The organism is Petrocella sp. (assembly GCF_059865615.1).
In genome coordinates this window covers 1-115,343 of sequence record NZ_JCBCDA010000102.1, presented here as the reverse complement: position 1 = coordinate 115,343, position 115,343 = coordinate 1, and the positions used below count along the sequence as shown (strand labels likewise).

Annotated in this window: 94 protein-coding genes, 1 pseudogene, 3 riboswitches and 1 other annotated feature (1 of these 99 running past the window's edge); of the genes and pseudogenes, 16 read left to right on the top strand and 79 right to left on the bottom strand. The window is 37.0% G+C overall.

The window, feature by feature from the left end:
* Nucleotides 1-1,221 carry the 5' portion of a tetratricopeptide repeat protein gene (locus tag AC6F8J_RS11185; protein WP_500723412.1) on the bottom strand. 33 nt of this gene lie to the left of the window's left edge, so 1,221 of the gene's 1,254 nt are visible here — the first part of the coding sequence; it begins with the start codon at nucleotides 1,219-1,221; the stop codon falls past the left edge of the window.
* 237 nt (nucleotides 1,222-1,458) lie between these two features.
* Here AC6F8J_RS11185 and AC6F8J_RS11180 point away from each other — a divergent pair, with 237 nt between their 5' ends.
* Complete coding sequence (locus tag AC6F8J_RS11180; protein WP_500723411.1) at nucleotides 1,459-1,698, top strand: hypothetical protein; 240 nt, start codon at nucleotides 1,459-1,461, stop codon at nucleotides 1,696-1,698.
* 7 nt (nucleotides 1,699-1,705) lie between these two features.
* Here the strand turns inward: AC6F8J_RS11180 and AC6F8J_RS11175 are convergent, their stop codons facing one another.
* The 15 genes and pseudogenes from AC6F8J_RS11175 to AC6F8J_RS11105 all read right to left on the bottom strand — a co-directional run bounded on the left by AC6F8J_RS11175 (nucleotide 1,706) and on the right by AC6F8J_RS11105 (nucleotide 16,953).
* On the bottom strand, nucleotides 1,706-3,031 hold the full coding sequence (locus tag AC6F8J_RS11175) for an AAA family ATPase (RefSeq protein ID WP_500723410.1): 1,326 nt from the start codon (nucleotides 3,029-3,031) through the stop codon (nucleotides 1,706-1,708).
* 191 nt (nucleotides 3,032-3,222) lie between these two features.
* Nucleotides 3,223-4,482, bottom strand: a complete 1,260-nt coding sequence (gene lysA, locus AC6F8J_RS11170; protein ID WP_500723409.1) for a diaminopimelate decarboxylase — start codon at nucleotides 4,480-4,482, stop codon at nucleotides 3,223-3,225.
* A gap of 18 nt (nucleotides 4,483-4,500) precedes the next feature.
* The gene (locus tag AC6F8J_RS11165) at nucleotides 4,501-5,175 is read right to left on the bottom strand and encodes a helix-turn-helix domain-containing protein (protein ID WP_500723408.1); all 675 of its coding nucleotides are present in this window, start codon (nucleotides 5,173-5,175) and stop codon (nucleotides 4,501-4,503) included.
* A 108-nt stretch (nucleotides 5,176-5,283) separates the two neighbouring features.
* Nucleotides 5,284-5,766, bottom strand: a complete 483-nt coding sequence (locus AC6F8J_RS11160; protein WP_500723407.1) for a DUF1499 domain-containing protein — start codon at nucleotides 5,764-5,766, stop codon at nucleotides 5,284-5,286.
* A gap of 56 nt (nucleotides 5,767-5,822) precedes the next feature.
* Nucleotides 5,823-6,041 (bottom strand): annotated as a pseudogene (locus tag AC6F8J_RS11155) (MarR family winged helix-turn-helix transcriptional regulator); the annotation flags it as partial.
* A 641-nt stretch (nucleotides 6,042-6,682) separates the two neighbouring features.
* On the bottom strand, nucleotides 6,683-7,867 hold the full coding sequence (locus AC6F8J_RS11150) for a DUF445 family protein (RefSeq protein ID WP_500723406.1): 1,185 nt from the start codon (nucleotides 7,865-7,867) through the stop codon (nucleotides 6,683-6,685).
* A gap of 27 nt (nucleotides 7,868-7,894) precedes the next feature.
* Nucleotides 7,895-8,728, bottom strand: coding sequence for a 2-amino-4-hydroxy-6-hydroxymethyldihydropteridine diphosphokinase (folK, locus tag AC6F8J_RS11145; RefSeq protein ID WP_500723405.1), 834 nt, complete (start codon nucleotides 8,726-8,728; stop codon nucleotides 7,895-7,897).
* A 1-nt stretch (nucleotide 8,729) separates the two neighbouring features.
* Nucleotides 8,730-9,542, bottom strand: coding sequence for a dihydropteroate synthase (gene folP, locus AC6F8J_RS11140; protein ID WP_500723404.1), 813 nt, complete (start codon nucleotides 9,540-9,542; stop codon nucleotides 8,730-8,732).
* A 3-nt stretch (nucleotides 9,543-9,545) separates the two neighbouring features.
* Nucleotides 9,546-10,028 carry an HD domain-containing protein gene (locus tag AC6F8J_RS11135; protein ID WP_500723403.1) on the bottom strand — a complete coding sequence of 161 codons (483 nt, stop codon included), beginning with the start codon at nucleotides 10,026-10,028 and terminating at the stop codon, nucleotides 9,546-9,548.
* Nucleotides 10,025-10,798, bottom strand: a complete 774-nt coding sequence (locus AC6F8J_RS11130) for an aminotransferase class IV (RefSeq protein WP_500723402.1) — start codon at nucleotides 10,796-10,798, stop codon at nucleotides 10,025-10,027. Before AC6F8J_RS11130 ends, AC6F8J_RS11135 begins: the two co-directional genes overlap by 4 nt.
* The gene (gene pabB, locus AC6F8J_RS11125) at nucleotides 10,795-12,189 is read right to left on the bottom strand and encodes an aminodeoxychorismate synthase component I (RefSeq protein WP_500723401.1); all 1,395 of its coding nucleotides are present in this window, start codon (nucleotides 12,187-12,189) and stop codon (nucleotides 10,795-10,797) included. Before pabB ends, AC6F8J_RS11130 begins: the two co-directional genes overlap by 4 nt.
* 7 nt (nucleotides 12,190-12,196) lie before the next feature.
* Nucleotides 12,197-12,760 (bottom strand): glutamine amidotransferase-related protein, encoded by a 564-nt coding sequence (locus AC6F8J_RS11120; RefSeq protein WP_500723400.1) that lies wholly within the window; start codon nucleotides 12,758-12,760, stop codon nucleotides 12,197-12,199.
* A 17-nt stretch (nucleotides 12,761-12,777) separates the two neighbouring features.
* Nucleotides 12,778-13,365, bottom strand: coding sequence for a GTP cyclohydrolase I FolE (gene folE / locus AC6F8J_RS11115; RefSeq protein WP_500723399.1), 588 nt, complete (start codon nucleotides 13,363-13,365; stop codon nucleotides 12,778-12,780).
* A 38-nt stretch (nucleotides 13,366-13,403) separates the two neighbouring features.
* Nucleotides 13,404-14,267: a PP-loop family protein gene (locus AC6F8J_RS11110; RefSeq protein WP_500723398.1), complete on the bottom strand. Its 864-nt coding sequence runs from the start codon at nucleotides 14,265-14,267 to the stop codon at nucleotides 13,404-13,406.
* 124 nt (nucleotides 14,268-14,391) lie between these two features.
* Nucleotides 14,392-16,953 carry an EAL domain-containing protein gene (locus AC6F8J_RS11105; protein WP_500723397.1) on the bottom strand — a complete coding sequence of 854 codons (2,562 nt, stop codon included), beginning with the start codon at nucleotides 16,951-16,953 and terminating at the stop codon, nucleotides 14,392-14,394.
* 151 nt (nucleotides 16,954-17,104) lie between these two features.
* Here AC6F8J_RS11105 and AC6F8J_RS11100 point away from each other — a divergent pair, with 151 nt between their 5' ends.
* Complete coding sequence (locus AC6F8J_RS11100; RefSeq protein WP_500723396.1) at nucleotides 17,105-17,341, top strand: hypothetical protein; 237 nt, start codon at nucleotides 17,105-17,107, stop codon at nucleotides 17,339-17,341.
* Nucleotides 17,342-17,483: 142 nt separating this feature from the next.
* Here the strand turns inward: AC6F8J_RS11100 and ppdK are convergent, their stop codons facing one another.
* The 14 genes from ppdK to AC6F8J_RS11030 form a co-directional block, all read right to left on the bottom strand.
* The gene (gene ppdK, locus AC6F8J_RS11095) at nucleotides 17,484-20,108 is read right to left on the bottom strand and encodes a pyruvate, phosphate dikinase (protein ID WP_500723395.1); all 2,625 of its coding nucleotides are present in this window, start codon (nucleotides 20,106-20,108) and stop codon (nucleotides 17,484-17,486) included.
* Nucleotides 20,109-20,430: 322 nt separating this feature from the next.
* Entirely contained in the window at nucleotides 20,431-21,819 is a 1,389-nt protein-coding gene (locus AC6F8J_RS11090) for a glycine--tRNA ligase (protein ID WP_500723394.1), read from the bottom strand.
* A gap of 69 nt (nucleotides 21,820-21,888) precedes the next feature.
* Nucleotides 21,889-22,061, bottom strand: a binding site (T-box leader).
* Nucleotides 22,062-22,191: 130 nt separating this feature from the next.
* A complete protein-coding gene (locus tag AC6F8J_RS11085) occupies nucleotides 22,192-22,314 on the bottom strand; it encodes a hypothetical protein (protein ID WP_500723393.1) in 123 nt (40 codons plus the stop codon).
* Nucleotides 22,315-22,325: 11 nt separating this feature from the next.
* A complete protein-coding gene (gene floA, locus AC6F8J_RS11080; RefSeq protein WP_275843750.1) occupies nucleotides 22,326-23,297 on the bottom strand; it encodes a flotillin-like protein FloA in 972 nt (323 codons plus the stop codon).
* An 11-nt stretch (nucleotides 23,298-23,308) separates the two neighbouring features.
* Nucleotides 23,309-23,767 (bottom strand): NfeD family protein, encoded by a 459-nt coding sequence (locus tag AC6F8J_RS11075; protein WP_500723392.1) that lies wholly within the window; start codon nucleotides 23,765-23,767, stop codon nucleotides 23,309-23,311.
* A gap of 380 nt (nucleotides 23,768-24,147) precedes the next feature.
* Entirely contained in the window at nucleotides 24,148-25,269 is a 1,122-nt protein-coding gene (gene glgD, locus AC6F8J_RS11070) for a glucose-1-phosphate adenylyltransferase subunit GlgD (protein ID WP_500723391.1), read from the bottom strand.
* Nucleotides 25,262-26,545 carry a glucose-1-phosphate adenylyltransferase gene (locus AC6F8J_RS11065; RefSeq protein WP_500723390.1) on the bottom strand — a complete coding sequence of 428 codons (1,284 nt, stop codon included), beginning with the start codon at nucleotides 26,543-26,545 and terminating at the stop codon, nucleotides 25,262-25,264. The genes glgD and AC6F8J_RS11065 overlap by 8 nt, the downstream gene beginning before the upstream one ends.
* Before the next feature lie 256 nt (nucleotides 26,546-26,801).
* Nucleotides 26,802-27,665 carry a class II fructose-1,6-bisphosphate aldolase gene (gene fba, locus AC6F8J_RS11060; RefSeq protein WP_500723389.1) on the bottom strand — a complete coding sequence of 288 codons (864 nt, stop codon included), beginning with the start codon at nucleotides 27,663-27,665 and terminating at the stop codon, nucleotides 26,802-26,804.
* A 201-nt stretch (nucleotides 27,666-27,866) separates the two neighbouring features.
* On the bottom strand, nucleotides 27,867-29,417 hold the full coding sequence (gene purH, locus AC6F8J_RS11055; RefSeq protein WP_500723388.1) for a bifunctional phosphoribosylaminoimidazolecarboxamide formyltransferase/IMP cyclohydrolase: 1,551 nt from the start codon (nucleotides 29,415-29,417) through the stop codon (nucleotides 27,867-27,869).
* 51 nt (nucleotides 29,418-29,468) lie between these two features.
* Nucleotides 29,469-31,697, bottom strand: a complete 2,229-nt coding sequence (gene pflB, locus AC6F8J_RS11050) for a formate C-acetyltransferase (RefSeq protein ID WP_500723386.1) — start codon at nucleotides 31,695-31,697, stop codon at nucleotides 29,469-29,471.
* A gap of 87 nt (nucleotides 31,698-31,784) precedes the next feature.
* A riboswitch (ZMP/ZTP riboswitch) is annotated at nucleotides 31,785-31,882 on the bottom strand.
* 64 nt (nucleotides 31,883-31,946) lie between these two features.
* The gene (locus tag AC6F8J_RS11045) at nucleotides 31,947-33,269 is read right to left on the bottom strand and encodes a solute carrier family 23 protein (RefSeq protein WP_500723384.1); all 1,323 of its coding nucleotides are present in this window, start codon (nucleotides 33,267-33,269) and stop codon (nucleotides 31,947-31,949) included.
* Nucleotides 33,270-33,402: 133 nt separating this feature from the next.
* A complete protein-coding gene (gene trpS, locus AC6F8J_RS11040; protein ID WP_500723382.1) occupies nucleotides 33,403-34,407 on the bottom strand; it encodes a tryptophan--tRNA ligase in 1,005 nt (334 codons plus the stop codon).
* Nucleotides 34,408-34,487: 80 nt separating this feature from the next.
* Entirely contained in the window at nucleotides 34,488-36,404 is a 1,917-nt protein-coding gene (locus AC6F8J_RS11035; protein WP_500723380.1) for an ATP-binding protein, read from the bottom strand.
* Between the two features lie 9 nt (nucleotides 36,405-36,413).
* A complete protein-coding gene (locus AC6F8J_RS11030) occupies nucleotides 36,414-37,073 on the bottom strand; it encodes a RelA/SpoT-related domain-containing protein (RefSeq protein ID WP_500723378.1) in 660 nt (219 codons plus the stop codon).
* Nucleotides 37,074-37,215: 142 nt separating this feature from the next.
* Here AC6F8J_RS11030 and AC6F8J_RS11025 point away from each other — a divergent pair, with 142 nt between their 5' ends.
* Entirely contained in the window at nucleotides 37,216-37,692 is a 477-nt protein-coding gene (locus tag AC6F8J_RS11025; protein WP_500723376.1) for an S-ribosylhomocysteine lyase, read from the top strand.
* Here AC6F8J_RS11025 and AC6F8J_RS11020 read toward each other — a convergent pair whose 3' ends face one another.
* Both AC6F8J_RS11020 and AC6F8J_RS11015 read right to left on the bottom strand, forming a co-directional pair.
* Nucleotides 37,693-38,334: a TraX family protein gene (locus AC6F8J_RS11020; RefSeq protein ID WP_275842718.1), complete on the bottom strand. Its 642-nt coding sequence runs from the start codon at nucleotides 38,332-38,334 to the stop codon at nucleotides 37,693-37,695.
* A 105-nt stretch (nucleotides 38,335-38,439) separates the two neighbouring features.
* On the bottom strand, nucleotides 38,440-42,222 hold the full coding sequence (locus AC6F8J_RS11015; protein ID WP_500723374.1) for a phosphoribosylformylglycinamidine synthase: 3,783 nt from the start codon (nucleotides 42,220-42,222) through the stop codon (nucleotides 38,440-38,442).
* A gap of 127 nt (nucleotides 42,223-42,349) precedes the next feature.
* On the opposite strand from AC6F8J_RS11015, the gene AC6F8J_RS11010 reads away from it, so the two are divergent.
* Together AC6F8J_RS11010 and AC6F8J_RS11005 are read left to right on the top strand one after the other, a co-directional pair.
* The gene (locus AC6F8J_RS11010; protein WP_500723372.1) at nucleotides 42,350-43,228 is read left to right on the top strand and encodes a LysR substrate-binding domain-containing protein; all 879 of its coding nucleotides are present in this window, start codon (nucleotides 42,350-42,352) and stop codon (nucleotides 43,226-43,228) included.
* Between the two features lie 149 nt (nucleotides 43,229-43,377).
* A complete protein-coding gene (locus AC6F8J_RS11005) occupies nucleotides 43,378-43,875 on the top strand; it encodes a hypothetical protein (RefSeq protein WP_500723371.1) in 498 nt (165 codons plus the stop codon).
* Between the two features lie 53 nt (nucleotides 43,876-43,928).
* Here AC6F8J_RS11005 and amrA read toward each other — a convergent pair whose 3' ends face one another.
* From amrA to dapF, 16 genes are all read right to left on the bottom strand, one after another.
* Entirely contained in the window at nucleotides 43,929-45,356 is a 1,428-nt protein-coding gene (gene amrA, locus AC6F8J_RS11000) for an AmmeMemoRadiSam system protein A (RefSeq protein ID WP_500723369.1), read from the bottom strand.
* Complete coding sequence (gene amrS, locus AC6F8J_RS10995) at nucleotides 45,357-46,205, bottom strand: AmmeMemoRadiSam system radical SAM enzyme (protein WP_500723367.1); 849 nt, start codon at nucleotides 46,203-46,205, stop codon at nucleotides 45,357-45,359. It lies immediately after the preceding gene.
* A 29-nt stretch (nucleotides 46,206-46,234) separates the two neighbouring features.
* Nucleotides 46,235-47,464 (bottom strand): FAD-dependent oxidoreductase, encoded by a 1,230-nt coding sequence (locus tag AC6F8J_RS10990; protein WP_500723366.1) that lies wholly within the window; start codon nucleotides 47,462-47,464, stop codon nucleotides 46,235-46,237.
* 154 nt (nucleotides 47,465-47,618) lie between these two features.
* Nucleotides 47,619-48,296: an FCD domain-containing protein gene (locus AC6F8J_RS10985; RefSeq protein ID WP_500723364.1), complete on the bottom strand. Its 678-nt coding sequence runs from the start codon at nucleotides 48,294-48,296 to the stop codon at nucleotides 47,619-47,621.
* A gap of 62 nt (nucleotides 48,297-48,358) precedes the next feature.
* The gene (locus tag AC6F8J_RS10980; protein WP_500723362.1) at nucleotides 48,359-49,381 is read right to left on the bottom strand and encodes a PfkB family carbohydrate kinase; all 1,023 of its coding nucleotides are present in this window, start codon (nucleotides 49,379-49,381) and stop codon (nucleotides 48,359-48,361) included.
* Between the two features lie 37 nt (nucleotides 49,382-49,418).
* Complete coding sequence (locus tag AC6F8J_RS10975; protein ID WP_500723361.1) at nucleotides 49,419-50,063, bottom strand: bifunctional 2-keto-4-hydroxyglutarate aldolase/2-keto-3-deoxy-6-phosphogluconate aldolase; 645 nt, start codon at nucleotides 50,061-50,063, stop codon at nucleotides 49,419-49,421.
* Nucleotides 50,064-50,198: 135 nt separating this feature from the next.
* On the bottom strand, nucleotides 50,199-51,209 hold the full coding sequence (locus tag AC6F8J_RS10970) for a diguanylate cyclase domain-containing protein (RefSeq protein ID WP_500723360.1): 1,011 nt from the start codon (nucleotides 51,207-51,209) through the stop codon (nucleotides 50,199-50,201).
* Between the two features lie 31 nt (nucleotides 51,210-51,240).
* On the bottom strand, nucleotides 51,241-51,885 hold the full coding sequence (gene fsa / locus AC6F8J_RS10965; protein WP_500723358.1) for a fructose-6-phosphate aldolase: 645 nt from the start codon (nucleotides 51,883-51,885) through the stop codon (nucleotides 51,241-51,243).
* Between the two features lie 245 nt (nucleotides 51,886-52,130).
* The gene (locus tag AC6F8J_RS10960; protein ID WP_500723356.1) at nucleotides 52,131-53,321 is read right to left on the bottom strand and encodes a BREX system ATP-binding domain-containing protein; all 1,191 of its coding nucleotides are present in this window, start codon (nucleotides 53,319-53,321) and stop codon (nucleotides 52,131-52,133) included.
* A gap of 8 nt (nucleotides 53,322-53,329) precedes the next feature.
* Nucleotides 53,330-53,974 (bottom strand): YigZ family protein, encoded by a 645-nt coding sequence (locus tag AC6F8J_RS10955; RefSeq protein ID WP_500723354.1) that lies wholly within the window; start codon nucleotides 53,972-53,974, stop codon nucleotides 53,330-53,332.
* Nucleotides 53,975-54,928, bottom strand: coding sequence for a 1-phosphofructokinase family hexose kinase (locus AC6F8J_RS10950; protein WP_500723352.1), 954 nt, complete (start codon nucleotides 54,926-54,928; stop codon nucleotides 53,975-53,977).
* Nucleotides 54,929-55,169: 241 nt separating this feature from the next.
* On the bottom strand, nucleotides 55,170-57,257 hold the full coding sequence (locus tag AC6F8J_RS10945) for a glutamine synthetase III domain-containing protein (protein WP_500723350.1): 2,088 nt from the start codon (nucleotides 57,255-57,257) through the stop codon (nucleotides 55,170-55,172).
* A gap of 288 nt (nucleotides 57,258-57,545) precedes the next feature.
* Nucleotides 57,546-58,118, bottom strand: a complete 573-nt coding sequence (locus tag AC6F8J_RS10940) for an ANTAR domain-containing protein (protein WP_500723348.1) — start codon at nucleotides 58,116-58,118, stop codon at nucleotides 57,546-57,548.
* Nucleotides 58,119-58,189: 71 nt separating this feature from the next.
* Nucleotides 58,190-59,521, bottom strand: a complete 1,332-nt coding sequence (gene glnA, locus AC6F8J_RS10935; protein WP_500723346.1) for a type I glutamate--ammonia ligase — start codon at nucleotides 59,519-59,521, stop codon at nucleotides 58,190-58,192.
* Nucleotides 59,522-59,648: 127 nt separating this feature from the next.
* Nucleotides 59,649-60,884: an LL-diaminopimelate aminotransferase gene (locus AC6F8J_RS10930; RefSeq protein WP_500723344.1), complete on the bottom strand. Its 1,236-nt coding sequence runs from the start codon at nucleotides 60,882-60,884 to the stop codon at nucleotides 59,649-59,651.
* 33 nt (nucleotides 60,885-60,917) lie between these two features.
* Entirely contained in the window at nucleotides 60,918-61,745 is an 828-nt protein-coding gene (gene dapF / locus AC6F8J_RS10925; protein ID WP_500723343.1) for a diaminopimelate epimerase, read from the bottom strand.
* A 297-nt stretch (nucleotides 61,746-62,042) separates the two neighbouring features.
* Between dapF and AC6F8J_RS10920 the strand changes: the two genes are divergently transcribed.
* Nucleotides 62,043-64,628: a PBP1A family penicillin-binding protein gene (locus AC6F8J_RS10920; RefSeq protein WP_500723341.1), complete on the top strand. Its 2,586-nt coding sequence runs from the start codon at nucleotides 62,043-62,045 to the stop codon at nucleotides 64,626-64,628.
* 61 nt (nucleotides 64,629-64,689) lie between these two features.
* On the opposite strand, the gene AC6F8J_RS10915 is transcribed toward AC6F8J_RS10920, so the two are convergent.
* Together AC6F8J_RS10915 and AC6F8J_RS10910 are read right to left on the bottom strand one after the other, a co-directional pair.
* Nucleotides 64,690-67,770, bottom strand: coding sequence for an ATP-binding protein (locus AC6F8J_RS10915; RefSeq protein WP_500723339.1), 3,081 nt, complete (start codon nucleotides 67,768-67,770; stop codon nucleotides 64,690-64,692).
* Between the two features lie 4 nt (nucleotides 67,771-67,774).
* The gene (locus AC6F8J_RS10910) at nucleotides 67,775-68,149 is read right to left on the bottom strand and encodes a response regulator (protein ID WP_500723337.1); all 375 of its coding nucleotides are present in this window, start codon (nucleotides 68,147-68,149) and stop codon (nucleotides 67,775-67,777) included.
* 235 nt (nucleotides 68,150-68,384) lie between these two features.
* On the opposite strand from AC6F8J_RS10910, the gene argS reads away from it, so the two are divergent.
* Nucleotides 68,385-70,142, top strand: a complete 1,758-nt coding sequence (gene argS / locus AC6F8J_RS10905) for an arginine--tRNA ligase (RefSeq protein ID WP_500723335.1) — start codon at nucleotides 68,385-68,387, stop codon at nucleotides 70,140-70,142.
* Between the two features lie 540 nt (nucleotides 70,143-70,682).
* On the opposite strand, the gene AC6F8J_RS10900 is transcribed toward argS, so the two are convergent.
* Nucleotides 70,683-71,534 carry a S1-like domain-containing RNA-binding protein gene (locus AC6F8J_RS10900; protein WP_500723333.1) on the bottom strand — a complete coding sequence of 284 codons (852 nt, stop codon included), beginning with the start codon at nucleotides 71,532-71,534 and terminating at the stop codon, nucleotides 70,683-70,685.
* Between the two features lie 284 nt (nucleotides 71,535-71,818).
* Between AC6F8J_RS10900 and nrdJ the strand changes: the two genes are divergently transcribed.
* Complete coding sequence (gene nrdJ, locus AC6F8J_RS10895) at nucleotides 71,819-74,176, top strand: ribonucleoside-triphosphate reductase, adenosylcobalamin-dependent (RefSeq protein WP_500723331.1); 2,358 nt, start codon at nucleotides 71,819-71,821, stop codon at nucleotides 74,174-74,176.
* Nucleotides 74,177-74,294: 118 nt separating this feature from the next.
* Here nrdJ and rarD read toward each other — a convergent pair whose 3' ends face one another.
* The gene (gene rarD, locus AC6F8J_RS10890; protein ID WP_500723329.1) at nucleotides 74,295-75,206 is read right to left on the bottom strand and encodes an EamA family transporter RarD; all 912 of its coding nucleotides are present in this window, start codon (nucleotides 75,204-75,206) and stop codon (nucleotides 74,295-74,297) included.
* A 116-nt stretch (nucleotides 75,207-75,322) separates the two neighbouring features.
* Between rarD and AC6F8J_RS10885 the strand changes: the two genes are divergently transcribed.
* Both AC6F8J_RS10885 and AC6F8J_RS10880 read left to right on the top strand, forming a co-directional pair.
* Nucleotides 75,323-75,802, top strand: a complete 480-nt coding sequence (locus tag AC6F8J_RS10885) for a hypothetical protein (RefSeq protein ID WP_500723327.1) — start codon at nucleotides 75,323-75,325, stop codon at nucleotides 75,800-75,802.
* Nucleotides 75,802-76,341 carry a permease gene (locus AC6F8J_RS10880; protein ID WP_500723326.1) on the top strand — a complete coding sequence of 180 codons (540 nt, stop codon included), beginning with the start codon at nucleotides 75,802-75,804 and terminating at the stop codon, nucleotides 76,339-76,341. Before AC6F8J_RS10885 ends, AC6F8J_RS10880 begins: the two co-directional genes overlap by 1 nt.
* Before the next feature lie 12 nt (nucleotides 76,342-76,353).
* Here the strand turns inward: AC6F8J_RS10880 and AC6F8J_RS10875 are convergent, their stop codons facing one another.
* From AC6F8J_RS10875 to AC6F8J_RS10860, 4 genes are all read right to left on the bottom strand, one after another.
* A complete protein-coding gene (locus AC6F8J_RS10875; RefSeq protein ID WP_500723324.1) occupies nucleotides 76,354-77,871 on the bottom strand; it encodes an EAL domain-containing protein in 1,518 nt (505 codons plus the stop codon).
* A gap of 89 nt (nucleotides 77,872-77,960) precedes the next feature.
* Nucleotides 77,961-78,845, bottom strand: a complete 885-nt coding sequence (gene amrB, locus AC6F8J_RS10870; protein ID WP_500723323.1) for an AmmeMemoRadiSam system protein B — start codon at nucleotides 78,843-78,845, stop codon at nucleotides 77,961-77,963.
* The gene (locus tag AC6F8J_RS10865; RefSeq protein WP_500723321.1) at nucleotides 78,829-83,694 is read right to left on the bottom strand and encodes an Ig-like domain-containing protein; all 4,866 of its coding nucleotides are present in this window, start codon (nucleotides 83,692-83,694) and stop codon (nucleotides 78,829-78,831) included. The genes amrB and AC6F8J_RS10865 overlap by 17 nt, the downstream gene beginning before the upstream one ends.
* A gap of 167 nt (nucleotides 83,695-83,861) precedes the next feature.
* Nucleotides 83,862-84,740, bottom strand: coding sequence for a LysR substrate-binding domain-containing protein (locus AC6F8J_RS10860; RefSeq protein ID WP_500723319.1), 879 nt, complete (start codon nucleotides 84,738-84,740; stop codon nucleotides 83,862-83,864).
* 76 nt (nucleotides 84,741-84,816) lie between these two features.
* Between AC6F8J_RS10860 and leuC the strand changes: the two genes are divergently transcribed.
* Both leuC and leuD read left to right on the top strand, forming a co-directional pair.
* The gene (gene leuC / locus AC6F8J_RS10855; protein ID WP_500723317.1) at nucleotides 84,817-86,295 is read left to right on the top strand and encodes a 3-isopropylmalate dehydratase large subunit; all 1,479 of its coding nucleotides are present in this window, start codon (nucleotides 84,817-84,819) and stop codon (nucleotides 86,293-86,295) included.
* 12 nt (nucleotides 86,296-86,307) lie between these two features.
* Nucleotides 86,308-86,901 carry a 3-isopropylmalate dehydratase small subunit gene (gene leuD, locus AC6F8J_RS10850; RefSeq protein ID WP_275841573.1) on the top strand — a complete coding sequence of 198 codons (594 nt, stop codon included), beginning with the start codon at nucleotides 86,308-86,310 and terminating at the stop codon, nucleotides 86,899-86,901.
* 646 nt (nucleotides 86,902-87,547) lie between these two features.
* Here leuD and AC6F8J_RS10845 read toward each other — a convergent pair.
* The 23 genes from AC6F8J_RS10845 to trpB form a co-directional block, all read right to left on the bottom strand.
* Nucleotides 87,548-88,357: an ATP-binding cassette domain-containing protein gene (locus AC6F8J_RS10845; RefSeq protein ID WP_500723315.1), complete on the bottom strand. Its 810-nt coding sequence runs from the start codon at nucleotides 88,355-88,357 to the stop codon at nucleotides 87,548-87,550.
* Nucleotides 88,321-89,331: an iron chelate uptake ABC transporter family permease subunit gene (locus AC6F8J_RS10840; RefSeq protein ID WP_500723313.1), complete on the bottom strand. Its 1,011-nt coding sequence runs from the start codon at nucleotides 89,329-89,331 to the stop codon at nucleotides 88,321-88,323. The genes AC6F8J_RS10845 and AC6F8J_RS10840 overlap by 37 nt, the downstream gene beginning before the upstream one ends.
* A 43-nt stretch (nucleotides 89,332-89,374) precedes the next feature.
* Nucleotides 89,375-90,328, bottom strand: coding sequence for an ABC transporter substrate-binding protein (locus tag AC6F8J_RS10835; RefSeq protein WP_500723311.1), 954 nt, complete (start codon nucleotides 90,326-90,328; stop codon nucleotides 89,375-89,377).
* A 46-nt stretch (nucleotides 90,329-90,374) separates the two neighbouring features.
* Nucleotides 90,375-91,124, bottom strand: coding sequence for a hypothetical protein (locus AC6F8J_RS10830; RefSeq protein ID WP_500723309.1), 750 nt, complete (start codon nucleotides 91,122-91,124; stop codon nucleotides 90,375-90,377).
* A 6-nt stretch (nucleotides 91,125-91,130) separates the two neighbouring features.
* The gene (locus AC6F8J_RS10825; RefSeq protein ID WP_500723307.1) at nucleotides 91,131-91,628 is read right to left on the bottom strand and encodes an ECF transporter S component; all 498 of its coding nucleotides are present in this window, start codon (nucleotides 91,626-91,628) and stop codon (nucleotides 91,131-91,133) included.
* An 18-nt stretch (nucleotides 91,629-91,646) separates the two neighbouring features.
* Nucleotides 91,647-92,234, bottom strand: a complete 588-nt coding sequence (locus AC6F8J_RS10820) for a histidine phosphatase family protein (protein WP_500723306.1) — start codon at nucleotides 92,232-92,234, stop codon at nucleotides 91,647-91,649.
* A 3-nt stretch (nucleotides 92,235-92,237) separates the two neighbouring features.
* Complete coding sequence (cobS, locus tag AC6F8J_RS10815; protein WP_500723304.1) at nucleotides 92,238-92,957, bottom strand: adenosylcobinamide-GDP ribazoletransferase; 720 nt, start codon at nucleotides 92,955-92,957, stop codon at nucleotides 92,238-92,240.
* 17 nt (nucleotides 92,958-92,974) lie between these two features.
* Nucleotides 92,975-93,544, bottom strand: coding sequence for a bifunctional adenosylcobinamide kinase/adenosylcobinamide-phosphate guanylyltransferase (cobU, locus tag AC6F8J_RS10810; RefSeq protein WP_500723302.1), 570 nt, complete (start codon nucleotides 93,542-93,544; stop codon nucleotides 92,975-92,977).
* Nucleotides 93,537-94,583, bottom strand: coding sequence for an aminotransferase class I/II-fold pyridoxal phosphate-dependent enzyme (locus AC6F8J_RS10805; protein ID WP_500723301.1), 1,047 nt, complete (start codon nucleotides 94,581-94,583; stop codon nucleotides 93,537-93,539). The genes cobU and AC6F8J_RS10805 overlap by 8 nt, the downstream gene beginning before the upstream one ends.
* Before the next feature lie 8 nt (nucleotides 94,584-94,591).
* Nucleotides 94,592-95,551, bottom strand: coding sequence for an adenosylcobinamide-phosphate synthase CbiB (gene cbiB, locus AC6F8J_RS10800; protein WP_500723299.1), 960 nt, complete (start codon nucleotides 95,549-95,551; stop codon nucleotides 94,592-94,594).
* Nucleotides 95,548-97,032 (bottom strand): cobyric acid synthase, encoded by a 1,485-nt coding sequence (locus AC6F8J_RS10795; protein ID WP_500723297.1) that lies wholly within the window; start codon nucleotides 97,030-97,032, stop codon nucleotides 95,548-95,550. The genes cbiB and AC6F8J_RS10795 overlap by 4 nt, the downstream gene beginning before the upstream one ends.
* A 70-nt stretch (nucleotides 97,033-97,102) precedes the next feature.
* A riboswitch (cobalamin riboswitch) is annotated at nucleotides 97,103-97,306 on the bottom strand.
* Between the two features lie 20 nt (nucleotides 97,307-97,326).
* Nucleotides 97,327-97,740, bottom strand: a complete 414-nt coding sequence (locus AC6F8J_RS10790) for a GNAT family N-acetyltransferase (protein ID WP_500723295.1) — start codon at nucleotides 97,738-97,740, stop codon at nucleotides 97,327-97,329.
* Between the two features lie 15 nt (nucleotides 97,741-97,755).
* The gene (locus AC6F8J_RS10785) at nucleotides 97,756-98,694 is read right to left on the bottom strand and encodes an SUR7/PalI family protein (protein WP_500723294.1); all 939 of its coding nucleotides are present in this window, start codon (nucleotides 98,692-98,694) and stop codon (nucleotides 97,756-97,758) included.
* A 166-nt stretch (nucleotides 98,695-98,860) separates the two neighbouring features.
* Nucleotides 98,861-99,838 carry a 6-phosphofructokinase gene (gene pfkA / locus AC6F8J_RS10780; protein WP_500723292.1) on the bottom strand — a complete coding sequence of 326 codons (978 nt, stop codon included), beginning with the start codon at nucleotides 99,836-99,838 and terminating at the stop codon, nucleotides 98,861-98,863.
* Nucleotides 99,839-99,946: 108 nt separating this feature from the next.
* Nucleotides 99,947-103,405 carry a DNA polymerase III subunit alpha gene (locus tag AC6F8J_RS10775; RefSeq protein WP_500723416.1) on the bottom strand — a complete coding sequence of 1,153 codons (3,459 nt, stop codon included), beginning with the start codon at nucleotides 103,403-103,405 and terminating at the stop codon, nucleotides 99,947-99,949.
* 127 nt (nucleotides 103,406-103,532) lie between these two features.
* Nucleotides 103,533-104,078, bottom strand: a complete 546-nt coding sequence (locus tag AC6F8J_RS10770; RefSeq protein ID WP_500723290.1) for a cob(I)yrinic acid a,c-diamide adenosyltransferase — start codon at nucleotides 104,076-104,078, stop codon at nucleotides 103,533-103,535.
* A gap of 107 nt (nucleotides 104,079-104,185) precedes the next feature.
* A complete protein-coding gene (locus tag AC6F8J_RS10765) occupies nucleotides 104,186-104,704 on the bottom strand; it encodes a hypothetical protein (protein WP_500723288.1) in 519 nt (172 codons plus the stop codon).
* Nucleotides 104,705-104,719: 15 nt separating this feature from the next.
* Nucleotides 104,720-105,430, bottom strand: a complete 711-nt coding sequence (locus AC6F8J_RS10760; protein ID WP_500723286.1) for a diguanylate cyclase — start codon at nucleotides 105,428-105,430, stop codon at nucleotides 104,720-104,722.
* A 66-nt stretch (nucleotides 105,431-105,496) separates the two neighbouring features.
* Nucleotides 105,497-106,720, bottom strand: coding sequence for a diguanylate cyclase domain-containing protein (locus AC6F8J_RS10755; RefSeq protein WP_500723284.1), 1,224 nt, complete (start codon nucleotides 106,718-106,720; stop codon nucleotides 105,497-105,499).
* A gap of 204 nt (nucleotides 106,721-106,924) precedes the next feature.
* Nucleotides 106,925-107,671 carry a CpsB/CapC family capsule biosynthesis tyrosine phosphatase gene (locus AC6F8J_RS10750; RefSeq protein ID WP_500723283.1) on the bottom strand — a complete coding sequence of 249 codons (747 nt, stop codon included), beginning with the start codon at nucleotides 107,669-107,671 and terminating at the stop codon, nucleotides 106,925-106,927.
* A complete protein-coding gene (gene galE / locus AC6F8J_RS10745; protein ID WP_500723281.1) occupies nucleotides 107,664-108,680 on the bottom strand; it encodes a UDP-glucose 4-epimerase GalE in 1,017 nt (338 codons plus the stop codon). The genes AC6F8J_RS10750 and galE overlap by 8 nt, the downstream gene beginning before the upstream one ends.
* Before the next feature lie 483 nt (nucleotides 108,681-109,163).
* On the bottom strand, nucleotides 109,164-110,807 hold the full coding sequence (locus AC6F8J_RS10740) for a diguanylate cyclase (RefSeq protein WP_500723279.1): 1,644 nt from the start codon (nucleotides 110,805-110,807) through the stop codon (nucleotides 109,164-109,166).
* Between the two features lie 458 nt (nucleotides 110,808-111,265).
* On the bottom strand, nucleotides 111,266-112,468 hold the full coding sequence (gene trpB, locus AC6F8J_RS10735) for a tryptophan synthase subunit beta (RefSeq protein WP_500723277.1): 1,203 nt from the start codon (nucleotides 112,466-112,468) through the stop codon (nucleotides 111,266-111,268).
* A gap of 295 nt (nucleotides 112,469-112,763) precedes the next feature.
* Here trpB and AC6F8J_RS10730 point away from each other — a divergent pair, with 295 nt between their 5' ends.
* From AC6F8J_RS10730 to AC6F8J_RS10715, 4 genes are all read left to right on the top strand, one after another.
* Nucleotides 112,764-113,990: a BTAD domain-containing putative transcriptional regulator gene (locus AC6F8J_RS10730; RefSeq protein ID WP_500723275.1), complete on the top strand. Its 1,227-nt coding sequence runs from the start codon at nucleotides 112,764-112,766 to the stop codon at nucleotides 113,988-113,990.
* A 92-nt stretch (nucleotides 113,991-114,082) separates the two neighbouring features.
* Nucleotides 114,083-114,331 (top strand): hypothetical protein, encoded by a 249-nt coding sequence (locus tag AC6F8J_RS10725; RefSeq protein ID WP_500723273.1) that lies wholly within the window; start codon nucleotides 114,083-114,085, stop codon nucleotides 114,329-114,331.
* A gap of 206 nt (nucleotides 114,332-114,537) precedes the next feature.
* Nucleotides 114,538-114,774, top strand: coding sequence for a hypothetical protein (locus AC6F8J_RS10720; RefSeq protein ID WP_500723271.1), 237 nt, complete (start codon nucleotides 114,538-114,540; stop codon nucleotides 114,772-114,774).
* Nucleotides 114,775-114,787: 13 nt separating this feature from the next.
* Nucleotides 114,788-114,870, top strand: a riboswitch (cyclic di-GMP riboswitch).
* 32 nt (nucleotides 114,871-114,902) lie between these two features.
* The coding region (locus tag AC6F8J_RS10715) for a hypothetical protein (protein WP_500723269.1) at nucleotides 114,903-115,343 on the top strand (441 nt) is incomplete at its 3' end.

The following is a 115,343-nucleotide window of genomic DNA, read 5'->3' as shown; positions in this document are numbered from 1 at the left end:
AGCCGCTTTATGATCCGGACTTATAGATAAGACTTGATTCAGCATTTTTTCAGCTTCTGTAAATGCTTGCATTTCTATATAAGTTAAGGCCTTTTGATACATCGCTTCAATGTGATTTGCACTTAGACTTAAAACCTTATCATATTGGACCAGACTACTTTCATATTCCATTGTTTCCCTGTAAACTTTTCCAAGGGCAATACGGGTTAAAATATCTGTTGGATAATTTTGTAAATAGGTTTCTAATTGTCTGATAGCATCCTCATATTGACCAATGATTTGATAAGTTACACCTTGTCCTTTATAACCTTCAATACTACCATACTCCACGCCAAGTCCATAGTTCATTAATGCTTCACCATAGGAATTTTCACTAAAATAAATATTACCACGGGTGATGTATAAATCAGCATAATTGCTCCATCTTGTTATGCCCACACCAAGTACCCTAATAGCTTCTTCTACTTCTCCTGTTTCTATCAGTATTTTTGCTTTCAAATCATACATTTGAGGGATATATGGATCCATTGAAAGTGCTGTATTCACATCACTTAAGGCGATACGATATTCTTCCATCAAATAATATACACTGCCTCTATTGCCATAAGCATAAGCGTAGTCTTGTTTTAATTCTATGGCACCATCAAAATAGGATAAAGCCAACTCATAGTCTCCTATGGTTCTGTAAATCAGACCAAGGGCATTGAATAGTTGTTCATCATCCTTTTTAAGTTCAAATGCTTTTTCTAAAACAACCAACGCCTCTTTAGGTTGGCTGATTTCATTTAATAATGTACCTAGATTCAAATAAGTATAGTATAAACCGTTTGAATCTTTAAAATCGTCTTTTAAGCGAATGGCTTTATAAAAATCTTTCTGCGCCTGATCATATACACCCGAACTAAAATATACCGTTCCTCTATTCAAGTAGGCTTCCGGCATGTTCGGTTCCAAAACAATGGCTTGATTTAGATCTTCTAATGCTGATGCAATATCACCTTTTTCATAATAAGCCATACCACGATTACTAAAAAAAGCACCATATTCAGGATAATCTATAAGGCTTTGGGTAAAATGTGATATTGCTTCATCATAAAGACCTTCTAAGTATAAGCTATAACCTTCATCATTTAGCTTTTCTTCTTCATAGCCGCTACAGGCTGCAAAAACTATACTGATCATTAGCATTAAAAAGATTATTATGTATTTTTTCAGCATCATAATTCGCTCCTAATTCGCTTCCGGTATTATTACACTGCTTTGACTTGACGTATTCATTTCATGTCTATATTATAGAACAAAGAGGCTACGCCTCGTTTTGCAAAGCAAATTGTTCCGGCAGGAAAGATTTCCTTGATTGTTAATGTGACGCTTCAATGCATTAACATGGCATAGACTTTCCTAGAGAAGAACAAAGAGATCCATTTATATTTGAATCTATAGCTAAGGTGGTAGAACATGAAAAAGAAAAAAGTACAACAGATTATGGCCCTCATTGGCGTCGCTCTAATATTACTACTGTTCATTTTGACCCTTGTTTTCATCCTCATTGACCATTCAACATTAGCCATCACCTTTGTTGCAATTAATGGTTTTGTCGTTGTTATTCTATACTTCGCCTTAAGGTTTCACCAAAATGCGAAGGATTCCAACAAAGATTGGATGGATGACCAAGACGATTCTACAAGAGAGAACTAAATCATAATCATTTAGGTTGCTGATAATCCGGCAGCCTTTTTTTCATGTTTTTCTTAATCTGGGCTTCATAGCCTTCATCTGAAGGTTCATAATAAATCTTATCTACCAGTTCGTCCGGGAGATATTGTTGTTTAACAAAATGGCCAGGAAAATCATGAGCATATTGATAACCAATACCATGACCAAGTGACTTTGCACTTTTATAATGTGCATCTTTTAGATGGGGTGGGAGTGTTTTAATCTGAATATGCCCAACGTCTTCCATTGCAGAAAATATGCCAAGGGCCGCATTACTTTTAGGTGCTGTAGCAATGTAGCTTACCACTTGTGCTAGGATAATCTGAGCTTCAGGCATACCGACAAAATGAACTGCTTGAGCCGCTGCACTGGCCAGTATCAATGCCCTAGGATCTGCGTTGCCGACATCCTCTGAAGCACATATAACCACACGCCTAGCTATGAACTTGGGGTCTTCTCCTGCATAGAGCATTCTCGCCAGATAATAAATGGCTGCGTCCGGGTCAGACCCTCTCATGCTCTTAATAAATGCGGATATGACGTCATAATGGTTATCTCCATCTTTATCATAATTTAACGACCTTTTTTGGATGCATTCTTGGGCTACTTTTAAATCTATTATAATCTTACCGTTCACAGAACTCGTGGTTAGTGCGCCAAGTTCTATAGCATTTAGGGCTACTCTGGCATCACCATTTGCCACATCTGCAAGAAATGTCATAGCGTCTTCTTCAATGTTTATGTTATAGGCCTTCAATCCTCTTTCTAATTGAATCGCTCTTTGCATAAGCAAAATAATATCTTCTTTGGCTAAATGGTACAATTGAAAGATTCTAGATCTAGATACCAAGGCCTTATTAACTTCAAAATATGGATTCTCAGTTGTTGCACCAATTAAAGTAACGGTACCATCCTCTACATATGGCAGCAAGGCGTCTTGCTGTGCTTTATTGAACCTATGGATTTCATCAATAAAAAGAATGGTTTTCTTCATGGACATACCTAGGCTGTCTTTTGCCTCAGCCACAACATCTTGTATGTCTTTTTTACCTGCAATGGTCGCATTTAATTGTCTAAAATTTGATTTGGTTGTATTGGCTATCACTTTTGCCAGAGTTGTTTTTCCTGTACCCGGAGGACCGTAAAAAATGAGCGACCCCAGTTTATCCGCCTTAATGGCTCTATATAAGAGTTTCCCTTCACCTATAATATGCTTTTGCCCAACCACTTCGTCTATCGTCTCTGGGCGCATTCTTGCAGCAAGAGGTGCATCCTTAACCAAGGTTTTTTTCCTTGCCATATCAAATAAATCCATAGCTTCTCCTTTGGCAATACCTTTTATTCGTGACCTTCATTATAGCATAATCTTGTAAAGGAAGAAAATTACATTTATGTGAATTCGGTTAATTTTAACCTCCATTTGTTATGGTTGGTTTGTCAAAACTAAAATATGGCTGACTCAATATTCTGAGACAGCCATTTTTAGCTTTTCTTACTATCAAAACTTTATTCTACATCAAAATTTCTCATTAAATCCTCAAATGTATCTCGGCGACGAATAAGTTTAGCATTACCTTCTCCTGTGATCAATACTTCAGCCGGTCTTAAACGGTTGTTGTAATTAGAAGCCATACAATAGCCATAAGCACCTGCGTCGAGTACCCCTAAAATATCACCTTCAAAAATTTCAGGTAAGAGTCGCTCTTTTGCTATGATATCGCCACTTTCACAAATATTACCTACAATATTAACGGTTTCATTTTTTTCTGACTTCACATTCGATTTTCTATAAATCTCAATATCATGATGACTGTCATACATAACCGGACGTTTTAAAATGTTAAAACCAAGATCTGTACCAATGTATTTCGTGTCATAATTATATTTAATAGCATATACTTCACCTAATATAAGGCCGGATTCAGCTGATATGTAACGACCCGGTTCAATCTTAAATATAACTTTTTTACCATATTCAGTGGCAAATTCTTCAAATTCTTTATCCAGCTTCTTACCAAGATCTATTAAATTCAAACGCTCTTGCCCCGCCAATTTGTTATAAGGGATACCAAAACCACCACCAATATCAATAAATTCTAGATTTTTAAACTGCTTAGCAATTGTAAATAGAGATTTGACACCTTCTATATACTTGTCCCCTTCCATGAACAAAGAACCGATGTGTTGATTGATGCCCACTAACTTTAGGTCATATTGACTGAGCACACTTTTGACTTTATCTACTTTGTTTGGGTCCACTCCGAATTTGGTTTTTTTACCACCAGTGACGACTTTTTCATGATGACCGGCTCCAACTCCAGGGTTAAATCTGATACAAATCGAACCACCTTTGTTGATTTTCCCATATAGCTCCAACTGAGAGATGGAGTCAACACTTATGAGTATATCTCGGTCTATGGCATACTGCATTTCCTCTGCAGATACGTTGTTGCTGATATATAGAATCTGTGATGGCAAGAAACCGGCTGCTAATTCTAAATGAATCTCGCCAGGCGACATGGCATCGACATTCAATCCTTCTTCACGAGCTATTTTCAGTAATGATAAATTACCATTAGCCTTAACAGAATAGTTTACAGAGAAATTCGGGTACTGCACGAGGTTTTTTAATTCTCTACATCTGGTTCTAAAGACTTCTTCATTATAGACATAGAGAGGACTTCCATAGGTTTTTATAAGTTCAATAGGGTTTGTACTTTTAAAAAAATCAGTTTCTGTGGTGATCTTGTTGTGATAGGCTAGCATGTAATTCCTCCTGTTTGATCATTGTTTTTTGCTATCAAGGACTGCGATTTCATTTATAAAGGCTTCTCTTATCAAATGAACCAAAGTACTATTTTTTGAATAAAGACTTTGCTTTAAAGTGCCTGCAAGAACTTCTTTTGTATCTGTAATAATTTTAATGGATGTAGTTGGTGCATTGAAATAATGGATGTGTTCTATGCCATTCAAATCTTTTGGTGATAAAATCACCACTTTTAATCCTCGTACAACTGCTTGATGAATATCTTCCTTTACCAATTCAAGCACATCATTATCGCATGAAAGATAAATTCTAAGTTCTGCCATTTGTATTATGTTTTTCAACTTATTTATAATGTGTTTTTCATCCGCTATGGTGATATACGGTTCTTGTCTGAGTTGAGAAAAATCCAGTTTTTCTTCAATGACTTTGATCTGTTCCTCAAAACTTCTTTTAACATTTTTTATAAGTTCCATTTTCGGGACAGGTGTATATTTTACGGAAGCCGCCTCAACCACATAAGCGTAGCCCTTATCCACCAAACTGGATAAAGCAGCATAGGCATTGGATCTGGATATTCCAGATAGTTTTGCTGCCTCGTAACCGGTTATCTCATGATGACGACACAATTCAATATAAATAATAGCTTCCTGTTGTGTAAAGCCAATTTTTTTTAAGGCATTCACCAATTCCATAATTATTCTCCTTAGTGGTTCTTCATGGTACTACTATAAATTAAATGAGAATAAATGTCAAGGAAAAAGATGTTTAAAGCCAATTCCACTCTAAACATCTTCCTATATCTAGTGTTCCATATAATATTCATACAAAATATTATAGCGTTCTCTGTTTAACCCCATATCAGAGTAACCAATTCTTGATGCCGATCTAAAATGCACTACTTTTTCTTGATCATCAAAATAAAACTCTACATCATCTTTATACCGCATCAAGCCTGTCGTAAAAACCATTCTTATATAATTGGATTCTTCTTCGACAATCTCTGCATCACCATAGGCTTTTACCGCCAATTTCATCTCTTCTTTAGTTGTCTGAAGGTCTTCTTTGTAAGGAAAAGGTGTTACTTTTTTAGCCTTATCTCTTGTTTGACTGGAAACGGCATTTGGTGTTTCTGGCATTTCTGCAAGCAGACCTTCCCTAACGCCTAACTTGGGCACCTTCATATTTCCTATTACCATTGATATAGATACACCCAAGACCATAACAACGACTATAATTGCAATCCACATTTTTATTTTATCCTTTCTGTTTCTTATTGGCTTCATTCATCACATCTCCTAGTTCATCTAACCATTTGATATACTTTAAATAGCTAACGTTATCAATACCCGTTGCCTTCGAAAGTGCTTCCGGTATTTTTTATGCTTCTTTCTCTATCTTTTTTCCCTTTTTCAGTTATCACAAGATTAATCTTTCTTTGATCGCTTTTTTGTTTTTCTTTAGTGATGTAGCCTAATTTCTCAAGTTTTTGAATGATGGGTGTCAATGTTCCGGTTTTCAGCTCTAATATGTGACTTAGTATTTTAAAATCTATTTTTTTCTTCCCACATAACCAGCATCACTAAGTACTGGGGGGGTATGTTAAAGCGATTTTTTCTAATACAGGTTGGTAAATTCGAATGATAGCTCTTGATGTTTTATATAGTCTAAAACATAATTGACGGTCTAACCGTAATGGATTATTTTCCATTTGACACCTACTTTCTAAACAGCTTCACTAAAGGCATGGCTAGCACTTGATCTTCCTTAGCTTTTTTACCCATTTTTACAACTACTTCCCCGTAAGTCGGGTAAGGATGAATAATGTCTGCCATTTTTGTCACTAGTTGAGTTAGATGGTCTTCTAAAGGCTTTATCAAATTTGATTAAGGGCAATAAAGATTTTCATTTGATTATATTTCTTTGCTTTATTAATCAATGCTTTACTTGGAAGACAACCTGACCAGGTGCATTTACCCCCCGGTTTATTATTTTCCAAATTCTATAGCTTTGTAAGCAGCGTTAAACCAATAGTTCCAGCTCCTATAGTGGCTAAGTCATACATTTTTATACTTAACACATTTTCATTAGTGTACGATTAGTCTTGCGCCAATGATTTTATCATTCTTATTTGGATTGTCTTAAAACATAAAAAACCACCTCATCTTTACCAATGAAATGGCCTTTTAATAATGGTTTGTTTCAGATGAAAATATATACGATCCCCATTACGAAGCCTAACAAAGCCCCAAACCAAGTGATGGCATTTAACTCTTTATTAACAATTGTAAAGATTAACCGTTCAATATCCATAACTGAAAAGTCATTTACTTCATTTTCAACTATTTTGGCCACTTCAAAATTCTTCAGAAATGTACCGATGTTATTCTCTACAAAAGCAATGTATAGCACTTCTATCTTAGATTCTATTTGATCCCGTTCATGAGTGGTTAAAAGAATCTTCTTTTCCAACAAAGGATGCATGATAGATGTAATCAAGTCTTTTAAGCTAATTTTGTTCATTAGCTCATAAGTACTTTTTACAATTTGGGCTGTTCCCCTTTCAAGTATTTCTTCATATTGTCTAAGGGCTAGTATATCTGAGATTGGGTTAACCATAACCTCATTAGCACTATTTATGACAGCATGAATCAATGTCTTTTGCACTTCCTCCTCATGGAGGGTCTTTTCTATATAATCCAATATTGAAGTGGTCACCTCTTTGCTATTTAGAAACATTGCACCAAGAGCTCCAACCTTCTCATGAATCAACTCATCTACAATTAGATTGACTTTGTCTTCAACTTGCGGCTGACGTATTTGGCAAATGATATAATCACATATTTGTTCCTTATGATTTTCCAAAATGAATTCCAAATCAATCCAAGCCGTAGAGGGCAAGACAGTATCTAGTGCCATGTTATATGATAGTCTTTCTGCCAAATATTCTTTTATGGTTCTATAGAGCATCTCATTCATATCCTTAGAAGCAATTTTATCTTCTATTTCTCTTGCTATGCCTTTACCAATTTTGTTGACAACAATTGGATATTCATCACCTAATACTTTCTCCATGATTTCTTTTAGAGATCTTGGTTTGCCAAGCAAATCTTTGGTAATATAGGCTTTGATTTGGGCGATGACGCCCTCATTAAGTAGTTCTTTGCTGATGACCTCCTTGGTTAGAAGTCTATCCCCCACCGCACCACCTAAACTCTTGGCAATCCTATTTCGTTCTCTTGGAATAACACCTGGTGTAAATGGTACTTTTATTTTTCCAATACGCACTTCCGTATGGGGCTTAAAAAGCATTTTAATGGCCAACCAGTTGGTTGAATAACCAATAAGAGCACCAATCAAGGGTTTTAATAACATACTGTAATCCATAAGACACCTCAATTTCTTTTGTAATTTTTACGAACGACTTACTTCATTCATTTCCAACGCTGCTAACAGATCAATGACACGTTTTTTCAACAATGGGTGAACTTTAAAGGGTGCCAGCTCACTGAGTGGCTTTAGAACAAATCTGCGCTGAGCCATCCTCGGATGAGGCAAAACAACCTTTTCATCTTCAGTTACCAAATCATCATAGAAAATTAGATCTAAGTCTAATGTTCTTGGTCCCCAGTGAATTTCTCTTTCTCTTTTGAACGTTTTTTCAATATCCAGTAGGTATTCCATGAGTTTGCTTGGTGACAGCAACGTTTTTACACGAATGACACCATTAATAAAGTCTTCTTGATCTATGTAACCCCATGGTTTGGTTTCTCTAAGTTCGGACACTTTTTCAACTAGACTGTGACCACTGACATTAATGGCTTCAATGGCTTGCAGAAGAATTTCTTCTCGCTTCCCAATATTAGAACCTATGGCAATATAGGCTTCATGCCAATATCTTTCTACTGTTACACTTGCGCATTTAAATGGTCGACCAATAGGTGCGTGTGGTTTTTTCACTGTAACCTTTACACCTTTAATAAGATCATAAGTTGTTAATAGGCTTTTGGCTACACCTTCTGCCAGTGTTTCGATTAAATTATACTTCTCTGACTTGAAATAGTCTTCTATTGTGTAGCACATGCTGGCATAACTGACTGAAAGACCTAGATCATCTTCTGCGCCTGCCGCTTCTAAGTCCAGATAGACATCAAAACTTATTAAAAATGTTTGACCTTGTTTTTTTTCTTCTTCTAAAACGCCATGAAAGGCATATACCTCTAGGTCCGTTACCGAAATGTAATCCAAATTATTCACCTGCTTTCATAATGGCCATGGTCATGTCAATCGCCCTTTTATTCTCTAATACATCATGGACTCTGAATATAGATACTCCTGACTGAAGTCCAATTACCGTCGTTACCAATGTACCTTCAACTCTTTCGTGAACCGGTAAATCTAAGGTGCTACCTATAAGTGATTTTCTAGATGTTCCAAGAAGTACCGGATAGCCTAAGTGATTAAACACCTTAAGCTCTCCCATTATTTTAAGGTTCTCTTCTCTGGTTTTGGCAAATCCAATACCTGGGTCAATAATGATCTTTTCTCTTTTGATACCGGCTTTTCCTGCCAACTCGATACTAGCTGCCAAGTCTTTGACCATGTCAATAATCAAATCTTCATACCCGCCCTTTGGACGGTTGTGCATGATACAACAAGGTACATTATAGGCTGCTATCACATCAGCCATCTCAGGGTCTTTCTTAAGTCCCCATATATCATTTACCATATCTGCTCCTGCATCAAGTGCGGCTTTTGCCACCCTTGCTTTAGAAGTGTCTATGGATACAACCGTATCAAAATTCGCCTTAATCATTGTGATGACCGGTACCACCCGACGTATTTCTTCTTCTTCATTCACAATGAGATGTCCCGGACGCGTGGACTCTCCTCCGACATCTATGATATCTGCTCCTTCAATAATCATTTTTTCAACTTGTGATTTTGCGTCTTCCTTTCCGATAAATTTTCCGCCATCAGAAAATGAATCCGGTGTCACATTTAAAATACCCATAATATAGACGTGATGATGAAAATCAAATTTCTTTTTTCCAATAATCATCCTTTATACCTCGATTTTTAGATTTTTCTTGTTCGTACTCCAATTACACGATTCTATTGATCCACAAGTATTGCAAGCTCTTGAAGCTTTGTCGGCTCTGTATAATATACCATCCAAATTCTGTTGATTGGCTATGGCCTTGTTTTTATGATTGGCTATGGCTTTTAAAATGAATTCTATCTCATCACCTTCAAACCCGGATGTTTCTAAGATACCTTTTGCCAATCTCGCTCCAGCAGCTTCATGTGGCTCACCTGTTGCATATTGACACCCTCTTCCGATGTCATGAAGAAGCCCACATGCATAGACCCATGTCTTATCATATTTTATCTCATTTTCCAAACATATAATCCAAGCAATTCGAGCCACGTCCAGAAAATGAGCCATATCATGCTTGCAATACACACGGTTGACTTCAATTTTTTCTATTTCTCTTAAGTAATACTGGTAATCTTTATTCTCAATTATTCTCTGAATCTTCTTCATAAACCTCTACTCATACTATCTAGAACCTTATCGTATCTATTGGAAATTTGCTGTATAATCTTATGTTGATTCAATGCCACTTCATCTATGACTAAGACTTTCATAATACCCATGACGCTATTGGTTACAAATACACCATCACTTGTTAATAGCCGATTCAAAGTTATACGTTCCTCCGTGACGGGGTAAGCATCCATCATCCATTGTCTAACAATGCCCTTTAGTAAACCTAAGGAGGCATCCGGTGTAATAATCTTGTTGTTTTCGATCATAAATATATTGGCAATCGCTGTTTCACATACATCATCATGTATATTCAAAAAAAGAGTATCATTAAAACCCTGTTCCTTTGCTCTTTCAAGTTCAAAAATATTATCCAAATAATTCATGGATTTGATGGCAACGGTATGGCTTGTCGGATTTCTTTTAACTGTTGATACCATCAATTTATAACCTTCTTCATATTGTTTCTGGCTATAATTCAATGGTCGAGTCATAAAAACTGTGTTTTCTTCTGAAACATTGATTTTCAACACACCATTGTAACAAGACAGGGCATCTATTGCCACCAAAACTTCATTTATACTTAGCACTTTTGAAATGCCTAAATACTTTAATCCACTATTTAATCTCGATATATGATTGTCTAAGAACATACCTCTACCATGAATCACCCGTATGGTTTCAAATACACCATAACCGTAGAAATAGCCTCGATCCGGATACATGGTTTCAATATTTAGGATTTCATTATTTATTAACGCTTTCATATATCTATCTCCTTAAGTCGAATCGCTTTAAATAGAGCCTTTGCTTTATCTAAGGTTTCTTCATATTCGGCTTTTGGGTTTGATTCCCATGTAATTCCGCCACCCACACCAATAGCTATCCTTTCTTTCTGTTTGATGATTGTTCGTATGACAATGTTAAAATCTGCACTCCCGTCAAATCCAAAATAGCCAATACAACCTGTATATAAGTGCCGTCTCGTTGGTTCTAATTCTTCAATTATTTCCATGGCCCGAATCTTAGGTGTTCCAGTGATGGAACCTCCGGGAAAGCAAGCTTTTATACAATCCACTGCGGTCATATCTTGCTTCAATTTCCCAACAATGGTTGCTACCAAATGGTGCACTGTGGCATAAGATTCAATACCAAATAACTCCGTCACTTTTACTGTATAAGGTCTACAAACTTTGCTTAAATCATTACGTTCCAAATCAACCACCATTAGCAACTCCGATTTGTCTTTTTCACTTTTCTCAAGTTCTAAGCGATATGCTTCATCTTCGTCTTCTGTCATACCTCGAGGTCGTGTCCCCTTTATCGGTCTGGTTTCCACCTTATTATCTCTAATCTGCATGAATCGCTCCGGCGATGAACATAAGATTTCTGTTTCATCTAGACTCATAAAGGCACTAAAGGGGGCTTGATTCACTTTTCGTAAAGACTTGTATATATCGTAGGCATTGTGATTGGTTGTAGCTGTATAAGTATGGGTCATATTGGCAATATAAATATCACCGTTTAATATATATTCTTTCATTTTTTCTACTGCCTTTATATATGTTGCCTCATCAAAGCAAGAAGTGAACGTTACAGCTTCCTCAACTGTCTTTTTGACTAAAACAGGATGACCTAACTTTATAATCTCTATGATTTGAGTTGTTTTTTTTTCCAGTTCGAAAATCATTTTTTGATCAGAATTTTGATTGGGATCGAAAACGGACAAATACGTTTTGTGACTATGATGATCAAAGATCAATATATGATGATAAAACACAAAATTCATTACAGGTATCTCCATGATAGGTTTTGCAATGTTTGGTAGTTTCTCAATATCCCTAACCAAGTCATAAGCGAAATAGCCCATACATCCTGCAACAAATGGCAAATCAAATGTATTTTGAATCCGATTAGCGCCAAGAATTTCCTTTAATACTTCGAAAGGATTACCATCTATCTTCTGATTGTCAAGGGTTATTATTTTTTGATCATAGGTTATTTTTTTATAAGGATTCAACCCTATAAATGAGTGTTTTCCTAATTTTTCTGAATCTTTTGAACTATCCAGAAAAATGATGTCTTCTTCATCCTTAAACAGACTGAATATATCAAAAGATGAAAGCTCCGTTGTAATTTCATTCACTTGTACTCTCATATCAACCTCATCCGTGGCAACTTTTAATAAAATTATGCAATAACTCATGACCATATTCTGTCAGCTCTGCTTCAGGGTGAAACTGTACGCCCTCAACTCTATTGTTTTTATGGCGTAAACCCATAATCGTCCCATCTTCCAAACGACTCGTAACTTCAAGACAAGCCGGCAAATTCGTTTCTTCTACAACTAATGAATGATACCGCGTTGCATAAAACGGCATACTCAATCCTTTATATAAACCTGTCTGATCATGGTAGACCGCTGAAACCTTACCATGTATCGGGGTTTTACCTTTTGTTACATGACCACCATAGACATGACCAATGACTTGATGGCCAAGACATATGCCCAATATGGGTATAATACCACCAAATGCTCTAACAATTTCCAAACAAATGCCTGCATCTTCCGGCCTCTTGGGACCGGGTGATAAAATGATACCTTTTGGTTTCAACTGCCTAATATCATCCATGCATATGTCATCATTTCGCTTTACCAGTATGTGTTCACCCAGTTCTTCTATATACCTAACCAGGTTATAAACAAAAGAATCATAATTATCAATCATTAAAAACATGTTTCACCTCACACCTTATAAAGCGCCATTAGTTTTTGATAGATTTCAATATTATCTTCAAATCTGCCACTTAAGGTTGTGGTGATTGTTTTAGTATTTGGTTTTTTGATGCCTCTTGTGGTCATACAGCTGTGCTCACCTTCAATAATGATTGCCACATCCTCTGTATCTGTTACTTTTCTCATTATATAAGCAATATCAGCACCTATACGTTCCTGTAACTGAAGTCGTTTACCAACCATATCCGCTATGCGTGCAATTTTACTCAGACCAATCACTTTTTTACTCGGTATGTAGGCGACGGCCACTTTCATATTATACATTAATGCCAAATGGTGTTCACAATAACTAAACAATTGTATGTCTTTCATGAGCACCATATCTTGTTTACTATTCTCATATATTTCCTCTTCATCGAAGGTCACACCTAGCTTCTCAATAAGTTCATCATTGGTATAGGTCATGCCTTCAAAAACTTCTTCGTACATATTTGCTACTCGAGCTGGTGTGTCTCTAAGACCTTCTCTGTTTGGATCATCACCCAGTGCTATGAGTATGCCTCTTATGTGGTCCTCTATCGCTTTTTTATCTATCATGTCATATTCTCCTTAAGAACACATACTGTTCTGTATTCTTACTTATAGGTATCCAAAAAACTATGTCTTTCACCCTTTGACTGCCATCCTACAATACAATCCATGTTGACATTATGAGCCGACTGCAAAATGCATTTATCAATATCTGGATTATTCTTTTTTAGCTTGGCAATTAGTTCCTTCATTTCACGACGTTTGCTCGATGTTTTCTTCGCCGCCACAACACAACCACAATTCATGGGCTGAAGGCCTGCATGATTGGTAAATCTCTTAATATCTTCTTCATGGATGTAGTACATAGGTCTTATTAGCTCAAGACCTTCAAAGTTCAATGATTTAAGTCTTGGCATCATTGTCTTTGTTGTACCTGCATAAAAAATGTTCATCAGTTGGGTCTCGATCACATCATCAAAATGATGACCAAGAGCCAATTTATTACAGCCAAGCTCTTGCGCCTTAGCGTATAGGGCACCTCTTCGCATTTTGGCACATAGGTAACAAGGATAATCACTGGAAATGGCATCTACAATGCCAAAAATACCTGAATCAAAAAAAGTAATGGGAATATTCAAATGCTTACAGTTTTCTTTTAGTCTTTCTTCATTGGTAATGTGATAACCTGGGTTCATGGCTAGGTACTCGATATCAAAGTTAACGTCACCATGGATTTTCAGTTCCTGAAGTAACTTACATAACAACAAACTATCCTTACCACCAGATACGCCAATGCCAATTCGATCGCCTTCTTCAACTAGGTTAAATGCTTTTACGGCTTTAATAAATCTTGACCATATCTCTTTTCTATATGTTTTAATGATACTACGTTCTATTTCTTTTACTGATTTTAACGGAATTGTGGGGATGCTTAACGTACACCCACTACCTTGTAATGATTCTGCCATGATTTTCTCCTATTATATGTCACAATTAGACTAATTTCTATTGCTATACTACATGGTGAAACTATGAATGTCAAGTTCGCTGATTCACAGGTATACATGAACCATCTACCATCAATCTAAAAAGCTACTTGTAATTCTGGAGCAGTTCTAGTGCGTCCCCTTCAATAAGTGGCTTACTGAACAAATAGCCTTGGATTGTATTACAATTACCCGCTCTTAAGTAATCCAGTTGAAATTGTTCTTCAACGCCTTCGGCTACAACCCTAAAGTTCAATCTGTGCGCAATGTCAATAATCGCTCTGGTAAAAAAATGATTCTCACCTTCATTTAGTATGTCATCAATAAAGGTTTTATCAATTTTAAGGGTCGATATAGGTAGTTTTCTTAGGTATGTTAAGGATGAGTAACCTGTACCAAAATCATCTAAAGCTATATCAATACCCATTTCGGATATGACTTTTAACTGTTTATTAACTAAATCAAATGATTTAATTAATATGGATTCTGTTACTTCAAATTCAATCCAATTTGGATTAACCTCCTCAGTTTCAACAATTGTTTTTACAATATCAACAAAATCAGAGTGCAATAACTGAACAACAGAAATATTAACGGCAACTTTAATGATATCCCCATCCAAATTATTGATTCTTTTTGCAAATCTAGCCGCTTCTTCTATGACCTTCTTCCCAATCTCTACTATGTCGCCTGTTGATTCAGCTATGGGAATAAAGCGAGCAGGTGATACCTGTCCTAAAGTATGACTGTTCCATCTAATTAGGGCTTCATAACCAACTATTTTTTGGCTTTTACTATTGTATTGTGGTTGATAAACTAAATGGAATTCATCTTTTAACAACGCATACTTTAATGCATTGGTAAGATTGATTTTATCCGTCATTTCCTGGTTCATCTCTATATCAAAACGGCTTGCCTTGGCTTTACCCATTGACTTCATTTTGTACATAGCCATATCCGCTCTAATAAGCAGTTCATCATAGGTCAAACCATCATCAGGATAGATTGCATAACCGATGCTTGCTGTAACAAACAATTGTTTTCCACTGATTTCAAGACTTCTATTAATCTTATCCATTAAACCATCTATATAATCTTTACAATCAAATCTTTCTTCAATACCAACAAGACATATAAACTCATCACCTCCAATACGACCAATGGTGCCTTTATCTTGAATATATGTCTTAAACAAATCACTGATCTCTTGTAGCAAGCGATCTCCAATTTGATGACCATGGGCTGTATTTATATAATTGAAATTATCAATATCTATAAAAGCCATCATCACTTTCGGATGAAGTCTATTGGTGTTTTTAACCAGCATGGCAAAATATTTCTCCATATGTAAACGATTAGGTAGTTTTGTCAAAAAGTCATTATAAGCTAAATAATTGATTTTCTCCTGTTGTTCTATAAGTTCCTCGTTCTGAGCTTTCAACTCCTCTTCTGATGCAGTTAATGCTTCATATGTTGATATTAATGTATTATGTTCCTCTTCCAAATCCTTTTGTGCTTTTTTCCGCATCTTAACGTTATAGCTTAAAATGATTATAAATACTAGAAGGATTAGTGTAATACCTGAAAAAATAAGTATAACTTCCCTATGCATTTCATAGTAAGATATAGGACGATTAATAACGACGCTTCCTGCAGGTATATCCTCTAAATCAATATTATTTTTTTCTAAATATATATAATCAAAGCCATAGTAGACCGGTTTTATATTAACTGTTTCCAAAGATTCCATCGGTGTACCCTCTATGAGCCCAATTGCCAAACCGGCACCATAGGTTCCTTGCATCGTGCCACTGAGTAAACTGCCACCAATGACACCATAATCCAATAGATACTCATAGACAGTATACATGGGGAGGGTTGTTATCTCCGCCAGCTCCTTTGAGAATGTTTCATTTGATTTCTTTTTGCCTTGGCTATCCATGGTATAAGTACCCATAATGACAGCATTACCTTCTTGTGCTCCCTCAAGTAATGTCATGATTTGCTCATAACTTAAATCATCAAGAATTCTATAGCTTAGGTTAGTATCAGAGCTTTCAATAGCCTCAACAATAGCATGACTGACATCTTTACCACTTTCTGTAGCGTCACAAACCACATATATATTATGAATCTCCGGTTGTAGCTCTAACATTAGATCCACTGTGCCTGCACTATCTAACACCTCATATACACCAATTATATTCTCAACGTCTTGAGTACGTCTTATAGCCGATTCCTCTAATACACCGGTATAGACAATTGGTTTTCCTGCAAAAATGCCATCTCTATGTTGGATGGCAAATTCCATAGCAATGTCATCTGTTGTCATGATAAGGTCCGTATTAACGTACCTGTATTTATGCAAAATGACATGATATTGTAAGTCCAAATTTTCTTCATTTGGATATCTTTTCCAATCCAGGTATTCAACAGATACAATAATATTTTCATTATAAGTTCTAAAGGCTTCGATAATGGCATCTGTTTGAGTATCTGTCCATCCAAAGCCTTTGTGGTAAGAGTTAATCAACAAGACATGGGGATAGTCATAGCTATGTTGAGAACCATCTTGCATAGCAAATATTTTCATATTAAAAAATAGACTTATAAACACGATTGAACAGATTATTGCATTACGCCTTTTGAATAAATACTTTTTATTCATATTATTGTCCATCCTATCCCGATTATTTCTTTCCTTGGCACATGAATATTCTATCATTATATTTAATATTGGGCAACATGGATTGACATATAATTTCATATTGTGATATACTCTATTTAATATATAGGATATGCAAGGAGGTTATCACATTATGTTTGCAGATACATCTATTGATATGAAGTATGAAGAAACTTTCCAACTGGTTTATGGACAACTTAATCATTCTAAAGAAAACGATCCAAAATATACCCGATTAGACTTAAAACGTTTTCTTGAAAGTCTTTATGACAATCAAGGAAATAACTGGTTAGGAAGAAGTGAGGTACAAGAAGCAGTTCAAGCTGCCACCATAGCAGCGGCTGAGTTGTTGCTAAGCCAATGGGAATAATAAGTCAGTTATGCACCAAAAGTCGGCAGTCTGCTTCCAGGAACTTCATGGTTTATGTTGGCTTAGCTGAGTTACAGTGATATTTGTTTTAAAATCATTAAAAAAAGCCTTCGCATATGCGAAGGCTTTTTAATTTCTGTGATTATCTGTTATTTAATACTGCTTGTGCTGCTGCAAGTCTTGCTATCGGAACACGGAATGGTGAACAAGAAACATAATCAAGTCCAACATTGTGACAGAATTCTATGGATGATGGGTCTCCACCATGCTCACCACAGATACCAAGCTTGATATCTGGTCTTGCTGCTCTACCTTTTACAACTGCCATTTCAACTAACTGGCCAACACCTGTTTGGTCAAGTCTAGCAAATGGATCTGATTCAAGTATGGATTTTTTGTAGTAATCATCAAGGAAAGCACCAGCATCGTCTCTTGAGTAACCAAATGTCATTTGTGTTAAGTCATTGGTACCAAATGAGAAGAACTCAGCTTCTGCTGCAATCAAGTCTGCAGTTAAAGCTGCACGTGGAATCTCAATCATGGTTCCAACCAGATACTTAAGCTTAACGCCTTTTTCTGCAATTACTTTCTCAGCTGTATCTACTACAACATTCTTAACATATGCAAGTTCTTTAACTTCACCAGCAAGAGGAATCATAATCTCTGGGATAACGTCAATACCTTCTTCTGCTATAACTTCCACTGCGGCTTCTATAATGGCACGAGTTTGCATAACTGCGATTTCAGGATAGGTTACTGCAAGTCTACAACCTCTATGGCCAAGCATTGGGTTAAACTCATGTAGGCTTTCTACAGTTTCTTTTAACGCTTCAAAAGTTAAGCCCATTTCTTTAGCTAATTCTCTAATGTCGCCTTCTTCTTGAGGTAAGAACTCATGAAGTGGGGGATCAAGAAGACGAACTGTCATTGGCTTACCTGCAAGTGCTTTGTACATACCTTTAAAGTCAGCCTTTTGGAAAGGAATTAACTCGGCCAGAGCTGCTTCTCTTTCTTCAACTGTATTGGATACGATCATCTGACGGATTTTTGGCAGTCTGTCTTCTTCAAAGAACATGTGCTCTGTACGACAAAGTCCAACACCTTCTGCACCAAACTCTACAGCGTTGATTACATCCTTAGGACTGTCCGCATTGGCTCTGACTTTAAGTGTTCTTACGTCATCTGCCCAACCCATAAATTTACTGAAGTCGCCACTTATTTCAGGATCAACTGTTTTTATTTCTTCAAGGTAGATTTTGCCCGTTGAACCATCAAGTGAAATAAAATCACCTTCTGCAACAGTTTTTCCGCCTAAAGTAAAGGTTTTTGCTGCTTCATTTATTTTGATTTCTCCACAACCGGATATACAGCAAGTACCCATGCCACGTGCAACAACGGCTGCATGAGAAGTCATACCACCACGAGCTGTTAAGATACCTTGCGCTGCATCCATACCTTCAATATCTTCTGGTGAAGTCTCAAGTCTTACTAAGATAACACGCTCACCACGTTTTTTTGCTGCAACTGCATCATCAGCATTAAAGTATACTTGTCCTGCTGCTGCACCTGGTGATGCTGGAAGTGCTGAACCATAAACTTTTGCCGCTGCTAATGCTTCTACATCAAAGTTAGGGTGAAGCAATTGGTCTAATTGTTTTGGATCCACTTTTAGTAAAGCTTCTTCTTTTGTACATAAACCTTCATCTACCAAATCAACCGCAATTTTAAGAGCTGCTTGAGCTGTTCTTTTACCATTACGTGTTTGTAAGAAATAAAGCACTTTATCTTCAATTGTAAATTCCATATCTTGCATATCTTTATAATGATTTTCAAGCTTAGTAGCAAGTCTCATGAATTCTGCATATGCTTCTGGCATATCATTTTCAAGTCTTGTGATAGGCTCTGGCGTTCTGATACCGGCAACAACGTCTTCACCTTGAGCATTTAATAAATACTCACCGTAAATACCACGTTCACCAGTTGATGGGTTTCTTGTAAAGGCAACACCTGTACCGGATGTATCACCCATATTACCAAATACCATAGATTGAACATTAACTGCTGTTCCCCAGCTACCTGGAATATCATGCATTCTTCTATAAATCACTGCTCTTTCATTGTTCCATGAATCAAATACCGCATCAATTGCCGCCATAAGTTGTTCTACTGGCTTTTGTGGGAATTCTGTACCTTCATGTTTAACATATAAAGCTTTGAAAGCTTCTACAACTTCTTTAAGGTCGTCTGCTGACAACTCTAAGTCGTTTTCAAATCCTTTGGACTCTTTGATTTCATCAAGAACACGCTCAAATTGTGATTTTGGAAGTCCCTTAACCACGTCTGAGAACATCTGAATAAATCTTCTGTATGAATCATACGCAAATCTTGGATTGCCTGTTGCTACTGCAAATCCTTCAACTGATACATCATTAAGACCTAAATTAAGTACCGTATCCATCATACCAGGCATAGATGCTCTCGCACCAGAACGTACAGATACTAATAATGGTTTGTTATTATCACCAAAAGTCTTTCCGGTGATTTCTTCAAGTTTTGCCAAAGATGCTCTGATTTCAGCCTTGATCTCGTCTGTAATCTTCCTTCCATCTTCATAGTACTTGATACAGGCTTCTGTTGAAACTGTAAATCCTTGAGGGATTGGAAGTCCTAATTTAGTCATTTCAGCAAGATTCGCACCTTTACCACCTAATAGGTTTTTCATGGACCCATCTGCTTCACTGAACATATAAACAAACTTTTTGCTCATTCTTTGTCCTCCTAAATAAATTTAATTGTCAACGTTTCAGGTTGTCTCAAACTACCAAAAAATCAAAACCACCCTAATCCGTTGCGTTTATTGTAAACAGGGTTGGCCTGTTTTCACACACATATATATAAGGGCAAAATCACATCTTTTGCCCTTATATATTATAACACAACAAGACAAAATGTGTACCCTAAATTCCCATTTTTTATAGTTCCTTGAAGCTATTTAAGGATTTTAACGAAAAGTAAAACATTTTCGTTAAATTTTTGTCTATTTTATATAGTTTGTATATATCTTGATTTTATTTCATACTGTAAACCTACTAAAAATCAAATTTATTATGAAAATATTCCAAGAGCTCACTGATTTTTACGCGTTCCTGTTCCATTGAGTCTCTATGACGGATGGTTACAGATTGATCTTCATTCGAGTCAAAATCATAAGTTATACAAAAGGGTGTTCCAATTTCGTCTTGACGTCTGTAGCGTTTACCAATACTTTGACGATCATCAAATTCCACATTGTAATATTTGCTAAGCAAGTCCATAACCTTTTGAGCATCATCATTGAGTTTTTTAGACAGTGGTAAAATGGCCATCTGCATCGGCGCAAGTGCCGGATGGAATCTTAAAACTGTTCTGATTTCACCGTTCTCTAAGGTCTCTTCGTCATAGGCTTCACATAAAAAAGCCAGCGTCACACGGTCAGCCCCAAGCGAAGGCTCTACACAATAAGGTACATATTTTTCATTGGCTTCTTGATCAAAGTAAGTCAAATCCTGACCGGAATGTTCTTGATGACGTGTTAAGTCAAAATCCGTTCTTGAGGCAATACCCCATAACTCACCCCAGCCAAAGGGAAATAAGAATTCAATGTCACTTGTAGCATTAGAATAATGAGATAATTCTTCAGGGCTATGGTCTCTAACGCGCATATGGTCTTTGGTCATACCAAGTTCCTCTAACCAGTTGACACAAAAAGCTTTCCAATAAGAGAACCATTCGATATCCGTTCCTGGCTTACAGAAAAACTCTAATTCCATCTGCTCAAATTCTCTCGTTCTAAATGTAAAATTACCTGGTGTTATTTCATTTCTAAACGATTTTCCAACTTGTGCAATACCAAACGGCACTTTCTTTCTGGACGTTCTTTGTACATTTTTGAAGTTAACAAAAATACCTTGAGCCGTCTCAGGACGTAAATACACTGTATTTCTGGCATCTTCTGTTACACCTTGGAAGGTCTTGAACATCAAATTAAACTGTCTAATGTCTGTAAAGTCATGTTTACCACAGGAAGGACAATCTATGTTATTGTCCTCTATGTAAGCTTTCATTGCTTCATTAGACCATGAATCTACAGGATCTTCAATGATAATGCCTTGAGTTTCCATGTAATCTTCAATCATTTTGTCTGCTCGGAAACGTTCTTTACATGCTTTACAATCCATCAATGGGTCATTAAACCCACCTACATGACCTGAAGCAACCCAAGCTTGTGGGTTCATCAATATGGCACAATCGACACCCACATTGTAAGGACTTTCTTTGACAAACTTCTGCCACCAAGCCTTCTTTACATTGTTCTTTAGCTCTACACCAAGAGGTCCATAGTCCCATGTGTTGGCTAACCCACCGTATATCTCTGATCCAGGATAGACAAATCCTCTTGCTTTTGCCAATGCTACAATTTTTTCCATTGTTTTTTCCATGATTATCACCCTTTCAGCTTTCATATATAGATGTTAAGATATTAAAAAAACACCCTGCCATCCCTAGTCATAAGGGACGAAAGCATGTCACTTCCGCGGTTCCACCCTAATTGGTAAAATACCCACTCATCATCAATGCACTCCTAAGCACCATTCCTCTTATAGTTCCTATTCGGCTTTCACCACCCCGAACTCGCTTAAAAAACCAATTTAAGAGTACTCCTCTTATTCATCATGCTATCTTATACTCGATTGTTATGAATATATCATAGGAATGTCAGACTGTCAAGAAGAACCAAGAACAAAGGAAAAGACACAGACCAGGTATGTTCCGGGTCTGATCTGTGTCTTTGTTATAAACGACTTTAACTTTTATTTGTGTTTTATAATCCTATTATCCAGTGCTTTTGGTTTTCCAAGTATTTCTTTTAAAAGTATCGCCTTCCTTAGCTCCTTCTTTGTCAGACTTTTTACTTCTTTTTTAAGGCTTCTCATATCCACGCCTCCTAGATTTCCTTGTCACTTTCACCAATAGACTCTCTCATACCTGTATCCGCCTGAATGTTTTTTAGATTATAATAATCCATCACACCAATATTGCCTTTTCTAAATGCCTCCGCTATAGCAAGGGGCACCTGCGCTTCAGCTTCAACCACTTTCGCCTTCATTTCTTCAACCAAAGCTTTCATTTCTTGTTCTCTCGCGATGGCAAAAACTCGTCGTTCTTCAGCTTTTGCTTGAGCGATTTGTTTATCTGCTTCTGCTTGTTCTGCTTGAAGCCTTGCACCAATATTTTTACCCAAATCAATATCTGCAATATCTATCGAAAGGATTTCAAATGCGGTTCCAGAGTCCAGGCCTTTATTTAAGACCCGTTCAGAAATCATATCCGGGTTTTCTAGAACTTCTTTGTGACTTTCACTTGAACCGACTGTGGTGACAATACCTTCACCAACCCTTGCGATAATGGTTTCTTCACCTGCACCACCTACTAATCGATCAAGGTTGGCTCGTACCGTTACTTTTGCCAACGCTTTGACCTCAATACCGTTTTTTGCAACTGCTACGACCAAAGGTGTTTCGATTACCTTAGGGGTAACACTCATTTTTACCGCTTCAAGTACATCACGACCTGCCAAATCAATAGCGGCTGCCCGTTCAAAAGTCAGATCTAATTTAGCCCTGTGCGCTGCTATTAGAGCGTCTACAACACGACCAACTTTTCCGCCTGCTAGCAAATGAGATTCTAGCTGATTAATATCCACATCTATATTTGCTTTTACCGCTCGAATCAAAGGCAATACAATTAGATTCGGCTTTACACGACGTAGCTTCATACCTATTAAGCCAGCTATACTGACCTTGACATTGGATGAAATAGCGGCAATCCACAATCTTACCGGAATAACGCTAAAAAACAAAGCCAAAAACAGTACCACCAAAGAAACTATGAGTAACATACCAATGGGTTGTTCCATATCAATACCTCCTATTCTATACTTTTAACAAAGATTTTTTTGCCTTCCATTTCTGATATTATAATTTTAGAACCTTTTGTAATAAAACTACCTTTTGTTAATACATCTAACTCCAAGCCAACAAATACGCCTTTACCAGAAGGTCTAAGTGAGGTTAAAGCGACACCTTTTTTGCCCACAAGTTCGTTCAAATCACTTTTTAGAATTTCTTCATTTAGTTGGGCTTTCTGAATTAAGGGGCTTCTCCTAGATGCTATGAATTTATAGGCTAAGTACATGAGAATAATGGCTACTAGTAAGATAAGCAAAAACATCACAACGCCTTCAGCTACTGTATTGCTTGTCATAATGACGCCAATCAAAATAGCCACAATGCCTATACCGCCAGTGATGCCAAAGCTTGGTATAAATATTTCTGCAATTAATAATAGAATACCGATGGCTATGAGGAGAATGGGTAATGTTTCCATAAACTACCTCCTTTAGGTTTATTTGCCTATTTATGCATAGGATTATGAATATTATTTTCAATTGTTACCTCTACATTATAACATATATTTGTCCTTCTAGTTATTAAGGAAGTTTAAATTCTTTTGCAAAGTTAGAAAAGTATACTGTGAAAGTATAAGCGATCGCTTTTGTGCCATCTTAACTCGTCCTATAAAAACTTATCCGTGGATTAGCTACAACAGCCGGAGCTGTCTGCCGACATACAGTTTGTGGAAGCGTTTTCATGAGACGGCCTTCAATAAACTTTGAATTTTTCAATTTTTAAAGAGTAAAAAAAGTCTCTAAGCTTTTATTCACCTAGAGACTCTGATCATCACATTACACATTAGGTTTAGATTTGTTAGATTTCTATATGTTTGCCTACAATAATTGGGAAACTTCGCTCCCCTTTTAAAGCTTTGCCTTCTTTGACCGTTACTTCTTTGTCTAGGATGACATAGTCTAGATTTGCATTGGGTTCTATCACCGTATCTTGCATAATAATACTGTTTCTAACAACTGCACCTCTACCAATTTTTACGCCCCTTGATAGAACACTGTTATAAACCTCACCTTCGATGATACAACCATCTGCAATAATAGAATGGTTGACCACTGCTTCTTCATTATACTTCGTAGGCGTCTCATCTTTAACTTTTGTAAAGACCTTACCATCCGTATTGAATAATTCTTGACGCACTTCCGGTTCAATCATATCCATATTACAGTTATAGAACATGGATATTGAACTTAGTGAACGCCAATAGCCCTTATATTCATATCCCATTATATTGAGTTTATTTAACTTACGAATCAAAATATCTTTAACAAAGTCATAATGGCCATGAGCTTCACTCTCTTCAAGAAGTTCAATGAGCAATGTGCGTTTCATAACATATACCCCAAGTGATGCTATTTTACCATCTGGTGATTGAGGTTTTTCCCTAAGATCAATAACACGTCCCTGATTGTCAAGTTTAATGATACCAAATTCTTTAAGCTCGACCGGGTCAAGTTCCGACATATCTCGGTACATAATTGTAATGTCTGCCTTTTGTTTTTCATGGGCATCTACCAATAGATTAAAGTCCATTCTATAAATACAATTCCCTGTCGCTATGATGGCATACTCATCTGTGCTTCGCTTCAAAAAAGAAATATTACTGTACATGCCATCCGCCGAACCTCTATACCAGCCTGAATTCTCTCCTGCTAAATAGGGTGGAAACATGAATAGGCCATTGTTCCTTCGATCAAGATCCCATTCTTTACCAGCACCCAGATGATCCATAAGAGATCTGAAACTGTATTGCGTAACAACTCCAACTTTGTCAATGCCTGAGTTAATCATATTGGATAGAACAAAATCGATAGCCCTATATTTTCCACCTACCGGTATTGCTGATACTGACCTTTTTGCTACCAATTCTTTCATGCTTTCTTTTCGTCCACCTGTAATAATGATTCCTAAAGCTCTACTCATGTCTCGTACCTCCTTTAAATACTGTTCCTCCGGAAGCTATGTTCAATGTAGCATAGTCCGAGGCATCGACGCATTTGTGGATAACGACATTTTTCCCAAGTATAGCTTGGTCCGGTATAAACGCACTTTCAGCAATTACATTAATGCCTGTGTTATAAATATCCGGTTTAATTGTATTAACCACCAATTCGCCAACACCCATTTCCACGCCTTCTCCTACAACCACTTTTTCTGCAAGAATACTTTTATAAATCTTAGTATTCTTACCAATGACTGCGTTGGACATAATAATAGAATCTTCTACGTATGCACCTTCTTCTATAATGACGCCTGGGAAAATAATCGAGTTTCTAACTGTTCCATATACCATACATCCTTCTGCAACAATTGATTTTTTGACACTTCCCTTTGGACCAATATAATGAGCTGGCATAACCGGGTTAGTTGTATAAATTTTCCAATTGTGGTCAAATAAATTAAATTCTGGTACACGTTCAATCAAATCCATGTTAGACTCCCAATAGGACTGAATGGTACCAACATCTTTCCAATAGCCTTCAAAAGCATAAGCAAACATCCTTTTGTTTTCTTCAAGCATCATTGGAATAATGTTTTTACCAAAATCTTTTTCAGATGCTTCATTATCATCGTCACGAATTAAGTATTCTCTCAAAATCTCCCATGTGAATATATAGACACCCATAGAAGCTAAATTACTCTTAGGTTGAGCCGGTTTTTCTTCAAACTCAAGAATGCGATTCGTCGCATCCGTATTCATCAAACCAAAACGGCTAGCTTCCTCAATTGGTACTTCAAAAACAGATATCGTCGCATCTGCTTCATTTTTTTTGTGTGCTTCCAACATTTTAGCGTAATCCATTTTATAAATATGGTCACCTGATAGAATCACCACATATTCTGGTGCTATCTTATCAATATAATGAATATTTTGGTAAACCGCGTTAGCTGTTCCGGTAAACCAGTCATTATTTTCCGACCTTAAATAGGGTGATAAAATTGTTACGCCACCATTATTACGATCCAAATCCCAAGGCTTACCAATGCCGATGTGGGCGTTTAACTCTAAGGGTTCATATTGAGTGAAAACACCTACCGTATCGATACCTGAATTGATGCAATTGCTTAAAGGAAAATCAATGATTCTAAACTTACCACCATATGGGATGGCTGGCTTTGCAGTTGAAGATGTCAATACGCCTAACCTACTGCCTTGTCCGCCTGCAAGTAGCAAGCCCACTAATTCTTTAGTTGCCATTTTAATCTCTCCCTTCTATTGCGCGTCTGTTCTACTTCGTGTTAACATAAAGCCTAGTCTACATACTACTATTTTAACATAAAGATTAGCGTTATACCAACAAAAAAAACGTGTATACATATAGGCACTGTAGCCCCCTCCATCTTGTCCTAATTGCGCCTTCAAATGTCTTATACAAACTACCAATCTGCTATTATAGCTCAAAAAGGAGTAAACCCTAAAGATCTACTCCTTTTTATGCTAAATCATCTAACTATTATGCTTGGTCGATTGATCCAAATAAAATCATCTTTTCTTTTACGGTTGCCTTGATAGCTTCAAAGCCTGGTGCTAGCAACTTACGTGGGTCAAAACCTTTTCCTACTTTGTCTTTGCCTTCTTCGATATATTTTCTGGTTGCAGCTGCAAAAGTCCATTGACATTCTGTATTTACATTGATTTTGGATACACCTAGGGTGATGGCATCTCTTACCATCGCATCTGGAATACCTGTTCCGCCATGTAGTACCAAAGGACGATCGCCTGTTAACTTTTGAATCTCTTCAAGTGTATCTAGGCTAAGACCTGCCCAGTTTTCTGGGTAAGCACCATGAATGTTTCCAATGCCTGCGGCTAACATATCTACGCCAAGATCATTTATTCTTTTACATTCTTGTGGATCTGCAATTTCACCAGATCCGATGACACCGTCTTCTTCGCCACCAATGGAGCCCACTTCCGCTTCTACGGAAATACCTTTTGAATGGGCTAATTCTATGATTTCTTTGGTTTTAGTAACGTTTTCTTCAATGTCATAATGCGATCCATCAAACATGACTGATGTAAATCCAGCTTCAATGCATTTTTTGGCACCATCCATTGAACCATGATCTAAATGAACCGCAACAGGTACAGTGATTTTTAAATCATGTATCATACCTTTGACCATACCCATAACGGTATTGTACCCACCCATATACTTACCGGCACCTTCAGATACGCCTAAAATAACCGGTGAATTGTTCTCCTGAGCCGTTAATAAAACTGCTTTTGTCCATTCCAAATTATTGATATTAAACTGACCTACTGCGTATTTCCCTGCTTTCGCTTTTCTCAACATCTCCGTTGCAGATACTAACATATGCATTACCTCCATTTTATTGAGATGGTTAAATACTAACACCATCTATTTTATTGTTTCATATATGGTTAGGTGTCAAATTGACGCCTAACCATTTACTAATAAGTTTTATAGGTTCTAACAAATTATATCATAAAACAACCCTATGTGAAGGTTTTTTGCTTTGAAATAATGACCAATAAAATATGGCTTTTTTTAGTCTTAGTGTTTAAAATGTCTCATGCCTGTAAAGACCATGGTTATGCCGTACTTGTTACATGCATCGATGGATTCCTGATCCTTCATGGATCCACCAGGTTGAATGATAGCTGTAATGCCCGCCCTTGCTGCTGCCTCTACACAATCTGAGAAAGGAAAGAATGCGTCAGATGCTAAAGATGCACCGTTTAGTATCGTATCACCTAATGCTTCCTTACAGTGATCTATGGCTTGATTACAAGCCCATATCCGATTCACTTGTCCCGGTCCTACACCAAGAGATTGTTTGTTTTTACCTATGGCAATACCATTGGATTTTGCATATTTCACGATTTTCCATGTGAATTTTAAATCTTCCAGTTCTTTAGGTGTTGGCTTACGATCTGTTACGACTTCTAATTCACCTTCGTACAGTACATTGTCAATGGTTTGAACCAGTAAACCACCACTGACTTTCTTCAAATCATAAGCTGAATCTGCTTGCTTCACTTCAATATTCTCAAGTTGTAATAATCGAATATTCTTCTTTCCTCTTAATATCTCAAGGGCTTCTGCGCTATAGCTTGGTGCCACTACGATTTCAATAAAAATCTTATTGATTTCAAGGGCTGTTTTTGAATCAATTTCTCTATTGGCCACGATGATACCACCGAAAATGGATTTAGGATCTGAGGTATATGCTCTCATGTACGCTTCATATATGTCACTACCACTGCCTACGCCACATGGATTTGCATGTTTACAGGCTACTACTGTCGGTTCACTGTATTCTTTACACAATTCAAGTGCACCATGGGTGTCATTGATGTTGTTAAAAGAGAGTTCTTTACCATGAAGCTGAACGGCATCGGTTAACATGCCTTTTGTATTCACAACTTCTTTGTAAAAAGCTGCTTGTTGATGGGGGTTTTCCCCGTAGCGCATGTCTTGAACTTTTTCAAAGGTCATGGTAATCACTTCCGGTAATTCAGTTGCGCCTCTTTGCTTCCTCATATAAGCAGCAATGAGTGTATCATAGCTACTGGTATGCTCAAACACCTTTGAACTTAAGTAAAAATTGGTTTCCTTCTTAACCCTCTTCCCTGTCTTTAATTCATTAAGTACCACTTCATAATCTGCCGGATCAACAATAACCGATACGTCTTGATAGTTCTTGGCTGCAGACCGTAACATAGTTGGCCCACCTATGTCAATGTTTTCAATGGCTTCATCCAGCTCCACACCTTCTTTTAGAATGGTTGCTTTAAAAGGGTACAGATTCACCACAACAAGATCAATTGGTGTTACGCCCAGTTTTTGTATTTGCGCCATATGCTCTTTGTTATCACGTCTTGCTAATAGTCCAGCATGAATGTGGGGGTCTAAAGTCTTTACTCTACCATCTAAGCATTCAGGAAACCCAGTGATATCCGATATACCAATAACCTCAACGCCTTGTTCTTCTAGTACCTTCGCTGTTCCTCCTGTGGAAATAATGTCTACGTCTAATGCTCTTAAAGCTTTTGCAAATTCAACAATGCCCGTCTTGTCCGAAACACTTATCAATGCTCTCATAATCATAACTCCTTTAATTGTATTAGGTGAATGGGGTTTCTTAACCATTTCTTATATCATATTATGGAAGGTCCTTCCTATGACCTCCAATTGTTGTTCTTTGCTAAGTCGATTGAAATTCACTGCATAACCAGAAACACGAATGGTCAGGTTTGGATATTTTTCCGGATGAGCCATGGCATCCATGAGCTTTTCTTTGTTTAACACATTCACGTTAAGATGATGGGCATTGGCATCAAAGTAACCATCCAATATACCTACAAGATTTGATTGCCTGCTTTCATCTTCTTTTCCAAGGGCTTTGGGTTGGATTGAAAAAGTACAAGATACACCATCCCTACAACTATCATAAGGGATTTTTGCAACGGAGCTCAATGAGGCAAGGGCACCATTTTGATCTCTTTTGTGCATGGGGTTAGCACCTGGTGCAAAGGCTTCTCCTGATCTTCTTCCATCCGGTGTAGCGCCTGTTTTCTTACCATATACCACATTAGAGGTTATGGTTAATATAGACAAGGTATGTTTAGCATCCCTATAGGTCTTATGCTTTTTTAATTCAAGAATGAAGTTAGTGGTTAGTTCGGCTGCAATCTGATCCACGCGATCATCGTTATTGCCAAATGTGGGGAAGTCACCTGATGTCTTAAAGTCATAAATATAAGCTTCTTCGTTCCGAATCGCTTCAACCTTGCCGTACTTGATAGCGCTAAAAGCATCTGCCATGACGGAAAGCCCTGCCATACCAAAGGCCATATGTCGTTCAACATGGGTATCATGTAAGGCCATTTGTAATTTCTCATAGGCATATTTATCATGCATGTAATGAATAATGTTCATTGTATTCACATAAAGCTTGCACAACCAATTGTGATAGATTTCAAAACGTTCCTTAACCGCTTCATAGTCTAGAATAGTACTATCTATTGGCTCCATTTCCGGTCCTATTCTAATACCTGTTGCTTCATCCATACCGCCATTTATAGCCAAGAGTAAAACTTTGGGCATGTTACACCTTGCACCAAAAAATTGCATCTGCTTACCCAGTTCCATGGCTGATACGCAACAGGCGATTGCATAGTCATCCTTATAGCGCTCTCGCATTAAGTCATCATTTTCATATTGAACTGAATCCGTTTCAATAGAGACTTTTGCACAATACTTTTTAAAGGCTTCCGGAAGGTCTTTTGACCACAAAACGGTCATGTTCGGTTCCGGAGATGGATTAAGGTTATACAGGGTATTGAGCATTCTATAACTGTTTTTTGTTACCAATGTACGTCCATCCAAACCCATACCGCCGATAGCTTCTGTAATCCATAAAGGATCACCTGCAAAAAGCTCATTGTATTCAACGGTTCTAAGCTGTCTCGCCATTCTTAGTTTTATAACCAAATCGTCCATCAGCTCTTGAGCCGCAACCTCATCTAATCTTCCCAGTATAAAATCTCTTTCAATATAAATGTCCAAGAAAGTACTAACACGACCTAGGCTCATGGCTGCACCGTTCTGTTCTTTTATAGCACCTAGATACCCATAATATGTCCATTGTATGGCTTCCATAGCCGTTCCAGCAGGACTACTGATATCATGTCCGTATGTTGCTGCCATTTTTTTTAGTTTTTTCAAGAAATCAATTTGTCGATAGACTTCTTCCAACAAACGAATGTTATCCACATCCATTGAAACTTGGCCGAGTAATGCTTGATCTTCTTTCTTTTTCTGAATAAGAAAATCAACACCATATAAAGCTACACGTCGATAGTCACCGATGATACGACCACGACCATAGGCATCCGGTAAACCTGTTATGACACCAATGCGTCTAGCGTTTTTCATTTCTTCGGTATAGGCTCTAAAGACACCGTCGTTATGCGTTGTTTTATATGTAAATTCTTCTTCCACTTTTCGGCTTAGTTTATAACCATAGGCTTCACATGCACTTCTTGTTAAACGGATACCGCCAAAGGGATTAATTGCTCTTTTCAGGGGTTCATCGGTTTGCAAACCAACAATTCTCTCATGTTCTTTGTCCAAATAACCTGGGTTAAAGGTTAAAAGTGATGATACGGTTTGAGTGTCTATAGCAAGAACCCCGCCACATTTTTCTTCTTCAAGTCTTAGGGCCTCCAGCCGATTGATCATTTCTGTTGTCCGACACGTTGCCGGCTTCAAAAAACCATCATCGCCTTCATAAGGTGTGTAGTTTTTCATGATAAAGTCCCTTACATTGATACTTTTTGTCCAATCTCCTTGGTTAAAACCATGCCATTGTTCCATCATCATTAATTCTCCTTTTCTTCTGCTTGCTCGAAACAATCTTGATGAAAAACAATAAAAAAGACCGCCCAAGCACGTGAACTTTAATAGGTTCAGCGCCCAGGCGGTCGGCATTCTTACTCTGATAATCAGAGTGTCTCCATACTCCCTGTGGGTGCTCCCACTTTCCGCCAGTCATATGGAGATAAAACGTTAATTAAATTTACTACTTTGTTTTGACCTTTTAACACTACTTTAAGGATTATTATACCCTTAAATGATGAAATTGACAACCATCAATATGGAAACGACATACATCAATATACTCAGTTTATTTGATTTTCCTGCTAAAAGATTAATGATTGTATAGGACACAAAGCCAAAGACGATACCATCTGATATACTATAGGTAAGAGGCATTACAATCATGGTCAAGAATGCAGGAATGGCTTCTGAGTAATCACTAAAGGTAATCTTAGTAACAGATTCCATCATATAGAATCCAACGATAATCAAAGCAGGTGCTGTTGCAAAAGCTGGTACAGCCAAAAAAATTGGTGAGAAGAATAAAGCAACTGCAAAAAGTGCCGCTGTTGAAACTGCTGTTAATCCTGTTCTACCACCGTCTGAAACACCGGCTGCAGATTCTATGTAAGTGGTTGTGGTAGAGGTACCAAGAACGGCACCAACTGTTGTTGCCACTGCATCTGCAAATAAAGCTTGTTTTGCTTTTGGCAAATTACCTTTTTCATCTAAGAACCCTGCTTTACTGGAAACACCGATTAAGGTTCCTAGTGTATCAAATAAATCTACAAATAAGAAAGCAAAGACCACCACTAAAAAGTCTAAAGTCAATACCTGACTAAAGTCTAATTGGAAGAAAATAGGCGCCAACGAAGGGGGTGCCTGCATAATAGTAGATGGAATGGTTGGGAAGGTGGCTATAAAGTCCGGCACATACCAACCTATAAGCTCAGTGATCATGGCTAGAATCCATGTGCCTAGGATACCAATTAAGATGGCACCTTTTACCTTTTTAACAACCAAAAGTCCGGTCAGTAAGATACCTAAAATCGATAACACCACCGGCAAAGAGGTTAGGTCACCAAGAGCAACCAATGTTGCGTCATAACCTACAACAATACCGGCATTTTGGAACCCGATAAAAGCAATAAAGAGACCGATACCGGCGCTTACAGCGTATTTCAAATTAAGAGGTATGGCATTAAATAGAGCTTCTCGAATATTAACCGCTGTTAAGAGTATAAAGATAATACCTTCAACAAAAACCGCTGTTAATGCAATCTCCCATGAATAGCCAAGACCAATTACGACGCTAAAAGCAAAGTAGGCGTTCAAACCCATCCCAGGCGCCAAAGCAAAGGGATAGTTGGCAAACAGAGCCATACATAAGGTACCTACAATCGCCGCTACCGCTGTTGCTGTAAAAAGTGCGTTCTTGTCCATGCCGGTGACACTTAGAATATTGGGATTAACAATGAGTATATAAGCCATTGTCATAAACGTTGTTAATCCAGCCAATAATTCTGTACTTACATTGGTGCCATGTTCCTTCAGTTTAAAAAATTTTTCCATAAAAATTTTTGCCCCCTTTTGTTATTATTGGGTAACCGGGTATCATAATCCTAAGGTGTACCGTTGTTGCTACTGATTTTAATATTATAGAAATCTGGTCCTACTGTCAACCATTTAGAGTGCGCACCTGAAATTATTGAGGATAGCCTACTTTTTTCTTGACTTTTCGGAGTGTCCTTTGTGCAAGCCGACTTGCTGACTCAGCATTTTTATAAATAATACCGTCAAGATATGCCTTGTCTGATAATATCTCTTTAAAACGCTTTTGGATAGGTTCCAGTTCAGCTATTAGGGCATCGGCCACTTCTTCTTTAAGCTCTCCGTAGCCCTTGCCTTGAAAATGTTCTAATGCTTCATCTGTGGTAATGTCCTTTGACAAGCAGTAAATATCAATTAAGTTTCGGATACCTGCTTTTTCTTCAGTATAAGCAATCAAAGCATCTGAATCTGTGACTGCTTTTTTTATTTTCTTACGAATGACGCTTGGTTCATCTAACAAAGAAATATATGCATTTGGATTTTCATCTGACTTCGACATTTTTTTGGTTGGTTCCTGAAGACTGGCAATACGTGCACCCATTTTTGCTATATAGGGTTCAGGCACAGTAAAAGTATCGCCATAAATACCATTAAAACGACTCGCTATATCTCTGGCCAACTCCAAATGTTGTTTTTGGTCGTTGCCAACTGGAACTAAGTCAGTTTTAAACAATAAAATATCTGCCGCCATAAGTATGGGATAGGTGTATAAACCTGCATTCAAGTTCAATTCACTTTTTTGTGACTTTTCCTTAAATTGTGTCATTCTGTTTAACTCACCCATATAAGTAAAACAGCTTAATATCCAGGACAATTCTGCATGTTGAGGCACATGAGACTGGTAATAAATTAGATTTTCATCCGGGTCAAGGCCTGCCGCAATATATAAGGCCAAGAGTTCTCTAGCACTTTTTCTTAGTTTGATAGGATCTTGTCTTGTGGTTATAGAATGCATATCTACCACACAGAATAAACAATTGTACTCATTATGCAACTTGACCCAATTCTTTAATGCACCAAAATAATTGCCAATGGTAATAACACCTGTTGGTTGCATACCGCTAAATATAATTTTCTTCTGATTCGCTTGTTCATTCATCCTTTACCATCCTTTGCATTTTACTTGTAGTCTCCATAACTTCTGATAGTTTATCACAGTTATAAGTCAAGGTCAAAGCCTTATTCATATACTGTTTGAGCAACAGCTTTCATCAATTCTTTACTGGTATATGGTTTATGCATCAATTTAAGTTGGTTGAATACAGATTTGGCCTCCATAATCGTAGGATCATTGAAGCTTGTTGTCATCAGCACTTTAATCTTCTTATTCATAGAACGGATTTGTTCAAAAACCTTAAGACCCTCAATGTCCGGAAGGATGGAATCTAAAATAACCAAATCCAGTGTATCGCTATATCGACTAAAGTCATTGATTGCATCACGACCATTCCCAGCGGTCAATACATGAATATCCATCCTTTCCAATATGGTTTTTGTTGCTTCCAATAACATACGGTCATCTTCAATCAATAGTAATTTCAGGCCCTCAAAACTACTAGGAACATGATGTTCCTTATGTTGATCAATCATCACAAGCCTTGTTTTTTGATTAGGGAATAGAATCTTAAAGCTTGTGCCGCGTCCGACTTCACTGTCGAGTTCAATGGTGCCACCATGGTTCTCGACAATGCCAAGGACCGTAGCCAGACCAAGTCCTGTACCTTCCCCTAGCTCTTTTGTTGTAAAAAAGGGTTCAAATACCTTATTCTGAATATCTTCATGTATACCTGTGCCGTTATCTGATACTTCCAAACAAACAAATTGTCCGCTTTTTTTCATAACATTGTAGGTTCTGATTCTGATTTCTCCCGATTCACCGATGGCGTCTTTGGCATTAACACACAAGTTGACTATGATTTGTTCCATTTGCGTTTTGTCCGCTATGATCTTTTCTACTTGATAATCCAATTCTAATTTTAAGCTGATTCTTTCACCGATAATTCGTTCCAACATATGGCCAATTTCTTCAACTGATGTGTTTATGCTTAAAATCTCTTTTTGAACACGATCCATCTTACTAAATATCATGAGTTTCTTAATCAGTCTTTCAGCCTTATATGCCGCTTCTCTTATGTTTTTAACTTTGGCTACTAATTCATCTTGCTCTGACTTTACCAGATGATAATGAACCAAATCTGAATACCCTAAAATAACTTGTAAAATATTATTGAAGTCATGGGATATGCCACTGGTTAGTCGACCAATGGCTTCCATCTTAGTTGACCGGTTCACTTTGAACTCCAGTTTTTTCTGTTCTGTCACATCCCTATATGTTTTGATGAAGGCACTTATACTCTTTTGATTGTCGTAAACCGGTATGGTTAACTGATCAATAATCCTATCTCCAAAATCAATAAGTCTACTTTGCTTAATGCCTGTTCTAAGTACATATGCATTGTTACATTTTTCACATATCTTGTCTTTCTCATGGAAGATTTCATAGCAATAATTATAGATTGATAATCGATTTTTTGGAATTGAAAACAAATGCAATAAAGCCTCGTTACATCGTATCACTTTTCCCACACTATCTGTAATCATTAACCCATCATAGCCATTTTCAATGATTCTTTCAATCCACAACTCATTGGTTTCATAATGGATACTTTTTTCAACCATATTCCTATATAAAAGGTTGTATCTTTCTTTTTCTTCAACCAGCTGTTTTTCTTTTTCTTCTATAACTGATTGCCAGGATGTTAGTGCGTCGGCCAATTGTTTAACTTCCTTATATCTACTAACCAAAATCAGATTATCATTTAATTCTGCGTCTTTCTTTTGAAGTAGCGCCATCATTTCGTCTATTGCTTGATTGATTCTTTCATGTTCTTTCTTTCTATGCTTCAAGTAGAGGTAGGAGGGTATGAATAAATATATAACACTTAGAGATAAGATCAATATACCTTGCACTAATCCTAATTCCATTTCATTTGTCATATAAATCATGCTAGCTACTATCGGTATATAAAAAATTACAAACAAAAAGACCTTCATATTATGTTCTATAGGTCTCTTGATAGAATCCGTTCCATTCATAAACTTCACCTATTTTTCTATATTTCGGGTTGAATTTCCTTCTATATTCTTAACTTCATATCGATCAATCTCTTCTTTTATTGTCATCATTTTACGATCCAAGTCTTTAATAATGGATGCGCATTTTTTGAGTTCTTGAGCAATATGTGCCGGTGCTTTGTCAAAGTACTTATATCTTAATTTATGCTCTAACGTTGCCCAATAATCCATAGCAATGGTTCTAATTTGCACTTCAACTGGAACCTTTTCTACACAATCCGATAGCTGAACCCATACATCTACCAATATATGTAGGCTTTGATAACCTGATGCTTTCGGATTCAGAATATAATCTTTAATAGCAATAACTTTAATATCTGTCTGATGAATCAATACTTCTAATATACCATAAATATCCGCTGTGAACGCGCATATGATTCTAACACCAGCTATATCATTTAGATATCTTTTTGCATTAGCAACATTTACCGGTTTTTCCTTCTGTTCCAGTTTCCTGGCAATACTTTCATAGCTTTTTAGCCTTGTCTTAATGTGCTCTATCGGATTGCTTTCTCCTTGACTTTCATAAGTTTCATAGAGTCTGTTTAATATGATTTTGATTTCTTCGATCGCGAAGCCATAGATTAAGAATAGTTGTTGCCATTCTTCTTTATTTATGTCCTTATACATACAAACACCTTCCATCTATAATGATGTAGCCCTATTATAAATACTTTATAAAAGTATTTCAAGTCTTTACGAAAATAAGCTTCTATGTTTTAATGAACTATAAGGCATATAAATCATGACACCCCTTTAGGAGGAATATATTATGGATAAAATACCAAGTTTTAACGTCAATCATTTAGAATTATTGCCCGGTATATATGTCTCAAGAAAAGACCATATCGGTGAATATACCTTAACTACTTTTGACATACGAATGACACGACCTAACTTTGAGCCTGTTCTACAAACTGCCGAAGTTCATGCTATGGAACATATGGGTGCAACTTTTTTGAGACAACACGCTACTTATGGTGACCAAGTTATTTATTTTGGTCCAATGGGATGCCGGACCGGTTTTTATCTCATCCTAAAAGGTGACCTCACCTCAAATCATATTGTCGGGTTAATTAATGAACTCTTTGAGTATATGGCTAACTACAACGCCCCTTTACCCGGTGCCTGTGCCAGAGATTGTGGTAACTATCTGGATATGAATCTGCCTATGGCAAAGTACGAGGCCCGTCGTTTTCTTAATCGCATTGAAAATATTCAGCCCTTACAACTTAATTACCCAGATTGATTACTTCCAAACTATTTTAATTAGATAAAGTACCATAAGGTGAACCGGATAAAAGCCATAAAAAAGGAACTTCAAATGGATACCCTTTTTGCCGTTATAGGCCAATATCAAAGGTAAGGCAAATATCGCTAAGCCCTGAACCATACTTCCCATCATGAAATTAATTGCTCCAACGGCGCCACAAGCGATGATTCTCTTATCCCTGAAAAAATCAAAAAGAAAAATCATACTTATGCCATAAATCGTATAGTCTGTTCTTAGTATAACACTCAGTGCACCTATTAAAAGTACAGCCATCATGGCTAACATAGGCTGATGAGCCTTATAACGATGATAGAGCCATAAACACACCAGTCCAAGAAAAAGGGTGAAAAATATATTTTGTTTATAAAAATCTATAAAATTACCTCGAAAAGCTAAGTCATAGGGTATTTCCGATATTAGGGCAAAAATACCTAGTCTTATACCGTATTTCTTGATATTTTTTGTGTGATGGAAACCTTCAACAATAAGAAATGTAAATATTGGAAAAGATAACCGTCCAATCATTCTTAAAAGGCTGACATCCGGATAAAGTATTGCACCGATATGATCAATTAACATAGTAATACAAGCAATAATCTTCAAATTAGTATTCGACATCATCTCACCTCACAAATTATTTTCATACATGCTGCCATGTTTTTTGTAGATCATATTATAGTTACTGTAAAAGGGGGCTAATCAGCCCTCTTTATTATACCACTATTATTTCCTAAAGTATGCAACTCCGGATTCAAATATTTTTTGATCTTGATTACCAATAATGTTGATTGCCACATTGGAGCCGATTCTTTCTGAATGTCCCATCTTTCCTAGTACCCGCCCATCCGGACTTGTAATCCCTTCAATGCCATAAACAGAACCGTTCGGGTTGAAACGACCATGCATTGTTGGATTACCTGATAAGTCCACATAGGTGGTGGCAATTTGACCATTATTAAACAAGTTTCTAACAACTTGGTCACTGGCTACAAAACGTCCTTCACCGTGGGACATTGGTATTTTAAATATCTCACCTGGCTTAACACCAGATAGCCATGGTGACTTATTTGACATAACCTTGGTTCCTGCCATGCAAGATACATGTCTACCAATCGTGTTATATGTTAATGTTGGTGCATCTTCTGTAAGATCCATTATATGACCTGATGGGACCAAGCCTAATTTGATTAGTGCTTGAAAACCGTTGCAAATACCAATCATCAAACCATCTCGTTCATAAAGAAGTTCGTGAATTGCTTCTTTAAGTACTTGGTTTCTAAATATGGAAGCAATGAATTTTCCTGAGCCTTCCGGTTCATCACCGGCACTGAAGCCTCCAGGAAGCATAACGATTTGACTTTCTTCAATCGCTTTTGCCATTGCTTTTAGTGAATGGGTTATGTCGCCTGCTTTAAGATTTCTAAAGACTAATGTCTCTACATGAGCACCTGCTTTCTCAAAGGCTCTTTTAGAATCGTATTCGCAATTGGTACCCGGAAAGACCGGTATTAATACTTTGGGCTTTGCAACTTTATTTTTGCAGATATAAATCTGGTCATAAGTTTTTATACCTTTAATTATTTTTGAAGCCTCTGTTGAAGTTTGGATCGGGAACACATTTTCCAACCTAGATGTCCAAGTATTTATAAGCTGTTCTATTTCCAATTTATGATCTTGTATTTTTATCACAGCATGCGCCGTGGTTGTTCCAACCATTATAAACTCATCTTGATTCATTAAATCTTCTATAGAAATATCCGGTGCCAATTCAACCAGTATAGAACCATATTCTGGAGTAAAAAGCTTTGGTACCACAAGGGATTCTTCAAGTACAATACCAATCTTATTACCAAAAGTCATTTTGCTAATCGCTTCTGCCATACCCCCAATTCCAATAGCATAAGCTGAAAGAATTTCTTTTTTTCCAATCATATCATATATAATTTCATAACTTTTTTTCATCTGTTCAAACTCCGGTAAATCATATTGGTCCCTTTTTTGTAGTATACATGCTACTTTGTGATTGGCACCTTTAAACTCAGGTGATATAACCCGTGTCACATCCACCACATCAACTGCAAAAGACACTAAGGTTGGTGGCACATCAATATCGTGGAATGTACCGGACATACTGTCTTTACCTCCAATAGAAGGTAATCCTAGAGCCATTTGTGCGTGATATGCACCAAGCATCGCACCAAAAGGCTCGCCCCAACGGCTAGGGTTGTCACCTAATCTTTTAAAATATTCTTGAAAAGTAAACCGAATTTTTTTGTAATCTCCACCGGTGGCTACTACTTTTGCAACAGAATCAAGCACGGCATAGATTGCACCGTGGAAGGGACTCCACTTTGTTAGATAAGGATTGTATCCGTATGTCATAATGGTACCTGTTGTAGTTTCACCTTTTTCTAGAGGTATTTTCGCCACCATACTTTGAGTGGGTGTTAATTGGTGGATGCCACCATAAGGCATCAATACACTTCCTCCACCGATGGAGCTATCAAACCGCTCTTCAAGGCCTTTTTTCGAACAGCAATTTAAGTCTTTTAACATTCCAATCCAATGGTCGTAGATCTTTGCTTCATCTGCAAATATATCTTGTCTTACTTTAAAATAGTTTTTTTCCTTAGGCAAACCTACATGAACCTTAGTTCTAGATGTTGCGCCATTTGTGTCCACAAAATGTCTGCTTATATTAACAATTTCTTTGTTGTTCCATTCCATAACCAGTCGCTTTTCCTCAGTTACTCTCGCAACAACAACCGCTTCTAAGTTTTCTTTTTCTGATGCTTCTATAAACCTAGTCACATCTTGAGGGTCTAGTACAACAGCCATTCTTTCTTGAGATTCGGATATGGACAATTCCGTTCCATCTAGACCTGCATATTTTTTGGGCACTGCATCTAGGTCAATAATAAGACCATCTGCCAACTCACCGATTGCAACGGATACACCCCCTGCTCCAAAGTCATTACACTTTTTGATCATCGACGCTACGGCCTTGTCTCTAAATAAACGTTGTATCTTACGCTCTGTCGGTGGGTTTCCTTTTTGAACTTCCGCACCACAAGTGTGAATTGAATCTTCTGTGTGTTCTTTTGATGATCCTGTTGCACCGCCACACCCATCTCTTCCAGTTCGGCCTCCCAAAAGTACAATGACGTCCCCAGGGTCGGATGTTTCACGGATGACATTTTCCTTCGGTGCCGCTGCGATAACTGCACCGATTTCCAAACGTTTTGCCACATAATCAGGATGATAAATCTCATCTACTTTTCCTGTTGCCAATCCGATTTGATTGCCATAAGAACTATACCCATGAGCTGATTGAGTTACAATCTTTCTTTGTGGCAATTTCCCCGGTAAAGTTTTGTTAACAGATACTGTAGGATCTGCAGCACCGGTAACGCGCATAGCTTGATATACATAAGAACGACCGGATAAAGGGTCGCGAATGGCGCCACCTAAGCAGGTAGCTGCACCACCAAAAGGTTCTATCTCTGTCGGATGGTTATGTGTCTCATTTTTAAACATAACTAGCCATGATGTTTCTCTTCCATCTATATCTACAGGTACTATAATGCTACAAGCGTTGATTTCATCCGATAGTTCTAAATCCTCTAATTGTCCGTCTTTTCTTAGCTTTCTCATGGCCAGTAATGCAATGTCCATTAAACACACATCTTTTTCTTGGACTTTTTCACCAAAAACTTTGTTACGGTCTTCTAAATAATCCTTATACGTAGCTTGAATCGGTTGGTTATAAAAACCTTCTTCAAATGTTACGTTTTCTATTTTTGTTAAAAACGTTGTATGACGACAATGATCCGACCAGTATGTATCTAACACTTTGATTTCTGTTATGGTTGGATTTCTTTTTTCATCGTTAGCAAAGTATTTTTGAGTATGAAGTAAATCATCTAGGCTCATGGCCAGTCCAAGATTTTTCCATAGTGCTTTCAACCCTTCATAATCTAAGTCAATAAAGCCTTCAATCGTTTCAACCTCTGTGGGTATATAAAAAGCCGTCTCAAGGGTTTGTGGCTTTAACAGATCAGCTTCTCTTGAATCCACGGGATTAATACAATAGCTTTTAATCTTTTCTATGTTTTCCTCTGATAATTGACCTTTTAGTACAATCATTTTGGCGCTTCTTACTACCGGCTTTTGATCATCTGCATTGATAATCTCAACACACTGCTCTGCAGAGTCTGCTCTTTGATCATACTGTCCCGGCAAGTATTCTACACCAAAGATGACTTCATCAGGAGCCATTTCGAATGATTCTTCAAACAATTGATCTACTGGCGGTTCAGAAAAAATAGTATGAAGTGCTTTTTCATAAGCGTCATCGGTTATGTGACTCACATCATAACGATGTAATAAGCGTAGGTTTTCAAGTGTTTTAATGTCTAAATTCTCTTTAATGTCTTGGAGCAACTGCTGACTTTCAATATTATATCCTGTTTTTTTCTCAACAAATATTCGTCTTATGGCTTCCATAGTGCCTCCTAGTCTATTTAAATCTTTCAAAAGTATTCATTGCTTATCATTTACTTATTCAGCTTATCATGATACTATTGAGTAGTAAAATTAATAATATTAATAGCTACTATAAGGGGTGCTTATTATGAATGTTAATCTAGAGCTTTATAGAGTCTTTTATTATGTGGCCAAACATTTAAGCTTTTCTGCTGCCTCTCAGGTATTATATCTTTCACAATCTGCTGTCAGTCAAAGCATTAAGCAACTTGAAAACAAATTGAACACACACCTATTTAATAGAAGTACTAAGCAAGTTACTTTAACGCCTCAAGGCATAAAATTAATGGAATATATTGAACCAGCTCTTCATTTAATTGCCGGTGGTGAGGCATACTTAAAAGAAACCATGACTTTAGATCGTGGCCAGTTGCATATTGGGGCCAGTGACACTATTTGCAAATACTATCTTTTGGATTATTTTAAAAAATTTCATCATTTATACCCCGGTGTAGAAATACGGGTTACCAACCGTACTTCCTTACAATGCGTCGAACTTCTAAAAAAGGGGCTAGTTGATCTCATTGTAACCAACCTTCCAAATCCTTCCATAAGTGATGATATGCAAGTTATGTCGGTTTTAGACTTCCAAGATGTTTTTATTGCCAGTAATAAATACAATATTGGTTCAGAAGCACATACACTTCAGTCCTTATCTGAATACCCTATTCTAATGCTTGCCAAACAAACCACTACCAGTAACTATTTATATCAACTTTTTGAGTCTGAGGGTCTAAGTATAACGCCTTCCGTGGAGCTTGGGAGCATTGATCTGCTAATTGATTTAACCGGTATTGATCTTGGTATCTCTTTTGTGCCGGATTTTTGTATGAAAAATCGACCGAACTTTCGCATACTAAAAACATGTAAGCCGATTCCAAGAAGACAATTGGGTGTTGTCATCCCTGAAAAACGTCCCTTGTCTGAAGCCTCAAAAAAATTCATTGCGCTACTATCCAAATTCTAATAATATAGATTTGGTTATAATATCAAGTCTGAGTTTTATAGTTTTGACTCTTTAACTATTTTTAGATTCCTATAATCCGATTTTAATACTTCAGTGGTATGATAATAAAGAGTCAAGAACATTGCTTACAATTAAGGAGTCAATTATATATGAAGAATAATAAATCAGCAGGGATACTATTAATACTATTTGGCTCTCTTTATCTGGTTCTTCAGATACTTAGCCAATTGAATATCTTAGTCATAAATTTTTGGAATCTTTGGCCTCTAACCACCATTGCTATTGGTATTGCCTTTGAAGCCATTTATTATGGGACAAAAAAATATCCGGGATTTTTGATTCCCGGAGGTGTTTTTACTTCCATAGGTTTGCTTCATCTTTTTGAAGTGATTACCCATTGGCAATTCTCACTCTATACTTGGCCTATTTATGTTCTATCTATATCCATTGGCTTTTTTCACTATCATATGGCCACTCAAGAGCAATGGTCCAAGGTCATCGGTATTATCTTCTTAACACTTTTTGCGCTAAACATTTTTATTGTTACTACAATTCTCTTAGATGAGTTGATTAGCTTCAACTTTGTATTTTCAATTATCATCATTATTGTTGGTCTTCTGCTTATTCGAAGAACACAACCTTATTAATAAGAAAAAAATATACAGTGAAGCTTGATTTTACCTTCAACTATAAATGTTTGTTATATATGTCTTTCCACTTCAAACCTATATAAAGTAAAGCCGCCTTTTTTCATTATGCCGGCTTTCTTTTTGGCAATCTCCACTTGTTGATCTACGTTCTCTATCCCTTCAAGATTTGGTAATAACAAGCCTCTTTTATAACCGTCTTCAACAATGACACCATACTTTTCTACGTCTAAATCCTCTTTAGATACTATTTTTTCAGGCGGGTACAGTCGGTCGACTTTTATCTCTAAAGTCATCAGTTCCCATGCTTCAATAGGATTAAATCTAGGGTCACTCGAACATGCACCGATTGCATTATATATGATTTCCTCTAACAAGTCTTCAAAGACAGGTTCAATGGTACCTATGCACCCTCTTAGGCTACCCTCTTTATGTATGGATACAAAAACACCTGACTTTTGATTCATCAGTTCATAGATTGTGCCTCCATCAACATAGGCGGTAAAAGCTTCTCTGCTTATTTTTTTTCCTGTTTTAACATAATGCTCAATCGTACCTCTGGCAATCTTTACAAAACCATCTTCTGACTTTTTCCTATCTTCATAGGCCTTCATCGCTTCTTCGCTTAATTGTACCTTCTTTGATTTAACCAAGGTTGTAAAATCATTGGCTAAATAGCCTGTCAGATAACCTACTCCAAAAGGTCCTTCATAGCTCTTTACTTCACTGTGATAATCATAACCATCCATAATACCAAAGCCCATAAGAAATGAATTCAAACCACATTGTGCCGCATCTGAAATATCTTTTGGTGAAAGGTTTAATAATATTTCCGGTGACTTATTCTCAATCGCTTTTACAACCAAAGCATCAAAAAATTTTCCATAAGGATTATAAGTATAAGGTCCATCATCTGTCAAAGCATGAGATAAATCCCCACTACATATAACAACAATCGATTCGTTGAAGCATCTTATAACATCTTTCATGGTGACGCCATAGTTGTAATGATCAAGTGCACTCATTCCACAAGGTGTCACATGTACCAGCTGGTACCCATCATATACTTCATCTATAAAGTACAAAGGTACAAGAGCGCCATGATCAATCTCTACTTGAGTACCATAACTTTTCGCCATTTCTTTATCCAGTAAAAGGGACACTAAATCATTTTCTTCCCAAGCCATTTGTATCAAATGGGTTAATGGTAGATTAATCTTTTTTGACATGGCCACGTCAGAAACACCAAAGCTTTTTAAATCTCCATGAACATAAGGCGTACCCAGCATACAGATACCATTACTAAAACTATGACCGTGTGGGGTAATCATAACAATGGTTTCAGGTTTGATTTTTTTGATTTTTTGAGCTACCCATCGATAGCCTTCTAATGTCTTACCCATAATTCTTTCTCTACCTTGTCCAACCTCCGGAATGGCTATGGGTGGGTGAGGTAAAAAAAACACATCTATAGATTGCATCTAATCACCTACATTTCCTAAATATACATGAGTAAAATACTGTCTTGCTACCTTTTGCATTTGTAACATAAGGTCTATGTTGGTCGCTGGCAAGTCATATTCATAAACAGGAAAGTAACGGGATATATGGATTGGCATATCACCCACTTCGGATAATAGCCATGCTAAGAATCGACTCATTTCTTGTAGATTGTCATTAAGTCCCGGTACAATCAACATGGTCAATTCTACATGCACCATCGCTTTGGCTCTTTTTATAGTTTCTATAACCGGCTTAAGACGACCACCACACATATCCAACATTTTTTGGTCATCATATGTTTTAACATCTATGTTCATGGCATCTATATATGGTAACAACTTTAGCAAAGGTGCTTCATTGATATATCCATTGGTGACGAGTACATTAGCAATCCCTTTTAAATGAGCTGCCTTAGCTGTTTCGTATACCATTTCATAGAAAACTGTCGGCTCGTTATAAGTATATGCGATTGCTTCCAAATCATTAGCAATGGCTTGAGCCACAATGGCTTCCGGTGTCATTGTAATAACCCTTGGCTTCTCTTGGCTAATTCTGTAATTCTGGCAAAAGGGACATTTAAGATTACAACCGTAACTACCAACCGACAAGATTTGAGTACCTTGTCTCCAATGGGCTAAAGGTTTCTTTTCTATAGGGTCAATCTGTATACCGGATACCTCACCAAAGTTCAGGGCTATCAGTTTGCCATCACGATAAATCCTTGTTTGACATATGCCTAGATGATCAGGTTTAATGATACAGCTATTTGGACACAGCTGACAAATAGCCCATTCTTCAAACGTATTATAAAACATTGCCTCTTTCATAAATGCCTCCCCTGTACCTTCAACTCTTTTTAATTCGTCAATAAAATCCCAAGCAATTCGTCCGGAGATGATTTCTTTTTCATAGCTTCCACGATCAATTTTGTTTTGCTGTTGTCACCAATAATCACAGAGCCAATTAAACCTTGATGCTTGAAAAATAGTTTTTTGTAGATTCCATTTGCTAAGTCTTCAAAGCCCAAAACAGCAATATCATTACCGTCCTCATAATTAACATGTCCAATAGAAAAAACATTCATATTCAAACCGTTAAATGTATTAGAGGGTATAAAATCCTTATAAGTTAATCTATCCCCAACTGCGTTAGCACCTGCCACATTTCCTTGTTCCATAGCTTCCGGCCAAATGCCATAGTTTTTTTCTGAGAACTGAGCAACATCACCGGCTGCAAAGATGTATGGATTACTTGTCTGCATATGTTTATCAACAATAATGCTTCGATCATATTCCAATCCTGCTTCTTCTGCCAGATAACCTTCCGACACAATACCAGCAGATATAATTACCAAATCTGCCGGTATCTTACGTCCATCCATTAATTGGACATATTCTGCCTTGTGATGCCCAATAATCATCGATACTGCATTTCCTTTTACAAGCTGTATCCCTTGCTTTAAAATACCATCTTCAAAAATATGAGCACCTTTTTCATCAATCTGTCTTGGTAACAATCTATTGGCGAGTTCAACTACCGTTATATCAAGCCCCAATGATTTTAATTGATCGGCCGCTTCAAGACCTAAAAGACCACCACCGATAATCACGGCTTTTGAACATTTTTCTGCATATTCCTTGATTTTATCCGCATCACCTATATTTCTCAGAGTGAATACGCCTTCATAATCTGCATTTTTTATCGGTGGTATAAAGCTTCTACTACCAAGCGCCAAAATCAATTTGTCATAGGTCATCGTCTCACCCTGAGCTGTTTCAAGGGTCTTATCCTCTAGATTGATTTTTGTGACATTCACGCCTAATTTCAAATCTATATCTTGATCTTCATACCATTTATGTTTATGGATATAGATTTTTTTCAAGACTTCATCTTGTGCTATATACTCTGATAGTAAGGGTTTATAGTATATGACCTGCTCTTCTCTATCGAGTATTGTCACCCTTATCTCTTGATTTCTTTTACGAATAGCTTTTGCTGCAGATATGCCTGCAGCACCATTTCCTATAATAATAATTTTTTCATTGCTTTTTATTTCTGATTTATCTACTTGTTCTACTTTTTTCATAATATAATAAGTCCTCCTTGTTTTAGACGCGTTTATCAACTGATAATCATTTTCTATTAACTGATAATATTGTAACACGTAATGTATTGAATTTCTACAGCATTTTAAAAGACCTTGTCAGATTTCTAACAAGGCCTTTATAGGAAGTTTTATATTACTTATAGCCTTTAAAACCTTGAAGCCCATATAGGATATGGTCTTGCATTGCCTTTTTGGCTTTTTGAGGATTTCTTTGTTTTATGTAATCAACAATTTTTTCATGCTGGCGTAATACTTCTTCAGCAGATTCAGGGTTGTCCTTCGTTTTCAAATACCCTCCGACAATGCCTTCATTAATAAGAGGTACAATCCTATTCATAATAATGTTATGACTGGCGTCAGCAATGGCTGTATGGAAGGCAATATCTGCTTCTGTATGATTCTCACCAGATTTAATTTGTTCTGAGACGATATCATAAGTTTGGAAAATCTTATCAAAATCAGATGGTCTACCTCTTTGTATAGCTAGCTTTGTCATCTCAGGTTCAAGCAACAATCTTATTTCAAAAAGATCCATAAGAAGTCGATCCTCATTAATAAAGTCCATACCCAAAGGGTCTTTTGTTAAGCCCGGCTTATCGGATACATATGTACCTTTACCTCTTCTAATCTCTAGTATATTCGTTGATACCAGTATTTTGATTGCTTCTCTTATGGTAGAACGACTTACATTCACCATCTGCGTCATTTCTATCTCATTGGGTAATTTGTCACCGGGATGATAATCCTTATCCAAGATCATTTGCTTTATACTTTCTGCAACTCTTTGTGAGAGTATCGATTTATCATACATTTTTAGACCTCCAAGATTTCTTCATACTGATACTATATAAAAACTGGATATCTGTCAATGTTTTATCGTTCAACCCTACCTGAGCCGTCACCACCACTTAAGCGTAAGACTTCATCAATCGTAGCATGATTGAAGTCACCTGCTATGGTATGTTTCAAAGCTGAGGCTGAGACTGCAAATTCCAACGCCTTTTCTTGATCTTCATAAGTCATTAACCCATATATCAAGCCTCCGGCAAAGGAATCACCGCCTCCGACTCTATCTACAATTCTAATATCATAATGTTTGGACTGGTAGAATGTCTGACCATTATAGATCAATGCAGACCAACCATTGTCAGAAGCAGAATGACTTTCTCTTAAAGTCGTTACCACATATTTAAAATCAAAAGTCTCTTGCATCTGTTTGAAGATACTTTTGTACCCTTCTATCTCAAGTTCACCACTGGTTACATCTGTCTCACCCGGCTTAAAACCTAGTACCTTTTCTGCATCTTCTTCATTACCTATACACACATCCACATAGGTCATAAGTTCTGTCATACAGGCTTTGGCTTCTTCCGGTGTCCATAGTTTTTTACGGTAATTCAAATCAACAGATACTGTTACACCATGACGTTTTGCTGCTTGCAAGGCTTTTAAAGTTATTTCTCTCGCTTCTAAAGATATGGCTGGTGTTATTCCGGAGAAGTGAAACCAGTCCGCGCCTTTAAATATCAAATCAAAATCAAACTCTTCAGCCTTTGCTTCAGCTATAGCTGAGTGAGCCCTATCATAAACAACATTAGATGCACGCATAGATGCACCATGCTCAAGATAATATATACCTATCCTTTCTCCACCTCTAAGCACATGGTCTGTATGGACACCATATTTTCTAAGCTCATTAACCGCACTTTGTCCAATTGGATTGTCCGGAAGTTTTGATACAAAGTACGCATCCAAACCATAATTGGCCAATGACACTGCCACATTTGCCTCGCCACCACCATACACGATATCAAATTGGTTGGCTTGAAGAAAACGTTGATGTTCCGGTGGTGACAGTCTTAACATAATTTCTCCTAAGGTTACTACTTTTTTCATATTCATTTCCTTTCCGATCTTGGTTAAAGTGTTGAATCTAGGATTGTCTTGCCATTTTTACGGCTTCAACAAATTTACTTGCCATTTCTGTTACGGCTGCATAGTCTCCAGTCGCTGCGCCTTTTGTTAAAACACTACCAATACCAACTGCAACAGCTCCGTTTTTAATCCATTGATCCACATTAGAAAGATCCACACCACCTGTGGGCATATAGTTTCCTTGTGGTAGTGGTCCTTTAAAAGCAGATATTATAGAAGGTCCAAAAGCATTTCCTGGAAATACTTTTAATATATCAACACCCAACTCAAGCGCTTCAACAGCCTCTTTAGGTGTCATAATACCCGGCATTACCGGAATACCATAACGGTGACACATTTTTACCAGCTCAACTTCAAAACATGGGCTGACAATATATTTTGCACCAGCCAAAATACACGCTCTTGCCGTTTCAGAATCAAGAACTGTACCCGCACCAATAATAACATCTTCATCTTTATAGATTTCTGCCAGTTCCTTTATAATATCTAATGCTCCCGGTACTGTCATCGTTATTTCAAGTGCTTTGATACCTCCAGCTTTTATTGCTTCAATTGTCTTAAGACCTTGTTCTTTTGATTCTGCTCGAATAACCGCTACCACACCGCTTTCTACCATTGCATTTACTATCTCATATTTCTTCATAAAATTCCTTTCCTATGCATTGTCTGTTGTCTGACATCTTATGTCAATTATATGACCCGTTAAGACTTTTGTCAAGTTCGTCTTTTTTTTTGCGCATAAAAAAAAGAGCCAAGCAAAAAAGCCTGGATCCTCCCCTTATGTAACCGTCGATAAAGCCACTTCATATTTTTTTCTAAAATCTTCACCATGTCGCCTATCCATATAATAACAACTGTTACTAAATGTTTTGGCATATTTTTTTACCTCTGCGCAAATATCAGCAATCACTTCATACCGTGTCGTTTCCGGATGTTCAATAAGACGTACACCCGCAAGACTGATGGTCATAATCGGATACTTTTGAATAGCATTGAGCCGATCCTTTGAAATAATATAACCAGATACTTTGTCTTCTTCACAATAATGTTGCCTTATTTTCTGATCAAAATTATAAATAATATTTTTAGCTATTTCCTTCGCTTCATCAGCCGGTGCAACGAAAACAAAATCATCTCCACCAATATGACCTAGGAAGGTATCCCCTAAGGCTTCACTTAATGCCGATGCAATTACCCCACCTGTAAATTTAATGATTTCGTCGCCACGCCCAAAACCATATTTGTCATTATAGGACTTGAAATTATCTAAATCCGCATAAACCACGACATCGTCTTTCCTGTTTTTTAACGCATTAGTTATATACCTGCTAATCGCCATATTACCTGGTAAACCAGTATTAGGATTCATTTCTTTTGCATAATGGGCCTTTTCTTCTAATAGAAGTAAAGAATGGTAGATCTTAATGTAATTGTTGATTTTTGCTGTAACCAGATGCTCGCTAATTGGCTTAATCATAAAATCAATTGCACCGAGTTCTAAAGCTAGACAAGGCTCAACATTTTCTGTAATCTCTGCCACCAATACCACTGGGATTCTTTCCGTTTTGTAGAAAGATTTTAAAGTTCTTAGTAAATCATATCCTGATACCCCATCCATTTCCGCATCCAAGATAATTAAATCCGGGTGATGACTGGATACTAAAGAAAAAACCTCTCTAGGATCATGGTTTCGTATGATGTTAAAAGCACTTAAATCGTGCTTGCTAATACATGAACGTAAAGTCCTTTTTTCCGTAATTAGAATTGTAGGTTTTCTATTATCGTTCATGGCATCACACCTTTCAAAGTTCTCTACTTAACTAGCTTGGTACGCTTTCCCAGTCCTTCAAAAATCTTTCAATCCCAGCATCCGTTAATGGATGTATTAAGGCTTTTTTAATAACATCATATGGAATAGTTGCTATATGCGCACCTGCTTTTGCTGCTTGCATGATATGTAGGGGGCCTCTGATGCTTGCTGCTATAATTTCTGTATCCAGACCATGAATGTCAAAGATTTGTACAATGTCTTCAATGAGTATCATACCATCTTGTGATATGTCATCCACCCGTCCCACAAAAGGACTGACATAGGTTGCACCTGCTCTTGCTGCCATCAGCGCTTGGTTTGCAGAGAATATTAGTGTTACATTAGTTTTTATGTTTTCTTTGGAGAACTGGCTAACCGCTTTTAGACCTTCTAAAGTAATAGGTACTTTAATGACAATGTTAGGATGTATTTTTGCTAATTCTCTACCTTCTTCAATCATACCCTCTGCCTTTAAGCTGATGACTTCCGCACTAATGGGCCCGTCTACAATAGTGACGATCTCATGAACCACATCCTTGAATTTTTTGCCTTCTCTGGCAATCAAAGACGGATTGGTTGTCACGCCCGATAAAATACCTAAGGCATTTGCTTCTCTTATTTCATTGACGTTTGCTGTATCTATAAATATCTTCATATTACACCTCTAGCTCTCTATAAATTGATGGTTTATTTTAGTTATATTATGAATTGTAGTATCATAACTCACAATTAAACTTTTACTATCTTTAATTATAAGGTTAAGGTGTCAAAACTATATAGTTGAACTTTTGCATACAATATATAGTTATGAATGCATCAACGTAATCTATATATTGTATGTAAATTTAGTGAAACTTAGTTTTGATCCTTTAACCATTATAAACATTATTTCAAAGTTTTTCAACCTTTATTGCTGACTTTGATGGCTTTAAATATTGGAAGGTTTGGGTTGTCTAACATCAAGTCTAAAAGCTCCAAAACTTTTTTCAGAAAAATACGTACGTTTATAGTACTTCCTTCTATTGTCTTTGAAGCCTCAAGTTTGGCAAGATTTGCTATACTCATGGCATTTACTACATACTCATAAGCATAGCTTTTTGAATGTAACTCTACCATCTTAATTGCCAGAGCTTCATAATCTTCTCCGTTTAATGCTTGAATCTGCAGTATAGGCTGTCTAATATTTGTAAGACTCGAAGGACCTTGCAAACTGCTTCCTATTCTCTGATTAAGTGCCTTATAACTTTTGACACCCTTGTCTTCGTCATCAAAAAACTCATCTGTACCTGCAAAAACAAAACCTGCATGATCCAATAAACCGGCTCCGGCTGAATCTATTAATTGACGAATATTAGTATATGCTTTAAGCCTAGTATCCACTCTTTGTTGCATAATGATTTCTGCTTCATCAAAAGTAATGATTAATCCTTTATAACCCAATAAATGAATGAGCTTAGAAAAACCACTCAATATATCAAGTGCATTATCTCCATCTATAGAACCTTTGACATTTAACCTTCGCTTAAGCTGATAAGCTATGTTTTTATCGCCTTTTATCCATGATGCAGCTATGGTTGAAAGTTCATAGTCTCTACTAATCAATGCTCTAATGTATATTAATAGTACACTAGAAAAAGAGCTGTTATAATCACTTAAAGCTTTAATCACATTGTAAATATTCTGCGATGCCTTCCTAGCATCCCCGCTGGACTTTAGCCCCTCTATCCATTTTTCAAATATCATTTCAAAACTAGTACTTGTTTCTTCTTCTGTCCTCACCAATAGATGATTCATAATGTTAGCATAAACACCTTCAAGCTTTGAAAAGCCAAAACCACTGTGTATCGGTACATTGGCTATAATAAAGCCTTGATCGAGTGCTTTTTCAGTCAAATATTTCATCATAAAGGTTTTACCTGAACCATAGGCACCTCGAATAAATTTAACCCTGCCTTCGCCCTCTTTAACACTAAGTATGAAGTCTCCTAGCTCACTTTTTTCCCGGTCTCTTCCCACCATAAAATCATCAATACTTGTTCCGGGTATGACACCCATCCGAAGCGCATTTAGAACCTTATCCACTTCTTTCATAATGTCTCCTACTCCTCATACATTTTTCCTCGTTCTATGAATCCAATAACTTCCCCTAGTTTTTTTATTATACTTTGGCCATTGGTCAATTCAACTAAGGCAAGGCGCAAGTCATTTTCATTGGTTGTGTATAACTCGTAGTGAACCTCTTCTTCATATTGCGTATCTTTTACAACAATCGCTTCTTTTTGAATATAATAGTCCAACTTTCCTGCATATGTGTAAGGCACTGTTATCTTGAATAGACTATAAGTATCTTTACTTATGATTGCTACTTGATCAAGGGCTGTTTGCAGTGTTTTTGTATAGGCTCTAACAAGACCGCCTGTACCAAGCTTCACACCACCAAAATAACGGGTTACCACTGCCACTACATTTACCAATTCTTTGCTTCTTAACAAGTCTAGCATCGGCATACCCGCAGTTTGCGTAGGTTCACCATCATCACTGTACTTTTCAACCAATTGTGTTCCATTAATTCTGTAGGCATAACAATTATGATTGGCATCCCTATGTTGTTTGCTGATTGTCGTTATAATGTTTTTTGCTTCTTCTTCGGAAGTTGCCGTAAGAATGTGGCCGACAAATCTAGATTTATGCTCGACCAATTCCTTGCTTGCTTCTTGCCTAATTGTTTTATATACTTTTAGCATTTATATATCCTCAAAGTGATATTTACCTTTACTATAGTATTCTATGATTTTGCATTTGTTCATGTTAGCATCAATTTCTTTACGGGTACAAATGTTAGGATAAGTTTTGTCATTAATGGCACAAGCAATACCACTTACTAGCTTTACCATACGTTCAAATTCGTATTTTCTTTTTATACCGATGACCGCACCACCGGCTATGGCTTCTTTTACCCAATCTGTATCTTTTGTAGCCATACCCTCTAGTTTACCCTTACATATTTTATTACGAGATACACCTATAACCCCTTCTTCAGTAGGATAAAAAGCGTAATGAATCTTTTGTGTAATAAGGAATAAATGTAGCTGCTTAACTCGATGTTCTTCATCTCCAAATATGCCAAGTGCTTCCATCTGTCCATCATCCACAACCCACGCATAAGGTTTTTTAACTACGAACTTCTCAACATCATTACCTTCAACGGACAGAACCACGCGTTTTCCTTCTTTTTTTACCAAATCCATTGTATCAATCATGATGGACATAGCCATACTGTCTAGGGTATCTCCATTAATCAATATGATATCGGCATCCTTCATTTGTCCAATTAATTTATGTTTAAAGTTTTTTGCGTCGTCTTGGGTCAATTGATGAGAGTGGTCAATGAATCTTGTATCCGGTTGTCCTTTCATCCTAATAAGAAAAATAGATTCCATTTCTTTATCTTTTAGAACAAAGTTTGATTTGATTCGATTCTTATCTAAAAAATTCTTAATATAGCGTCCACCAATACCACCAGCAAAACCCATAACATAGGGATCTCCTTGTAAAAGACGCATGATGTAAGCAGAATACACACTGCTTCGCCCAATCATCAACTGATAGTCTAAGACGCTATGCTCCTCGCCTATAGCCAATTGATCAACTGTTATTCTTTTTTCTATACCTGGATTCAGTGCTATGGTAATAATCATATATCCTCCTACCGACCTTTTTACAACCGGCTCATCTTTCCAATCATTTACTGCATATTATGTTCATTATACGTTAGGTATCCCTTCATATCAAGCGTTAGCACTAAAAGTTATAAGAACTTATTATTTGAGAATCAAGCGACTTTGTCGTAGTTTGCATTCAAATAATTCTCGACAGAAAAAAAGGATATCTAGGTCCAATCTAGATATCCTCCTTATGGTTTTGCTTTATTAATGCATCTTAGACTCTAAATAGCAAATCACTATACGTTGGGTATGGCCAGTAGTCTTGTGCAACCATCACTTCTAATTCATCACATGGCTTTCTAAGGGCTGTCATCATTTCAAATACCTTGAATTTAAATGCGAAAGCGACTTCTTCTATATCCTCAATCAAATATGTTTTTGCGACTTCTTCTTCTAAATCTACTAGTTTTTCTTGTACTTCGACTAAGAGTTCTGATATTTTGCTTAGAAGATTTTCTTGAACACTAACCTTCGCACTCGGTACGGCTGCTTTTATTGCATTGATGGAGTCAGCCAAACTGGTGGCAAATTCAATTACTGAAGGCATGATTTCCTTCTTTGCCATCTCAATCATTGTAAGCGCTTCAATGTTTATGGTCTTTATATACTCTTCAAACATGATCTCCTGACGCGCGGCAATCTCACCTTTGAAAAACACGCCATGTCTTAGGAACAGGTCCACATATTCAGGCTTATCAAAGACTTTAATGGCTTCGACTGCCGTTTTTATATTTGGTAGGCCACGTCTTTCTGCTTCTTCTAACCAGTCTTCTGAGTACCCGTCACCATTAAATATGATTTTACTATGTGCTTTTATCAAACGTTCTATAATTGTTTTTAATGTAGCGTTGAAATCTTCTGCAACTTCCAACTCGTCGGCAATCTCTTTTAATATCTCAGCAACAATTGTGTTTAGAACAATGTTTGGACCTGAAACAGATGCAGAGGATCCAACCATTCTAAATTCAAATTTGTTACCTGTAAAGGCAAATGGTGATGTTCTATTTCTATCTGTAACATCCTTTGCAAATTTTGGTAATGTCGTTACACCAAGATCCATAGCGCTAGCCTTTGTTGAGGAAGTTAAAGCACCTTCTTTAATCTGTTCAATAATGACATTAAGCTGCTCACCAAGGAAAATAGAAATAACCGCCGGTGGTGCTTCATTTGCGCCTAGTCTATGATCATTACCAGGAGATGCCGCTGAAAGTCTTAAAAGTGGCGCATATTTATCAACAGCCGCGATGGTTGCAACTAGGAATGTTAAAAATTGTGCATTTTCATGAGGCGTCTCTCCAGGTTCAAGTAAATTGGCTTTTTCAGTACTGATGGACCAGTTGTTATGCTTACCTGATCCATTTACACCTGCAAAAGGTTTTTCATGTAATAGACAAGCCAAATCATGTCTATTAGCCACTTTAATAAGGGTGTCCATAACCAACTGATTATGATCTGTTGCAATATTTGTTGTAGAATATATTGGTGCCATTTCATGTTGTGCAGGGGCCACTTCATTATGTTTAGTTTTAGAAGATATGCCGAGTTTCCATAGTTCTAAATCAAACTCCTTCATGAAATTTGATACACGTTCCTTAATACTACCAAAATAGTGGTCATCCAATTCTTGTCCCTTAGGCGGCATAGCACCAAATAACGTTCTTCCTGAAAAAATTAAGTCTTTTCTAAGTTGATATAGCTTTTTATCTACTAAGAAGTACTCTTGTTCCGGACCAACAGTTGACGTAACTTTATTGGTTTCAGTATCTCCAAATAATCTAAGAATTCTAACCGCTTGTTTGGATACGGCTTGCATAGACCTAAGTAATGGTGTTTTTTTATCCAAAGCTTCGCCTGTATATGAACAAAACGCAGTTGGTATGCATAGTGTATCGTCTTTCAAAAATGCAGGTGATGTCGCATCCCATGCGGTATATCCTCTAGCTTCAAAAGTGGCTCTTAACCCACCATTAGGAAAAGATGAGGCATCCGGCTCTCCTTGAATCAATTGCTTCCCGCTAAACTCCATAATCACCTTACCGTCACCTGTGGGTTCTATAAATGAGTCATGCTTTTCCGCAGTTTTTCCGGTCATTGGTTGAAACCAATGAGTATAATGGGTTGCGCCTTTTTCAACTGCCCAATCTTTCATTGCATTGGCGACAACTTCTGCCACTTCCGGCGCAAGTTCTTCACCAAGAATCATGGTTTTTTTCAAAGCTTTAAAAGTATCCTTAGGCAATCTTTCTTTCATAACTGACTCGCTAAATACATTCGTTCCAAATAACTGTGTTACATTTTCCATCCTATTATTCCTCCTTTGAAATCTCTGTTTCGTCTTTTTAAATATCAAAAAAGCGCACCCAATAAACTTGAGAACGCCTTTGCTCTTAAGAGATAAACCTATATTATGAAAACATAATCATAATTTGTTATGCTTATACTTTAACATATGTCTGTATTAAATGCAAGATTAAAAACGTCATAAATTATAATTCGGAATATTCTGATATCTATTTTATGTATCAAAAAACCAAAATAAAATGACATTCAACACTATGGTCAAGGCGTAACCCACTATAATATTAACATATTAACCTTCATACATTAGTATAATGGCTTCTGCTATTTTTATTTTTGATATACCTTTATCCATGCTTTGTTTTTGGATACGTCTATGAGCTTCCTCTTCTGTCAAGTTCATATTCTCAATTAATAATTCTTTGGCTTTAGTTATAAGAACATCGGCATTTGTTTTAGTCTTTAGATGATTCAATTGCTTTTCAAGCATTTCAATACTTTTTGAAGTCTTAACCAATAGATCAACCATTCCAATTAACATCTGCTTATTACAAGGCTTGATTAATGGTACAAAAATTGATTCTTGACTCAAATTGATGAAATGCTCCATTTCTCCATGACTAATCAGAGCTATAACCGGACACAATCTTTCGCCAATGATAATTTCCGATAGCTCATGACCATTCATGCCCTTTAATTTATAGTCCACAATGGCAAGATCCGGATAAACCGTATGCACTTTTCTTAATAAGTCATGTCCACTTGTCGCTTCACCTATGACACTCAAACCATTTTCAATAAGGAACAGACTCAGTTGCTTTATAATTTTTTCATTTGATGACCCTATTATGACCCGAGTACTCATTACATCATCCTCTACTACCTATACCGTATATCGATATGAACTATTATCTTATGACACCCTAATCTTAATGACTAATATCTTGATGTGTATGTATCGACTTCCCATGCATGTACTTGTTTTTGATATGCATCCCATTCAAATCCTTTGGCTTTGATATAACTGTCATAAACGTTACCAAGCGCTTCCTTTATGACTTGATCTTTTGATAACTCAACAATTGCCTCCTTTAAATCACTAGGCAGTGTATCTTCTGACAATATGTTAGATATGGCTCTAAGTTGATCTGAGTTCATCATTTCAGGTGGCATGATTTCATTTTTTATCCCATCTAACCCTGCTTTCAATATGACTGCCAAAGCTAAGTAGGGGTTACATGAGGGATCTGGACTTCTTAATTCCAATATTGCTTCCTCGCCTCTTATTGTGGGAATTCTAACTAAAGGACTCAAATTAGAGGTCGACCAGCCTATATGCACCGGCGCTTCAAAGCCTGGTACTAAACGCTTATATGAATTAACCGTCGGATTGGTGATCGCTGTTATTGCTTTTGCATGGGCAAGTAAACCACCTAGAAAATAATAGGCTATTTTAGATAGTTTTAATGGATCGTTTTCATCATAAAAAGCATTTTTACCTTTTTGATTTGAAAGCTTCATATTGATGTGCATACCCGATCCATTAATATGACTTAATGGTTTTGGCATAAAAGTGGCATGTAAGCCGTGTTTCTGAGCAACAACCTTTACAACCAATTTAAAAGTAACTATTTGATCTGCCATCATGATGGCATCCGCCGATTCAAAATCAATCTCATGTTGTCCTGGTGCGTCTTCATGATGGCTTGCTCGAATCTTAAAGCCCATTTCTTCTAGGGTTAAAACCATGTCTCTACGAACATTTTCTCCCAAATCCATAGGTCCAAGATCAAAATAGCCCGCTTTATCATGGGTTATCGTCGTTGGATCTCCATTCTCATCGGTGTGAAACAAAAAGAATTCAAACTCTGGTCTTAAATCAAAAGCATACCCCAGAGCATCCGCTTCAGCTATTGCATGCTTAAGTACACCTCTTGGATCGTCTCCATAAGGTTCTCCAGTTGTTTTGTAGATGTCACAAATTAATCTAGCCACTTTGCTTTGATGGGTTCTCCATGGAAAACTTACAAATGTATCCAAATCAGGAATTAAATACATATCTGATTCTTCCATCCTAACAAAGCCGGATATGGATGAGCCATCGAACATAATCTCTCCATTCAACGCTTTATCAAGTTGATCTACTGTAATTGCAACATTTTTTAATGAGCCTAAAATATCAACAAACTGTAAACGAATAAACTTAATATCTTCTTCCGCCACTATTCTATAAATATCTGCTTTCGAATATTTTTTACTTTCCACCATATACCGCCTCCTAGATTCATGATTTGATTGGAAAAAGGCGCATCTATTGTGTTCACCACTATAGAAACGCCTTTGTTTCATGTTTTATTACATATTAACATATTCTTTTGACGCCTTAACCCTCTACCTAAAAAATAAATTCCAAATCAGATAGGCGGCTTTCTATTTCATGCATAACTTTTTGTTCTTCGAATTCGTCTACCGCTAAGAACGTTACAGAGAACCTTACAAAGTTGCCTGCATCATCCCATGGCACTGTTGAAATTGATTTTTCTTTAATCAAGTACTGTGAAAAATCCTCTGCCGTTTTAAATTTAGGTCCATTTTTAACACCTTTTGGGATGGGTACGTACAAATAGAAAGACCCTTTGGGTTTTGTTACCTTAAGTCCAATCTTATTTAATGTGGCAACCAACATATCGTGGCGTCTAGAGTATTTAGCACAAGTATAATCTGTTATGTTCGGATTCTCAAGTGCTGTAATACCCGCTTTTTGAATCGCTTTGAATTGACCCGAATCATTATTGTCCTTAACCGTTGCAAAAGCAGCAACCGCTTTAGCGTTCCCTACAACAAAAGCCATACGCCAACCTGTCATATTAAAAGCCTTCGATAATGAATGAATCTCAATCCCTACTTTTTTAGCGCCTGGTACGTTAAGAAAACTTAGAGGTTTATTGCCATCAAACATCAATGCACCATAAGCTAAATCTGATACAACTAAGATATTATTTGCTTTTGCAAATTCAACCACCTTCTTGTAAAAAGCTTTGGTCGCTGTAGCACCCGTTGGATTATTCGGATAATTTAGGTACAATAGTTTTGCTTTTTTCAGTATATCTTTTGGAATCGCATCCAAATCCGGTAAAAACTTATTTTCAGCCAATAATGGCATGTTATAAACATCGCCACCCAGCCATTTACTCATGGTGCCCATGACCGGATAACCCGGTACTGTCATGAGAGCAACATCGCCTGGATTAATAAAAGCTTGCGCTACCATCGCTAAAGCCGGCTTAGAACCGATGGAATGATTCACTTCTTCAACCGGATTTACTTTGATTCCATAGATTTCTGTCATATATCTGGCCGCTGCCTCTTTAAACTCAGGTATACCATTATCTGCATAGTCCCTGTTCTCCCATTTTTGAGCTTCATCCGTCAATCTTTCTACAACCCGATAATCCGCCATCGCATCCGGCTCACCAACACCCATATCAATAATCTCAACGTCAGGTCTATCAGCCATAGCTGCCTTTTTTGCTCTCTTAATTTTCTCAAACTTATAGATTACCGTACTTTTTCCAAATTGATTGCCACCTATTCTTTCTGCAATCAGATTCTGTACAAATTGTTCTGCCATTGTTGTCCTCCTTATTCATTAACATGTTTCGTATTACCATACACCTTCAAAAACTGTTTCGGCAGGCCCCGACATGAAAATATGATTGGTTTCTTCATCCCATTCAATGGTGAGCTGTCCGCCTAGTAAGTCAACCGTTGCTTTTCTATTGGTTTTACCATTTAATACCGCTGCTACTAAAGTTGCACACGCACCCGTTCCGCAAGCCAATGTTTCACCTGTTCCTCTTTCCCACACACGCATTTCTATGTTGTTTTCATCTTTAACTCTTACAAACTCAACATTTATTTTTTGTGGGAATGTTTCATGTACTTCCAACTTTGGACCGAGTTCATGAACGTGAATGTCTGTTATTTCATCAACAAATACAACTGCATGTGGATTACCCATGGATACACAAGTCATAGCATAGGCTTGATGTTCAACGACTACCATTTCACCAACAACAGGCTCAAGGTCACTTACAACCGGTATTTCTTTTGCACTCAATATTGGCTCGCCCATGTCGACTTTTGCATAGGTTACATAGCCATTTTCCACTTTAAGTTCTAGCTTTTTCACGCCCGCTAAGGTTTCAATGGTCACCTCTTCGGATTCTGTCATCTTATTGTCATACACATATTTTCCTACGCACCTAATAGCGTTTCCACACATCTCCGCTTCAGAACCGTCTGCATTAAACATACGCATTTTAAAATCTGATGTAATCGAAGGCAAAATCAAAACAATACCATCTGATCCAACACCAAAATGCCGATTACTCATCTTAATTGATAGTGATTTTGGATCTTCTACATTTTCAATAAATCCATTAATATAAACATAATCATTGCCACAACCATGCATTTTTGTAAACTTCATTTTATCACCTCTTAGCTTAGTGGTACTAATCAAAACTACTATTTTAACAGTATACAATAATTTTTATGATTATGCAACACTGTTGATAAAGCTCTATTATAAACGATTGTATCAAACGTTTTTCCCTAACACAACCCGATTTTTAAGTATACGCCTTAAAGCTATTGCGATTAAATGGATTTTACGATTATGGTTAAACATTTAACCCTATTATTAAATTTCTGCTAATTATTAAATGACTCTTTCGTTCTACCCCTTAGTTTGGTATAATGTCAGAGTGAAAAGGAGGCATCATATATGAATTTTTCAAAGCATGCCAATCAAAAAAAAATACAAAGGCTCAATTCAAGATATACAAAAACCATGAGGCTTATGGGCACTTCTTCCATTCGAATACTTTTTTTTAGCTTAATTCTAGTTACTGTTCTAGGGATTTCAGGCGGTATCGGTGTGGCTAAAGCCATATTGGATGCGTCACCTGAACTTGATTATGATTCACTGGTACCTGTCGGCTATACTTCCTTCGTCCGAAACCAAGATGGTGTTATTTTACAAGAACTATCTACAGGAGATGCAAATCGAATTTATGTTGAAATCGATGAGATTCCAAAACATGTACAAGATGCTTTTATTGTAATAGAAGATGAACGTTTCTATGAGCATAACGGTATCGACATGCGTGGTATTTTTAGGGCCATCTTCGTCAATCTAAAATCCGGCGACTTAAGTGAAGGTGCCAGCACTATCACCCAACAAGTTATAAAAAACAATGTCTTGTCCTCAGTGAAAAGTTTTGAACGTAAAATCCAAGAACAATACCTTGCCATACAGGTCGAAAAAATATTAGACAAAGATAAAATATTAGAATTATATCTAAATACAGCCGGTCTTGGCAGAGGTACAAATGGCGTTCAGGCTGCTGCTGGGCGTTACTTCAATAAAGATGTCTCTGAACTGACTATAGCAGAAGCTGCTGTGATCGCTGGCATTACCCAACGTCCATCTGATTATGACCCCGTTACAAATCCTGAAAACAATCGCAATAGACAGCTTATAATTCTACAATATCTTTTAGATCAAGGTAAAATCTCCAATGATGATTATCTTGAAGCAAAAGCAGAAAATGTATATGACAAAATCCAAATCACCAATCAAGAGTTTGAGACGAAGTCAGACTATTCCTATTTTGTTGACGAAGTTATACGTCGTGTAGCCTCAGACTTAGAAGTCCAAAAAGGCTATACAGCAACGCAAGCCATCAATCTTATCTATCGAGGTGGCCTTGATATTTATATCACTCAAGATCTCCGCCTACAAAATATATTGGATGCATCCTTTGCTGATGAAAATAATTTTCCAACCATTCAAGATGATTACAATGTCAAGCTTATGTATACCGCTTCCATTCAAACAGCTGCGGGCATTATACATCATTACGAAGAAAAATTGCTTCAGTCAGACGAGGCAGCTCATGAACACATTGAGATCTTAAAAAATGAATGGATTGGTGAAACCGATTCACTTATTTCCGATAATGCTCTATTCATCCCTCAACCTCAAGCTGCTATGGTTGTGATAGATTATCATACAGGTCAAGTAAAAGCGATAACGGGCGGCCGTGGCCAAAAAATAGGTAATCAAGTCCTTAATCGCGCAACCATGAGTAAGCGCCAACCCGGATCTACTTTCAAAATATTGGCCGCTTACCTTCCGGCCCTAGACACTATGGGTTTGACACTTGCAAAAGTATACGATGATGTTCCATATACCATACAAATCCCCGGTGCAGGATCTTACTCGCCGAAAAACTGGTATGATCATGCCGCATATAACTATTGGGGACTTTCTACTATTCGCGAAGGCATCCAATGGTCAATGAACTTATTGGCAGTCAAAACCATGAATGAAATTGGCATTCAAACTGGTTTTGATTATTTGAAGAATCTTGGTTTCACAACTTTAGTCGAAAGAAGAGATGTCAATGGCACCATTTTCTCAGACAAAAACATTGTGCTCCCTTTAGGTGGCTTAACGGATGGTGTAACGTTATTGGAACTGACAAATGCCTATGGCGCTATTGCCAACAATGGTATTTATATTGAGCCTTCCTTCTACACCAAAGTTCTCGCACATGATGGGGCATTGCTCTTATTGAAAGAACCATTTACTCAAACTGTTATGAAAGAAACAACCGCCTTCCTACTTACCAATGCTATGGAGGATGTTGTCAAAGCCGGAACAGGTAGTGCTGTACGTTTTAATAACATGTCTATTGCCGGAAAAACGGGTACCACAAGTGATTCCAAGGACTTGGCTTTTATCGGATATACACCTTATTATGTAGCAGGTGTTTGGCTAGGCCATGATGATCCTGAGCGAATGAGCCACAATAAACGTTACCATACTCTTATATGGCGAGATGTCATGTCCAAGATTCATGAAGGTTTGGATAATAAAAGTTTTCAAAGACCTGAAGGCATCGTTCAAGCCACCATATGCACTAAATCCGGCAAACTTGCTGTTGATGGTCTGTGCACCCATGACCCTCGTGGTTCAACCGCAAGGACTGAGTACTTTGCTGCCGGTACAGCACCTACAGAGACATGTGATGTTCATGTCAAAATTACCATATGTAAGGATTCCGGTCTACTACCAACGGTATATTGTCCAACTGACAGCTTGGTTCAACGTGTTTATACAGCAAGAACTGAGCCTTTAGATCCTGCTTCATGGGATCCTGCCAGACCACCAAGGATACGGGATTATGTTTATGAACTTCCTAGTACCATAGAAAATGAGTATTGTAACATCCATACACATATAGAATCTACCCCTCAACCTTTACCAAATACAATATTCACTCAACCTCTTGAATATCCTTGATATGATAAACCCAAAAAGGAATCGGATTATATCCGATTCCTTTTTAAAATTCTATATTTGGTTAATAATCTTCCAAAAGACTTTCCATATTTAAAACTTCACCCTTGTAGTCCATGATAATACCAAGGCAAAAACTTGAATCGTCATATTCAAGATTCCAAGTCAACATATTATAATCAAAGATTTCATGATCTGCTTCTATAATATTTGGTATTCCAATGTCGGCTATCTTGTTGTCCACATCGAATAGGGAAATAGCATTACCGGCAATAATGTTGCATGTTTCCTTCATTACTTCACCCTTTGTTTCTTCATATAGATCTTCTGAAAGGTCTTCGAGTGTATCAAAAGACATAATCGCCTTTGCAAGTCTTTGGATTAAAGGCTTATTGGCCGAGAAATAGAAAGCTCCTGATTTGGGGCCACTAAAAGGTATGATAACTGTGACATCAAATATCTCAACACCTTTGTTGACACCCGATACGGACAGAGGCAGATTCAATACATTATTTGATTTTAAGTAGATTTTACAGGATTCCACATATAGGTCCAACACAATCGGCAAAGAGAAAAATTTGATGAATTTGGCTTGATTCTTAGGCAATAGAATTTTTACAGTGGTTCCAAAATCCATAACAGAGCTAACCCTAATCTTACCACCGATTTTTTCAACTTCTGCTTTTACTGCAGCCATACCGACGCCCCTTCCACTTAGGGTCTCCGCATAACTTTTTGTACTAAAATTCGGTTCGAATATAAGGTTTAACATTTCTTCTTCACTCATTTTTTCAGCCATCTCTTCTGTAACAATCCCTTTGCTGATCGCTTTATAATACACTTCTCCTAAATCAATACCTTTACCATCATCCGATATTCTGATTTCAAAAAAATTACCCACATCATCAATGTTACAACTTATTTCACCAAATGGTGTTTTCCCTATCATAAGTCGTTCTTCTTCATTTTCAATACCATGTTCAATACAGTTATTAAATACATGTACTAAGGATCTAAAAATATCCCTATAGAAGTTTACATCTACAAAAACTTCATCTCCTGATAGGATTGCTACATTAACTTTCTTTTCTTTTATACTTGCTGTTTTAGCACTCTCCCTTGCATAGAACATCAACACATCTCCAATAGACTTATAAAAGAGCTGATCCACAATACTTAGAATTAAAGATGCTTCTTTATCGTAAAAATATCGACGTACGGTCTGATATACTTTCTTAAGGTTGTTCTTATTCACCGACAGATATAGCTCATCTTCAAAGAAAGAACTACCTGTTATATCAGTTACAATTTCTAAATCTTCATAAATGATATTTCTAAGCTTATTGCCCAGATTAAGGTCTACTTTGTCACCATTAATAAGTCGATCTTCTAAAGTATGTAAATAGGGTACGATATTTAGTAAATTATACATACCAAAGTTTCCCTTAAAAGTATGTACTTTATTGATAATCTCTTCAGATTTGTATATGCCTTCACTAATGTCTTTTGTAAAATCAAGGAATTCATTTACAAGTTCCACAATATCGTCACGATTAAGCATGGTGCTTACTACCATTTTTAGCTTATTTCTTTCTTCTGATAAGGTTAGCTCATACTGTTTTGCTTCTGTAATGTCTGACATGACAACAATAAGTGCTGACATTTTTTCCTTTTCTTTTTCTATCTCATAAGTCAAACGAAAAAATCGATTACCTATTTCAAGTTCTTTCGGAAATAATTCAAAGCAAAGATCCATAGGTATTCTCTCTTTGAATAGATCCTCCAAAAGTTCCTCTATAAAGCCTTCTTCTTCATTCATACCAAGCAATTCTCTTAAATGTATGCCTTTAATACTTTTTCCAAATATGCTGTTACAAACTTGTGTCAAAACATCCTCAACGACACCACTAGATCCAACCTTAAAAAAGCCTTCTCCCATGTTTTTATAAACATGTTCTTGCTGACTTTTTAAGGCATTGGCTTCTTTTTTCTCGTTTTTAAAAATAATGGCTAACTCTTTAAGAATACTATAGGTAACCAAAAACCAAAACATGCATAAAGGCACAATGCCTACAAGGTTTTTTTCTAGAATGACATCTGGATTGATTACAGCCGGCAGTTGCCGAATAATGATAGACAGAATAATCGTCGCAGCTACATTAACGCCAAATCTTTTCATCTTCAATGTATGTTGGCTAATCAAAAGTTGGATGATGGATAAAACGACGATTCCGATTAACATGAGCATCAGATATCCTGCATATTTATTGTATATTTGAATATCTTTTGTTAAAAATGTTACACCAAGTATCGTCGTTATTAAACTAGGCGCTAAAAAATACAGCTTAGCTTTACTTTCAAAGCTTTTGGTCGCCCATATTATTGAAAATCCCGCAAGAAAAACATAGATTTTACTCATTTTATAAGCCATCGAATAATCCATGGTATAATAGTTATCTCCTATTAATTCCATCGAATGAATGGATAAGAATATGACCGCAATACTTAACCAAATATAGGATGAACTGAAAACCGGGTCTCTTACGCGAATAAGGGAGAAAGAAAGAAAGATTAGAACAATCGATAGTAAGAGTGTTCCTAATACCACAAAGGATATTAACCAATACTCAAACATAACCCATTGTCTATTTTCAATCGCTGAGACTTCATTAAGAATACTTAGATTACCCTTAATGCCTGTATTCAATATACTTCTTGTTTTAAAGACTATTGTGTTATTCTCCTGTAAAAGATGTTGGTGTAGAGGAATTATATGTGTTTTCTTACCTACATCGCTTCTTCCAAACATATAATCTCCGATAGAAGCAATATTTGTTCCGTTAAAATACACATCAAATGCCTGTACTGTAAAATAACCAACACTCAAAAAAAGATGTTGGTTGCTTAATGTTGTTAATGCCTCTTCAGATATATGAATCCTGTATTCAATGAATTCCGGATCATCATGAGTCTTTGTCCGATGTACCCCATTACCATAATCAGACTCGACCTGTGTCAGGGGAATATCTAGAGCTTTTGCTTTTTCATTGTATAAGTTTAAGTTAGCCTGGTTAAACAGTACTATTGCAACCAATAAAACACACCCAAACAGTAAAATATATGGCAAGTCTTTAGTAAACTTCATTTCTCTACATCTCCCATAATACTTTTTCTACTACTTCTTTAAATCGTTCCACCTCAAAAGGCTTAATAATAAAATGTTTAGCACCCTTTTCCAATGCTCGTAAGACCATTTTCTTTTGATTCAATGCACTTACCATAATAATATTGGCATTCGGATGCTTCGCAATAATCGCTTCTACCGCTTGAAGACCATTCATATTCGGCATAGATATATCCATGGTTACAATGTCTGGAAGCAAAGCATCAAACTTCCTTAAGGCCTCTTCACCATCTTGTGCCATGCCAGCGACTTCATAATGAAGACTTTCAATAATTTTAACCAGTTTACTTCGCATTAAAACCGAGTCATCTACAATTAACACCCTAACCTTTAAATCCATTTCTTATCGCCTCACTTTCCTGTCTTAGCTCATTCTCCACAACTTCTTACATCTCCATAATATTTTATACATAAGCAAGTCATAGTTGGAAGATATTATAATTATACACTTTGGATATTTATTTGTCTACTGAACATCATCTGTACAATCCTTCTTGCAGTGAACCTTTACTTCTAAAACATAATAAGTTATAATGTTTTTGTTAAGGCCTATTACAACACAAGGAGTGAATACTATGTTGACAGCACAACTTACCAAACTTATGGAAGCTTCTTTTTTAGCCTGTGGTTATGATCCAATTTATGGACAGGTTGTCACTTCCGCTAGACAGGACTTGTGTCAATTTCAATGCAATGGTGCTATGGGTGCTGCAAAAGCATATAAGAAGGCGCCTTTTTTTATTAGTGATGCGGTTATTGACCATTTAAAATCTACCGAACAATTTGAAAAAATGTTTTCACTGGCTGAAACCGTAAAGCCCGGTTTTATTAATTTATCTCTTTCAGATGAATACTTAGCCAACTATATTGAAAGCATTTCCGAAGATTCTAGAGTTGGTGTCAAGAGAGTTACTAAACCAGATAAAATTATCATTGACTATGGCGGACCTAACGTAGCAAAACCATTACATGTGGGCCATTTAAGACCGGCTATTATTGGCGAATCCATCAAGCGTCTTTTTAAATTCTTAGGCCATGAGGTCATTGGTGATGTTCATCTGGGTGATTGGGGTTTGCAAATGGGTATGATTATTGTAGAGGTAAACCGACTTTATCCTGATTTACCCTACTTCGACCCTGAATATGAAGGACCATACCCTACGGAACCACCCTTTGACTTTTCCGACCTTGAAGAAATCTACCCCATAGCAAGTAACCGTTGTAAAGAAGACCCTGACTATAATGAAAAAGCGAAGAAAGCAACCTTTGAATTACAAAATGGGCGCCCCGGCTATATCGCTTTATGGAAGCATTTTGTTGATTTATCTGTAAAGGATATCCTAACCATTTATAACCGCTTAGACGTTCATTTTGATCTATGGTATGGAGAAAGCGACAGCAATGCGTATGTCCCTAAGCTTATTGATACACTCAAATCAAAAGGTGTTTTGTATGAGAGCGATGGTGCTATGGTTGTTGATGTCACCCATCCTGAAGATAAGAAAGAGATTCCACCGATCATCATTTATAAGTCTGATGGTTCTATTCTTTATGGTACCACTGACCTTGCTACCATCGAGCAACGTGTCGAAGACTTTGACCCGGATTATATTCTTTATGTTGTTGACAGCCGACAAGCCAACCATTTTATTCAAGTTTTTAGATGTGCTTCCAATCATGGTATTGCACCCTCCAAAACTTCTTTGGAGCATATCGGTTTTGGAACTATGAATGGAAAAGATGGCCGACCCTTTAAAACCAGAGATGGTGGCATTCTAAAACTTGCTGATTTTATTGATTCTATCGAGGCAAATGCCAAAGAAAAAATCAATGATAAAGAAGGCGTGGATATTGAAACAACAGCAAGAATTGTCGGTCTAGCAACCCTTAAGTATGCTGATCTATCTAACTACCGTATGAAGGATTATATTTTTGATTTGGACAAATTTTCTTCATTCGAAGGCAAGACCGGTCCTTATATCCTTTATACATATGTTCGTATTAACAATATTATGAACAAGCTTAGAGAAGAATTATTCCAGCCTAGCACGATTATGATGCCCTCTAGTGAAGTTGAGCGTCTGTTAATGTTAAAGATCGACAATCTGGAAATAGCACTTACCTTGGCTGCCAAAGACCGTGCACCCAATATTATATGTGAGTATGTCTACGATTTAGCTACCTTGGTTAATGGTTTCTACCATACTCATCATATTATTAATGAAAAAGACCCTGCAAAGCGTGGTTCATGGATGAAACTACTTCAGATCACACAAAAATGTTTACTTTTGTGTCTTGATTTACTTGGTATCCAAGTGCCTGAGAAAATGTAATTATGATTTACTAATAACAAGAGACAAGGCAAGCGCTTAGGTGCTTGTCTTTTTTTGTGATTAATCAGCGCTTCTTCTTTCCTCATTCGGTTTCGCTCCTATAAGGGTTTACATGAACCTAATTTACTTAATTCACCTTCATTTTACTTTACACTTTATATTGCATTTGATTTCCTATATGCACCATTAATTAGATTTATTTCGTTTATTCTATACGGAGCACTAAAGCAACCAGAATACCATAATAGGCCAACATCGACCATGAAGTTCCTGGAATCAGTGTGTGTAATGGAGCGAGTCAGCATGGATGCTGACCGTTGACTTTTGGTGCATGGATGCACCAATTAGAGACCGTAATTATACAGACTGTGGAAGGGTTTTCATGGGACCCACCTTATTAGCACAATCATTGTACCTAGTATATATTAGGGAACAAAAAAATCTAGCTTCATCTAAAAAGGTCTCTAAGTTTTTTCACTTAGAGACCTACTCGATTCATTAAACATAGGGATTATCATAACTCTTTAGAATGACCTATATTTATATCTTGTATATACCATCTTCCTTAATCAAAATCTTCTCCTCTTTATACAACCTACCAAGTGCCCTTTTAAAAGCACCTTTACTCATGTTAAATGCTTTATTAATTACATCCTTATCCGATTTATCATGATAGGGTAGAAATCCACCTGCATCACATAATCTCAGATAGAGTCTTTCTGAGTCTGAATCCATTTGAAAATCGATTCTCTGAGCTGTTGTCAGATTCAACTTTCCGTCTTCTCTAACTTTGGTAATACGTCCTTCAACCTTTTGTCCGATTTTCATATTAGGCAAAAGTTCATTTGACAAAATGAGACCGTAATATTTGCCTTCCACAGCCACAAATGCACCCATGTCTTCCTTAATGTCATAAATAATACCTGATACTTGGTCGTTTTCTTTGTAAGGACTGTCACTACGAAGAATTTTCTTAAGCTTCTGTGTTGCACACAGCCTGCCTGACTTGTCTTCATAGATGCCTACCAATACCTTGTAACCTTTCTTAATTGGACGTAACTGCTCACTAAAGGGCATCAATATATCTTTATCATATCCCCATGACAAAAAAGCTCCAAAATGATTGGTTTCTACTGCTTCTAAAATACCGATTTCTCCATTGCATAATAAAGGCGGCATCAAAGTACCTTGTAATTTTTTCTTCTGATCTAAATAGCAATAGACTTCTACTACATCACCTAACTCATATATCTTTTCATCCTCAGCACGCTCTAATTCTTGATTAGACAGTACAATACTATTAATAAGTTCCTCGGGGTTCTCATTTACAAATATTCCTAAGGGCGTCTTTTTTACGACGTGCATTGTTTGTTTTTTTCCTAATTCAATCATGGTTCACCTATTCCTCTAATCATCACTTTAATCCCTAGATTAAAGTATCCACTTAAAATCCACTACATATACACCTAATATAACAGTAATCTAGGTTTTCTACAAGATAAACCTTACATCCTTGTTAAGAAGCTTTTCCCTAATACTTTTGTCACAACTTACAAATCGCAAAAAACTATGTTTTTTTCATGTAACGCCATTGACAGTTAGATTAGAGGTTGGTACAATATGTAGTGTATCTTTTTATTATTAACTACTATATATTGTGAATGAGGTGTACAGCTATGATAAAAGTATTAAAGCGTAACGGTACCGTTACGGCTTTTATTCCCGAAAAAATATCTACTGCAATCAAGCTCTCTATGGCTGAAACAAAAGATAGCGTTGATGAAATATTAGCAGCTTCTATAAGTGAACGTGTAGCAGAAAGCTTAGAAAAAATGCAAAGTCCTGTATCCGTTGAAGATGTACAAGATCTTGTGGAACAGTTCTTAATGGAGTCTACAAGAAAAGATGCCGCAAAACGATATATCTTATACCGGTATGAGCGTGACAAAACAAGAGATCAAAGATCAAAAAGGATAGATGGTCGCCTTCTTAGTGAAGAGTTCATAAGTCGATACAAGCATCGTCCTAACCCTATGAAACAGCTTGGTAATTTTGTATATTACAGAACTTACTCCCGATGGCTTCCTGAAGAAAAAAGAAGAGAATATTGGTGGGAAACTGTAAGAAGATCTGTAGAGTATAATTGCAGCTTGGTACCAACAACTAAGCGCGAAGCAGAAAAGTTGTACGATAATATTTTTAATCTAAGACAATTTTTATCTGGCCGTACTTTTTGGGTTGGTGGTACGGATGTTGCCAAGCACTATCCAATGGCTAATTTCAATTGTGCTTTTACCGTCATCAATAATTATAGTGCTTATAAAGACTTGTTTTACTTATTGATGGTTGGTTCTGGGGTCGGTGTCCGAGTTCTTAAATCCGACGTTGCAAGGTTACCCAAACTTAGAACGGACTTTGAAGTCATTCATGAGGATTATACACCCGTTCCAAAACAGTTACGTGAAGACAGCACGAGCCTTGATTTTTCCCATAATAATACGGTTAAGATCATTATTGGCGATAGTAAAGAAGGTTGGGTACAATCTTTGGATTTCTTTATTAAGATTCTTTATTCCAATGAGTACCGTAGAATCAACACCGTAATCATCAATTATAACCATGTTCGTCCAAAAGGCGAACTTCTAAAGACTTTTGGCGGGACAGCAAGCGGCCACACCAGCCTTAAAAATATGTTTACAAAAATCACCAATGTGATAAGACGACGTGGTGTTGTACTTGGAGATACATTTGTAAGGCTATTACCTATAGACTGTTTGGATATTGCAAATATCATAGGTGAGAATGTGGTTGTCGGTGGCGTTCGGAGAACTGCTGAGATTGTACTTGTAGACTCAGATGACAAAGAATGTATTGAAGCTAAAAATGCACTTTATAAACAAATTGATGGTCAATGGATTGTAGATCATGATATTATTCATAGACAGATGAGCAATAACTCCATCTACTATCAAAGCAAACCAACAAGAGAGCAACTTCACTGGCAAATCGAACAAATGCGATACTCCGGCGAACCGGGTTGGGTTAATGAGGTCGCCGGTGCAAAGCGTCGATCAAATATGAACGGTGTCAACCCTTGTGGTGAAATACTTCTTGATTCTAATGGCTTGTGTAATTTAACAACGATTAATGTTTTTGCCTATGTAAATGAGGACAATACTTTAGATTATGATGGTCTTATGGAAGCTCAACGCTTATCTGCAAGAGCTGGGTACAGAATGACATGTGTAGAACTAGAAATCCCTGATTGGAATTATATTCAAGACCGTGATAAACTTCTTGGTTGTTCTTTGACTGGATGGCAAGACATGGTCAATGCCCTTGCTTATGATCAAAAGGCACAGGCAAAACTATTGCGTGACCTTAGATCCGTTGCTATAGAAGCTGCCCAAGAATACGCCGGCGATATTGGTGAAAATCCACCACTACTTGTGACAACTGTCAAGCCTGAAGGTACTTTAAGTCAATTACCTACTGTATCCAGTGGTGTACATTATTCTCACTCTCCTTATTATGTTAGGCGGGTTCGAATCAATGCATCTGATCCATTGGTTAAAGTGTGTGAGGAATTGGATTATCCTATCTTCCCTGAAGTGGGACAAGATATGGCAACCTGTACCACTAAGGTTATAGAATTCCCTATAAAAGCACCTAATGGTACAACTAAGTATGATGTATCTGCTCTAGAACAACTTGAAAACTACAAGCTTTTCATGGAAAACTATGTCGATCATAACTGTTCTATAACCATTCACGTCCGTGAACATGAGTGGGATCTTGTTGAAGAATGGGTATGGGAAAACTGGGATGATGTCGTAGCACTTTCCTTTTTATCTTTAGATGATAGTTTTTACCAACTGCTACCTTACGAATCAATAACCGAGGAAGATTTTAATAAAAGAAAGGCACAAATGAAGCCTTTCATTCCGAGTCTTCTTTCAAAATATGAGAAGCATGAGATTGAGCTGGATCTTGGTACAGAAGGTTGTGATGGCGGTGCTTGCCCAATCCGTTAATCTTTATACTATGACACAAAAATCGGACCCTCGTTAAATGGGTCCGATTTTTTATAAACTTATGCTTTTTAAAATCTTTCCTTGGCTAGAAGGACTTTAACCATCATTGCTTATCATTTTATCCGTCAATTTCTTCATTTGTCTTTATAATCATTCTTGGTTTGGTTCGAATTAAACTAAAGGTATATAGACTTAATCCAATCCATATCAATATAAAACTAAATAATTGTTCACTTGTAAAAGGCTCGTCATAAACTAAAACACCAATAAGCAACATCAAAGTCGGTGCTATGTATTGAAGGAAACCAACACTGGATAAAGGTATTCGTTTAGCACCTTCTGTAAAGCATAACAAAGGTACAATTGATACAACTCCCGATAAGCCCATTAAGAATGTCACCCAAACTGACACCGTAAGAAAATGAAAACTACCATTTGAATTGAGCCAAGTGATATATACCAAGGCAAAAGGCAAGCCCAAAAGCATTTCCACAAAAAGACTGTTTAAGGTATCTAAGCTTTCTTTTTTCTTCGTATAGCCATAGAAACCAAAAGACATCGCCACAGCAATGGATATCCATGGAAAACGACCATAACCAAATGTCATATATAAAACACCGGCTAAAGCAAAGCCAACCGCAATCATCTGAAGTCGTGTAATCCGCTCTTTAAGCAGGAGAAGACCTAATAAAATACTAATCAGAGGGTTGATGTAATAACCTAAGCTAGCTTGTACAATCTGATCCGAACTAACCGCATAAATGTAAATGACCCAATTAGACATAATCAAAATACTTGTCCATATTAAGATTTTCCTCTTATTGGGCTGAGTCAAATAAGAAATAAAAATGTGGTTCTTTTTCCACATCAGCACCAAGCCTATTGTCAGAAATGAAAATATGATTCTTGTAAATAATACCTCAAAGGGCAATAACATCGTCAGCTGCTTCCAATAAAAAGTCAGCAGTCCCCACATGACATAGGATGAGAAAACCAACGCATAACCTCTTATGTCTAACTTACTTTCCATAAATACACACTCCAGTTTTTGATTTTCAGTATGTCATTTAAATACAAACTAAATACTATTGACAAAACTATTATATCTGAATATAATAATATACAATACTTAATTGGGAGGTTTATATGACAACGACTGTTATTTTCTATACTGTTTCGATTTTACTCACTGTTCTTTCTTATTTCAAAGATCGACAAAAAACTATGATGGCACTAAAAAAAGCCTACAAGGCTTTTACCGGATTATTACCTGCCCTAATTCCTATGGTTCTCTTTGTCGGTATTATGCTAACACTGATTTCACCCGAACTAATAGGTAAGCTGCTTGGTGATGAATCCGGCCTAACCGGTATTATTGTTGGCGCTGTTCTTGGTTCCATTGTTTTTATGCCTAGTTTTGTAGCCTTTTCACTTGGCGAAAATCTACTCATTGGTGGTGCAGGTTATCCTCAGGTCGCTGTTTTCATTGCCACTTTGATGGCTGTCGGCATTTCAAGTTTAGCCATTGAACTCAAATACTTTAATAAAAAAACGACCATTCTCAGAAATGTTTTTGCTCTATTTGCATCTTTGATTTTTGCCGGATTGATTGGGGTGATTCTTTAATGAAGTTAGTATTAATAAAACACAAATTTACACTCGCTTTTCTTTTGATGATTCTTGTTATGGCATTCGTTGAACCTTCATATGCAACATCTTCTTTAAACATTTCCTATGATAATCTTGTAACTATGATGGGGGTTATCCCACCCATCTTCCTTTTGATTGGCTTAATGGATGTCTGGATTCCAAAAGAAACAATGATAAAATACATGGGTGAGCATTCAGGTTTGACCGGACTGTTTTTCTCCTTCTTACTCGGTTCAATGGCAGCTGGTCCACTTTATGCAGCCTTTCCAATAGCTGCCTTACTGTTACGTAAAGGTGCTCGTTTTGCTTATGTTTTCTTCTTTTTGGGTACATGGACCTCTGCTAAACTTCCTCTAGTCCTCTTCGAAATGACTTCCCTAGGCGTTCCATTTACACTTATTCATATTACTTCTATGATGCTCATGTATTTAATCGGTTCCTTTTACTTAGAAAGTCTACTAAAACCCCATGAAAAAATAGCTATTTTAGACAAAATCCACGCCATGTCTCAATAGGATGACCGTCCATTATCCGTTAAATCCATTTTCATCAAGGACTTTCACATAGTCTATAAATGCTTCCGGCAAAACAGCTTTACTAAACAACCAACCTTGAACTTCATCCACACCTAAGTCTTTTAGTATGTACAACTGCTTCTTTGTTTCGACACCTTCAATATTAATGTAATAGTCCAATTTTTTCCCTAGTAAGATCATCGATTCAATGACAATACGTTGCTCCATGTTGTCCAAATCTTCAATAAAGGACTTATCAATCTTTAGTTTTGACGCTTTTAACTGTTTAACGTAAGTCATAGATGAGTAACCTGTACCAAAGTCATCCAAAGAAACCCCTATACCAAATTCATGAAGGGTTTGAACCAAATGTCGACTATGATTAAGGTCCTTAAGAGCAGCTGTTTCTGTGATTTCCACTTCTAATAATGAAGGGTCAACACCTTGACTTTTAATGTTTTGATGTATATGTTCTATAAACTCATCATCAAACTCTTTTCCTGAGACGTTTAAAGATACCCGAATATTATGTCCTTGCTCTTGCCATTTCTTAACCTGATAAATCGATTCTTTCACCACCCATTTTCCGATATCATCAATAAAACCGATATCTTCTGCAAGTGGTATAAAATCATTGGGATAAATAATATATCCATCCGGATGATGCCACCTAATCAATGCTTCACAACCATCTACCTTCATCGTTTTTAAGTTGATTTTAGGTTGATAATAAAGCACCATTTCATTTAATTTCAAAGCCCTTCTCAACTGTTTTTCTAATGCGATGCGTTTAATAATATCGATATATAGTGTATCTTCATAATAATATACCGTTTTATAGCCACGGTTCAAAGACTCTACCAAGGCCATATTGGCTTTTTTTATGAGTTGTTTTGCATCCAATGAATGGTCAGGAGCCATGGCTATACCAACGCTAATGAGCACATCTATTTCCATATAATCTACTTTAATAGGTTCTGTCAACCCTTCAATCAAAGTACAGGCACGAGATATGGCATCCTCCTTGCAAGTCGTATTGCTTTCTATTGCCAAAAAAGCCATTTGATCCATACCTAGAGTTTCTAACGGACCATTAAAGGTTTCTCTGAGCCTTTTAGCAACCACTTTTAACACCTCATTTCCAATGTCATGGCTATAGGTGTCATTAATAAGTTTTAGATTCGTAATGGCTATATCATATAAATAACTGATTTTGTTTTCCTGCATCAATAAATGTTTTTGAATATGTTCAACCATGGTCCTCCTATTATATAGATGTGTTACAGGATCATGAGATGCCATATACTTTAGAATATTATTCTGGTCTCCAAGCTCAAGATTTGTTGCTTTTAGCTTTTTTAGATTCAAGTACATTTTGATAATGACTACCAGCATAAGAACAAGCATCATAATAAAAACTAAGTCATTACCTTTAGGCTCCGCGTTTACTTTTGTTGCCCCATATGATATATGTCCCATAGCCATAATTGTAATTAAAAAGGTAGAAAGAGAATATTCTTTGTCTTTCATTCTAGAACCTCATGATATTACTTCTCAAATATAGTGTTATTATTATACCATATTCCGTATAATTATGCCATAAAGAGCCATAATCTACTTCAATCCGATTGTATCGATGTACTTTTACCATAACCATAAACAAAATAGCTGGTTGTTGCTTCCATGTTAGGACGATTCAAAATAAGGGCCGCATTTCCTTCATTCAATAATAATTGATGATCAAATCCCAATTCTTTCAGAAGCATAATCGTCAAATAGGCCGTTGTTGGAGAATCAATATAATCGTTATTTAAGGTAAAGAGTCTCTTATAGCTTTTATTTCTAATAACTTCTTTGGTTATTTGATCTTTTTGCTTTGCTATTTCTAGAGATAAATCATGGGAAAAATCTACTGACCCAATAACAACTACATTTCTATCCCCAATAAGATCCCTTATGTTTTTTCCAAAACTGTCCACGCCATGAATCCCTCCGGTCTCATGAACCAATAAGGTTAAAACCGGCGTATCTTCATAATTAGCTCTTATATAATTCATATGGATACCGACACTATGTTCACCTCTGAGTATGACATCATCTGCTTTCATAACGTCTCTATGGTTCAATAATTCTCCATATAATGGCGAAGGGATGACCAAACCATAATGGGTCATATAAGAAGATCCCACAACTTGATACCTTGGACCTTTACCTCCATGGTTAGGCCCAATAAGTATAATTAGTTCAACATCTTTCTTAAGTGTTTTGTAGAAATCACTAATCATGCTATGGGCTACATTGTGATGAGGTACAAGCCCACCATAAATAGGTTCAAGATATTCAGCAACGTTTTTGCCTATCTGTTTTTTATCAATAAATGCCCGAGCATCTATATCGTAATTGATAGTCTCCTCTTCCTTGTTGACATCGGGCGTACAACTTGCTAATAGACCTGTTAAAAAAAATACTACCACCCAAATGAAAAATCTATTGAATGATTTCAACTTTTATTCCTTCTCCTTTAGTGTAGCTTTGGTTTTTTGTATCAAAAATCACAATAGGCTCATATCCATAATTGCCAATAGTAATGGCTCGAGCTTGATAGGTAAGCACAAATTCATAATCATTTAGTTTATCCGTATTATGTTGATAGGCATATGTGTAAAATTGTGCTGATCGCCCTTCATTGTTATTATATACCAACATATTAACTTCATTTGAAGTAATTGCTACATTACCAACAAATACCAAACCAGCAGGTAAAACATCCATAACCTCAAAGTTAGTAATGGGTTTATGAACCTTAACCTTATGCTCAACAGTTATCAAATCACCCACGCTTATACTACCTTCTTTTGCAATGATGTGGGTTTCCACTTCTAAGTCATTATTAGCTTCAATGTCTTGATGTGATCCAATATAGCTTGTAATCATGGTCGTCTCACCACTAATTGGTAGGAATATCGTCTCCATGGCTTCATTTGCTGTTAAGGTACGATGCCACACATCATCATACCCCAATCTTATGATTTCTTTCTGTTTATTAATACTAACCTCTACTACACTTTCAAGTAAGTTGGTAGGAAGGTGGGTTGTATAATAAAAGCACTCACTGGCAGTTATATAGCCTTTTACTTCCAAATCTTGAATCCTATTATGAATAGAACCAGCCATTTTTTCTTGATTTAGATCGACATATATGGCCATCAGCAAAGCGTTTTTTTTGTTTTGATTTGGATCTTCAGTCTCAATATAGTCAATTCCAATCATTTGATTACTTGATGGAAAATGCTCAGATAATGCTTGTATCACTTCCTGATACGCACCATAATAAGCTAAAGCTTTTATACCATAAAGCACTGCTAAAGGCTCTTCCTTATACGTTGATAGACCTAGTGCTACACGTATATCCTCTAACATCGGTTCTCCCAGTAAGGCAAGTCCATATAGAGCTGCCATGGATTCGACATAGCTCGTCTTATCGCTCATAGCTTTTTGATATAAGCCAAGCTTCAGTCTTTCTACTTCGCTATTTTCTATGACATCTCCCCATCCCATTTGCAATAGATCAACTGTTGTTATAACACTACCGTCACTTGAATGGGTCGAATTATAGAGATTGTTTTCCGGAAAGTAATAATATGGTTTTTGACTTAACCATGTAAGATGGCTGACTTCAAACCCTAGCTTTTTCATTTCTAGATAAGCCATATACCCAGTTGCTTTGTATTCAAGAGCCTCCACATGATTGTAGAACCATTTTGATAACATCTCATAACGTTCTCTCGCAAGTGGGTTCATCATACTGATTTGAACCATCTGATTATTATGTTTTATAATGGTGTTTTCTTTTACTTGTTCTTTATGGTTCAAAGGCAGTCTTTGGCTACTCTTATGGATTTGTATGATCTTAGACATACGATCTTTATATCCTGGTACAGATCCTTCAATCGTCACTGTATATTTCCCCGATATCAATGTATTTAGTGGAAGTGAACCAACAGGCACATACATGAAATCATTCAAGACGCCTTTTCCTTCATAGGTCCAATCAAACCCTTCTTTGCTTTTAATATCCACCTTATAATCGACCTCTGTATCCCTTGGTACGTTTCTTGATGTGGACCTCAGGGTTAAGCCTAGTTCATCCTGTTCTAAGAAATTATCTGCAAATAACGCGGTTACAACGTAGGGTAGTGTTACATTTAGATTCTCTTTTGAAACCCCTACATACAGATCTTGAGTGATTCCACTAACCGTCACTCGCCATTTTGTGAGATTATCTGGTACTTTGAAAGAAATATTTGCTTCTCCCTTCTCATCAGTTGTGCCGTTATTGAAGTATGCTGTATTTTTGAAATCAGATCGTATACTTCCGTCACCACCTTCACCGCCTTCTGCGCCATAAGTTGCCTCAATAAACTTTGATGTGGCAACCGTCTCACCTAGTATGGCCGTATTGTAATGCCATTGGTAGAGTTCACTTCTTGGATCTTTATGATCTTCGTAAAGGGCAAAATAAGCTTCATCTACCACACTTATATTATAGTAACCTTCTAAAGGCTTTCCATCCTTGTCTTTCATTGTAATAACCCCGTGAACTGTGTCCCCCGGTTTATAATCAGACTGCTCAAACTCTATGTCAATCACGGCTTTTCTTTCATCCGTATCAAACTGCAAATATTTTCTAAAATTATAGCCAGCATGCATATACTGACCATCAAAATAGACCCCTTGAACATATACCGTTGGTATCATATCCTCTTTGAATTTTAATGTATATGACGGGGTATCTGACAAATAGGTTTCATAGATACCTTCTTTAACCACTATGAAAAGCATTTGATCCTGATTACCCCCTTGTAATCTCCCATCCTCTGTATTTACAAAAATATGAGCTTCTTCATCAATACCATAGGCATACTGATCACTGTCCAAATAAGCATATTGATGATATGCCAAAGCATCTCTATAATATATATCCCCACCATAATAACCTGTGTCTTTAATAACACGTCCTTTGCCATCATAGGATACTGTTTCGACGATATAGTCACGACCTTCAACCACCCGATCAAAATTAAGACTCATGACACCTTGAGCATCTGTTACCATCGTATTTTTCAAAACAATATTCTCAATACGTTTATAATTAAATCGGTCATAGGTCACTTTCATTACTTCATCGTAAGACTGACCTACAAATACTTTTTCATAATAGATTTCTTTAACTGTCACTTCTACGTTCACATCGCCAATAGGATTTCCTTTAAGATTTGAGCCGTCAAATATTTCAGGATCGTGTTTTGAAATGTCGATTTCATGGGCTCTATAGGTCATCTCAAATCCAGCATCGCTTACTTTTTCAAGTTCTAGAATGGTCATCATGTCTCTTGGAAGCATGATAAAAGAAATAGGTATCGTGTCATAATAGTTGTCTATGGTATCCAGCCGAGCATAAAGATGAACCATCTCAGGATACCATGTCGTTGTATCCAAATAAGGTATAAAGACCTTCTCAAAATGTCCATTTTCAGAACCTTCAAACTGAACGCTTTTTAGACCTTCTCTTAGAATAATATTCCAGTCACTCTCCAAAATAATTTCCGGATTTGTATATGGTGTACCTTCATAATACATCACTTCTCCACTTACTACGATTTCGTCACCCATCATCATAATATCTTTATCCGTATTCCCCTTCATTGTTACCGTTGGCTTTTCAAATTGGCTTATGCCAACATATACTGTTGTTAGCTTCTCTTCACCAATAAAAACCTGAAGATCGAAACCATAACCATAATAATCATCAAACTCAAAAGAAGTTATATAGTCCCCGTTCTTTGAGAGTGCTACTGTTTTTTCTTCTAAAATCTTGTCACCTATTACCCTTTTAATCGTAACGGATTGAGTCGCTTTACCATTTTTATGTTGAACAAATCCTGATAAATAAACTAGGTCTGTTGGTAAATAAACGGCTCTGTCTGTATATGCATAATACCAATAATCCTCAAAAAACTGTTTCTCATAAGTCCCTGTTCGTAAAGGCATCAATAGAGGTTGTACTTCTTTTGTATTTATTTTTACCATCTTAAAGGTATTTTGAGGTGTTTTATAAGGCATAACACTAAGTCCAGCCGCATTCGTTGAACCAATAGGCGTGTCATCTATTGAAACGACACTTTCAAGTACATTGTCTCCTGTGCTTTGAAGCCATACTAGAAGTTGGTCGTTATCTGCCATCAGATAGCCATTGAATTCTGTCACTTGAAGCAAAGTGCCACCAATCTTATCACCTTTTTCAAAAAGTAGATAATAGTAACCTTTACTTAGATTCTCATCCAAAGTAACGTAACCTTGATAGTAGTCATAAATATTATATCTACCCTTAATCATTTTTGGGGACTCTGATACTTCCTCATTAGCATCTAAATAGGTTTGTGCTTCTTTGGGGACCATCCCATTTAACATTATTGCTGTCATATCTTTTTTGATTGGGTATACCTTTATGGATATGGATTCGCCTTCATTATACAGATCACTATAGGCTCTAAAGCTCTGAACGCCATTTGGATTTAGATAAATAAGGTCCTTATTCTGAAAATAGATCAGTTGCTGATTCGAATAATAACTATAATCCGTCGTAAACCTTGTTTCAAAACCATCTAAGGTCTCATCTTTATAAACATAACCCTCTTCTATGGTTAAGGTATATACTGTGTTGGGCTGAAGATTCTCTTTTGGTATAAACCTATACACATTATTAAAAACCTCCACGCGACCTTCTGCCTGAGGTGTTAAATTTATATAATCACCAATTGATGCCTCAATGTTTTTCGAAAAATATATTTCTATAAGTGTATTGGTCGGTACATATTCTTTATCCTCTGCTGGATATACAGCACTTACAGCTAATATTTTTTGGGTTTGAAAAGCAAAACCAAAAGGCATCTCACCTTGGTCGTATACCACACTGACGATTTCACCGGCATCTAGTGGCGCATCAAAAGTTAATTCAAATTTTAAATCTTTCTCATTTTTCATAGAAATCGTATAGGCCTTATCTGGTTTTACTTTAAGGACACGCTTTAAGGTGTCCGTATTAACTATACCTTTTACTTGAATCTCAAAAGGACTATTTGTAGACACACCTTGATCTGTGACTTCAAGAGCTTTAACTTCCATAGCATCGATACGATAGTTGTCCGTTATCTGCTCATCTATTGAAAGAGGTTCTTCCACTGGTTTTCTCCCATAGACAAACCAATAGGCAACCCCACCTATCATTAGAACTGCAACCAATCCGGTAACTAACCCAATTTTATTTTCTCTGATCCATTTTTTTATACCCATTTTATACTCCTTACTTTAACCCATTCTTTAATATATCTATATTTGGTTAAAGAGTCAAAACTAAATTTTACTAAATTCACATCCAATATATAGTTTTGATAGCTTAACCCTATTTACCTAAACTATATTATACACTTTCTTATTCTGTTCGTATAGAAATACAAGAATTAAATACCATTATCCGTCTTCATGAATTCTATGAAAGTAGTACACGCGATAGAGACACCACGTTTTTTGTTGTAAAGCAATCCAATACTTCTTTGAGGAATCATAGGGACTACAGGCCATTCATATATATTCTTATTCTTAAGGTCCTCTGATACGAAATTCCCTATAACTGAAGCCACACCTAGGCCAATCTTTGCAAACTCGACAAGAAACTCCATGCTGCTGATTTCAATATCTACATTCAAGGTTATGTGATGACGTTCAAGAAAACGCTCTAAGTGATCCCTAGTAGCATTATTACGCTCTAATAGTAACATAGGATGTTTTTCCAACTCTTTTAGGGCTATAACTTCTTTTGGTGGACGCTGTCTGGATACAAAGATATCTTGAATCTTCATTAATTCAATATACTTAAAATCCTGATCTGCTTCTAAATCACTGATTATGGCACAGTCCAAAAAACCCTCCTCCAAAAGCTTCATCGTTTCAAGGCTGGTTCTATTGACAATCTCGATTTTAAGCTTAGGATATACTTGATGAAACCTATTTAGAAAAGGCATGAAATAGTACTTACATAAAGTATTGCTGATGCCAATTCTAATAGCGCCAAAAGACTTATCTCTAAGCTGATGTAAGAGTTTTTCTCCTTCATGTATTTGGCGGAAAGCTGTGGCAACATGATCATATAGAAGCTGTCCCTCTTTCGTTAAGGTAACTCCTTTAGCATGTCTTATAAATAATAAGACGCCTAAATCCGCCTCTAAGTTCCGTATAGATTTACTAATAGCCGGTTGAGATACAAATAAAGCCTTTGCCGCCTTAGAAATACTTTCATATTCTGCAACCTGATAAAACACATGATATAATTCCACTGTCATTATAGCACCTCCATAACTTATGGTTATGTAACCTATCAATAATAGTTATTTTATTTATATCTATTAAAAGTATACAATGGATAGTATAAAATGTAAACGTCTTGTATTTAAAGGCATTACAATAGATGAAAGGATGATCACTATGTCAGGCAAAACTATTTATGAAAAAATTTGGGCCAACCACCTTGTGGACCAAGAAACTGGCAAACCGGGAATATTATACATCGATCTTCACTTATTACATGAGGTGACTTCACCTCAGGCTTTTGAAGGTTTAAGACTTTCCAACCGTCAGGTCCGAAAACCAAGCCTATCATTTGCAACCATGGACCACAATGTTCCGACAAAGGATCGATATAACATTACAGATCCAATATCAAAAGTACAAATCGAAACATTGGAAAAAAATTGTGCCGAATTTGGCGTAACTTTATATGGACTCGACAGCCCTGATCAAGGCATCGTTCATGTTATCGGGCCTGAACTGGGTTTAACCCATCCGGGAAAAACCATCGTTTGTGGTGACAGCCATACAGCTACTCACGGTGCTTTCGGTGCCTTAGCTTTTGGTATCGGTACAAGTGAAGTGGAACATGTCTTATCGACGCAGTGTTTACAACAATCCAAATCCAAGACCATGAATGTCAAAATACTTGGTCGTCTTGGATACGGGGTAACAGCGAAAGACGTTATTCTTGGCATCATCAGCCAATATGGTACAGATTTTGGCACCGGTCATGTTGTTGAATTCACAGGTGAAGCGATATTACAGATGACCATGGAAGAACGTATGACCATCTGTAATATGGCCATTGAAGCCGGTGCCAGAGCAGGTCTCATCTCACCTGATGATACAACTTTCAATTATTTAAAAGGACGTCAACATGCACCTAAAGGAGACGCTTTTGAAGATGCTGTAGTTACTTGGCGCGCTTTGGCTTCAGATGATGATGCGGTATACGATGCGACTTTAGAATTTGATTTGAATGTTTTGGAGCCTCAAGTTACTTGGGGTACAAGTCCTTCAATGGGTGCCAGTATTAATGATGTGGTTCCATCACCTAGTGATTTCGAGTCCGCAGATGATCAAAAATCTTGTGAAAACGCCCTTGAGTACATGGGCCTTACCTCCGGTATACCAATGTCGGATATTAAAATCGATTACGCTTTCATTGGTTCCTGTACAAATGGACGTATAGAAGACCTTCGTGCAGCTGCCAAAGTAGCCAAAGGTCGCAAAGTAGCTGATGGTGTTACGGCACTTGTGGTTCCCGGGTCACAAAAAGTTAAGCTTGCAGCTGAGGCCGAAGGTCTTGACAAGATTTTTGTAGAAGCTGGTTTTGAATGGCGTGAATCCGGATGTAGCATGTGTTTAGCCATGAACCCGGATTACCTACAACCAAAAGAACGTTGTGCTTCAACCTCTAACCGTAATTTTGAAGGCCGACAAGGCAGAGGTGGTCGAACCCATTTGGTCTCCCCTGCTATGGCCACCGCTGCAGCAATTTATGGTCACTTTGTTGATGTCAGAAAAATCGAAGCATTAGAAGCTTAAGGAGGTATCATCATGGAACCTTATAAAAAAATTAATGGCATTGTCATGCCAATCGATCGAACCAATATAGACACGGATGCTATCATCCCCAAGCAATTCCTAAAACGCATAGAGCGCAGCGGTTTTGGGCAATATGTATTTTATGAGTTTAGATACGATGAAAATAATCAACCCATTGAAGATTCTATCTTTAATATGCCAAGATATGAAGGCGCATCCGTCTTAATATCCAGAGCCAACTTCGGTTGCGGTTCTTCAAGAGAGCATGCACCGTGGGCCCTTGAAGACTACGGTTTCAAAGTCATCATCGCTCCTAGTTATGCAGATATTTTTCACAATAATTGTTTTAATAATGGTATTCTTCCCATAGAACTGGATAACAGTATTATGGATGTTCTATTTGAAAAAACCTATGCAAAGGAAGGCTATAAATTAGAAGTGGATCTTGAAGCACAAACCATCAAAGACAACGACGGCTTAGAAATTCAGTTTGATATTGATCCTTTCCACAAACATAAGTTATTAAATGGCCTTGATGATATCGGACTCACTTTACTAAAAGAAGATAAGATTCTTAAGTATGAGAAGGAACATCATCTGGTATAATTTATTATAAACTGGGTCCCATGAAAACCCATCCGTGGATTAGCTTCAACGGCCTCTTGTTCCTACATCCGTGTAGGAACAGTCGGCGGTCTGTATCCATGTAGACTTGCAAATTTCATAAGAAAGTTTTCATTTACGCATCATGTCTTAAAGACTGTCATGATGCTTGTGGTTACTTTCTTATGAGCCTTGAAGCTAACACCACTCCTGGAACTTCATGGTCGATGTTGGTTTATTATAGCATTTCTGGCTACTTTAGAGCATCATAAGAGAATATAAATTTAAGCCTAATGAAATGACGCACATGCGGAACCGAATGAGGAAAGAAAAAGCGCTAATCAATCACAGTTCTACATGGATGTAGAACGTCCTTCATTTTTACAGGATGTAAAAAAGGAAGGATGATTGAACAGTGCTTTTTATTGACGAAATGACGACTTATTACCGAGTAGATGTGATACACAGCTTTTCCGCTGACCGTACGAAGTGTAAGGCAAGGAAAAGCTGTGTGTTACATCTACGATTATTACCTCAATCAATAACTAAGAGAACAACCTTGAACACAGTCCATTTAACAATTACTTAAAAAAGACAAACACTCAAGTGCCTGCCTTAGTCTCTTAATTATAAATTACACAAACCTCTTCTACCAAGTAATCCATTTCTTATCATTATTAATCAGCATATTCACTTTCAAGTTATACACCTCATCTATATTCTCTTCCGTTAGTATTTCAAGAGGTTCCCCTTGCTTAATAATCCGACCCTCTTTCATTAGAAAAATATGGTCGCAATGGTTCATGGTAATATTCAAATCATGGAGAACGGATATCACTATTTTATTCTGCTTTCTGCAGATTTCTTTCAATAAAGCTATAATCTCATATTGATAATGAATATCTAGATGAGAAATAGGTTCATCTAGTAGAATAATATCCGTGTCTTGAGCAATGGCTCTTGCAATAACCACCCGTTGAAGCTCACCGCCACTCAGTTCATTAACATGCCTGCTTCTTAAAGGCATCAGATTCGTCTCCATAAGTGTGGTTTCCACCATGTCGTAATCTTTTTTTGTAATGTTGGTCATCCTGTTTGTATACGGATATCGACCCATCATGATGACTTCTTCAACCGTAAAAGCATACTTCATGTTAAACATTTGAGGCACAAAACTGATTTTTTTTGCCAAGGTCATTCTTGGCATCTTATAGATATCTTGCCCAAAAATATGAATACGGTTGTGTGGACAACTGTTTAGACCCGCCATAAGCTTCAGCCATGTGGATTTTCCAGAGCCGTTAGGACCGGCAATACCATAAAATGTACCTTGATAGAAATCACCTTCAACCTGATGCAATACTTCTTGCCTGTCATAGGCAAAGCTTAAGTTTTTTACCTGTAAAGGTATTTCATAGCCCATCAGCTCACCAACTTTCGATGTTTGTAAAGAAGCCATAAGAAGAAAGGCACACCACACAAGGCGGTTATGATCCCTACAGAAAGTTCTTTGTTGTTTAACGTTACTCTTGCAATGGTATCACAAATAATTAAGAATATGCCGCCACTTATAGCCGACATGGGCATTAGTTTCCTATGGCTAGGTCCGGTAATCAACCTTACACCATGAGGAATGATTAAGCCCACGAATCCAATAATACCACTGGAGGCTACAATTACAGCGGCAACTAAGGAGCTTACAATTAGAAGTCGTTTTTTAAGCTTATCAACCTCTACACCAACTGATTTTGCCTGTTCATCTCCCATCATAATCATATCCAATTCACCACTGTGCTTAATGATATACATAATACTTATACCAACAACCAGGAATACAAGAAACACCTTATCCCATGAAGCATTTTTAAAGCTGCCTAAGGTCCAAAAATATACGGATTCTACTTGTTCTTGATTAAACGTCATTATGAGCGTAATAAGAGCACTTAAAAAGTAATTCACCGCTAATCCGGATAAAAGCAACACAGAAACCGGCAACTCGCCTCTTACTACCGCCAACTTATAAATCAGGAACATAACGGTTATGGCTCCAACAAAGGCAAAGAGGGAAACCGTCGTAAAGGACAAAAAACGCATTTGTATCTCCATGACCGCTGCAAGGGTAGCACCAAATGCAGCGCCTGAAGAAACACCTAATAAGTAAGGTTCTGCCATAGGGTTAGAGAATACACCTTGAAAAACACAACCGGTTACTGAAAGACCCATGCCAGCCAGAAGCGCCAATATAATTCTCGGTAACCTTAGGTTAAAGATAATGGTTTCATAACTCCCAGTTGTTTCAAAATAAGAACCAACAATAGGTAATTTACTAAAAAAGGTCCCTATAAAATCCTTAAGGGATATGTTGGCACTCCCCATGGTAGCAGCAGCAACTATGGTAAGAAGCAATAGGGCCATAGCAAATATGAAATTCATTTTTGTCATTGATTTTGTCATATGCTACCCCGCTTCATCTAATCTAAAATGCTTCAGGATGGAATATACGTGCCATAACTTCAATGGCATCTCCAATCCTTGGTCCTTGTCTTACAATCATATTCTCATCGACCTCATACAAACGGTCTTCTTTTATAGCATCCAGTTCTTTATACCCTTCAAGCTTTTGTATACTAGCTTTGGTATCCCAATATTTGGAGCATAGCATGAAGTAAGGATTCTTTTCAACGATTTTTTCAAGACTGTACATCCAATCGCTTCCATCCTTAGCAATATTCTCCCCCCCTGCAAGGGTTATCATATCATGAATAAAAGTTTCTCCTGTAGCGGTTGTATCTACCCCTTCTGCAGCATGTACAACATAATAAACCGTTGGTGGTACTAAGCCTTCGACCGCCACTTTGACCCCTTCGATTTGTGCCCCGACTTTTTCTTCTAATAATTTGGCTTCTTCACTTCTATTAATAATCTGACCTATTATTTGATAATATTCATAAGTACCCTCAAGCGTACTGTCTTTGTCAAGGATTATAACTGTGATGCCTTGATTCTTAAGATTCGAAGCCAAATCCTCAGATGCCATGGATGATAAGAAAAGAACATCCGGGTTCGCTTCTACGATGCTTTCCACATTCAAGTCAAAAAGCGTACCAAAATCTTGAATCTCTTCTGTTTCTTCTGGGAAATCACAATAGGTCGAACGACCAATCATAAGATCACCAGCATTTAATGCAAATATTATTTCTGTAATTTCCGGTGAAAGGGACATCAAAGTACTCGGTGCCTTTTCAATAACCACAGAATTACCAAATTTGTCTACTAGGGTCATTGGGTATATCTCATTATTAACATCGCTTACTATAAGCGTTTTCTCTTCTGTTACTACATCCTCTTTGGCACATGCTACCACCAAAAACATAAGCGTTATCATTATTAGAATAATTGTTATTACATTTGTTGATATTTTCGCTTTCATATTTTCTCCGTTCTACTTCATTATCTTTATGGTTAAAATATCCAAATTATAGCAACAAACCAATTTGCTTAATCGGCTGCTTGGTTTGCATGGTCATAAACATCTCATCTCTGCTATAAATACAAACCAACATACATGTTGCCGGTCCGGCTGAAGCATCTAGGTTAATGTCCAGATTGGATTTTATCATACAGCCTAATCCATTGGTCTTTGCCAAGGTCTCAACTTCATATCGAATGCCTTTGGAACCTACAGGTAACATATGTCCGATTTGTGGGTATTTACTAATCTTTTTTACCCAGTCCAGGGTGATGACCTCCCCGTATTGACCTTCTATTTCCTCTTCAATAAACTGTTGCCCCATCTTCGGTAATCCCACCAGATAGACTTGTTGTCCTCGCATAGGCAATTTGTCACGTATGGCCTTCTTCTCAACTTCCCCAATAATCGTTACACCAATACCGGTCATACTGGTTACTATATTATCTTCTGTGGAGCCGGTCAAACACCCTTCATCCACACCGATTTCTTTCAATGCCCTTTTTATGCCCTTTATAATGGCCTTACCAGATGGGTTCATCTCAACAGATAAGGTATTGACCACACTCATAGGTGTTCCACGAATACTGAGCATTTCAATCAAAGGAACCGCAGCTGCATAATACCCCGCTATTTCATTACTAACCTGAATAAGATCGTTTGGTTTTTCACCAATACTGCCTGATACATCACACGCGATGGCTATGAAGTTTTTGTCATCCTTTTCAATGAGTTGAATATCTCTATAGTTCTTCATTTAACCTCATACCCTTATTTTTATTTTTTCTTTGATGACTCCATAGACAAGATCTGCTACAAGGATGTTGACCATTGCACCTACCAGTAGAGGCAAAAGTAAGGCCGAAAACATCATCCTACCTGAGAATGGCATACCCAGAATCTTAGCAAATATTGAAATAAGAGCGAGTGATACCGGTCCATTCATAACAATACCTAAAGCCATGGCTAAGTACCTATTGTGACTTTTACGAACTTTACCATAAATAAAGCAACTTACAAACATCAAGACTGCAATAAGCAAATGAAGGGGTAAGGAAAATGGGAATCCTGTGAACATCGCTACCAGTAAGTGGGCAATAAATCCCACCAGGCCACCAAGTACCGGGCCCATCATAACCGCTGTCAAAAAAGCCGGTAAAGCGTCAAAAGCAATACTACCATAAATTGGAAATTGTGCCAGTACAGCTGCCATAGCAATCATCAATCCTGTTGTTACCAATTCCTTCGTTGTTATTTTCATAAACAATCTCCTTTTCCCCTAAGGATTCAATATGTTTTTTATTATGGATGGTTTCCCTTCATTAACGTGAATCTCAATAATAGAACAGTTACCTATTTCTAAAAACCAAGAAGAACCAGACTTGTTGTTAAGTAAATATTCTAATGCCGTTCGAATAAAACCTCCGTGGCTAACAACCAACCAATCCGTCTCTGATTGCTTATAGTCATTTAGAAAACTTTCAACACGTTTCTTGAATATATCAAAGCTCTCACCTTCCGGAAATAAAGTCGTCTCAAAACAATCTACAAAATCCCTATGAATACCCGGATGCTTAAGCTTTGCTTCTTCCTCTGTTAAACCTTCAAATATACCAAAATTCATTTCTTCCAATGCTTCATGTACAATGAGTTCTTTACTTGTTTTTGAAGCTATTGCACTTGCTAATTCATGGGCCCGTCTAAGGGGACTGGTCAAAATCTTATCAAATCCAAATCGCTCAATATTAACTAAGGCTTCATCAAATTGTTTCTGTCCCCTTTTTGTATAAGGATAATCTGTTTTCCCATAGATTAGATTTTGCTCATTTGCTGTTGTTTCAGGATGTCGCAAAAATATCAAACGCATAACTTAACCTCCAAATATAATAATGGTTAACAACCAAAAGACTTGCGTACTTTCAATCACAGCTCCAATAACATCACCAGTAATACCACCAATCTTCTTAGTTGTCCATCTTAGAAATAAAATTGTTCCAAAAAGTACCATAAAAACGGATTTTATAAGAATGGGTTGCCAAAAGAATATTACTGCTGTCAATATAATAAACATACTTAAACCATGCCAAGGTCTACCATAATCTATTAACCCCTTACCCATACCTTCTTCTTTCGCGTATGTTCCAAAACCGATTACCCATACCGACATCGTTCTAGCTACTACAGGTGCTAACAAAACGGCTTGCCAACTGCTATATTGTAACCCTGTATATATCCCCAAAAAATACAGGCACAGACCAACAACGCCAAAGCTACCAATATGACTATCACCCATAATCTCCAGAATCCTAACCTTGGTTCTTCCACTAAAAATGCCATCCATATAGTCCGCCAAGCCATCTAAGTGAAGCCCCCCCACCATAATAAGGTAAATGAGTATAATCAAAAACGCTTTCACTTGAGGCAACGTCTCTTTCATAATCCACATAACTCCAGCCATCACCATTCCAATAAAGATGCCAATAATTGGCATCGCGAATAAGCCTTTAGCAAATGTCTGTTCATTATATTCTAACTTGACCGGATAAGGTATTCTGGTTATATAAGTTAACATCATAATAAAGGATTTCATCATTGATCCTCACAACATCATAAACTGTGTTTTAGTGTCATAGGCAAGCCTGATACAATAAAATAGACTTCATCTGCCCTGCTGGCTAGATATTGGTTCATTCTGCCTGCAATATCTCTGAAAACACTACCCAGACGATACGCCGGCACAATACCAAGACCCACTTCATTAGTCACAAGCACTAGATTCTGTCCGGTTACTCTCACCATATCTAGTAAGGCGGCTAACTCCTTTTTCACCTGCGCTTCAACCTTATCCATGACTTCTTGACTATCCTTATCATAGTTAACCGGCTCATCCAGCATAATGCTTGTCACTGCTGTGGTAACACAATCAAATATCAAGGTATCACAAGCCAAAAATGTTTCATCTTTTTTTAATACTTCAAAGGCTTTATACCTCTCAAAAGTTGGCCACGTCTTCGGCCTTGAAGCTTTATGGTGTTCAATGCGCTTTGCCATATCCTCATCAGTAATAACCGCTGTCGCCATATATCCAATCTTCTTACCTATTTCTTGAACTTTTTTTTCTGCGAAACCGGATTTCCCACTTCGCACCCCTCCGATTACCATAATAATCTTACCCATAGACTTCCTCCTCATAGCATTTTAGGGCCTCAATGAGTCTGTCATTGCTAAGGGCATCCTTGATACCAATACGTATAAATTCATCCCCCATACCTACAAAGTCTTCGCAAGTCCGTATGGCCATAGGTGATATTTGATTCAACAACCATTGGTTTAAAACATGACCTGAGCCCTTTGATAACTTACAGCAAATAAAGTTGGTCCGACTTTTCATAGGCTCAAGAAAGGATAAGTGTATCAGTGCTTTTTCCAGTTTATTTTTTTCAACTGGATACCATTCTTGTGTTGCCTCAATTAGCGTCTTATCCTCTATGAGCTTAGGCATGATATCAAGTACCAGACCATTGACCGACCACGGTACTTGTTCCGCCTTCATGGCTATGATTACGGACTTGGTCGCCATCAAATAACCACAACGCAGTCCAGGAACACCGTAGTATTTTGTTAAAGACATAAGTACGATTAAGTTCCAACGTTTTTCATCAAAATAAGTCGGTAATCCCTCGAATTGTCTAAAAGAAGCGTCCAAAAGCACAAAACCTTTGTGTGCAACTTGAATTTTTATGATTTGTTCTATAAATGCCTCTTTGTATAGCGCACCCGTCGGATTGTTTGGATTACATATTATGACCATATCCGCTTTAATTTTTCGAATCTGCTGTATTAGTATTTCTTCTGTTTTTTCTTGTTGATCCAATAGGTTTATACTCAAAGAATGAACGTGGCTACCTGCTACTTCAAAGGCGCGTCTATACTCTGTAAAAGTCGGTTCAATAATAAGCACTGACTGAGGTTTAAGGGTTCTAGCACATGTATACAGGCAGTCACTAGCACCATTTCCTACAATGATATGATCAGCTGAAATGCTTTCTATCTCGGCTATTTTTTCTACAAGTGCATTGCCTTGAATATCCGGATATCGTCCAATCTCACCCACTGCCCTTTTGATATAAGGCATGAGTAAGGCTTGAGTAATACAAGGATTCACATTGACACTAAAATCTAAGATATCTTTTGTATAACCACCATGTTTTAACATTTTGTCTCCTAACTTATTAATAACAATAAACCACAACATAATACCAGAAGCATGAACTCAGAAGCATACATGATTTGAACGGTGTTCTTAATGTCATGTATCTCTATTTTTCTGGTCGAATCACCAATTGTAGGTTTCTCTAGAACTTGAGAAAAATAGGTATGTGTCCCACCAAGACGAATACCCAACAAACCTGCAACGACAGATTCCGGATGCCCGGCATTGGGGCTTTTGTGTTTTCTACAATCTCGTTTCCATATTTTTAGACCTTGTTGCACATCCAGTCTAAGAAAAAATCCGGAAAGTAGCATCAAAAGACTCCCAAGTCTTGCCGGTATTAGATTAACTAAATCATCCATTTTTGCCGAGACATACCCAATCTGTGTATAAGGTTCTTGTATGTACCCAACCATCGAGTCTAAGGTATTTATGGTTTTGTATAGAAATACCGTCTGTACAGGACAATCTAAGATTAAACCTATAACCATATAAAAAAGTGGGGCAATAACTCCGTCAATAGTATTTTCTGCCGTTGTTTCTACGGTAGCTTTTATAATCGCTTCATGCGTCAGTGTTTTCGTTTCTCTACCAACTAAATATGAAAGGGTTACGCGACTCTCTTCAATCGTACTGTGTTTTAAGGCGTAAGCCACTTTCATCACTTCTTTTTTTAAGCAAGTAGCCGCTAGTGCTGATGTCAAAAAATATATAAGAACGATGCCTTCAACCACTTTACCGGCTTTACCGGATATATTCAGAATAAATGTCAAGGTACTAAATGTAATTAATACCGTTACTATGAAAAGAATAAACCCACCAAACTTTGTTGCCAATCCATACTTTCTTAATTGCTTTTCAAGCCATGAGATTAATTTTCCAATGTATATAATTGGGTGAGGCCAATTTGGTGGATCACCTATTAGATAGTCCAAAAATGTAACCGTCAACAATACATATACTAAGTTCATTTTATACCTACAATCGCCTTGATTTGATCCATATCAATATTTTGTTTAACCATTTTTGCAATATGATCATAGCCTTCTTCTTTTAACTGAGCAAAGTTCATAAGGTCCTGTTGTTCCATTGCTTTCTCTTTTCTAATAGCTGTCAACAAATCATGTCGAAAACCATCCATATCAAAAAGACCATGTAAATAAGTGCCACATACAGTACCTGTTGCATTCATGCAACCATCTAGTCGATTGTTCAGCTTTAGAAAAGGTTGCATTCGATCTGAGTAGCTTGATACCCCCATATGTATTTCATAACCTTTTACTTTATGGTTTTTACCATTTATACCCTTGGGGTTGTTTACAACTTCACCCTCCGACTGAACCGTTGTTTTTTCCTGCATCATAGTTGTTGTCATCTCTAAAAGTCCAAGACCATCTATATAGTCATTATTTGTTTCCAAATGTAAGGGATCTTTAATCTCTTGTCCTAGCATTTGGTAACCACCACAAATACCTATAATGATTTTGCCCTTACTATGGGCTTCCTTAATCCATTGCTCCATACCAAGACGCTTAATATATTCAAGGTCTTTTATGGTGCTTTTACTTCCCGGTAAAATAATAATATCCGATTTCTCAAAATCTTCTTGAGTCGAGATATATTGAACACCCACATCCGCTTCCAATTCAAAGGGTGTAAAATCAGTGAAGTTTGACAAATAAGGTAATCGTACGACACCAATCTGTATTGGAGAAGTATTTCGGCTAAAAAAACGCTCCGTCACACTGTCTTCATCATCCACATCTATACGCTCAAAAGGAATTACGCCAAGACAGGGAATCGGTAAACGTTCATAAAACATTTCTATACCCGGTTCTAATAATCTTACATCGCCTCGGAATTTATTGATAATATAGCCTTTTATTCTTTTTTGTTCTGATGATGATAGTAGCATATAGGTGCCGTATATTGAGGCAAAAACACCACCTTTATCAATATCTCCAATCAAGATAACCGGTGTATCAATTTCCTCTGCCAAGCCCATATTTACAATATCATTTTTTCTAAGATTGATTTCAGCAGGGCTACCGGCGCCTTCAATGACGATGATTTCATAAGCCTCATCCAATGCTTTATATGCTTTTTTCACTTCTGTCATCAGCACTTCTTTGTGGGTATAATAATCCGATGCAGATAAGTTCATATACACTTTGCCATTAACAATGACCTGACTACCCATATCACTGGTTGGCTTTAATAATATTGGATTCATGCTTACATGTGGTTCTATTCTAGCTGCCTCTGCTTGGACCACCTGTGCCCTGCCCATTTCTTTACCTTCTCTTGTAACGTAGGCATTTAGAGCCATATTTTGTGATTTAAATGGAGCAACCGCATAGCCTTCATCATTAAGTATACGACAAAGGGCTGCTGTAATCACACTTTTCCCTACTGTTGAACCTGTTCCCTGAAACATGATATTTTTTGCCATCTTACTCCTTCCAATGAGCACTTTTAAAGAAAGGTAAAATAAAAGTCCCATTATTTCCACACGAAATTTGGAATCAACAAATCATAAAGCAAGTATCCTGACTTAGACATCAACCCTCCACACATCTTCCCGATTTTCATCAGTGATTCGCCTTTATGGCCAGTGTTTCAGTCGTCATTACAGTAGCGGTGGCTGTGTCGGCCTTTAACCGACTTCCATGCTATATGATTTTATATATTCTTTGTCTAACTATACCTATGTCTCTATAAAAAGTCAATCCTGTATTCTTAATTGCTATTCTAGCCTAGGTTTTTTCATAAACTTCTCCGGATCTTGCATGAAGCCATATTTCTGATATAATCCATGAGCATCTCGTGTTGCCAGTATGCCCATTAAGCCCTTTATATCCTCATTTTCTTCAATACAATTCATCAGAGCCTTACCCAGACCTTTGCCCCTGTGGGCTTCATCAATGACAATATCCGCAACCCAATACATGGTAGCATAGTCCGTAACAACTCTACCAAAGCCTACCATTTTATCCTCCAAATAAACACCATAACATATGGAGTTGGCCACACTCTTTTCTATGACTTGAATGGAGCGGTCTTTGGCCCAGTATGTACCTACCAACAGCTCATGAATTATATCCAATTGAAGCTTTTTCTTATCGTCAGTAATTTCATAATCATTTACAAATAACTTCAAAATCAAACCTCCTTATCATCTTTCTTCTATTTCACCATTTTCAATGGCTCTTATTTTTTCACTATTTTTCATTTCATATAGTATGATTGAGAGCGTTAACCATATGCCTAATACTATAATTGTACCATAAAACCCTACATTTTCAGTCACTTTATATGTATAAAAATATTGATCATGAGATATACCGTTGAAAGTTAAATGTAAAGTACCAAAAACTTTCTGTTGATTGATAACGGATTTAGCTCTAATGGCAATAGCACTGATAAAGGTAATATTTATGAATAAATAATTCAGGCCTATTATAACCAGATTCACAATCGCCAGATTTCTGATTATAGCAATTCCTACATATTTTCTGTACAAGAATGCTACGCAACAGGCAACAAGGCTTGTTACCATTAATATAGCCATCGCCAACATGATATACATATGTAAAATGGATTGTATTGAAGTGGATAAATCACCGTCCGAGTTCATAATCCTACTATGATCATCCAAAACAGATCTACTATAATTAAACAAGTCATATCCCGAAAACTCAATATAAGATGCATCCTCTGTTTCTTGAAAATATCTCTGAGTATATGGATTGTTGACAAAACCATAATCAACAGTTGTACCGGATACGGTAAACCAATGGGTAAACAGGGCTATTATAAACATAATGATCGATACAAAGATCATATACCGAATCCCTTGAATCATTTTACCCTCTGTTTTTTCTTTCTTAGCTTTTCCAACACGACGCTTCTTTTCCAGATCACCATCATCACTTTCTATATCATCAGTAGCTCCCAGAATATCTTCTTCTATAAGGCTGTTGATAATCAAATCCACATCTTCCATATTAGGCTTTCTATGCCCACAAGTAGGACAAACAGCCTCATTATCTTTAATTTCTGCTTTACACTGAGAACATAACACACCATCACCTACTCCTCTACTAATAGCCATTAGCACAAGATTAATTATAACATAAAATAATGTATAAAAAACAGCAAGTATTCATTCCTCTAACCTTTCCTTTGATTTGATTTGGACTAGATAAAAATAAACACTTACTGCTAAATTAAATTTTACTGAAGGGTTTTCATGGGACTCACTGCATAAAGTCATTCTTTTATCTGGTCTCCAACATCTGACTAACCTCATATTGCCTACTACTAATATCTTTTTGCATTGCTAGCGCTTCTTCAATATCAAAATCAACATAGATATTATTTTTAAAACCAACTACGCGATTACTCTCACCTTTACATAACAAATCAACTGCATATGCACCCATCATTGAAGCATGCATACGATCAACTGCTGTTGGGCTTCCACCTCTTTGTAAATGGCCTAAAATCGTCGCCCTGGTCTCAATACCCGTAGCCGCTTCAATCCTTTTAGCCAAATCATCCGAACCACCAACACCCTCTGACATAATAATCAAGTTGTGACGCTTACCCTTTTTACGGTTCATCAATATCTTTTCAATCAATTCTTCTTCTTTTATATTCTCAACTTCCGGTAGAAATACATATTCCGCACCATTTACAATACCACACCATAGAGCAATGTAACCGGCATCCCGACCCATAACTTCTACAACAGAACAACGCTCATGTGAAGTCGATGTATCTCTAAGTCGATCAATGGCTTCCATTGCTGTGTTAACTGCCGTATCAAAACCGATGGTGTAGTCTGTACAATCAATATCAAGATCAATGGTACCTGGAATTCCTATTGTATTAATACCTAGATTTGCTAATTTACCGGCACCTTTGAATGAACCGTCGCCGCCGATAACAACTAACCCGTCTATACCAAAAACCTTACACATATCTGCGCCTCTTTGTTGTACTTCCGCTTCTAAAAATTCAACACATCGCGCTGTATATAACATCGTACCACCTCTTTGGATGGTATCTGACACACTTCTTGCATCCATTTCAAATATATCGCCATTAATAAGCCCTTGATAGCCTTTTCGAATACCCATAACTCTTTTCCCACGTGCTAATGCTGTTCGAACTACGGCTCTTATTGCTGCATTCATCCCCGGTGCATCGCCACCACTTGTTAACACACCAATGGTTTTAATCTCTTTTGACATTTTCTTACCTCCACATTTTCATTGAGCAATTAGCACATTCGTATGATTCACTCAACTATGCCTCACTTGGTTTCTCATTTTCTCACGCTATATTGTATACCACATCTCTTAGAATTTCAATAGACTTTTCACAACTTTGACATTATCCTTATCCATCAAGGCTTCCAGCTGTTCAACCAACCTCGGTCTTATAGTTACTTGATAATTACCGCCAAAATCATTTTTTCTCTTACTGTCTTTAAGATAAGCTATCACCGGTGACTGACCCTGCTCCGCTTTTAGCAATGGGGTGATTTGCTTGATAACAGATTGGTAATGTTCTAGATCATCAAACTGAATATAAAGAACTTCTTTTAAAACATCTTCAAGCCGTCTTATTGTTTGACAGACAATCTTGCCGTCTTGATCCTCTTGGGTGGATACCCTTCCTTTAACAATAACCACTTCATCCTCATTTAAGTAATGGCGATTGGCTTCATAATCATTAGGAAATACTACAACTTCTACCGTTCCATATAGATCCTCCACACTAAGGAATGCCATTGTCTGGTTATTTCTTGTTGTCTTTACAACTTTGTTGCTGATGATACCCCCATACTTAACCATCGTACCATCGGTCACCTTGAATGTTCCATCGACCAAGGGTTGAAAATCCAGACTCTTATTGGTCAGCACCCTATTTAGCACTTCTGCATAGTCTTCAAGAGGATGCCCTGATAAATATATGCCCATGACCTCTTTTTCATAGGTTAATAATTGTTCTTTGGAGAATTCTCCCACCACTTCAAAGCGATCGGCTTTGTTTTCTTGCAGTTCTTCTGTAAGATCAAAAAGATTAATCTGACCATTAATCGTTGCTTTCTTTTCATGGTTAATGGCTTCCATTACAAACTTATAGTTATGAATATATTGTTTTCTTGTGCCACCAAGAGATGTAAAAGCACCTGCATAGATTAGATTTTCCATCATACGTTTGTTAAGATCTTTTGCGTCCATACGGGTACAAAAATCCGTCAAGGAAACAAAGGGACCACCTACTTCTCTCTCAGCAACCATATGGTCAATCACACTTCTCCCTACATTCTTAACTGCCGCTAAACCAAATCGAATCTTACCCTTAGAAACTGAAAAGTTGTAGTAACCTTCATTAATATCCGGCGGCAGAACTTCTATTCCCATGGCTTTAAGACTATATATATATTCTGCAACTTTACCCCCACCAAACATAACAGAGGTTAATAAGGCTGCCATGAACTCTACAGGATAATAGGCTTTGAGCCACGCGGTTTGATAAGCAATGATGGCATAGGCCGCTGCATGTGACTTGTTAAAGGCATACTTTGCAAAATCCGTCATTTTGTCAAATATTCTGTTGGCTGCAGTTGCTTCTATGCCGTTATTCACACAACCCAGAACGCCTTCTTCTTTGTTGCCGTATATAAAGTTTGCCCGTTCTTTTAACATCACATCTTCTTTTTTCTTAGACATGGCTCGTCGTACCAGGTCACTACGTCCTAAGGTATAGCCCGCCAGATCTCTAACAATCTGCATCACTTGCTCTTGATAGACAATAACACCATAAGTCGGCTTAAGAATCGGTTCAAGCTGAGGACAATCATAAGTAATGCCTTTTGCATGTCGGCTACCTTTAATATAGGCCGGAATAAATTCCATAGGACCCGGTCGGTACAAAGATATCCCGGCAATGATGTCTTCAAGACTTTGCGGTTTTAAATCTTTCATGAAATTTTTCATACCGTCACTTTCAAGTTGGAAAACCCCTTCAGTCCTAGCAGCTCCGATGAGTTCAAACACCTTTGGATCATTATCATCTATAAGGTTCATATCCAGTTGAATATTATGTGATTTTTTAACGTTTAAAATGGCATCTTGAATAACCGTTAATGTACGAAGACCAAGAAAATCCATCTTTAATAGACCCAAGCGTTCTAAGGTATTCATGGTAAACTGGGTTGTAACCGCATCATCGTTGGTATTAAGAGGTACATATTCATTAACAGCACGATCACAAATAACCACACCAGCTGCATGGGTCGAGCTGTGCCTGGTTAATCCTTCTAAACGTTTGGACATATCAATCAAATACTTAACCTGTTCATCTTCATCATACAGACTTTGAAGCTCTTTGTTCATCTTCAATGCCTTGTCAATGGTGATTTTTAGCTCTTGGGGAATCATTTTGGCGACCTTATCTACTTCATTATAAGGCATGTCAAGGGCACGTCCTACATCTCTAATAGCAGCTCTAGCCGCCATCGTACCGAAGGTAATAATCTGAGCGACCTTGTCCTCACCATATTTTTCTACAACATAGTCAATCACTTCTTGTCTACGCTCATAACAAAAATCTATATCAATATCCGGCATACTAATCCGCTCCGGATTCAAAAAACGTTCAAAAAGAAGGTTGTATTTTAATGGGTCGATATCTGTAATTTTCAAACAGTAAGAAACCAAACTCCCTGCAGCAGACCCACGACCCGGACCAACCATAATATGATGTTCTCGTGCGAATTTGATGAAATCCCAGGTAATGAGAAAATAATCAATAAAGCCCATTTCTTCAATGACCCTAAGTTCATAATTCAGTCTTTCCTCATGTGCCTCAGTTACGTTTTCGTACCGCTCTCTTAGACCTTCATAACAGATATCCTTAATGTATATACGTTTATCTATGCTTTCATCCAATTCATACTTGGGAAGTTTGTATTGTCCGAAGACAAAGTCTACTTGACACCGCCTAGAAATCTCTACTGTATTTTTGAGCGCCTCCGGAGCAAAAGAAAAAAGTCTTGACATTTCCTCAGGCGACTTCAGGTAAAACTGTCCACCGGCATAACGCATTCGGTCTTCATCTGTTACCTTTTTATTGGTTTGAATGCACAAAAGAATATCGTGGGCTTCTACATCTTCTTTATATGTATAGTGCACATCATTGGTTGCAACCAATGGAATTGATAATTCTTTGCTCATCTCGATTAACGCTTTATTAACAAGATGCTGTTCTTCATAACCATGGTCTTGTAGTTCAAGGAAAAAATTACCTTGTCCAAAAATCTGATTATAGGTCATGGCAACTTCTTTTGCTTGTGCCATATCCCCTCTAAGAATCTCACTGGGCACATGACCACCTAGACAAGCGCTCAACCCTATAATACCTTTACTATAACTTCTTAGTAAATCCAGATCGATTCTTGGTTTATAATAGAAACCTTCCGTAAAGCCATCTGACACAAGACGCATCAAATTTTGATAACCTTCTTGGTTTTCAGCCAGTAGTACCAAATGATAATAGGTGTTATCTATACCCGCTTCTTTATCTGTTCTTTTTCGATTTGCCACATAGACCTCACAGCCTATAATTGGCTTGATGCCTTGTTTAATGGCTTCGTCATAAAAATCTACAACACCATACATAACACCATGGTCTGTTATGGCTATGCTTTTCATACCCAAATCTTTAACTTGTCCAATAAGTTCATCAATCTTACTTGAGCCGTCTAATAGGCTATATTGAGTATGAACATGTAAGTGGGCAAATTCTATTTTCGCATCTTGTGTCGTCATGTTTTTTTCCTCAATTCATTCAAGTGTTCACGATTTGTAATAATGCCATCCCCTCTACTGATCCTATCCAGATTCAATTTTAACATATCCTGCAGTAAATTGAAACTTAAGCCTTCTCACCTCTAATGGTCATTTTTTCTTCAACCACGCCATGGATATGGTTTAAATAACGACCGAGAGCATACATATAGTCCGCAAGTCGATTCAAATACTTTAAGTCCATAGGATAATCATCACCCACATAAGCTCTTACAAATGCCCTTTCACCACGCCTAATAATGCTTCTTGCCAGTTGAGCATATGTTGCTGTTTGATGCCCACTATAATAGAGAAATGTTGTTTGTAGCCCAAATGCACTGGTCATTCTGTCAATCTCCATCTCTAATACTGATACATCTTCTTCAATAATGAGTTTTTGGGTAAAACCATAGGTCACATCACTACCCATTCTAAAAAGAGCATATTGAATATCTCGCAACCTATCTTCAAGATCAGGATACGCCCCCTCCATTAAAGATCTAAGATAACCTATAGCTGCATTTGCTTCATCTATGCTTCCTTGGAGTTCTAGTAATGCCTCTGACTTCTTGATTGGTTCTCCTTTTATATTGCTGGTATAGCCTTGATCACCTTTTTTTGTATATATCTTCATTCTCATACCTCCTTTTAATAATCATTCTCATAATCATATTATATCATTCTCACATAATAAAATATATAAAAAAACCAACCTATAATAGCATTGGCTTTTAGTATACTCTACGACTCCGCTGGGGCATCCGCCTCACGTATATCGGGATTATCAAACTCCGGTTCATCTTCAATCTCTATCTCTATTGTATCCTCAAGATCAACGCGTTTAATCTCAAGTCCCGCAAATTTAATATTATAATCAATGGTCAAGCGTTTAGAAGTCGTATCATCCGTTCTATAATCCACCTGATTGCTAACCCCTGCCTTATCTGCTATACCATCTACTTTAACATTCCAATCGCTAGGCACAGTAATCTCAACACCGGCAAACTCAGCATAGATTCTAAGCACTGCGCTATCACCTAGCATCTCTGCCTGACTAAGGTCAATCTCTACACCGGCAAATACGGCTGCATAAGAATCACCTTCAAATGTCTCATACTTTTTCTCAGATCCGTTAAAGGCTATTACTTGATCGTAAGTTGCTTTAAGGACCTTGACCTTTGTCATAGTTTTATATGCCGCATAACCACCACCGGCCAACGCTGCTAATCCTGCTACGCCAAAAATCTTACTCTTTTTCATACAAATACCTCCGTTTCATTCATCTTCATTGATAATCGTTTCGTAATCGATAACCAAATTACGACCTTTTTCTTTAGCTTTCTTAAGAGCCATTTCTAATATTATGACCCAATCATCCACGTCCATAGCTGCATCTCGATCCGCTACACCAAAGGAACAGGTTAGATTTCCCAGCTCTTCAAAGTCTGTGCCATCAATGGCCTTTCTAAGCTTTTGTGCTAGCCGCTGAGCCTGAACATTATTCGTAGTTGGTACAACCAATATAAAAGCTTCACCATACCAACGCCCCAATACATCCGTTGTACGAATATTTGACTTAATAATCTCTACCAACTTCAAAAGGGTTTGATGACCTATATCCCAACCATGCTCAGCAATTATTTCATCCCATCCATCTATTTCAAAAAGGATTAAAGACAAAGGTGAATGGTATCTTTTTCCCCTTGACCATTCATGGTCTATAATATTTTGCATCTTCGTTGGATTATACACTTGTGTCATTGCATCTGTTTCTGATAATTGGGACATTTCTTCCATGCGAAGCTCCACCATGCCAATGAGTGCCATATAATCGTTTAGAAGATGTTTTGAAAAATCCTTGAGATTCTTTTTGTGTCCTTCATCTTTAAGATAGTTCTTTAGAGCCTGATAACAATCACGGTCTCTCTGGGCGTCGTACCCATTTCGTTCAAGATACTCAACTGTTTTTTCCGGTAAATAACGCATTATATGCCACCTCTCACTCAATTATAGGATCTATCTATTACAGCGCCAAGTTCTAACTTACTACGCTTATGCTTCCATTTCTCTTTTATGGGCATACATTTTTTGATCTGCAAGCTTGATTAATTCTTTGTAATCACTTTCATCTGTAGGACATTGTACGACACCATAGCTATAAGAAACAAAAATCACATCTTCACCCGCCTTAATCGGATCATCCGCCAGCTTTTGATTAATCTTATCAATCAATGCATGGGCCTCATTTTTGGTCCAATGTGGCAATAATATATTAAACTCATCGCCGCCATAACGACCAAATATGCAGTTTTCAGTTAATAAACTTGAAACATTTTTAGTAAAATGTCGAATCAAACGGTCGCCAATACCATGACCATACGTGTCATTGACTTCTTTTAGATTGTTTAGATCCGTTGCTATGAAAATATAGTCTTTAATCGCCGGGTTACCATACATCTTCTTGTGTAACTCATAAAAGTAACCTCTATTATAGATTTTGGTCATATCATCATATCTAGACAAGTATATGTTCTCATTCATGACTTGAGTATAACGAATCATCCGACCAACCTCATAGGCAAATATTTCTAAGATGTCCACTTCTTTTTGAGTAAAAGCATCATACTTGCAACTGTCTACATTTAACATACCAAAAACTTTACCGTTTACCATGATGGGGGTACATACAGTTGACCGAATTGTTTCACTGTCTTCCTCAATAATCTGGTCTACGTAAGCTGATTTACTCTGATTTTTAATGTATGATACCGTATCCGGAATGATAATGGTTCTGTCCATCTTGCCTTCTGTTTCTTTATATAAATATGTATTTTTCAAACTAAGTCTCATTCCATTTAGTTGATCAAGGCTATAACCTTCATAGGCTTTGAACTGGACCAAGTCAGGACTAGTGACATCCATAATTGTACCTCGCCTAGCAAAAGGTATGGCCTTAATGGCTGCTTTAAGAATCAAATCACAAGTCTCTTCTATGGAATGCTTTAGTGAAGTCTGATGGAATAGATCATATAGAATATCCTTCAATACCAAGTCTTGCTTCAAATCCTTCGTCGCTTTCATGAATCTTACGGATAACAATATGTTAAATATAATCATGAGTATGGCATTTATAGCTATAGCCATTGATATAAGTATTGTCCTATCTTGTATATCATATAAAGTAACAAGAATAAAGGTGATTGCAACAGCTAAAACTGCAAGTATAAAAGTTGTAACGATTGCAATATATAATTCTATTGATTTTAGACTTCCCATCAGGTCACCTCACCTATCGGATTCTCTTTTTTCCCGGATGGTTTCTATATTCTTGGCTAGCCCCTTCATTCGCCTTGAAAATCTAATAACTGGGAATATTGAGTTTATGCTTTTAAACAATTAACATGTAATGACATTTTACCACAGTTCTGAAAAAATATCATTATTTGTCATGTATGTTTTATCTTATGTACTTAATCATGGTTAAAGTGTCAAAAACTTCATCTTATTTTCTGTAAGTGTTGGTCTTTCCAAATCATAACCATTTATAACTGCTTTGGGGTTGTCCACAAAAATAAGCTCAGCAACATCTTTTCCGATTTTTTTTATCACCTGATTGTATGCTTTTTTTATGGTTGGTTTCCTTATAGATGTATCATGGGCATCGGTACTTATTAAATGAACCAAGCCTAGTTTTATCCATTTAAATCCGATTTTTTTTGTTTTTTTATTCAGTAGGGCATTTCCTGTTAACTGTATATATATATTTCTATCCACAAGCTCTTTTATTTTATTTGGCTGATGAATAAGCGCCTCATATCGCTCTACATGAGCTAAAATAACTTTGTAACCCTTTAATTGTAATTGATGCAATAAGACATCGTGAAATGGAAAATAGTGGCGAAAAGGTAGTTCTACAAGAACATAAGGACCATCATTTAAGGTATATGCCTTTTTTTCCATCAAGTCCATTACATTGTCTTCACTTAAATAGATTTCATTACCCATATACAGTTTTAGGTTTATGTCTTGTTTAATCAATTCTTTTTTTAGTGATTCATAAGACGCATGCACTTTCTCGTTTGTATATCCCGGCCTTTTATAATGGGGTGTAACAATCATTTCCGTAATACCTTCATCTATTGCCATCCTGGCCATTTTAATGGATTCTGATATGATCTTCGGACCATCGTCCACATTAGGGAGTAAATGTATATGTGTATCAATCATTCACATAACCCTCCGGATACATGCTTTGCCAACGCCATGCATCTCTACACATATCTTCTAGGCTTCTTTTTGCTACCCATCCCAATAACTTTTTCGCCTTGCTCACATCTGCATAACAAGTGCCAATATCACCGGGACGTCTTTTTTCAAAGGTATATGGAATAGTTACATTATTGGCTTTTTCAAAAGTCTTAATAACCTCTAAAACACTATGCCCATTTCCTGTTCCTAGGTTGATGGCTTCAATGCCTTTATGCTTTGTTATATAGGTCAAGGCACTCAGATGGCCCTTTGCCAAATCCACCACATGGATATAATCACGTACACCCGTACCATCCGGTGTATCATAATCTTTTCCAAAAACACCCAATTGCTTTCTTTTTCCAATGCCGACTTGTGTTACATAAGGCATGAGGTTGTTGGGTATGCCATTTGGATCTTCTCCTATAAGACCACTTTCATGAGCGCCAATGGGATTAAAATAACGCAACAATACAATCTGCCATGTTGAATCAGCATGGTAAATATCTTGCAAGATTTTTTCTATCATCCACTTGGTTGTACCATAAGGATTGGTCGTACTAAGAGGCAAGTTTTCTGTTAGCGGCGATAGGTTGCTTAATCCATAAACCGTTGCAGAAGAACTGAATACCAATTTCTTGACATTATATTCTTGCATAAGCTTAAAAAGTATTATAGAACCGGTAATATTATTATGATAATAGCTTAAGGGTAAGGCAACCGATTCTCCAACCGCCTTTAACCCTGCAAAGTGAATAACCGCTTCAATTTCATGATTCTCAAAAACCTTTTCCATGCTTTTTTCGTCTAAGAGATCTACTTCGTAAAAAGTTAAATCTTTACCTGTTATAGCCTGGACCCTATTTAGGGCTTCCGGCTTACTATTGATATAGTTATCTACCACCACCACATCTATAGATGCTTCCAATAATTCAACTATGGTATGACTACCAATATATCCTGCACCGCCTGTAACCAGTACCGCCATTTCATTCCCTCCTCATAATGCATTGTCTAACTCTATATTGTCTAATTTTTTTGATTAGCCTATTTTCCTCTTTTATTATAGCATTCTCACGATGTCTTTCCTAACACTTTTCATTTATGATATGAAAAAGAAAAGGCCCAAACCTTTTCTTTTTTTGTTCTCTAGGAAAGTCTATGCTATGTTAATGCATTGGAGCGTCACATTAACAATCAAGGGAATCTTTCCTGCCGAAACAATTTGCTTTGCAAAGCGAGGCGTAGCCTCTTTGTTCTGCCTTCTAGCTTCTATTTTAAGTTTTTAGTATCAACTCAGTTTTTAAGAGCAACCGTATCTGTTTAACACATTATTCTTCTGCAAATCTCAATATTTTGGTTAAAGGGTCAAAACTAAGTTTCACTAAATTCGCCTACCATATGTAGATTACGTTGATACATTCATAACTACATATGGTAGGTGAAAGTTCAACTATATAGTTTTGACGCCTTAACCATATTTTAATACTTTTACAACTCGATTACGACCTTCTGCTTTAGCCTTATATAATGCTTTATCTACCCTTGATATAAGAGATGCAGGTTCTTTATCATCTTCCCATATGGCAACACCGAAGCTGCACGTTAATGTATCGATTTTTTCAAAGTTATATGTTTCAATTTTTTTTCTTAATTTTTCTGCTAGGATGAAGGCGCCTTGCATATCCGTCTTTGGCGCAATAATAATAAATTCTTCTCCACCCCACCGTCCTAGTATATCAATCTCCCTCACGCTCTTCTCCATTAATCTAGATAGGTCATATAGGGTTTTGTCACCAGTTTGATGTCCAAAGTTATCGTTGACATGCTTAAAATGGTCGATATCAAGTAATATAACAGCAAATGGCCATTTGGTTCTCTTTGCTCTCTCTAATTCCATTTCCAATACTTCATCTATTTTCAAACGGTTATAAAGTTGCGTTAATTTGTCTGTAACAGATAAACTTCTGATTTCTTCTTCCATTGCTTTTCTCTCTGTATAATCTTCAACAATACCTATTCCACCTGTCATAATACCAGAATCATCAAACACCGGAGCAAAAGTTGCACGTACATAAACTTCTTTACCTGTAATGGTTGATTTGTAAAGATCTTCATAAACAGCCGTAGTGCCTGTTAATGATTTTTCAATCACCTGTGCCAGATGCCTATCCGGAAGCTCCAACATATTTAGATTGAGCAATTGTTCCCTTGTCGCATCCAGTAGATTGCAAAAATACTGATTGATGTTTAGAATCATGCCTTCCGGGTTGTATTGTATGATTCCGATAGGTGAGTTCTCAAATATGAGTTCCAACTGAGTTTCCCTGTCTTTGATAGATCTTTCATAGGCTTTAAGTAGAGTTATATCCCGAATAACATGAACCACCATCGTAACATCTTCTATCATATAAAGTCTGGCTGAAACCAAGCCAATTCTAATTCTATCATTTTTTGTTTTGAACTTAACTTCAATATTCTCACAATAACCTTGTTCATTCAGCATCGATTTAATAAGATCTCTTTTTTCTGAATCGTTGGTATAAATATAAATGCTATCTTCTCTTAAAGCTTCAATATCTTCTACCGTATATCCACTATTGCTTAAGTAGGCATTATTGTAATCCAAAATACGAAAATCGTTCAATGTTGTAATCACTGTAGGTTCAGGAATCATATGAAAAATCGTTTTAAAGTGTTGCTTCAATTCTTGTTCAGTGAGTCTTGCTCGCTCAAGGGCTTCCATATCTTCCAAAAGTCTTTCCTTCATTAGCAAAAAGGTGCTTGAAAACTCTCCAAAATAATCTGTATCTTGGGAAAAATCTCCTTCCGAAAGTGCCTCCATCTGTGTGTTTAAATATTGTAATTTTGTCTGAAGTTGTTTGATGGCCTCAAAAATCGGTCCTATTCCTCCTATTTCAAAAGATATCACGCCATCACGCATCTTCAGCATCGTTTCTCTGATTTTCCATAAATCAAGCACTATGCTTTCCATACTTCCAAACACAAGTGACACTCCTGCCAAATCAGACAAGATCGTATCACTTGTTTCGTCTTGGTAGAGTATTGAAGAGATTAAACGTCTAAATTTGTCATAATCTATTTTTTCTTTCATTCCATTCACCTCAACCAACAAGGATATAATAATGAGCATAAGTTATCCATCTATTATACCATACTTCTTAGTCCTTCGACATTATATATAGGTCTATCGAACTATTTTCTTTTATATCAGCCCTTATAATGATACCTCTACTATTAAAATGCATTTTATGTCACGACATAGGTTCATGATATGGTTAAAGAAGCCTGAAAAAAGGTTATAAACCTCAATCAAACAAAACGTACTGGTGGCGGCATACGCCATAACAGCTAGAAATCTCATGTCAGTTAGGCTTTACTGAATATACGAAATCCAAACGTATCATTTAATCAAATTTATAACCCATTAATATTATATGGTTTAGTTAAATTTTTGTCAATTTGTCGGTTCTATTTTTTTAACCTTTTGGTTAAAGGATCAAAACTAAGCTTCACTTTATAGTTTTGACATCTTAACTATTCTTACTTTAATCAAATTTTCTCTTTTTGTATAATGTCGACATTGTTTTCTGCAATGTATGCTTCCATGGCTTGAACGTCTTTGTCGCCTCGTCCTGATAGATTGACAAGAATAATCTTATCCTTGGACAATGTTGGCGCCATCTTCATGACATAGGCTATGGCATGAGCACTTTCAATAGCCGGAATGATACCTTCTGTCTGAGACAAGTATAGAAAAGCTTTAACAGCTTCTTCATCTGTAATAGACACATATTCTGCTCTTTTAGTATCTTTTAAATAGGCATGTTCAGGACCGACACCCGGGTAATCCAAGCCTGCAGAAATAGAATAGACTGGGCTGATTTCACCGGCATCATCTTGAACATAGATGGTATTCATACCATGTATAACGCCTTCTTTACCTTTAGCCATTGTTGCTGCATGCATATCGGTTTCAACGCCCAAACCGGCCGCTTCTACACCAATAATGCCAACCTCTTCATAAGGTAAAAAGGCATGAAATAAGCCAATGGCGTTACTACCACCACCTACACAAGCGACACAATAATCCGGAAGTCTTTTTTCTTTTTCCTGTATCTGTGCCAAGGCTTCCTCACCGATGATTTTTTGAAACTCACGGACCATACTTGGATATGGGTGTGGCCCAACAGCTGAACCGAGCAGATAGAAGGTGTCCTCAATGCGTTCTACCCATGTCTTTATAGCAGCATCCACAGCATCACTTAAGGTTCTGGTACCTTCTTTAACCGCCACTACTTTAGCGCCTAAAAGTTCCATTCTAAAAACATTCAACTGCTGTCTAACTGTATCTTCTTCGCCCATATAGATTTCACATTCCATATCAAACATAGCCGCTGCTGTAGCCGTTGCCACACCATGTTGACCGGCTCCTGTCTCAGCAATGATTTTCTTCTTACCCATTCGTTTTGCTAACAGAATCTGCCCGATAGCATTATTAATCTTGTGTGCACCTGTATGATTCAAATCTTCACGTTTTAAGTAAATCTTAGCCCCACCCAATCTACTTGTTAAGTTCGCTGCAAAATATAAAGGATTCTCCCGTCCTACATACTCTTTTAAATAGTACTTGTAGTCTTTGATAAAGCTCTCATCTACAATAGCCGCTTCGTAAGCCGTCTCAAGCTCACGTAAAGCTTCAATGACCGGTTCCGGGACATATTGCCCCCCAAATCTTCCAAATTGATGTTTCATAATAGTTTCCTCCCATAAGTTGAATTATTTATCATACTACCATAGCACTGTAAGAAATTCAATTAAAATCAACGTTTATTATCGTCATCTACATCTTCATGTAAAATCATTCTACATGAGTTATTCTCCTAACCATTATTATGGTTAAAGGGTCAAAACTAAGTTTCACTATCTCACATACAATATACCGATTACGTTAATACATTGCAAAAAGTAATTATAATTTTACTGTGGCTAGATTCCTCATATAATGCTAAAATAGAGTATATGACTAAATAACTCTGTGAGGTCTATTATGACTAAATCAAAGCACACTAAATACAAACAACAGCATACTTATACCGTATATACCTTGGGACGTTTTGATGTAATTAAGGATAACGATTCTCTAATTACGTCTACTTCTACCTCAAAAAAAATATGGGAGCTCTATAAGTTCATGTTGACCCATAGAGATCGTTCATTTACACCCGAAGCACTTATGGATCAATTATGGATTTATGAAGAATACAGCGATCCACGAAGCACACTTCGTAGACAGATGCATCGCCTAAGGCAAACTTTACAAGAAGATGGAAAAAATGATTATGAAACCACACTCCTCTATACCAACGGCTACTACAAATGGAACAACCAAATCGAACTCATATTAGATGCTGACCGCTTTGAGATCCTTTTACATGAAGGCGATGCTTCAAACGATGCTCATCCTGAGTTGGCTCTAGGATTATATCTTCAAGCAATCGACCTCTATCTTGGGGATTATTTACCAGAGTGTGCTGACCAACATTGGGTTTTTCCTGTCAGAAATCAATATAGAAGATTATTTATCAAAGCTGTATACAGTGCCATCAAGATCTTAAAAACTCAAAATAATTATGATACCATCATTAAAATATGTCATAAAGCTATAAAAATGGATATATATGAAGAGACTTTTCATCTTAACCTTATGGACGCTCTACTTGCCATTGGTGAACAGCGTCAAGCTTTTGACCATTATGGGTACATCAATGAATTCTATGACCGTGAGATGGGCATCAAACCTTCTGACGAAATGAAAGCCATTTATAAAAAGCTACTTCAAACACAGCAGTCACTTTATACAGAAACAGATCTCATGAAAGTTCTAGAATCCAATGTTCTTATTGAAAATGCCTTTTATTGTGAACCGGAAGTTTTTAAATCTATTTATGAACTGGAAAGACGCCGAAGCGAACGCAGTGAAAAAGACTTCAGTATAGGTGTCCTTACACTTAAATTCTCCAGCAAAGACACCTTAGCCCAACGCGATCACCGCATACGACTTTTAAAAGAATTACTCATGTCCCAATTAAGAAAAGGTGACACCTTCACACAATGGAACGATGAGCAAATGGTCATACTACTGCCGGGTGTGGATGAATGCCTAACTGAAACAATCTTAAAAAGAGTTCTTAAAAAAATGTCCCTTGCCCCAACCGTATCGGTCCATCATGTTGATCGTTTGAAATCTGAAATGAACCTTAGCCCATTACTCTAAACAGCGCTGTAACAGTTTTGAAACGGTCATTTGTTATACTCTATTTCACCGATTCTTTTTTCAGGCATACCTGATTTAGGAGGTATATAAATGTGACGCGTATTAAGTCCCAAGAACCAATGATCCAACCAACAAGAAGTTCCAATTTTTTGATTTCAATATATCATACCGACAATTACAGCTACCAAGGCTTAATTCAGTGGCTTGACACTGGAGAGAAGATACACTTTAGAAGCGAACTTGAACTGATGACACTCATAAACAGTGCCGTAGCAAACCAGTCAGAAAACAGCAACACCATGCGCGACTGGGGGCAGGCCAAAAACATCGGTGCTTCATAGTACTTCTTAATCTCGCTTTATTCAATTCAATTACAATAAGAGGCTCTACCGACACATTGGTAGAGCCTCTTATGCGTCCAATTACCTGTGTTTTTCGTGTCACAAGGATGTCACAAGGGTGTGCGCCATATGTCACAACACTTTGATATAATAGTCCTATACAGTTGATATTTCCTATAGGCAGAGCCTATATAGGAGGCTAGAAAATGAAAAAACAAAAAATACAATCCACAAGAAGCACCAATTTCTTAGTTTCAATCTATCATCAAGATCACTTTAGTTATCAAGGCTTGATTCATTGGATTGACACCGGTGAAAAGATTCATTTCAGAAGTGAACTTGAACTGATGAACCTCATCCATAGTGCTTTACAAGGTAGTAAAAATGATATTCTTGAATTAAGGGACTGGTCAAATAATCAACATGTCAATGTAGCTAGGTAGTATATTTTTATTCAAAAGAAATAGATGCAAAGAAGTGTATCTTGCATGTGGGCACTTGAGATACATGAAGCAATTAGTGCAACCGACTTTTCTTTAAACAAACATACGTTTACAGAGGAGGATTTATTATGAAAAAGACGTTTAAAGTTGTCGTAGCATCGGTTTTAGCATTCGCTTTGATACTTAGCAATGGATTTAATTCTTTGGTGAGCCATGCAGCTAATGAACTAACACTAACCTTCACCGAAGAATGGGATGGCAAAGATTTTGATTTCAAATTTGATGACATCAGCGGCGATTTAAAAGACAGTGGTGATTATGCCTTTTTCACTATGACACCTAAATCTAGCTGGGTTGCAAGCAAATTAGCTCTTACCATTAAAGCAGGTGGCGCATATGAAACAGGCGATATAGATGGTCCTAACGAAGAGACAATCATTAAAAGTGCCAACAATTTTATTAACTTTACAGTTTCCTACACTATATTATCAAATGGCGACTGGAGATTCAAAGTATCAGGCAATGGAGCTAATCGTGGTTTGAGTCATTTTGATTTTGTAATAATCGAA

Coding starts and splice junctions, on each gene's coding strand:
- AC6F8J_RS10805 (WP_500723301.1), bottom strand. CDS start 94,583: ATGTTAAAACATGGTGGTTATACAAAAGATATCTTAGATTTTAGTGTC.
- AC6F8J_RS10765 (WP_500723288.1), bottom strand. CDS start 104,704: ATGAAAAAGAGTAAGATTTTTGGCGTAGCAGGATTAGCAGCGTTGGCC.
- AC6F8J_RS11030 (WP_500723378.1), bottom strand. CDS start 37,073: ATGTATAAGGACATAAATAAAGAAGAATGGCAACAACTATTCTTAATC.
- AC6F8J_RS10750 (WP_500723283.1), bottom strand. CDS start 107,671: ATGATTGATACACATATACATTTACTCCCTAATGTGGACGATGGTCCG.
- AC6F8J_RS11165 (WP_500723408.1), bottom strand. CDS start 5,175: ATGGAATTGGTGAATGCCTTAAAAAAAATTGGCTTTACACAACAGGAA.
- AC6F8J_RS10960 (WP_500723356.1), bottom strand. CDS start 53,321: ATGAAAGAAGTGGATAAGGTTCTAAATGCGCTTCGGATGGGTGTCATA.
- cbiB (WP_500723299.1), bottom strand. CDS start 95,551: ATGAACTTAGTATATGTATTGTTGACGGTTACATTTTTGGACTATCTA.
- nrdJ (WP_500723331.1), top strand. CDS start 71,819: ATGATAAAAGTATTAAAGCGTAACGGTACCGTTACGGCTTTTATTCCC.
- AC6F8J_RS10910 (WP_500723337.1), bottom strand. CDS start 68,149: ATGGATTTAAAGGTTAGGGTGTTAATTGTAGATGACTCGGTTTTAATG.
- AC6F8J_RS10840 (WP_500723313.1), bottom strand. CDS start 89,331: ATGAATTTCATATTTGCTATGGCCCTATTGCTTCTTACCATAGTTGCT.
- lysA (WP_500723409.1), bottom strand. CDS start 4,482: ATGCTAGCCTATCACAACAAGATCACCACAGAAACTGATTTTTTTAAA.
- AC6F8J_RS10865 (WP_500723321.1), bottom strand. CDS start 83,694: ATGGGTATAAAAAAATGGATCAGAGAAAATAAAATTGGGTTAGTTACC.
- ppdK (WP_500723395.1), bottom strand. CDS start 20,108: ATGAGCAAAAAGTTTGTTTATATGTTCAGTGAAGCAGATGGGTCCATG.
- AC6F8J_RS11135 (WP_500723403.1), bottom strand. CDS start 10,028: ATGAAGAAGATTCAGAGAATAATTGAGAATAAAGATTACCAGTATTAC.
- leuD (WP_275841573.1), top strand. CDS start 86,308: ATGGAACCTTATAAAAAAATTAATGGCATTGTCATGCCAATCGATCGA.
- AC6F8J_RS11110 (WP_500723398.1), bottom strand. CDS start 14,267: ATGGCAGAATCATTACAAGGTAGTGGGTGTACGTTAAGCATCCCCACA.
- glnA (WP_500723346.1), bottom strand. CDS start 59,521: ATGGTGGAAAGTAAAAAATATTCGAAAGCAGATATTTATAGAATAGTG.
- purH (WP_500723388.1), bottom strand. CDS start 29,417: ATGAGAGCATTGATAAGTGTTTCGGACAAGACGGGCATTGTTGAATTT.
- AC6F8J_RS10915 (WP_500723339.1), bottom strand. CDS start 67,770: ATGAAGTTTACTAAAGACTTGCCATATATTTTACTGTTTGGGTGTGTT.
- AC6F8J_RS10830 (WP_500723309.1), bottom strand. CDS start 91,124: ATGAAGAACTATAGAGATATTCAACTCATTGAAAAGGATGACAAAAAC.
- dapF (WP_500723343.1), bottom strand. CDS start 61,745: ATGAAGTTTACAAAAATGCATGGTTGTGGCAATGATTATGTTTATATT.
- AC6F8J_RS11090 (WP_500723394.1), bottom strand. CDS start 21,819: ATGGAAAAAACAATGGAAAAAATTGTAGCATTGGCAAAAGCAAGAGGA.
- AC6F8J_RS11065 (WP_500723390.1), bottom strand. CDS start 26,545: ATGGCAACTAAAGAATTAGTGGGCTTGCTACTTGCAGGCGGACAAGGC.
- rarD (WP_500723329.1), bottom strand. CDS start 75,206: ATGGAAAGTAAGTTAGACATAAGAGGTTATGCGTTGGTTTTCTCATCC.
- AC6F8J_RS11100 (WP_500723396.1), top strand. CDS start 17,105: ATGTTTGCAGATACATCTATTGATATGAAGTATGAAGAAACTTTCCAA.
- fba (WP_500723389.1), bottom strand. CDS start 27,665: ATGTTAGTATCTGCAACGGAGATGTTGAGAAAAGCGAAAGCAGGGAAA.
- AC6F8J_RS11045 (WP_500723384.1), bottom strand. CDS start 33,269: ATGGAAAAATTTTTTAAACTGAAGGAACATGGCACCAATGTAAGTACA.
- fsa (WP_500723358.1), bottom strand. CDS start 51,885: ATGAAGATATTTATAGATACAGCAAACGTCAATGAAATAAGAGAAGCA.
- AC6F8J_RS10990 (WP_500723366.1), bottom strand. CDS start 47,464: ATGAAAAAAGTAGAACAAGTAGATAAATCAGAAATAAAAAGCAATGAA.
- AC6F8J_RS10730 (WP_500723275.1), top strand. CDS start 112,764: ATGACTAAATCAAAGCACACTAAATACAAACAACAGCATACTTATACC.
- AC6F8J_RS10835 (WP_500723311.1), bottom strand. CDS start 90,328: ATGAAAGCGAAAATATCAACAAATGTAATAACAATTATTCTAATAATG.
- AC6F8J_RS10755 (WP_500723284.1), bottom strand. CDS start 106,720: ATGGGAAGTCTAAAATCAATAGAATTATATATTGCAATCGTTACAACT.
- AC6F8J_RS10785 (WP_500723294.1), bottom strand. CDS start 98,694: ATGGCTATTAGTAGAGGAGTAGGTGATGGTGTGTTATGTTCTCAGTGT.
- glgD (WP_500723391.1), bottom strand. CDS start 25,269: ATGAGTAGAGCTTTAGGAATCATTATTACAGGTGGACGAAAAGAAAGC.
- folP (WP_500723404.1), bottom strand. CDS start 9,542: ATGATTATTGGAAAAAAGAAATTTGATTTTCATCATCACGTCTATATT.
- leuC (WP_500723317.1), top strand. CDS start 84,817: ATGGATAGTATAAAATGTAAACGTCTTGTATTTAAAGGCATTACAATA.
- AC6F8J_RS10900 (WP_500723333.1), bottom strand. CDS start 71,534: ATGATTGAATTAGGAAAAAAACAAACAATGCACGTCGTAAAAAAGACG.
- AC6F8J_RS11020 (WP_275842718.1), bottom strand. CDS start 38,334: ATGTCGAATACTAATTTGAAGATTATTGCTTGTATTACTATGTTAATT.
- AC6F8J_RS10760 (WP_500723286.1), bottom strand. CDS start 105,430: ATGCGTTATTTACCGGAAAAAACAGTTGAGTATCTTGAACGAAATGGG.
- AC6F8J_RS11010 (WP_500723372.1), top strand. CDS start 42,350: ATGAATGTTAATCTAGAGCTTTATAGAGTCTTTTATTATGTGGCCAAA.
- AC6F8J_RS11035 (WP_500723380.1), bottom strand. CDS start 36,404: ATGAATGGAACGGATTCTATCAAGAGACCTATAGAACATAATATGAAG.
- AC6F8J_RS11015 (WP_500723374.1), bottom strand. CDS start 42,222: ATGGAAGCCATAAGACGAATATTTGTTGAGAAAAAAACAGGATATAAT.
- pfkA (WP_500723292.1), bottom strand. CDS start 99,838: ATGTCAAAAGAGATTAAAACCATTGGTGTGTTAACAAGTGGTGGCGAT.
- AC6F8J_RS10930 (WP_500723344.1), bottom strand. CDS start 60,884: ATGGCAGAACAATTTGTACAGAATCTGATTGCAGAAAGAATAGGTGGC.
- AC6F8J_RS10950 (WP_500723352.1), bottom strand. CDS start 54,928: ATGATTATTACCATAGCACTGAATCCAGGTATAGAAAAAAGAATAACA.
- amrA (WP_500723369.1), bottom strand. CDS start 45,356: ATGCAATCTATAGATGTGTTTTTTTTACCTCACCCACCCATAGCCATT.
- AC6F8J_RS10955 (WP_500723354.1), bottom strand. CDS start 53,974: ATGCTAAAAGTATATAAAACAATTAGGCAAGAAGCAAGCAAGGAATTG.
- AC6F8J_RS11160 (WP_500723407.1), bottom strand. CDS start 5,766: ATGAAGCCAATAAGAAACAGAAAGGATAAAATAAAAATGTGGATTGCA.
- AC6F8J_RS10945 (WP_500723350.1), bottom strand. CDS start 57,257: ATGGAAAATGTAACACAGTTATTTGGAACGAATGTATTTAGCGAGTCA.
- cobS (WP_500723304.1), bottom strand. CDS start 92,957: ATGAAATCCTTTATTATGATGTTAACTTATATAACCAGAATACCTTAT.
- trpS (WP_500723382.1), bottom strand. CDS start 34,407: ATGAATGAACAAGCGAATCAGAAGAAAATTATATTTAGCGGTATGCAA.
- folE (WP_500723399.1), bottom strand. CDS start 13,365: ATGATAGATAAAAAAGCGATAGAGGACCACATAAGAGGCATACTCATA.
- cobU (WP_500723302.1), bottom strand. CDS start 93,544: ATGGGTAAGATTATTATGGTAATCGGAGGGGTGCGAAGTGGGAAATCC.
- AC6F8J_RS10975 (WP_500723361.1), bottom strand. CDS start 50,063: ATGAAGAAATATGAGATAGTAAATGCAATGGTAGAAAGCGGTGTGGTA.
- AC6F8J_RS11025 (WP_500723376.1), top strand. CDS start 37,216: ATGGATAAAATACCAAGTTTTAACGTCAATCATTTAGAATTATTGCCC.
- AC6F8J_RS11085 (WP_500723393.1), bottom strand. CDS start 22,314: ATGAGAAGCCTTAAAAAAGAAGTAAAAAGTCTGACAAAGAAGGAGCTA.
- AC6F8J_RS11120 (WP_500723400.1), bottom strand. CDS start 12,760: ATGATTGATAATTATGATTCTTTTGTTTATAACCTGGTTAGGTATATA.
- AC6F8J_RS10940 (WP_500723348.1), bottom strand. CDS start 58,118: ATGAGTACTCGGGTCATAATAGGGTCATCAAATGAAAAAATTATAAAG.
- trpB (WP_500723277.1), bottom strand. CDS start 112,468: ATGAAACATCAATTTGGAAGATTTGGGGGGCAATATGTCCCGGAACCG.
- AC6F8J_RS11175 (WP_500723410.1), bottom strand. CDS start 3,031: ATGGATTTATTTGATATGGCAAGGAAAAAAACCTTGGTTAAGGATGCA.
- AC6F8J_RS10825 (WP_500723307.1), bottom strand. CDS start 91,628: ATGAAAATAACAACGAAGGAATTGGTAACAACAGGATTGATGATTGCT.
- AC6F8J_RS10970 (WP_500723360.1), bottom strand. CDS start 51,209: ATGAACGATAATAGAAAACCTACAATTCTAATTACGGAAAAAAGGACT.
- AC6F8J_RS10820 (WP_500723306.1), bottom strand. CDS start 92,234: ATGCGTTTGATATTTTTGCGACATCCTGAAACAACAGCAAATGAGCAA.
- AC6F8J_RS10770 (WP_500723290.1), bottom strand. CDS start 104,078: ATGAAGATATATACAAAAAAAGGTGATCAAGGCTATACCAGCAATATA.
- pabB (WP_500723401.1), bottom strand. CDS start 12,189: ATGAGAGTACAAGTGAATGAAATTACAACGGAGCTTTCATCTTTTGAT.
- AC6F8J_RS11075 (WP_500723392.1), bottom strand. CDS start 23,767: ATGGAAACATTACCCATTCTCCTCATAGCCATCGGTATTCTATTATTA.
- AC6F8J_RS11180 (WP_500723411.1), top strand. CDS start 1,459: ATGAAAAAGAAAAAAGTACAACAGATTATGGCCCTCATTGGCGTCGCT.
- AC6F8J_RS10740 (WP_500723279.1), bottom strand. CDS start 110,807: ATGAAAGAAAAAATAGATTATGACAAATTTAGACGTTTAATCTCTTCA.
- AC6F8J_RS10985 (WP_500723364.1), bottom strand. CDS start 48,296: ATGTATGATAAATCGATACTCTCACAAAGAGTTGCAGAAAGTATAAAG.
- AC6F8J_RS10885 (WP_500723327.1), top strand. CDS start 75,323: ATGACAACGACTGTTATTTTCTATACTGTTTCGATTTTACTCACTGTT.
- amrS (WP_500723367.1), bottom strand. CDS start 46,205: ATGAAAGAGGCAATGTTTTATAATACGTTTGAAGAATGGGCTATTTGT.
- AC6F8J_RS10880 (WP_500723326.1), top strand. CDS start 75,802: ATGAAGTTAGTATTAATAAAACACAAATTTACACTCGCTTTTCTTTTG.
- AC6F8J_RS10920 (WP_500723341.1), top strand. CDS start 62,043: ATGAATTTTTCAAAGCATGCCAATCAAAAAAAAATACAAAGGCTCAAT.
- floA (WP_275843750.1), bottom strand. CDS start 23,297: ATGGAACAACCCATTGGTATGTTACTCATAGTTTCTTTGGTGGTACTG.
- AC6F8J_RS11105 (WP_500723397.1), bottom strand. CDS start 16,953: ATGAATAAAAAGTATTTATTCAAAAGGCGTAATGCAATAATCTGTTCA.
- AC6F8J_RS11005 (WP_500723371.1), top strand. CDS start 43,378: ATGAAGAATAATAAATCAGCAGGGATACTATTAATACTATTTGGCTCT.
- AC6F8J_RS10980 (WP_500723362.1), bottom strand. CDS start 49,381: ATGAAAAAAGTAGTAACCTTAGGAGAAATTATGTTAAGACTGTCACCA.
- pflB (WP_500723386.1), bottom strand. CDS start 31,697: ATGATGGAACAATGGCATGGTTTTAACCAAGGAGATTGGACAAAAAGT.
- AC6F8J_RS11150 (WP_500723406.1), bottom strand. CDS start 7,867: ATGGATTACAGTATGTTATTAAAACCCTTGATTGGTGCTCTTATTGGT.
- AC6F8J_RS10875 (WP_500723324.1), bottom strand. CDS start 77,871: ATGAAAGACAAAGAATATTCTCTTTCTACCTTTTTAATTACAATTATG.
- AC6F8J_RS11130 (WP_500723402.1), bottom strand. CDS start 10,798: ATGAAAGCGTTAATAAATAATGAAATCCTAAATATTGAAACCATGTAT.
- AC6F8J_RS10860 (WP_500723319.1), bottom strand. CDS start 84,740: ATGACAGTGGAATTATATCATGTGTTTTATCAGGTTGCAGAATATGAA.
- AC6F8J_RS10845 (WP_500723315.1), bottom strand. CDS start 88,357: ATGGCTTCTTTACAAACATCGAAAGTTGGTGAGCTGATGGGCTATGAA.
- AC6F8J_RS10720 (WP_500723271.1), top strand. CDS start 114,538: ATGAAAAAACAAAAAATACAATCCACAAGAAGCACCAATTTCTTAGTT.
- galE (WP_500723281.1), bottom strand. CDS start 108,680: ATGGCGGTACTGGTTACAGGCGGTGCAGGATATATTGGTAGTCATACC.
- argS (WP_500723335.1), top strand. CDS start 68,385: ATGTTGACAGCACAACTTACCAAACTTATGGAAGCTTCTTTTTTAGCC.
- AC6F8J_RS10795 (WP_500723297.1), bottom strand. CDS start 97,032: ATGGCAAAAAATATCATGTTTCAGGGAACAGGTTCAACAGTAGGGAAA.